This window comes from Methylobacterium sp. E-012, assembly GCF_057836545.1.
In genome coordinates this window covers 4,983,807-5,095,137 of the sequence record NZ_JBYQEY010000001.1, presented here as the reverse complement: position 1 = coordinate 5,095,137, position 111,331 = coordinate 4,983,807, and the positions used below count along the sequence as shown (strand labels likewise).

At 69.4% G+C, this 111,331-nt stretch carries 107 protein-coding genes, 1 tRNA gene and 1 riboswitch (2 of these 109 only partly in view); of the genes, 45 read left to right on the top strand and 63 right to left on the bottom strand.

Going from position 1 to position 111,331, the window contains the following annotated elements; all coding sequences use genetic code 11:
• Positions 1–991, bottom strand: partial view of an aspartate--tRNA ligase gene (gene aspS, locus AC3IF1_RS24305; protein WP_489219692.1) — the 5' portion only. 854 nt of this gene lie to the left of the window's left edge; the window shows 991 of its 1,845 coding nt (coding positions 1–991); its start codon is at positions 989–991; its stop codon lies beyond the left edge, outside the window.
• A gap of 164 nt (positions 992–1,155) precedes the next feature.
• Here aspS and rnd point away from each other — a divergent pair, with 164 nt between their 5' ends.
• The 5 genes from rnd to xoxJ all read left to right on the top strand — a co-directional run bounded on the left by rnd (position 1,156) and on the right by xoxJ (position 6,817).
• Positions 1,156–2,343 (top strand): ribonuclease D, encoded by a 1,188-nt coding sequence (rnd, locus tag AC3IF1_RS24300; protein WP_489219691.1) that lies wholly within the window; start codon positions 1,156–1,158, stop codon positions 2,341–2,343.
• 110 nt (positions 2,344–2,453) lie between these two features.
• Positions 2,454–2,741 carry a hypothetical protein gene (locus tag AC3IF1_RS24295; RefSeq protein ID WP_489219690.1) on the top strand — a complete coding sequence of 96 codons (288 nt, stop codon included), beginning with the start codon at positions 2,454–2,456 and terminating at the stop codon, positions 2,739–2,741.
• Positions 2,742–3,421: 680 nt separating this feature from the next.
• Entirely contained in the window at positions 3,422–5,227 is a 1,806-nt protein-coding gene (xoxF1, locus tag AC3IF1_RS24290; protein WP_489219689.1) for a lanthanide-dependent methanol dehydrogenase XoxF1, read from the top strand.
• Positions 5,228–5,360: 133 nt separating this feature from the next.
• Positions 5,361–5,975: a c-type cytochrome, methanol metabolism-related gene (locus tag AC3IF1_RS24285; protein ID WP_243966800.1), complete on the top strand. Its 615-nt coding sequence runs from the start codon at positions 5,361–5,363 to the stop codon at positions 5,973–5,975.
• Positions 5,960–6,817, top strand: a complete 858-nt coding sequence (gene xoxJ, locus AC3IF1_RS24280) for a rare earth element methanol dehydrogenase accessory protein XoxJ (protein WP_489219688.1) — start codon at positions 5,960–5,962, stop codon at positions 6,815–6,817. Before AC3IF1_RS24285 ends, xoxJ begins: the two co-directional genes overlap by 16 nt.
• Positions 6,818–6,823: 6 nt before the next feature.
• Here the strand turns inward: xoxJ and folK are convergent, their stop codons facing one another.
• From folK to AC3IF1_RS24200, 16 genes are all read right to left on the bottom strand, one after another.
• Complete coding sequence (gene folK / locus AC3IF1_RS24275; RefSeq protein WP_489219687.1) at positions 6,824–7,294, bottom strand: 2-amino-4-hydroxy-6-hydroxymethyldihydropteridine diphosphokinase; 471 nt, start codon at positions 7,292–7,294, stop codon at positions 6,824–6,826.
• The gene (folB, locus tag AC3IF1_RS24270; RefSeq protein ID WP_489219686.1) at positions 7,291–7,668 is read right to left on the bottom strand and encodes a dihydroneopterin aldolase; all 378 of its coding nucleotides are present in this window, start codon (positions 7,666–7,668) and stop codon (positions 7,291–7,293) included. Before folB ends, folK begins: the two co-directional genes overlap by 4 nt.
• A 2-nt stretch (positions 7,669–7,670) precedes the next feature.
• On the bottom strand, positions 7,671–8,447 hold the full coding sequence (gene folP, locus AC3IF1_RS24265; RefSeq protein WP_489220461.1) for a dihydropteroate synthase: 777 nt from the start codon (positions 8,445–8,447) through the stop codon (positions 7,671–7,673).
• Between the two features lie 156 nt (positions 8,448–8,603).
• A complete protein-coding gene (locus AC3IF1_RS24260; RefSeq protein WP_243966805.1) occupies positions 8,604–8,966 on the bottom strand; it encodes a hypothetical protein in 363 nt (120 codons plus the stop codon).
• On the bottom strand, positions 8,947–9,654 hold the full coding sequence (locus AC3IF1_RS24255) for a hypothetical protein (RefSeq protein ID WP_489219684.1): 708 nt from the start codon (positions 9,652–9,654) through the stop codon (positions 8,947–8,949). Before AC3IF1_RS24255 ends, AC3IF1_RS24260 begins: the two co-directional genes overlap by 20 nt.
• A complete protein-coding gene (gene pqqE, locus AC3IF1_RS24250) occupies positions 9,651–10,796 on the bottom strand; it encodes a pyrroloquinoline quinone biosynthesis protein PqqE (RefSeq protein WP_489219682.1) in 1,146 nt (381 codons plus the stop codon). Before pqqE ends, AC3IF1_RS24255 begins: the two co-directional genes overlap by 4 nt.
• A complete protein-coding gene (gene pqqC, locus AC3IF1_RS24245; protein ID WP_489219681.1) occupies positions 10,793–11,878 on the bottom strand; it encodes a pyrroloquinoline-quinone synthase PqqC in 1,086 nt (361 codons plus the stop codon). The genes pqqE and pqqC overlap by 4 nt, the downstream gene beginning before the upstream one ends.
• 388 nt (positions 11,879–12,266) lie before the next feature.
• A complete protein-coding gene (gene pqqB, locus AC3IF1_RS24240; protein ID WP_489219680.1) occupies positions 12,267–13,166 on the bottom strand; it encodes a pyrroloquinoline quinone biosynthesis protein PqqB in 900 nt (299 codons plus the stop codon).
• A 33-nt stretch (positions 13,167–13,199) separates the two neighbouring features.
• On the bottom strand, positions 13,200–13,289 hold the full coding sequence (gene pqqA / locus AC3IF1_RS24235; RefSeq protein WP_007564431.1) for a pyrroloquinoline quinone precursor peptide PqqA: 90 nt from the start codon (positions 13,287–13,289) through the stop codon (positions 13,200–13,202).
• Between the two features lie 223 nt (positions 13,290–13,512).
• Entirely contained in the window at positions 13,513–14,217 is a 705-nt protein-coding gene (locus AC3IF1_RS24230) for a response regulator transcription factor (RefSeq protein ID WP_243966810.1), read from the bottom strand.
• Entirely contained in the window at positions 14,214–15,848 is a 1,635-nt protein-coding gene (locus AC3IF1_RS24225) for a sensor histidine kinase (RefSeq protein WP_243966811.1), read from the bottom strand. Before AC3IF1_RS24225 ends, AC3IF1_RS24230 begins: the two co-directional genes overlap by 4 nt.
• A 66-nt stretch (positions 15,849–15,914) precedes the next feature.
• Positions 15,915–16,121 carry a hypothetical protein gene (locus AC3IF1_RS24220; protein WP_489219679.1) on the bottom strand — a complete coding sequence of 69 codons (207 nt, stop codon included), beginning with the start codon at positions 16,119–16,121 and terminating at the stop codon, positions 15,915–15,917.
• Between the two features lie 83 nt (positions 16,122–16,204).
• Positions 16,205–16,999: a formylmethanofuran dehydrogenase subunit C gene (locus tag AC3IF1_RS24215; protein WP_489219678.1), complete on the bottom strand. Its 795-nt coding sequence runs from the start codon at positions 16,997–16,999 to the stop codon at positions 16,205–16,207.
• Between the two features lie 3 nt (positions 17,000–17,002).
• Complete coding sequence (gene fhcD / locus AC3IF1_RS24210; RefSeq protein ID WP_489219677.1) at positions 17,003–17,950, bottom strand: formylmethanofuran--tetrahydromethanopterin N-formyltransferase; 948 nt, start codon at positions 17,948–17,950, stop codon at positions 17,003–17,005.
• A gap of 204 nt (positions 17,951–18,154) precedes the next feature.
• Complete coding sequence (locus tag AC3IF1_RS24205; RefSeq protein ID WP_489219676.1) at positions 18,155–19,801, bottom strand: formylmethanofuran dehydrogenase subunit A; 1,647 nt, start codon at positions 19,799–19,801, stop codon at positions 18,155–18,157.
• Complete coding sequence (locus AC3IF1_RS24200; protein WP_489219675.1) at positions 19,795–20,865, bottom strand: formyltransferase; 1,071 nt, start codon at positions 20,863–20,865, stop codon at positions 19,795–19,797. The genes AC3IF1_RS24205 and AC3IF1_RS24200 overlap by 7 nt, the downstream gene beginning before the upstream one ends.
• 312 nt (positions 20,866–21,177) lie before the next feature.
• Here AC3IF1_RS24200 and AC3IF1_RS24195 point away from each other — a divergent pair, with 312 nt between their 5' ends.
• The 7 genes from AC3IF1_RS24195 to fae all read left to right on the top strand — a co-directional run bounded on the left by AC3IF1_RS24195 (position 21,178) and on the right by fae (position 28,086).
• The gene (locus AC3IF1_RS24195) at positions 21,178–22,155 is read left to right on the top strand and encodes a beta-ribofuranosylaminobenzene 5'-phosphate synthase family protein (protein WP_489219674.1); all 978 of its coding nucleotides are present in this window, start codon (positions 21,178–21,180) and stop codon (positions 22,153–22,155) included.
• Between the two features lie 85 nt (positions 22,156–22,240).
• The gene (locus tag AC3IF1_RS24190; protein ID WP_489219673.1) at positions 22,241–23,134 is read left to right on the top strand and encodes an NAD(P)-dependent methylenetetrahydromethanopterin dehydrogenase; all 894 of its coding nucleotides are present in this window, start codon (positions 22,241–22,243) and stop codon (positions 23,132–23,134) included.
• Positions 23,135–23,144: 10 nt separating this feature from the next.
• Positions 23,145–24,293: an ATP-grasp domain-containing protein gene (locus AC3IF1_RS24185; protein ID WP_489219672.1), complete on the top strand. Its 1,149-nt coding sequence runs from the start codon at positions 23,145–23,147 to the stop codon at positions 24,291–24,293.
• Positions 24,293–25,267, top strand: a complete 975-nt coding sequence (gene mch / locus AC3IF1_RS24180) for a methenyltetrahydromethanopterin cyclohydrolase (protein ID WP_489219671.1) — start codon at positions 24,293–24,295, stop codon at positions 25,265–25,267. The genes AC3IF1_RS24185 and mch overlap by 1 nt, the downstream gene beginning before the upstream one ends.
• Positions 25,268–25,597: 330 nt before the next feature.
• Complete coding sequence (locus AC3IF1_RS24175) at positions 25,598–26,506, top strand: ATP-grasp domain-containing protein (RefSeq protein WP_489219669.1); 909 nt, start codon at positions 25,598–25,600, stop codon at positions 26,504–26,506.
• On the top strand, positions 26,503–27,336 hold the full coding sequence (locus AC3IF1_RS24170) for a triphosphoribosyl-dephospho-CoA synthase (protein WP_489219668.1): 834 nt from the start codon (positions 26,503–26,505) through the stop codon (positions 27,334–27,336). Before AC3IF1_RS24175 ends, AC3IF1_RS24170 begins: the two co-directional genes overlap by 4 nt.
• A gap of 237 nt (positions 27,337–27,573) precedes the next feature.
• Positions 27,574–28,086, top strand: a complete 513-nt coding sequence (gene fae / locus AC3IF1_RS24165; RefSeq protein WP_243966825.1) for a 5,6,7,8-tetrahydromethanopterin hydro-lyase — start codon at positions 27,574–27,576, stop codon at positions 28,084–28,086.
• Positions 28,087–28,624: 538 nt separating this feature from the next.
• On the opposite strand, the gene groL is transcribed toward fae, so the two are convergent.
• A complete protein-coding gene (gene groL / locus AC3IF1_RS24160) occupies positions 28,625–30,268 on the bottom strand; it encodes a chaperonin GroEL (protein WP_489219666.1) in 1,644 nt (547 codons plus the stop codon).
• 71 nt (positions 30,269–30,339) lie between these two features.
• The gene (gene groES, locus AC3IF1_RS24155) at positions 30,340–30,630 is read right to left on the bottom strand and encodes a co-chaperone GroES (RefSeq protein ID WP_243973424.1); all 291 of its coding nucleotides are present in this window, start codon (positions 30,628–30,630) and stop codon (positions 30,340–30,342) included.
• Positions 30,631–30,839: 209 nt separating this feature from the next.
• Between groES and AC3IF1_RS24150 the strand changes: the two genes are divergently transcribed.
• Positions 30,840–31,826, top strand: a complete 987-nt coding sequence (locus AC3IF1_RS24150; protein WP_243973425.1) for a CorA family divalent cation transporter — start codon at positions 30,840–30,842, stop codon at positions 31,824–31,826.
• Between the two features lie 193 nt (positions 31,827–32,019).
• Positions 32,020–33,480 (top strand): methyl-accepting chemotaxis protein, encoded by a 1,461-nt coding sequence (locus AC3IF1_RS24145; protein WP_489219665.1) that lies wholly within the window; start codon positions 32,020–32,022, stop codon positions 33,478–33,480.
• Between the two features lie 34 nt (positions 33,481–33,514).
• Here the strand turns inward: AC3IF1_RS24145 and pdeM are convergent, their stop codons facing one another.
• The 3 genes from pdeM to AC3IF1_RS24130 are packed head-to-tail and all read right to left on the bottom strand — an operon-like array spanning position 33,515 to position 37,907.
• Positions 33,515–34,228, bottom strand: a complete 714-nt coding sequence (gene pdeM / locus AC3IF1_RS24140) for a ligase-associated DNA damage response endonuclease PdeM (RefSeq protein ID WP_489219664.1) — start codon at positions 34,226–34,228, stop codon at positions 33,515–33,517.
• 41 nt (positions 34,229–34,269) lie between these two features.
• A complete protein-coding gene (locus tag AC3IF1_RS24135) occupies positions 34,270–36,954 on the bottom strand; it encodes a ligase-associated DNA damage response DEXH box helicase (RefSeq protein WP_489220460.1) in 2,685 nt (894 codons plus the stop codon).
• Positions 36,951–37,907, bottom strand: coding sequence for an alpha/beta hydrolase (locus tag AC3IF1_RS24130; RefSeq protein ID WP_243973428.1), 957 nt, complete (start codon positions 37,905–37,907; stop codon positions 36,951–36,953). The genes AC3IF1_RS24135 and AC3IF1_RS24130 overlap by 4 nt, the downstream gene beginning before the upstream one ends.
• Positions 37,908–38,187: 280 nt before the next feature.
• On the opposite strand from AC3IF1_RS24130, the gene AC3IF1_RS24125 reads away from it, so the two are divergent.
• Entirely contained in the window at positions 38,188–38,544 is a 357-nt protein-coding gene (locus AC3IF1_RS24125; protein WP_489219662.1) for a DUF6460 domain-containing protein, read from the top strand.
• Between the two features lie 64 nt (positions 38,545–38,608).
• Complete coding sequence (locus AC3IF1_RS24120; RefSeq protein ID WP_489219661.1) at positions 38,609–39,964, top strand: MATE family efflux transporter; 1,356 nt, start codon at positions 38,609–38,611, stop codon at positions 39,962–39,964.
• A 69-nt stretch (positions 39,965–40,033) separates the two neighbouring features.
• On the opposite strand, the gene AC3IF1_RS24115 is transcribed toward AC3IF1_RS24120, so the two are convergent.
• Positions 40,034–40,384 (bottom strand): hypothetical protein, encoded by a 351-nt coding sequence (locus AC3IF1_RS24115; protein ID WP_489219660.1) that lies wholly within the window; start codon positions 40,382–40,384, stop codon positions 40,034–40,036.
• A 226-nt stretch (positions 40,385–40,610) separates the two neighbouring features.
• On the opposite strand from AC3IF1_RS24115, the gene AC3IF1_RS24110 reads away from it, so the two are divergent.
• Complete coding sequence (locus AC3IF1_RS24110) at positions 40,611–41,504, top strand: HpcH/HpaI aldolase/citrate lyase family protein (RefSeq protein WP_243973432.1); 894 nt, start codon at positions 40,611–40,613, stop codon at positions 41,502–41,504.
• Here the strand turns inward: AC3IF1_RS24110 and AC3IF1_RS24105 are convergent.
• From AC3IF1_RS24105 to AC3IF1_RS24090, 4 genes are all read right to left on the bottom strand, one after another.
• Positions 41,485–41,778, bottom strand: coding sequence for a hypothetical protein (locus AC3IF1_RS24105; protein ID WP_489219658.1), 294 nt, complete (start codon positions 41,776–41,778; stop codon positions 41,485–41,487). The genes AC3IF1_RS24110 and AC3IF1_RS24105 overlap by 20 nt on opposite strands.
• A complete protein-coding gene (locus tag AC3IF1_RS24100) occupies positions 41,775–44,072 on the bottom strand; it encodes an FdhF/YdeP family oxidoreductase (protein WP_489219656.1) in 2,298 nt (765 codons plus the stop codon). Before AC3IF1_RS24100 ends, AC3IF1_RS24105 begins: the two co-directional genes overlap by 4 nt.
• A 159-nt stretch (positions 44,073–44,231) precedes the next feature.
• Positions 44,232–45,308: a quinone-dependent dihydroorotate dehydrogenase gene (locus tag AC3IF1_RS24095; protein WP_243973435.1), complete on the bottom strand. Its 1,077-nt coding sequence runs from the start codon at positions 45,306–45,308 to the stop codon at positions 44,232–44,234.
• Positions 45,305–45,655, bottom strand: a complete 351-nt coding sequence (locus AC3IF1_RS24090) for a DUF952 domain-containing protein (RefSeq protein WP_489219654.1) — start codon at positions 45,653–45,655, stop codon at positions 45,305–45,307. The genes AC3IF1_RS24095 and AC3IF1_RS24090 overlap by 4 nt, the downstream gene beginning before the upstream one ends.
• A gap of 318 nt (positions 45,656–45,973) precedes the next feature.
• Here AC3IF1_RS24090 and AC3IF1_RS24085 point away from each other — a divergent pair, with 318 nt between their 5' ends.
• The 3 genes from AC3IF1_RS24085 to AC3IF1_RS24075 all read left to right on the top strand — a co-directional run bounded on the left by AC3IF1_RS24085 (position 45,974) and on the right by AC3IF1_RS24075 (position 48,908).
• Positions 45,974–46,606 carry a S24 family peptidase gene (locus AC3IF1_RS24085; protein ID WP_243973437.1) on the top strand — a complete coding sequence of 211 codons (633 nt, stop codon included), beginning with the start codon at positions 45,974–45,976 and terminating at the stop codon, positions 46,604–46,606.
• Positions 46,607–46,731: 125 nt separating this feature from the next.
• Positions 46,732–47,829 carry a two-component system sensor histidine kinase NtrB gene (locus tag AC3IF1_RS24080; protein WP_489219653.1) on the top strand — a complete coding sequence of 366 codons (1,098 nt, stop codon included), beginning with the start codon at positions 46,732–46,734 and terminating at the stop codon, positions 47,827–47,829.
• Positions 47,830–47,945: 116 nt separating this feature from the next.
• A complete protein-coding gene (locus AC3IF1_RS24075; RefSeq protein ID WP_489219652.1) occupies positions 47,946–48,908 on the top strand; it encodes a TIM44-like domain-containing protein in 963 nt (320 codons plus the stop codon).
• A gap of 28 nt (positions 48,909–48,936) precedes the next feature.
• Here AC3IF1_RS24075 and rsmA read toward each other — a convergent pair whose 3' ends face one another.
• The 5 genes from rsmA to lptF form a co-directional block, all read right to left on the bottom strand.
• Positions 48,937–49,815 carry a 16S rRNA (adenine(1518)-N(6)/adenine(1519)-N(6))-dimethyltransferase RsmA gene (gene rsmA / locus AC3IF1_RS24070; protein WP_489219651.1) on the bottom strand — a complete coding sequence of 293 codons (879 nt, stop codon included), beginning with the start codon at positions 49,813–49,815 and terminating at the stop codon, positions 48,937–48,939.
• Positions 49,812–50,927: a 4-hydroxythreonine-4-phosphate dehydrogenase PdxA gene (gene pdxA, locus AC3IF1_RS24065; RefSeq protein ID WP_489219650.1), complete on the bottom strand. Its 1,116-nt coding sequence runs from the start codon at positions 50,925–50,927 to the stop codon at positions 49,812–49,814. The genes rsmA and pdxA overlap by 4 nt, the downstream gene beginning before the upstream one ends.
• 204 nt (positions 50,928–51,131) lie before the next feature.
• On the bottom strand, positions 51,132–53,711 hold the full coding sequence (locus AC3IF1_RS24060; protein WP_489219649.1) for an LPS-assembly protein LptD: 2,580 nt from the start codon (positions 53,709–53,711) through the stop codon (positions 51,132–51,134).
• A gap of 77 nt (positions 53,712–53,788) precedes the next feature.
• Entirely contained in the window at positions 53,789–54,877 is a 1,089-nt protein-coding gene (gene lptG / locus AC3IF1_RS24055; RefSeq protein ID WP_243973443.1) for an LPS export ABC transporter permease LptG, read from the bottom strand.
• 7 nt (positions 54,878–54,884) lie between these two features.
• Positions 54,885–56,045, bottom strand: coding sequence for an LPS export ABC transporter permease LptF (gene lptF / locus AC3IF1_RS24050; protein ID WP_243973444.1), 1,161 nt, complete (start codon positions 56,043–56,045; stop codon positions 54,885–54,887).
• A 286-nt stretch (positions 56,046–56,331) separates the two neighbouring features.
• On the opposite strand from lptF, the gene AC3IF1_RS24045 reads away from it, so the two are divergent.
• The 4 genes from AC3IF1_RS24045 to msrP all read left to right on the top strand — a co-directional run bounded on the left by AC3IF1_RS24045 (position 56,332) and on the right by msrP (position 61,566).
• Positions 56,332–57,843, top strand: a complete 1,512-nt coding sequence (locus AC3IF1_RS24045) for a leucyl aminopeptidase (RefSeq protein ID WP_489219648.1) — start codon at positions 56,332–56,334, stop codon at positions 57,841–57,843.
• A gap of 72 nt (positions 57,844–57,915) precedes the next feature.
• The gene (locus AC3IF1_RS24040) at positions 57,916–58,614 is read left to right on the top strand and encodes a hypothetical protein (RefSeq protein ID WP_489219647.1); all 699 of its coding nucleotides are present in this window, start codon (positions 57,916–57,918) and stop codon (positions 58,612–58,614) included.
• Between the two features lie 99 nt (positions 58,615–58,713).
• Positions 58,714–60,471, top strand: a complete 1,758-nt coding sequence (locus AC3IF1_RS24035; protein ID WP_489219646.1) for an AMP-binding protein — start codon at positions 58,714–58,716, stop codon at positions 60,469–60,471.
• Positions 60,472–60,612: 141 nt separating this feature from the next.
• On the top strand, positions 60,613–61,566 hold the full coding sequence (gene msrP, locus AC3IF1_RS24030) for a protein-methionine-sulfoxide reductase catalytic subunit MsrP (RefSeq protein ID WP_489219645.1): 954 nt from the start codon (positions 60,613–60,615) through the stop codon (positions 61,564–61,566).
• Positions 61,567–61,582: 16 nt separating this feature from the next.
• On the opposite strand, the gene AC3IF1_RS24025 is transcribed toward msrP, so the two are convergent.
• From AC3IF1_RS24025 to carB, 6 genes are all read right to left on the bottom strand, one after another.
• Positions 61,583–62,473: a LysR family transcriptional regulator gene (locus AC3IF1_RS24025; protein ID WP_010681976.1), complete on the bottom strand. Its 891-nt coding sequence runs from the start codon at positions 62,471–62,473 to the stop codon at positions 61,583–61,585.
• Between the two features lie 257 nt (positions 62,474–62,730).
• The gene (gene trxB, locus AC3IF1_RS24020) at positions 62,731–63,711 is read right to left on the bottom strand and encodes a thioredoxin-disulfide reductase (protein ID WP_489219644.1); all 981 of its coding nucleotides are present in this window, start codon (positions 63,709–63,711) and stop codon (positions 62,731–62,733) included.
• 14 nt (positions 63,712–63,725) lie between these two features.
• Positions 63,726–64,775, bottom strand: coding sequence for a mitochondrial fission ELM1 family protein (locus tag AC3IF1_RS24015; RefSeq protein ID WP_489219643.1), 1,050 nt, complete (start codon positions 64,773–64,775; stop codon positions 63,726–63,728).
• Positions 64,776–65,054: 279 nt separating this feature from the next.
• Positions 65,055–65,555 (bottom strand): hypothetical protein, encoded by a 501-nt coding sequence (locus AC3IF1_RS24010; protein ID WP_243973451.1) that lies wholly within the window; start codon positions 65,553–65,555, stop codon positions 65,055–65,057.
• A 4-nt stretch (positions 65,556–65,559) separates the two neighbouring features.
• A complete protein-coding gene (gene greA, locus AC3IF1_RS24005; protein ID WP_243973596.1) occupies positions 65,560–66,036 on the bottom strand; it encodes a transcription elongation factor GreA in 477 nt (158 codons plus the stop codon).
• A 90-nt stretch (positions 66,037–66,126) separates the two neighbouring features.
• Positions 66,127–69,600, bottom strand: coding sequence for a carbamoyl-phosphate synthase large subunit (carB, locus tag AC3IF1_RS24000; protein WP_489219642.1), 3,474 nt, complete (start codon positions 69,598–69,600; stop codon positions 66,127–66,129).
• Positions 69,601–69,905: 305 nt separating this feature from the next.
• On the opposite strand from carB, the gene AC3IF1_RS23995 reads away from it, so the two are divergent.
• Positions 69,906–70,340: a pseudoazurin gene (locus tag AC3IF1_RS23995; RefSeq protein WP_489219640.1), complete on the top strand. Its 435-nt coding sequence runs from the start codon at positions 69,906–69,908 to the stop codon at positions 70,338–70,340.
• 31 nt (positions 70,341–70,371) lie between these two features.
• On the opposite strand, the gene AC3IF1_RS23990 is transcribed toward AC3IF1_RS23995, so the two are convergent.
• Both AC3IF1_RS23990 and carA read right to left on the bottom strand, forming a co-directional pair.
• On the bottom strand, positions 70,372–70,749 hold the full coding sequence (locus tag AC3IF1_RS23990; RefSeq protein ID WP_489219639.1) for a hypothetical protein: 378 nt from the start codon (positions 70,747–70,749) through the stop codon (positions 70,372–70,374).
• A gap of 138 nt (positions 70,750–70,887) precedes the next feature.
• Positions 70,888–72,120 carry a glutamine-hydrolyzing carbamoyl-phosphate synthase small subunit gene (gene carA / locus AC3IF1_RS23985; protein ID WP_489219637.1) on the bottom strand — a complete coding sequence of 411 codons (1,233 nt, stop codon included), beginning with the start codon at positions 72,118–72,120 and terminating at the stop codon, positions 70,888–70,890.
• Positions 72,121–72,327: 207 nt separating this feature from the next.
• On the opposite strand from carA, the gene AC3IF1_RS23980 reads away from it, so the two are divergent.
• A complete protein-coding gene (locus tag AC3IF1_RS23980) occupies positions 72,328–72,789 on the top strand; it encodes a GatB/YqeY domain-containing protein (protein ID WP_489219636.1) in 462 nt (153 codons plus the stop codon).
• Positions 72,790–72,796: 7 nt separating this feature from the next.
• On the opposite strand, the gene AC3IF1_RS23975 is transcribed toward AC3IF1_RS23980, so the two are convergent.
• Together AC3IF1_RS23975 and AC3IF1_RS23970 are read right to left on the bottom strand one after the other, a co-directional pair.
• Positions 72,797–73,027, bottom strand: a complete 231-nt coding sequence (locus tag AC3IF1_RS23975) for a BrnA antitoxin family protein (RefSeq protein ID WP_489219635.1) — start codon at positions 73,025–73,027, stop codon at positions 72,797–72,799.
• Between the two features lie 184 nt (positions 73,028–73,211).
• Entirely contained in the window at positions 73,212–73,346 is a 135-nt protein-coding gene (locus AC3IF1_RS23970) for a BrnT family toxin (RefSeq protein ID WP_489219634.1), read from the bottom strand.
• A 212-nt stretch (positions 73,347–73,558) separates the two neighbouring features.
• On the opposite strand from AC3IF1_RS23970, the gene dnaG reads away from it, so the two are divergent.
• The 3 genes from dnaG to AC3IF1_RS23955 all read left to right on the top strand — a co-directional run bounded on the left by dnaG (position 73,559) and on the right by AC3IF1_RS23955 (position 78,970).
• Positions 73,559–75,451: a DNA primase gene (dnaG, locus tag AC3IF1_RS23965; RefSeq protein WP_489219632.1), complete on the top strand. Its 1,893-nt coding sequence runs from the start codon at positions 73,559–73,561 to the stop codon at positions 75,449–75,451.
• Between the two features lie 197 nt (positions 75,452–75,648).
• Entirely contained in the window at positions 75,649–77,631 is a 1,983-nt protein-coding gene (gene rpoD, locus AC3IF1_RS23960) for an RNA polymerase sigma factor RpoD (RefSeq protein ID WP_489219631.1), read from the top strand.
• 79 nt (positions 77,632–77,710) lie between these two features.
• Complete coding sequence (locus AC3IF1_RS23955) at positions 77,711–78,970, top strand: adenylate/guanylate cyclase domain-containing protein (RefSeq protein ID WP_243973461.1); 1,260 nt, start codon at positions 77,711–77,713, stop codon at positions 78,968–78,970.
• A gap of 98 nt (positions 78,971–79,068) precedes the next feature.
• Here the strand turns inward: AC3IF1_RS23955 and AC3IF1_RS23950 are convergent, their stop codons facing one another.
• Positions 79,069–80,196, bottom strand: coding sequence for a glycosyltransferase (locus AC3IF1_RS23950; RefSeq protein ID WP_489220459.1), 1,128 nt, complete (start codon positions 80,194–80,196; stop codon positions 79,069–79,071).
• Between the two features lie 484 nt (positions 80,197–80,680).
• Complete coding sequence (locus AC3IF1_RS23945; protein ID WP_489219630.1) at positions 80,681–81,190, bottom strand: retropepsin-like aspartic protease family protein; 510 nt, start codon at positions 81,188–81,190, stop codon at positions 80,681–80,683.
• 235 nt (positions 81,191–81,425) lie between these two features.
• Positions 81,426–81,554, top strand: a riboswitch (TPP riboswitch).
• Between the two features lie 70 nt (positions 81,555–81,624).
• On the opposite strand from AC3IF1_RS23945, the gene thiO reads away from it, so the two are divergent.
• The 4 genes from thiO to AC3IF1_RS23925 are packed head-to-tail and all read left to right on the top strand — an operon-like array spanning position 81,625 to position 84,498.
• On the top strand, positions 81,625–82,842 hold the full coding sequence (thiO, locus tag AC3IF1_RS23940) for a glycine oxidase ThiO (protein WP_489219629.1): 1,218 nt from the start codon (positions 81,625–81,627) through the stop codon (positions 82,840–82,842).
• A complete protein-coding gene (gene thiS / locus AC3IF1_RS23935) occupies positions 82,839–83,051 on the top strand; it encodes a sulfur carrier protein ThiS (RefSeq protein ID WP_243973464.1) in 213 nt (70 codons plus the stop codon). Before thiO ends, thiS begins: the two co-directional genes overlap by 4 nt.
• 2 nt (positions 83,052–83,053) lie before the next feature.
• On the top strand, positions 83,054–83,857 hold the full coding sequence (locus AC3IF1_RS23930; protein ID WP_489219628.1) for a thiazole synthase: 804 nt from the start codon (positions 83,054–83,056) through the stop codon (positions 83,855–83,857).
• A gap of 2 nt (positions 83,858–83,859) precedes the next feature.
• Positions 83,860–84,498 carry a thiamine phosphate synthase gene (locus tag AC3IF1_RS23925; protein ID WP_489219627.1) on the top strand — a complete coding sequence of 213 codons (639 nt, stop codon included), beginning with the start codon at positions 83,860–83,862 and terminating at the stop codon, positions 84,496–84,498.
• 96 nt (positions 84,499–84,594) lie between these two features.
• On the opposite strand, the gene AC3IF1_RS23920 is transcribed toward AC3IF1_RS23925, so the two are convergent.
• The 6 genes from AC3IF1_RS23920 to map form a co-directional block, all read right to left on the bottom strand.
• Positions 84,595–85,344, bottom strand: a complete 750-nt coding sequence (locus AC3IF1_RS23920) for a proteasome-type protease (protein WP_243973467.1) — start codon at positions 85,342–85,344, stop codon at positions 84,595–84,597.
• Between the two features lie 41 nt (positions 85,345–85,385).
• The gene (locus tag AC3IF1_RS23915) at positions 85,386–86,213 is read right to left on the bottom strand and encodes a transglutaminase family protein (protein WP_243973468.1); all 828 of its coding nucleotides are present in this window, start codon (positions 86,211–86,213) and stop codon (positions 85,386–85,388) included.
• Positions 86,214–86,237: 24 nt separating this feature from the next.
• A complete protein-coding gene (locus tag AC3IF1_RS23910) occupies positions 86,238–87,185 on the bottom strand; it encodes an alpha-E domain-containing protein (protein ID WP_243973469.1) in 948 nt (315 codons plus the stop codon).
• 63 nt (positions 87,186–87,248) lie between these two features.
• Entirely contained in the window at positions 87,249–88,688 is a 1,440-nt protein-coding gene (locus tag AC3IF1_RS23905; protein ID WP_243973470.1) for a circularly permuted type 2 ATP-grasp protein, read from the bottom strand.
• A 95-nt stretch (positions 88,689–88,783) separates the two neighbouring features.
• Positions 88,784–89,530, bottom strand: coding sequence for a RadC family protein (gene radC, locus AC3IF1_RS23900; RefSeq protein WP_489219626.1), 747 nt, complete (start codon positions 89,528–89,530; stop codon positions 88,784–88,786).
• 6 nt (positions 89,531–89,536) lie between these two features.
• Positions 89,537–90,364, bottom strand: a complete 828-nt coding sequence (gene map / locus AC3IF1_RS23895; RefSeq protein WP_243973472.1) for a type I methionyl aminopeptidase — start codon at positions 90,362–90,364, stop codon at positions 89,537–89,539.
• Positions 90,365–90,561: 197 nt separating this feature from the next.
• On the opposite strand from map, the gene AC3IF1_RS23890 reads away from it, so the two are divergent.
• The 4 genes from AC3IF1_RS23890 (at position 90,562) to AC3IF1_RS23875 (ending at position 92,514) form a co-directional block, all read left to right on the top strand.
• Complete coding sequence (locus AC3IF1_RS23890; RefSeq protein WP_091713381.1) at positions 90,562–90,819, top strand: zinc-finger domain-containing protein; 258 nt, start codon at positions 90,562–90,564, stop codon at positions 90,817–90,819.
• A gap of 13 nt (positions 90,820–90,832) precedes the next feature.
• Entirely contained in the window at positions 90,833–92,026 is a 1,194-nt protein-coding gene (locus AC3IF1_RS23885; RefSeq protein WP_489219625.1) for an FAD-dependent monooxygenase, read from the top strand.
• A 34-nt stretch (positions 92,027–92,060) separates the two neighbouring features.
• Positions 92,061–92,147 (top strand) — tRNA-Leu (locus AC3IF1_RS23880).
• 118 nt (positions 92,148–92,265) lie between these two features.
• On the top strand, positions 92,266–92,514 hold the full coding sequence (locus AC3IF1_RS23875) for a flagellar protein (RefSeq protein ID WP_489219624.1): 249 nt from the start codon (positions 92,266–92,268) through the stop codon (positions 92,512–92,514).
• On the opposite strand, the gene AC3IF1_RS23870 is transcribed toward AC3IF1_RS23875, so the two are convergent.
• The 4 genes from AC3IF1_RS23870 to AC3IF1_RS23855 all read right to left on the bottom strand — a co-directional run bounded on the left by AC3IF1_RS23870 (position 92,504) and on the right by AC3IF1_RS23855 (position 94,873).
• The gene (locus tag AC3IF1_RS23870; RefSeq protein WP_489219623.1) at positions 92,504–93,202 is read right to left on the bottom strand and encodes a YoaK family protein; all 699 of its coding nucleotides are present in this window, start codon (positions 93,200–93,202) and stop codon (positions 92,504–92,506) included. The two genes, AC3IF1_RS23875 and AC3IF1_RS23870, sit on opposite strands and share 11 nt — an antisense overlap.
• 177 nt (positions 93,203–93,379) lie before the next feature.
• Positions 93,380–93,760, bottom strand: a complete 381-nt coding sequence (locus AC3IF1_RS23865; protein WP_489219622.1) for a hypothetical protein — start codon at positions 93,758–93,760, stop codon at positions 93,380–93,382.
• Between the two features lie 105 nt (positions 93,761–93,865).
• On the bottom strand, positions 93,866–94,099 hold the full coding sequence (locus AC3IF1_RS23860) for a hypothetical protein (protein ID WP_243973477.1): 234 nt from the start codon (positions 94,097–94,099) through the stop codon (positions 93,866–93,868).
• A 150-nt stretch (positions 94,100–94,249) separates the two neighbouring features.
• Positions 94,250–94,873 (bottom strand): carboxymuconolactone decarboxylase family protein, encoded by a 624-nt coding sequence (locus AC3IF1_RS23855; RefSeq protein WP_489219621.1) that lies wholly within the window; start codon positions 94,871–94,873, stop codon positions 94,250–94,252.
• Positions 94,874–95,030: 157 nt separating this feature from the next.
• Between AC3IF1_RS23855 and hrpB the strand changes: the two genes are divergently transcribed.
• The 7 genes from hrpB to AC3IF1_RS23820 all read left to right on the top strand — a co-directional run bounded on the left by hrpB (position 95,031) and on the right by AC3IF1_RS23820 (position 102,076).
• Positions 95,031–97,484, top strand: a complete 2,454-nt coding sequence (gene hrpB, locus AC3IF1_RS23850) for an ATP-dependent helicase HrpB (RefSeq protein WP_489219619.1) — start codon at positions 95,031–95,033, stop codon at positions 97,482–97,484.
• Between the two features lie 47 nt (positions 97,485–97,531).
• A complete protein-coding gene (locus AC3IF1_RS23845) occupies positions 97,532–97,957 on the top strand; it encodes a PaaI family thioesterase (RefSeq protein ID WP_243973480.1) in 426 nt (141 codons plus the stop codon).
• A gap of 76 nt (positions 97,958–98,033) precedes the next feature.
• Positions 98,034–99,257 (top strand): SMP-30/gluconolactonase/LRE family protein, encoded by a 1,224-nt coding sequence (locus tag AC3IF1_RS23840; protein WP_489219618.1) that lies wholly within the window; start codon positions 98,034–98,036, stop codon positions 99,255–99,257.
• Positions 99,258–99,317: 60 nt separating this feature from the next.
• Entirely contained in the window at positions 99,318–99,896 is a 579-nt protein-coding gene (locus AC3IF1_RS23835; RefSeq protein WP_489219617.1) for a DUF1285 domain-containing protein, read from the top strand.
• A complete protein-coding gene (locus tag AC3IF1_RS23830) occupies positions 99,851–100,564 on the top strand; it encodes a CoA pyrophosphatase (protein ID WP_489219616.1) in 714 nt (237 codons plus the stop codon). The genes AC3IF1_RS23835 and AC3IF1_RS23830 overlap by 46 nt, the downstream gene beginning before the upstream one ends.
• A gap of 13 nt (positions 100,565–100,577) precedes the next feature.
• Positions 100,578–100,835, top strand: coding sequence for a DUF6111 family protein (locus tag AC3IF1_RS23825; protein ID WP_489219615.1), 258 nt, complete (start codon positions 100,578–100,580; stop codon positions 100,833–100,835).
• Positions 100,832–102,076, top strand: a complete 1,245-nt coding sequence (locus AC3IF1_RS23820) for a CCA tRNA nucleotidyltransferase (protein ID WP_489219614.1) — start codon at positions 100,832–100,834, stop codon at positions 102,074–102,076. Before AC3IF1_RS23825 ends, AC3IF1_RS23820 begins: the two co-directional genes overlap by 4 nt.
• 50 nt (positions 102,077–102,126) lie before the next feature.
• On the opposite strand, the gene AC3IF1_RS23815 is transcribed toward AC3IF1_RS23820, so the two are convergent.
• The 8 genes from AC3IF1_RS23815 to AC3IF1_RS23780 all read right to left on the bottom strand — a co-directional run bounded on the left by AC3IF1_RS23815 (position 102,127) and on the right by AC3IF1_RS23780 (position 109,356).
• Entirely contained in the window at positions 102,127–102,528 is a 402-nt protein-coding gene (locus AC3IF1_RS23815) for a F0F1 ATP synthase subunit epsilon (RefSeq protein WP_243973486.1), read from the bottom strand.
• A 211-nt stretch (positions 102,529–102,739) separates the two neighbouring features.
• Positions 102,740–104,197, bottom strand: a complete 1,458-nt coding sequence (gene atpD, locus AC3IF1_RS23810; RefSeq protein WP_243973487.1) for a F0F1 ATP synthase subunit beta — start codon at positions 104,195–104,197, stop codon at positions 102,740–102,742.
• Positions 104,198–104,264: 67 nt separating this feature from the next.
• Positions 104,265–104,468: a hypothetical protein gene (locus tag AC3IF1_RS23805; RefSeq protein WP_489219613.1), complete on the bottom strand. Its 204-nt coding sequence runs from the start codon at positions 104,466–104,468 to the stop codon at positions 104,265–104,267.
• A gap of 28 nt (positions 104,469–104,496) precedes the next feature.
• Positions 104,497–105,387 (bottom strand): F0F1 ATP synthase subunit gamma, encoded by an 891-nt coding sequence (locus AC3IF1_RS23800; RefSeq protein ID WP_489219612.1) that lies wholly within the window; start codon positions 105,385–105,387, stop codon positions 104,497–104,499.
• 166 nt (positions 105,388–105,553) lie between these two features.
• On the bottom strand, positions 105,554–107,086 hold the full coding sequence (gene atpA, locus AC3IF1_RS23795) for a F0F1 ATP synthase subunit alpha (RefSeq protein WP_489219611.1): 1,533 nt from the start codon (positions 107,084–107,086) through the stop codon (positions 105,554–105,556).
• A 55-nt stretch (positions 107,087–107,141) separates the two neighbouring features.
• Positions 107,142–107,714, bottom strand: a complete 573-nt coding sequence (locus AC3IF1_RS23790) for a F0F1 ATP synthase subunit delta (RefSeq protein ID WP_243973491.1) — start codon at positions 107,712–107,714, stop codon at positions 107,142–107,144.
• 218 nt (positions 107,715–107,932) lie between these two features.
• Complete coding sequence (locus AC3IF1_RS23785; RefSeq protein WP_489219610.1) at positions 107,933–108,622, bottom strand: DsbA family protein; 690 nt, start codon at positions 108,620–108,622, stop codon at positions 107,933–107,935.
• Between the two features lie 107 nt (positions 108,623–108,729).
• A complete protein-coding gene (locus AC3IF1_RS23780) occupies positions 108,730–109,356 on the bottom strand; it encodes a 2-hydroxychromene-2-carboxylate isomerase (RefSeq protein WP_489219609.1) in 627 nt (208 codons plus the stop codon).
• Positions 109,357–109,557: 201 nt separating this feature from the next.
• Between AC3IF1_RS23780 and AC3IF1_RS23775 the strand changes: the two genes are divergently transcribed.
• A complete protein-coding gene (locus tag AC3IF1_RS23775) occupies positions 109,558–110,796 on the top strand; it encodes an argininosuccinate synthase (RefSeq protein ID WP_489219607.1) in 1,239 nt (412 codons plus the stop codon).
• 12 nt (positions 110,797–110,808) lie between these two features.
• Here the strand turns inward: AC3IF1_RS23775 and AC3IF1_RS23770 are convergent, their stop codons facing one another.
• Positions 110,809–111,331 carry the 3' portion of a hypothetical protein gene (locus AC3IF1_RS23770; protein WP_489219606.1) on the bottom strand. It continues 128 nt past the right edge of the window, so 523 of the gene's 651 nt are visible here — the last part of the coding sequence; its start codon lies off the right edge, out of view — the gene reads right to left on this strand; it ends in the stop codon at positions 110,809–110,811.

The following is a 111,331-nucleotide window of genomic DNA, read 5'->3' as shown; positions in this document are numbered from 1 at the left end:
CCGGGATCGCCCGGACCACGCCGCCGCCGCCGATCACACCCTTGAACGCCTTGAACGCCACGTCCTCGCGGGCGAACAGGTCGGTCACATCCGCGATGATCAGCGGGTTGCGCAGGTCGGGCTTGTCGACGCCGTATTTCAGCATCGACTCCGCGAAGGTGATCCGCGGGAACGCCTTCGTGACGCGCTTACCCTCGGCGAATTCGTCGAAGACGCCGCGCAGCACCGGCTCCACCGCCTGGAACACGTCCTCCTGGGTGACGAAGCTCATCTCGATGTCGAGCTGGTAGAACTCGCCCGGCGAGCGGTCGGCGCGGGCATCCTCGTCGCGGAAGCAGGGCGCGATCTGGAAGTAGCGGTCGAAGCCCGCGATCATCGTCAGCTGCTTGAACTGCTGCGGGGCTTGCGGCAGCGCGTAGAATTTTCCGGGATGGACCCGGGACGGGACGAGGTAGTCGCGCGCACCCTCCGGCGAGGAGGCCGTCAGGATCGGGGTCTGGAATTCAAAAAAGCCGCCCTCGCGCATCCGGCGGCGGAGCGAGTCGATGATCGCCCCGCGCTTCATGATGTTGGCGTGGAGCTTCTCCCGGCGCAGGTCGAGGAAGCGGTAGCGCAGCCGCGTCTCCTCCGGGTACTCAACGTCGCCGAAGACCGGCAGTGGCAGCTCGCCCGCGGGGCCCAGCACCTCGAGGTCGTCGATATAGACCTCGACCGCGCCGGTCGGCAGCTCGTCGTTCTCGGTGCCCGCCGGACGGGTGCGGACGCGGCCGTCGATCCGCACGACCCATTCCGAGCGCACCGCCTCGGCGGCCTTGAAGGCGGGCGAGTCCGAATCCACCACGCATTGCGTCAGGCCGTAATGGTCGCGCAGGTCCACGAACAGCACGCCCCCGTGGTCGCGGATGCGGTGGCACCAGCCGGACAGGCGGACGGTCTGCCCGACATCGGACGGGCGGAGCGCCCCGCAGGTGTGGGAACGGTAACGGTGCATGACGGGCTTCTTCTATGGGAAGGCCGGCACCATTCACGCGAGGCCCCCCAAGTCAAGCGCGCGCCGGGCGGGCCGATGCGGTTGCGTGACAGGGAAAGCGGGAAAGATGGGGACCTGTGCAGTGCTCACTCCCCTTGGTCGCGCAGCTTGCGTATAGCCGAACCATGGACCTGATCAGCACCACCGACACGCTGCGCGAGACCTGCGCGCGTCTGGCAGAGCAACCCTTCGTGACCGTCGACACGGAGTTCATGCGTGAAACGACATATTACCCGAAGCTGTGCCTGATCCAGATGGCGGCTCCGGACGGGACGGCCGTCTTGGTCGATCCCCTGGCGCCGGGTATCGATCTCCAGCCATTCATTGACCTGATGGCGGATGTGCGGACCGTCAAGGTCTTCCATTCCGCCCGCCAGGATCTCGAGATCGTCTGGCTGATGGGCGGGATCCTGCCGCACCCGTTCTTCGATACGCAGGTCGCCGCCATGGTGTGCGGCTACGGCGATTCCGTGTCCTACGAGCAGCTCGTCAACGACGTCGCCAAGGCGAAGATCGACAAGTCGTCCCGGTTCACCGACTGGTCCCGACGCCCGCTCTCGGACGCTCAGCTCTCCTACGCCCTATCGGATGTCACCCACCTCGTCACCGTCTACGAGGTTCTCGTCGCCGAGCTGCTGCGCACCGATCGCGGCGCCTGGCTCGACGAGGAGATGGCGGTGCTGACCTCGCCGGAGACCTACCGGGCCGACCCCGCCCAGGCGTGGCGGCGGCTCTCGGGTCGCATGCGCAAGCCGCGGGAGATCGCCGTCCTGATGGAAGTGGCGGCGTGGCGCGAGGGCGAGGCGCAGGCCCGCAACGTCCCGCGCGGGCGCGTGCTCAAGGACGAGGCTGTGATCGACATCGCATCGGCCGCGCCCCGCAGCGCCGAAGCCCTCGGCCGTCTGCGCACGATCCCGGCGGGCTTCGAGCGATCCCGGACGGGCACCGATATCCTGTCCGCGGTGGAGCGCGGCCTGTCGCGCGATACGAGTGACATCCGCCTGCCCGAGCGCCTGCGCCGGAGCGGCGGCAACGGCGCCATCGTGGAATTGCTGAAGGTGCTGCTGAAGGCGGTCTGCGAGGCCGAAGGCGTCGCGCCCAAGATCATCGCCTCCGTCGATGATCTGGAGGCCATCGCGGATGATGATGCGGCTGAGGTCCCGGCCCTCGACGGCTGGCGGCGGATGCTGTTCGGGGAGAAGGCCCTGGCGCTGAAGCAGGGCCGGCTCGCGCTCTCCGTCGAGGCCGGTCGCATCGTGGTGCGGACGCTCGAAGCGTCTCCGATCGCGGAGCCGTCCATCCCGGCGGATTGAAGGGCCCGCGCTGGCCGAAGGACAATCCGGTTGCCTCGGCGTGACTTGCCCACGGGGTAGGATTAAGTGGCAATGCGATTGCCATTCAGTCCCGCCTCCGCGTCACGCGTATGTTCGAGCCGAACGAAGTCCTCAAGACTCTGACCGGCCGTGGTCTTGTGTCGGCGGAAGGGTGCGGCCCGGCGCGGGTCCGTTACCGCATCATTGTCGAGCGACGAGCCGATGGGATCGTCGCCTACGGAAACCTGCACGGCCGCTACGCCCATCTCCGGCCGATCTGGCTCGAGCCGGATGCACAGCTCCGACTGGCGAACGGGCGCCGGCTCAACATCTCCCTGACCGATCTGATCGGCGACGCGGCAGACTTCGAGAGCACCGGCCCGGTCGGCATCCTCTGAAGGTGCCCCGGCACGCTCAGTCCGGATGCCCCCAGCCATCGGAAACCCGATCGGCCGGGATGATCCGGCAATTTGTCGCGCCACATCGGCCCGGAAGCGTTTCGACGGCGCGGGATGGAGGCGTGCGGCGACTGGGCGCACGGCCGCGACGCGCTCGGATGCCGCCGCGTGCGGTCTCTCAATCATCCCGCATCGCAGTCCGCGCGAATCGCTTAGAGGCTCACGCGCCCGCCGCGTTCGCGGCGTGGCCCGCAGTGAACACATGGTGCCGACCAGCAAAGCTTCTCTGTTTGCAAGTCTTGCATGGAGCGCGCTCACGTCGCCGTGAGAACGACGCCAAAGAACGCGAGCCTCATTGTGCAACGCAGCATTTCTTTTCGCAAAATGATGACGATTGGCCCCCGATTGTAACCTGGGACGAAGCTTTCACCCTGTGGCGACATGCGCAGAACGGCGAGTTGACGGCGCTCAAAAATCTCTTAAGGTCCGGGCAAGCCTCGGTTTCGAGGGGGCCGCCTCAGGGATGGCGGTTCCTGGCTAGAGGATCTTAAGAGTTCCTTGAGTCGACCAAGCCCGCTACCGAGGCGTCCATCCCTGTCGCAAACAGTCAGGTCGGAGTCTAAGCGATACTCTTCTCGAAGTGTGTCGTGAGATCGCTCAAAGACTTGTCGGAGGAACCCATGAGAGCGGTACATCTCCTTGCGCTCGGCGCAGGCGTCGCGGCAGTGGCCGCGCCGGCGCTGGCCAATGAAAGCGTGCTGAAGGGCATCGCCAACCCGGCGGAGCAAGTCCTTCAGACCGTCGACTACGCGAATACTCGGTATTCGAAGCTCGACCAGATCAACGCGTCGAACGTGAAGAACCTCCAGGTTGCCTGGACCTTCTCGACCGGCGTCCTGCGCGGCCACGAGGGCTCGCCCCTGGTCGTCGGCAATATGATGTACGTGCACACGCCGTTCCCGAACATCGTGTACGCCCTCGACCTCGACCACGAGGCGAAGATCGTCTGGAAGTACGAGCCGAAGCAGGATCCGTCCGTGATCCCGGTCATGTGCTGTGACACGGTCAACCGCGGCCTCGCCTACGCCGACGGCACCATCATCCTCCACCAGGCCGACACCACCGTCGTGTCGCTCGACGCCAAGACCGGCAAGGTCAACTGGTCGGTCGTGAACGGCGACCCGAAGAAGGGTGAAACCAACACCGCGACGGTCATTCCGATCAAGGACAAGGTCATCGTCGGCATCTCCGGCGGCGAGTTCGGCGTGCAGTGCCACGTCACCGCCTACGACCTGAAGACCGGCAAGAAGGTGTGGCGCGGCTACTCCGAGGGCCCGGACGATCAGATGCTGATCGACCCGGAGAAGACCACCTACCTCGGCAAGCCGGTCGGCAAGGACTCTTCGCTGAAGACCTGGGAAGGCGATCAGTGGAAGACCGGCGGCGGCTGCACCTGGGGCTGGTTCTCCTACGACCCCAAGCTCGACCTGATGTACTACGGCTCGGGCAACCCCTCGACCTGGAACCCCAAGCAGCGTCCGGGCGACAACCGTTGGTCGATGACCGTTTGGGCGCGTAACCCCGACACCGGCGTCGCCAAGTGGGTCTACCAGATGACCCCGCACGACGAGTGGGACTACGACGGCATCAACGAGATGATCCTCACGGATCAGAAGGTTGACGGCAAGGAGCAGCCGCTCCTGACCCACTTCGACCGCAACGGCTTCGGCTACACGCTGAACCGCGAGAACGGTGCCCTGCTGGTCGCCGAGAAGTACGATCCGGCCGTCAACTGGGCGACCAAGGTCGACATGGACAAGGGGTCGAAGACCTACGGCCGTCCGCTGGTCGTGTCGAAGTACTCGACCGAGCAGAACGGTGAGGACACCAACTCCAAGGGCATCTGCCCGGCGGCCCTCGGGTCGAAGGATCAGCAGCCTGCGGCCTTCTCGCCGAAGACCAACCTGTTCTACGTGCCCACCAACCACGTCTGCATGGACTACGAGCCGTTCCGGGTGACCTACACCCCGGGCCAGCCCTACGTCGGTGCGACCCTCTCGATGTACCCGGCCCCGAACTCGCACGGCGGCATGGGCAACTTCATCGCGTGGGATGGCGTCAACGGCAAGATCAAGTGGTCCGACGCCGAGCAGTTCTCGGTGTGGTCCGGTGCTCTGGCCACCGCCGGCGACGTGGTGTTCTACGGAACGCTTGAGGGCTACCTGAAGGCGGTCGACGACAAGACCGGCAAGGAGCTGTTCAAGTTCAAGACCCCGTCGGGCATCATCGGCAACGTGATGACCTACCAGCACAAGGGCAAGCAGTACGTGGGCGTCCTCTCGGGCGTCGGCGGCTGGGCCGGCATCGGCCTCGCGGCCGGCCTGACCGACCCGAACGCCGGCCTCGGCGCGGTGGGTGGCTATGCGGCTCTGTCGCAGTACACCAACCTCGGCGGCCAGCTGACCGTCTTCGCTCTTCCGAACTAATCGGCCGCAGGGCTAGAGTACGGAAATGGTGCCGGCGCGGGGTTCCGCGCCGGCATCCTTATGATTAGACTCGTGTGTAAGAGGCTACGGCTCGAAGGGAGACGAAGGGCCTCGTTCCAGGGAGACAGATGCGTTGCTTAACCTCAGCAAGATCGTAACGCGGCCGGTTATCGCCGCCCTCGCCCTAGCGACCGTTTCTGCGGTTGCCGTACATGCTGAGGATGCCAAGCCCGCTGCCGACCCCAAGCTCGCGAATTCGCTGAACGCGAACGACAAGACCGCCGAGCAGGATCCCAAGCTTCTCGCGACGGATGCTGCCGTGAAGGACGATGACGGCAAGTACACGGATGCCGACGGTCACCCGACCTTCCACGTGACCCAGGACGGCAAGATGCTCGACTGGTACACCTACTCGGGCTATCGCCGCTATCACGCCGAGTGCCACGTCTGCCACGGTCCCGATGGCATGGGCTCGACCTATGCGCCGGCCCTGAAGGATTCGCTGAAGCACCTCTCCTACGAGGAATTCATCGGCATTCTGGTCGGTGGCAAGCAGGACGTCAGTGCGTCCGAGCAGAAGGTCATGCCGGCCTTCGGCGACAACAAGAACGTCATGTGCTACTCGGACGACCTCTACGTCTATCTCAAGGCGCGTGCCGCTGGAGCGATCGGCCGTATTCGTCCCTCCGAGCACGAGGACAAGCCCGAAACGGCCAAGAAGGCCGAGAAGGAATGCATGGGCGGCTGATGTCGTCCCTTGCTCGGATCGCCCTCTGCGCCCTGTCCCTGACAGCGGCGCAGGGAGCCCTCGCTCAACATCTGCCGGACACGGTGACGACGGACGTGCTCCGCGTCTGTGGCGATCCGGGCAACATGCCGTTCTCCGAGCGCAAGGATGACGGCTTCGAGAACAAGATCGCGGCGATCATCGCCGACGAACTGAAGGTCAAGCTCCGCTACTACTGGCTGACCCAGGGTCCGGGTTTCGTGCGCAATACGCTCGGGACCGGCCTCTGTGACGTGATCATGGGCCAAGCCTTCGGCAGCGACCTCGTCCAGACCACCAACCCCTACTACCGCTCGGCCTACACCCTGGTGACCCGTGCGGGCGAGTTCGACGGCGTCACTGCCCTCGACGATCCGCGCCTGAAGGGGAAGAGCATCGGCGTGATCGCCGGCACGCCCCCCGTGAACCGGATGGGCGACCTCGGCCTGGTCTCGACCATGAAGGCCTACGCGCCCTATCAGCTCGACCCCTCCCGCAAGTACCAGACGGTTGGCGCCGAGATCGTCGCGGCGCTCGCCGCCAATGAGATCGACGCGGCCGTTCTCTGGGGGCCGGCGGCGGGCTGGCTCGCCAAGCAGGCGGGCACGCCGATGCATGTCGTGCCACTGCTCAAGGAGCCGGAACGGCCGCCTATGGCCTACCGGATCGCCATGGGCGTCCGGCTCGGTGAGAACGACTGGAAGCGCTCGCTCAACACGGTGCTGCGCAAGCGCAAAGCCGATATCGACAAGGTCCTGCGCGATTACGACGTGCCGCTCCTCGACGAGGAGGAGAACAAGCTCACCCAGCCCGGCGAGCGCTGAGCCGGCTCACACGCGTTCGATCCCGGTGCGGTCGAGCTTGGCCAGCGCCTCACCGACACGTTCCCCACCGATGACGAGATCCGGGGCGATCTCCACCAGCGGAACCAGCACGAAGGCCCGCTCGCGCACGTGTCGATGCGGCAGGACGAGGCGTGCGTCGTCGATGGCAGCGCCCTCGTAGGCCAGGACGTCGATGTCGATCACCCGCGGTCCCCAGCGTTCCTCGCGCACGCGCCCCAGGTCATGCTCCACCCTCAGGCAGGCATCAAGTACGCCGTGCGGGTCGAGGTCGGTGTCCACGGCCACCGCTCCGTTGAGGAACCAGGGCTGATCGGTCTTGCCCCAGGGCGGCGTCCGGTAATCGGCCGACCGGGCCAGGACGCGGATGCCGGGTGTCGCCGCGAGGCCCTCCACGGCCCGGTCGAGCATCGCGGCCATGTCGCCGATATTGCTGCCGATTCCGAGATAAGCCCTCATCCGCGCCCTCCGCGCCGGCGAACGATCTCGATGCTCACGCCCTCCAGGATCGCGGGGACCGGTGCGCTCGGCTTGTCGATGCGCACGGTGATCGCCTCCACGCGCGTAAATCGTTCGAGGATCGTAGCCGCGATGGTCTCCGCGAGGGCCTCGATCAGATTGAAGCGCCGCTCGGTGGCGATCTCGACCGCGACCTGCGTCAGATCGGCGTAGCTCACCGTGCCGGCGACATCGTCGGAACGCCCCGCCGCGCCGAGGTCGAGACCCGCTTCCAGGGAGATGTAGAAGCGCTGCCCGAGCACCGCCTCCTCGGGCAGCACGCCGTGCCGGCCGAAGACGGCAATCCGGGTGACGCGAATGAGATCGCCCGCCATCCTCAATGCGCCTCCGGCCGCATCACGGCATCGACGACGCGCATGGCGTCCACATGGGCCGCCACGTCGTGGACCCGCACGATATCGGCGCCCAGCGTCGCGGCGAGGGCGTGGGCCGCAAGGGAGCCTGTGAGCCGGTCCGCCGTCCGGGTGTCGCGGTCGTGCAGGCGGCCGAGGAGCGACTTGCGGGAGACGCCGACCAGGACGGGAAATCCCAGGGCGCGAATCTCCGGCAGCCGCCTCAGCGCTTCGAGATGCTGCGCCCAGGTCTTGCCGAAGCCGACACCCGGATCGAGCACGATGTCGGAATCGGCGATGCCGGCGCGGTGCGCGATGGTCAACGATCGCTCGAAGAAGGCTAGCATGTCGGCGACGATGTCGAGATCCGCCTCGATCGTATCCCGGTTGTGCATGATCACCACCGGCGCGCCGTGCGCCGCCGCCACGGCGGCGATATCGGGCTCGCGCTGGAGGCCCCAGACGTCGTTGACGATCCGGGCACCGGCCTCAAGCGCCAGCCGGGCCGTGGATGCCTTGTAGGTGTCGATGGAGATCGGCACCGCCAGCCGGGGGGCCAGGGCGCGGATCACCGGCAGGACACGCGCCTGCTCCTCCTCGGCCGGGACTGGAACGTGACCGGGCCGGGTGGATTCGCCACCAATGTCGAGGATCGCCGCCCCCTCGGAGACCAGCCGCTCGGCCTGGGTCGCCGCGGCGGTCTCACCGGCGAACAAGCCGCCATCGGAGAAGGAGTCGGGTGTGACATTGAGAATGCCCATGACCAGCGTCCGCCCGCCAAGGGCGGGCAGCAGGTCGGACAGGCCGGAGGAGGGGGGCACGGTGCGGGTCCCGTTCACGAGCGCGGTTCGGGAGCCGGTGTGCGCGAATCGCGAGGCCGGCGCAACGCCGACCTCCCATCGTACCTCGACCGCGTCTCAGCCGTGGTAGCAGCGAATCTCGGCCTCGGCCTGAGCGCGCCGGAGGTCCGCGACCCGGTCGTCGAAGACCTTGGTCGATTTGAACTCGTTGGCGCGGTTGCCGATGCCCTGGCGCATGGACAGGATGGTGCTCGCCTGGACGTACTTGTCGTAGGGCAGGATCGCGGCCAGCTGATCGAGCGAGCAGGAGCATTTCTGCAGGCTGTCGCGGGTCTGCCCGTTGGCTGCCATGCAGCCGAACACGTAGTCGACCCGGGCGTCGGTGGGATAATCGTTGTCCTCGGCGGCCCAGCCGGCCAGGCCCGACAGGGTCAGGGCGAGGGCGGCCAGCGCGCCGCGTTCAGCCAGCCTTCTGATCATAGCTCAGCTTCTCCTCAAGCAGTTCGCCGCCGTCCGGGTTCTTCGACGAGGCCTCGATCGAGACGATCTCGCCCGGGACCGACGGGACGGTCACGAAGGTATAGGTCATGTCGTCCATGCCGCGCATGCGCTGCGCCATCCCGTCGCCCGTGAAGGGCTTCGTGACCACGCGCCAGCCGTCGACCTCTCGACCGCCGACGCTCACCTTCGTGGGCGTCACGGTCGCGTTGTCGCGCAGACCCTTGCGGATCGCGAGCTTCAGGTAGCGCGGGTTCGCCTCCAGGACCTTGGCCAGCGCCCGCAGGTGGTTCTCCAGGAACAGCGACACCACCGGATTGCCGGTCATGTCCTCGAAGGGGCCGGCCGGAACGCGGTTCAGGCCGGAGAACATCGTGACGCCGATATCCCGGGCCTCCGGACTCTTCCCGGGCTCGACCTTCAGCGTCACCGTGTCCTGCAACGGCTGCCCGAACGGCCCCCCCGCGATGCCGGAGCGGCGCAGGTAATCGTAGGTGATCGTCGAGCCCGGCGCCGCGTTCTTCATCTGCGGCTGGTCGAACAGCAGATCCGCGGCAGCGGGCACCCCCGCATTGGCCTGGGTGACGGTCGCGGGTTTCGGCGCGTCCTCGGCAGACGCCGGCAGCGCGGCCAGCACCAGCGCCAGGGCGCTCGTGGCAAAGACTCTCACGGGTGCACATCCTCCTCGAACGGCGACCGGACGTTGCTGCCGATCGTCCGATAGACGTAATCCGGCGGATTCTCGGCCGCCTCCTCGGTGGCCAGCGCCCGCACCTTGGCGTGGAGTGGGGAGAGCGAGCAGGCCGGATCGGTGGCCGCGGCATCGCCGGCCAGCGCCAGTGCCTGACAGCGGCAGCCGCCCCAATCCTTCTCCCGCCGGTCGCAGGAGCGGCAGGGCTCCTGCATCCAGTCGGTGCCGCGATAGGCCGTGAAGGCCGGCGAGTCGCGCCAGATCTCGCCGAGCGAACGGTCGGTGACGTTCCAGAACTCCAGGCCCGGGATCGTCTCGGCGGCGTGGCAGGGCAGGACCTTGCCCTGGGGCGTAACGTTCATCAGCTTGCGGCCCCAGCCGCCCGCACAGGCCTTCGGGTATTTCGCGTAATAGTCGGGCACGACGAGATCGATGACGAGCTGGCCCTTCAGCCGCTCCCTCGCCGCCTCGACGATGCGGATCGACTCGTCCACCTGCGCCTTGTCGGGCATCAGGGCTGCGCGGTTGACGTAGGCCCAGCCGTAATACTGCGTGTGCGCCACTTCGAGGCGCTTAGCGCCCATCCTGACGGCGAGGTCGATGAAGCCCGTTACCTCGTGGATGTTGCCGCGGTGGATCACGGAGTTCAGCGTCAGCGGCAACCCCAGTTCCACCACCTTGGCGGCGAACGCGAACTTCTGGGGCTGCGCGTTCTTCAGGCCGCCGATCCGCTCGGCATTCTGCGCATCGACGCCCTGGACCGAGAGCTGCACGTGATCGAGGCCGACATCGTACAGCGCCTGCAGCTTGGACAGGGCCCCGCCGACCCCGGAGGTGATCAGGTTCGAGTACAGGCCCAGATCGGCGCAGGTCTTGGTGATCTCGACGATGTCGTTGCGCGCCGTCGGCTCGCCGCCGGACAGGTGGACGTGGAGGATCCCGAGGCCCGACGCCTCGGTGAGGACGCGCTGCCACGTAGCCGTATCGAGCTCGCCGGAGCGGCGGTCGAGCTCCAGCGGGTTGGAGCAATAGGGGCAGCGCAGCGGGCAGCGATGGGTCAGCTCCGCGAGCAGACCCACCGGTGCGGGCAGGTCGGGCCGGTTCGGCGTCAGCGCGTTCATCGCTCCAGCACCCGTTTCTCGGCCAGGCCGTCGAGCATCACCAGGATGTCGGCCTCGATGGCCCGCGGGTCGGCCGCGTAGGTGTTGCTCAGCTCGTCCGCGATGGCCGCCACGGTGCGGCTGCCGTCGACGAGCTTCAGCACCGCCACGGCGTTGTCGTCGAGGTCGAAGGTGCGCTCGGGGGCGAGCAGGACGTACTTGCCACGGGTCTCATCGTGGCGCAGGCGCACGCCGCGGGGCAGGCGCGGACGGTCCTCGGCCGCCATCTTACGGATCCCGCCTCCTGCCCCGGCCGGAGCAACCTCGGCGACGAGGCCGGTGCCGGGGGTCCAGGCATCCGGGGGGATCATCCCGGGGGCGACATAGGCGAAGTACAGGGCGTCGAGCTGCGTCCAGAGGACGTTGCACTTGAAGGTCAGCGCCTCCATCGCCTGGCGCTGCAGCTCCGGCGTGGTCGCGTGCCGCTTGACGTAATCGAGTGCGAAGTCGGCATCCCGCGGCGCCTGGGTGAGGCGCTTGTCGAAATAGGCCAGCGTGTCCTTGGTGATGAAGTTGTAGTTCTTCAGCATCCCGGCCACGCGCTCGGAGATGATCGTCGGCGAGAACATCTCGGTCAGCGACGAGGCGATCGCCTCTAAGAGGCTCTTCTCGGCGACGAAGTGGACGTAGGCCTCCACCGAGAACTTGGTCGCCGAGAGAATGCCGCGCGTCGACAGGACGTAGTCCCGATCGAAGCCGACTCCCTCGGCGAGCTTCAGCCAGCGCTCGATGCCGCCATCGCCTTCATGGTCGCCGTCATGGTCGACGATGCGCTGCCGCCAGATCCGCCGCAGCGACGCGTCGGTCATCCGGGCGAGGACGGCGGCATCCTTCACCGGGATCATCGCCTGGTAATAGTATCGGTTCAGCGCCCAGGCCCGGACCTGATCCTTCGACAGCTTGCCGTCGTGCAGCAGCCGGTGGAACGGATGCAGGATGTGGTAGCGACGCGCGCCGATGTCGCGCAGGGCCGCTTCCAGCTCCTCGGGGCTGAGGAGACGCTGGCTCTCGGCGGCATCGGGGGTTGGGAAGACTGCGTTCATGGCGTTTCCGGCGTCCGTTCTCGGCTCGCGTTTCCTGTATCCCGATCCCGCCCTCATGTGCGGGGCGAATGTCCTGGCTACAGGACGATATAGTGCCGGCAACCGGCGCGCCCAACCTTCGGTCCCCGCCGAGATCACGCTTCCCGCCACAGACGCCTGCGGCACAGGGCGCATGGAGCTCATCATCCCGGTTTGTGCCCGACCCTCGCGTTCTCGGTCGAATGGCGAGCCCGGCAACCGGGCTCCAGATCACACCCTCATCTGAGGTATCGGAACGTGGGGCAGGCCGCGAAAGAACCCTCTTTCGCGGCCCGCTGACGCCGACGCCTCAGGGTGAGGGTGCCTCAGGCAAATCACGGGTCGCAACCGTGTCCACCGAATGGCCGCCCTACAGCGACAAGCTCAGGCCGTCATGGGCCACCGTCCAGCCTGCCGCCTCCACGTCCTTGCGCTCCGGGGATCCCTCGACCAGCACCGGATTGGTGTTGTTGATGTGCACGAAGATGCGCCGCCCGATCTCGACCTGTGCCAGCGCGTCGATGGCACCGTTCTCGTCGCGCATCGGCACGTGCCCCATGCGCCACCCGGTCTTCGTGCCAACCCCGGCCCGGATCATATCGTCGTCGTGCAGCACGGTGCCGTCGAACAGCAGGGCGTCGACGCCGGCGATGCGCGCGCGCAATCCGTCCGTCACCCGGGCACAGCCGGGGATGTAGGCGAGGCGGCGCCCGCCCGCCTCGATCAGGGCGCCGACCGTGGTCTCGGTCTCGGCGCCGATCTCCATGGTCTCGTCCTCGAGCCACAGCGGCACCTTGCCGGGAACCGGGAAGAGCGTCACCGACAGCCCGAGCAGGGGCTCGAAGGGCTCGTCCATGCCGATTGCCCGCCGGGCGACCACGCCCTCGGCCATCACGTCGAAGACGCGGTTGGCGTTCACCGAGTCGAGGATGCCGTTGGTGGCGTAGAGCGTGTAGGGCTGGCCCTCGCGCAGGGTCAGAAGGCCCGCGACGTGGTCGACGTCGCCATTCGTCAGGAGGACGGCCCGGATCGGCGAGTGGCGCAGACCCTCGCGCGGGTGCATGTCCGGATTGTCGAAGAGTTGCTGCCGGATATCCGGCGAGGCGTTGATCAGCAGCCAATCCGACCCGTCCGCGGAGACCGCGATGCTTGACTGGGTCCGGGGCCGCACCCGGTCCGGCTCGGACCGCGCCAATGTGCAGATGGGGCAGCGGCAATTCCACTGAGGAAGGCCGCCGCCGGCCGCGGAACCGAGGATCACGACGCGCATGGTGCGGCTCCCGAGATCCCCGGCCCGTGAAACTCAGTTAAAGGTGTCGATCTCGGCCGACTCGTAGCTCGTCACTTCCATGCCGACGCAGATCTCGGACACGACGGGGGCAGCCCACTTCATGGTGTTTCTCCTTGGCGTTATCCTCACCGAGTGTCCGGCGAATCCTAAGAGGACCCTAAGACACTGATGGCGCTCTCGTTTCCGGCGCGGCACCGGTATCGGCGATTCAGGCGTCCGCTTCAAGCACGAAGTTGCCGGATCCTCCCAAATTTTTCGTGAGACACTTCCGAAACACCCGGAAACCCGCAGGAAACCCTGCCAATTAGGACCTAAGTACAGTCGCTCATTGACGGAAGTCAGGTCCACGCAGTTCGAGCATGAACCCCTTGCTGCGGACGGTGACCAATCCGGGGCCGCCGTAGCGGACGAAATCGGCCATCTTCGAGCGCAGATAGCCGATATAGACGTCGACCACGTTGAGGGAGAGGCCGCCCTGGCTGGCCCAGAGCCGGTCGAAGATCTCCGCCCTGGACACGGGCTTGCCGATGCTCGCCATCAGCATGGCCAGGAGGTCGGCCTCGCGGGGGGTGAGGCGGGCGCTGGCCTCGCCGCAGATCGCCTGCCGGGTGTCGAGGTCGAGCATCAGCTTGCCCGCGACGATGCGTGAGCGCGGCGCCTCCGCCTGCTCGCGCCGCATCAGATGCGTGCGCAGGCGCGCCACCAGCTCGTCGAACTCGAACGGCTTGACGATGTAGTCGTCGGCGCCGAGCGCCAGCCCCTCGGCGCGGTCCCGGATCTCGTCCCGGGCGGAGAGGAACAGGATCGCCCCGGGAAAGCCCCCCTCCCGCAGGGATCGGCAGACATCGTGGCCCGACCCGTCGGGCAGGTTGATGTCGAGGAGGATCGCTCCGGGGGCGGGATCGTGCGCCGCCTTCAGCGCCTCGTCGACGCAGGCCGCGGTCCCGACCTCGAAACCCTCCGCCTCCAGGCCGCGGGCCAGGAGGCCGCGGATGTCGATGTCATCCTCGACGATCAGGATCCGCGTCATGCGGCCGGCTCCCTCACCTGCGCGTCGCCGGCCGCGTCCCCGGCCGTGCCCGCCTCCCATGCCGGATCGAGCGCCGGAATGTCCAGGGTGACGCGGGCGCCGCGCCCGTCGGGACCGCCCCCCAGCCGGATCGTGCCGCCATGCTGCTCGACGATCCAGCGCGCCAGGGCGAGGCCGATGCCGAAGCCGGTCTCATCGGGGCTCGGCCCCTTGCCGCGCCGGAAGCGCTCGAACAGCTCGGCCTCGGTGGCACCCAGGCCGGGCCCGTCATCGGTCACGGTGATCCGTCCGACCGGGCCGGGTCCCGCCGCGAGGGCGACCACGACCCGGGTCCGTCCGGTTGCGTGGCGCAGGGCATTGTCCACGAGACTCTCCACCGTCTGGCGGATCCATTCGCGGTCGGCCAGGCATTCCACGTCCCGATCCCCGGGATCGAGGGCCAGCGCCACGCGCCGCCGGGCGGCCTCGGAGGCCATGTTGTCCACCGCCTCCGACAGCACCAGGGCGAGCCCGAGCGGGCGCTTGTCGAAGGCGATCTCGCCGGTCTCCGAGCGGGCGACGCGCAGCAAGTCCTCGACGCGCAGCTTCAGGCGCTGCGCACGCTTCTTGATCGTGGCGAAGACCGGCCCGGGATCGGCACCGCGGGTGGCGCCACGCAGGGCGAGGTCGCACTCGCCCAGGATGACGGTGAGCGGCGTGCGCAATTCGTGGCTGACATCGGCGAAAAAGCGCCGCCGCGACTGGTCGACCGCCTCGAGGCGGGCATTGGCGGCGCGCAGGTCCGCGGTCCGGGCCGCCACCGTATCCTCCAGCGCCGCCCGATCGGCCACGACCCGCGATTCCCGCCGGGCGAGCCGCGCCGCCATGCGGTTGACGTTGGTCATCAGCAGGCCGAGCTCGTCCCGGGTGGCCACGGACAGGCGGGTGTCGAGGGCGCCGTGCCCGATGGCGCTCGCCGCCCGGCGGACCTCCTCGATCCGGGCCAGGGTCGGCCGGGTGACGCCGCGATAGAGGATCGCCAGCAGGACCAGGGCTGCCATCACCGCAGCCGCGGCAGCCAGGCGCAGGCGCTCGGAGAGGGCCCGGGCCTGCTCGGAGCCGAGCGCCATGCTGCGCCGCTCCGCCTCGATCAGGAACGACAGGGGCTGACCCGTCATGGCGCCGAAGCCATTGAGCGCCCCCTTGATCGAATCCTGGCGCTTCTCGGAATCGGATTGGCGGCTGATCAAGGCGACCTGACGGTCCAGGACGGCGCGGGCCGCGCGCAGCTGCGCCATCGGGCGCGTCCGCGCGGCGTATTGCATCCGGTCGGCCGGATCGTCGCTCGGCGGGAAACTCGTCGCCAGGGCCTCGTCGACGGTCCTGAGGGCGCGGTCGGCGTTGTCGCGGGCGATGGCCATCGCCTCGGGCTGGCCGTCGGGATTGCCCACGGTCTCCACGGCCGCGAGGCCGAACTGTGTGAGGCGGCCGGACAATTCGGCCAGCAGTTCCAGCCGGCGCTGGGCCGCGAGGGTCCGATCGACCGTGCGCTCGGCCGCACCGATCGCCGTCAGCGCCGCGGCGGCGGCCAGCACGACCACGATGGCGGTGCCGCCCAGCAGCAGCGCGAAGCGGACCTTCAGCGAGCGCATGGTTCCGGTCCCGCTCTCATGGCGCGGGCGAGCATGTCACCCCCCGGCCGGGGAACCAAGGCGCCGTCACAGGTCCTTCGGCACGCTGCCCTTGGCGGCGCAGCGCCAGCGCTCGACGTGCCATTCGGGATGCGACGCCTGCCACGTCGCCAGTGCGCTCTGCGAGTTGCGCAGGCACACGAAGGGGCTCGAAGCCTCGAAGGACATCTCGATCCGGTCCTCGCGGCAGGTCGAGGGCTGGGCGACGAGGCAGACCGACAGCAGCAGCAGCATGGGCGTGTCCCGCAATGCCGGCCTCGTACGGGCCGGCTTGCGGGGGAGCATAAAGCGCGTTCACGCCCCTTGCCCAGGCGGCGTCAGGCCGCGACCCAGATCTCACCCTTTGCGATGGTGGCGAGGTCGCCCGAGTAGCGCCGCAGGGGCCGGCCGAGGAGCGCAGCGTGTTCCGGGCTGAGACCGCGCAGGGCCGTCGCCAGCAGGCGCAGGAACACGAGATCGTGCGCGCCGGTCTCCACGAAGGTCTGCGCCATCCGCCCATGCGCGCCGACCACCAGCGTGCCGCGGCGCATGCCGAGACCCGGGTGATCGCCGACGGCGAGCGCCGCCAGGGTGCCGGCGATCATGCGCGAGCCCGCGAAGGCGCCGGCGCGGCCGGCCACGATCGTCCCGCGCCGCATCCGGTCGCCGAGATGCGCCCCCGCAGTGCCGCGGATGATCAGCGTCGCCCCGTCGAGCCCCGCCTTGGCCGCGTAGACCGCGCCGCCCGCATAGTCGCCGGCATCGCCCTCTACCGTGATCGTGCCGCCGGTGGCGCCGGAGGCCGCGTAGGGGCCGGCATGGCCGGTGACCGTCAGGCTGCCGCCGGCCATGCCCGCGCCGAGGCGCTGGCCGACATCGCCGGTCACCCGGATCGTACCCGCGGACAGGGATGCGCCGACCCGGTCCAGGCGCTCGTGACCGCCCTCGATGGTCAGGCTGTCGGAGCCGTCGAGGGCGACCGCGAAGCAGTCGCCGAGGCGCACGCCGGTCCGGGTGGTCCCGACCTCCAGGCGCTCGGCCTCGCCCTGAGAGAGGCCCCGCAGGGCGAGCGGATTGATGTTGAGAAAGTCGAGCCGCTCGGGCGGCTCCGCACGCAGGGTGAGGGTGCTCACGGCTCAGCCCTCCGACTTGGAATCGTCGCGCGCGATCATGTCGCGCAGGTGATAGTGGTGGCGGCCGAGATTGCCGCCGTAATTGCCAGCCGTCACGGCGACCAGCCCGTGCCGGCCGCCGATCTCGGTCGCCGCGTGCAGGCCGGCCCGCATCGAATCGGACACGCCCTGCGAGGTCAGGGCGTCGATCACGATCTCCAGCACCACGCCGCATTCCGCGGGGAGCGCCGAGCCGGCACGGCCCTTCAGGGTCGGGCAATAGGCGTCATTGGTCGAGGCCATCATGCCTTTGGTCCGCCCACCGACCTTCGAACCCGAGCGCACGATCCCTCCGGGGAAGGGCAGGATCGCCCCGGGCACCGCCTTGGCGGCCTCCACGGCGATCTCGGCCACCTTGAGCGTCTCGGCATGGGTCCGGCCGAGGAACAGCAGGTTGCCGCCGCCGACCGCACCGTCCACGGCGCGGACGGAATCCTCGCACAGGAACTCGCCGTCCATCACCGGGATGCGCCAGTAGCGCCGCGCCTTGCCGGAGGCGTCCGGCAGGCGCTTGGCCACCGCGAACCCGTCGCCGAAATAGCGGATGGCGCCGCCGAGCTTGATCTTGGTCGGACCCTCGACGCCCGCGTAGCAGGCCGTGCCGGGACAAGTCAGGATGCACTGGCCGACCCGCTTGATCAGTTGCTCCTTCAGGCCGTTCGGCTCGAAGCCGAACAGCAGGATGCGCACGCCCGGACGGCCGTCCGGAGTCTCCTCGGGGGACAGCTCGGCGTCGATCCCCGCCTCGGCGCCGCAGCCGATCACCGACGTGGCGAAGCCGGTCATGGTGGTCGCGGCGATCATCGCCCACTTCGCGGTGTCGTTGGTGACGACGATGGCGGTGCCGGCCACGTCGAACGCCTCCGCGAAGGTATCGACGACCGGAATGCCGTTGAGGGAGAGGTCAGACATTGTTTGTGGACTTCCGCGACGGCCCTGGCCCTCCCCCCTCTGCGGGGGAGGGTGGCCCCTGCGTCAGCAGGGGTCGGGAGAGGGGAACCCGGCTTCCGGAGAGGTCGAGCCACGAGCAGAAACCCGCAGTGCGGCGCTGCCCCTCTCCCCCTCTGCTACGCAGGGTACCCTCCCCCGCAAAGGGGGGAGGGAAGGTTGCGTTCATCAAACCCGGCATGGCACCGCCTCGAAGGTCTCCGTGCCCTCGCCGAACGCCGCGTCCGGCACGGCGAAGCTGTCGAGACCCGCGCCGAACCGCTCCGTCAGATAGGCATCGGCGCGCGTCGCCATGGCCCGGTCCGACTCGACGGCCAGCGACAGGGTGCGGCCCGCACGCCACTCCACCACCTCGCCGTCCTCGACGATCGGCACGCCATCCTTGAGGACGAGCTTCGCGGCCGTGAACATGGCGGTGCGGTCGGTGTCGTCCCGGTAGACCGCGACGTCCGCCCGGGCGCCGGCCCGCAGGTGCCCGCGGTCGGCGAGCCCCAGAAGCTTGGCCGGTCCGGACCGGGTCAGCTGCGCGATCTCCGAGAGCGTGTACTCGCGCTCGAGGCCGGGCAGGCTCGAGCGCTCACCCACGACACCGGGCAGGGTCGCGATCTCGCGGTCACGCTCCGACTTGTCCATCAGCAGGTGAATGATCCGCGGGTACTGGGTGAACGGCCCGCCGTTCGGGTGGTCCGTGGTCAGGATCGTCCGCTCTGGGTCCGTGGAGAGCAACATGATTTCCAGGCCGATCGCCCATTGCAGCGAGCTTGTCGGACCCCGGGGTCTGTAGAGGAACGGCACCACGCCGCCGCCCTCCGCATCGCCGGCGTTCAGCACCCACTTCTTCGGCTTCGCACCCTTCCGCCCGGCGAACTGCCGCAGGATGTCGAGGGACACGGTCACGGTCTGGCCGAACACGATCTGCCCGATATCGAGGGTGGCGTTCGGATTGTCGGTGATCGCCTGCGCGATCCGCTCGGCCGCCGACCGGAACCCGCCGGTCCCCGGATTGGCCGGATCGACGGCGCCGTAGGCGTAGAACTGGGCGTGGGCGAAGTGGATGCGCCGGCCTTCCGCCGCATCGAGGGTCGCCATGAAGCTGTCGTCCGCCCCGGGCAGGCCCAGGTTGTTGCAGTGGACGTGAAGCGGGTGCGGGACGCCGATCTCCTCGACCGCGTCGAGGAGCGAGCCCATGATCTGCCGCGTCGAGAGGCCGTAGCAAGGGATCTCGTCGTCCAGCGACAGGCGCAGCGCCCCGTCCTTGAAGGCCGACGCCCCGCCCGCGTTGATGCACTTCACCCCGAGGCCGCGCGACTGCGCGACCGAGAGCGCCACGAGGTCGCGCACGGCATTCCCACCCTGGCGCTCGCGGAGCAGCTGGAGGAGCTGGTCGTCGTTGCCCATCACCGTGAGGGCGCCGCGGTCGAGCAGCGGGATGTCGGCGAGCTCGAGCTGGGTCCCGAGCGCATGGGTCGGCGGCATCGCGGGCTCGACGGCCGTCGTGTAGCCCATCCGCGCGTAGGTGGAGCCGATCCAGGCCGCCGCCCCGCCCGCATGGGCGAAGGGATGTCCCTCGGGCGCCGCCTCACTCACGTAGAGGTCCGGCAACAGCAGCCGCGAGGTGATCACGTTGCCGCCGGCGATATGCGAATGCACCTCGACGCCACCGGCCATCACCACGCAGCCGGCCGCGTCGATCACCGCGTCGGGCGCGCGGCTCTGCGGGTCGACGACGTGTCCGTCCTCGATCCAGACGTCACCGACGGAATCGCGGGACGCGGTCGGATCGACGACGCGCCCGCCCCGGATCACGCTCAGCATGCGGGTTCACTCCTCGATGCCGCGTGACCCGCGGCGAGACGCTCCGTGAGGGCGCCCAGCACCGACGCGGCCGACGGCACATCCGACGGCGCCGAGGCCGGCCAGAAGGTCAGCGCGGCGCGCTGCTCGTTCCACAGCACGCCGCCATGGTCGCGGCCAGGTTGGCCGACCGAAATCACCACCTCTGCGGCCTGCGCCTCGGCCTCCGCCACCAGGGCTACGGACGGGACCACCGACAGCCAATCCGGCCGCGCCACCGGCACGGCGGCGAGCCAGAGGACGGCATCGGCCTCACCGGCGGCGACCTGCCGTGCGGCGTCGAACCGCCAGGGATCGTGCTCGGGCACGCGGCGTCCGAAACCGCTGCGCGGCGCCTGGCCGGTCAGCCATGCCGAGACCGGCACCACGGCCCGGTCCTGCCCGACGCCGCCGACGGCGAGGGTGAAGCAGCGCGTGGTCTCGCTCAACGCCATGGCGAGGCCCTGGAGCATCTCGATACCGGCCTCGCCGAGTTCGGCGGGGTCGTAGAGCAGGACGCCGTACTGGGCGGCGGCGAGCCGGGCGGCGATCTGGCCCGGCAGCGCGTCGCCGGCGAGATGGTCGCGGGCATAGGCGCGCAGTACGCCGACGGCCTCAGGCAGGCCACCCTCGGCCGGCCAGGCCAGCGACGCGGTGGCGTTCGCGCCGAGCGCGAGGAACGCGCGCTCCGATCCGGCGGCGCGGCCACGCGTCGGCGTGGCGTCGATCAGACGCTCGAGAAGCGACGCCTGCCAGGGCGCGGCGCCGACCACCAGCACCACGTCGGCGCGTCCGACGGCCTCGGCGGGGGTCGTGGTCAGGGCGCCGACCCGGCTCAGAGCGCCGAGCTCGGCGTAGGTCCCGAACGATCCGGCGGTGTCGACGGAGGCGCCGATGCGCCCCGCGAGATCGTAAGCCGCACGGATCGCGGCGACATCGGCGCTGAGGCCGGCGATCACCGGCGCGCGCGCTTTGGCGAGCAGGGCTGCGGCCGCCTCGATGGCGGTGTCCGCGCCCGTCGCGCCACCCTTCACCCAGGCTGCCATGCTCCCTCTCGCAACGTTCTTGCTTGGTTTCGGAGCGGGCGACGGCCGTAAGACCGGACGAAGCGGGTCCACCTCAGGACGAGGGTTACCCACCGAATCGGAATGGCGCGTCCGCCCGGCAGGTCCGGGCAGGCGGCAAGCTCGGCGCGCCGTCGCGGGCCTAGGTTTGCATTCATCCGCGCACCGCGGCAAGGGGGTCGAGTCATTCGACCTCGCCGTTCCCGTTGCCCCGGCGCCGCGCCGCGTGTGAAAAGCGCGCCGATCATGCGGCCTGCCGGCGGGATTCGAGGGCCGGGATTCGAGGGTATTGTGTTGGGCGGGGTCCCCGAACGGAACAGGCTGGCGGCGGACGGCGCCGTGCGGGTCGAGGCACCGGCCCGCCTGCATTTCGGCTTCCTGGACCTGCACGGAGGCCTGGGCCGCCGCTTCGGCAGCATCGGGCTTGCCATCGACGCGCCCGCCCTCGCGCTGACCGCCCGCAGGTCCGCGCATCTGGCGGTGGAGGGTCCCGAGGCCGAGCGTGTGCGCGGCTACGCCCGGGCCGCCGCCGCCCATCTCGGGCGCGGCGCGGATGTGGCGATCACGGTCGAGCGGGTCATCCCGGCCCATGCCGGTTTCGGCTCCGGCACGCAGCTCGCCCTGTCGGTCGCGGCCGCGATGGCGCGCCTGACCGGCGAGCCCTTCGCGCCAGAGACCTTCGCGGCGACCCTGGACCGGGGCAACCGGTCCGGCGTCGGGCTCTGCGCCTTCACGGAAGGCGGCCTGATCGTCGACGGCGGTCGCGGGGCGGACGGGGGCCCGCCTCCGGTGATCGCGCGGCTCGCCTATCCGGACGCCTGGCGGATCGTCCTCATCCTCGATCCGAGCATGTCCGGCGTGCACGGCACCCGCGAGGTCGAGGCGTTCCGCAACCTGCCGCGATTCCCGGAAGCCCAGGCGGCGGAGATCTGCCGGATCGCGCTGATGCAGATCCTGCCCGCCTTGGCTCTGGCCGAGCCGCAGGGCTTCGGCGCGGGGATCACGCGGATCCAGGACCTGATCGGCGATCACTTCGCCCCGCACCAGGGCGGCCGCTATGCCAGCGCCGCGGTGGCGCAGGCCCTGTCCAGCGTAGCCGCGCAGGGTGTCCCGGGCTACGGCCAGTCCTCCTGGGGGCCCACGGGCTTCGCGCTGGTTCCGTCCGAGGCCGAGGCCCGCGCCCTGGTGGCGAGCCTCGACCGGGGTGGTCCGTTGCGATTCATCATCGCCCGGGGCCGCAACAGCGGCGCTTCGGTGACCGGACCGCGCTGAGCCCCCAGCCCGGACTTGACCCGGGGGGCCGCTCCGGGTTTGGACGGTGCGCAGGCACATCCGTCGCAAGCCGAACGAGGATTCCATGGCCCGCTCGATCCTCCACATGCTGACGCCGCTCCGGCACATGAGCCCGTTCGACGTGAACATGGCCGTGGATGCCGGATTCGAGACGGTGGTGACCTACACGGAGGTCAGCCTCGCCGACGTGGTCTCGCTCACGCAGGATTCGATCTTCTCGCGCGCTCCGGCCGACGGCACCCGCACGGGCATCTTCATCGGCGGCAAGAACGCCGAGGACGCCCTCGACATGGTCGACCGCGCCAAGAAGGCCTTCGTGCCGCCCTTCGTCAACCATGTCTTCGCCGACCCGGCGGGCTCGTTCACCACCGGCGCCGCCATGGTGGCCCAGGTCTCCCGCGCCCTGCGGCAGCGATTCAACACGGATCTCACCGGCAAGCGCATCGTGATCTTCGGCGGGGCCGGCGTGGTCGCCTATGTCGCCGCGGTGATCGGCGCCCTGCAGGGGGCCACGACCGTCCTCGTCGGCCACGACGGCGAGGAGCGCGTCTCGAAGATCGCCTTCACCATGAAGTGGCGCTTCGGCATCGAGGTCGGCGCCGTCGACGGCACGACCCCGGACGATCGCCGCGCCGCGATCCGCGACGCCGACGTGATCCTGTCGGCCGGCCCGGCGGGCATCCCGATCCTCACGGCGGAGGATCTCGAGTCGGCGCCGAAGCTCCTCGTCGCGTCGGACGTGAACGCCGTGCCCCCCGCGGGGATCGCGGGGATCGACGTCAACGCCGTGGACGTACCGCTGCCCACCGGCAAGGGCGTGGGCATCGGGGCGCTCGCGGTGGGCAACGTCAAGTATCAGACGCAGCGGCGCCTGTTCGACCGGATGCTCGCCGCCGACACGCCGCTCTGCCTCGACTTCCGCGACGCCTACAGCCTCGCCGTCGAGATCGCCGGCTAGCCCGACCCGGATGGCGGAGGCGATCCTGATCGCCGCCCAGGCCGGGCGCGCCCTGGCCGAGGCGGCCCGGCGCGCCGGGCTGCGCCCCTACGTGGCGGACCTGTTCGGCGATTCCGACACGCTGGCCCTTGCTGAAGGCTACCGGCCACTGCCGGGCCGGTTCGGCGCGGCGCCCGCCGCCGGGGCGACGCTGGCGGCGATCGGGGCCCTCGCGGAGGCCGCGCCCCGTCCGATCGGCCTCGTGCTCGGCAGCGGCTTCGAGGACGCGCCCGGCCTGATCGAGCGTCTTGCCCGGCGGCATCGGCTGATCGGAGCCGGAGCCGGCACCGTGGCGGCGCTCAAGGATCCCTTCGCCTTCGCGGCCCTGTGCGAACGCCTCGGCGTACCGCACCCGGCTGTGCGCCGGGAGCCGCCGCCGGAGCCGGGCGCCTGGTTGCTCAAGCGGGCGGGCGGCAGCGGCGGGAGCCACATCCGCCCGGCCCCCCGGTCGCCGGCGCCGGACGGACACTATCTCCAGGCCCGCGTCCCGGGCCGGCCCCACGCCCTGAACTTCCTGGCCGATGGCCGCACGATCCGGATCCTCGCCGTCACCGAGCAATGGTGCGCCCCCACGCCGATCCGGCCCTATCGCTACGGCGGCGCACTCGTCCGGGGCGCCGGGGAGCCTCCAGCGCTCCCGACCGAGATGGTGGGGGCGATCGCAGCGGGCATCGCGCGGATCGTCGCCGCGACCGGGCTGAAGGGGCTCGGCAGCGGCGACGTGCTGGTCGATGGGTCGGACTGGTGGCTCACCGAGATCAATCCCCGCCCCGGGGCGACGCTCGACATCCTCGACCGAAGCGCGACGCCGCTGCTGGCCGCCCATATCGCGGCCTGTCTCGGCGCGATGCCGGATCCCGGCCCGCAGCCGGCGGGTGCAGCGGCCGCGCAGATCTGTTACGCCGATCGGGAGCTTGCGCCTGTCCCGCTCCTCGCTTGGCCGGACTACGCGCGCGACCGCCCGTGCCCCGGCTCGGCGGTCCGCCGCGACGCGCCGCTCTGCACGGTGCTGGCCGAAGGCGCGGACCGGGCGGAGGTGCTCGCCCTGTTGGAGACGCGAACGGCGCGCCTGCGGGCCGTCCACGCGGCGAAGAAAACACATCCCGAGGAAGCCCTGTGATGAGTGCCAGCCAATCCTATCCCAGCGTCAACGCGCTCTCGGCGCCGCTGATCGAGCGGTTCGTGGCCGACGCCGCAACCCTGCGTCTTTCCGTGTCGCAGGCGGCCGGGGGCGCCCGCATGGTTGATGCCGGCGCGCAGGCGAGGGGGTCGATCGAGGCCGGGCGGCGCATCGCCGAAATCTGCCTCGGCGGCCTCGGCACCGTGACCATCGCCCCGAGCGGGCCGATCGCCTCCTGGCCGTACTCGGTGACGGTGCATGCCGCCGATCCGGTGCTCGCCTGCCTCGGAAGCCAGTATGCGGGCTGGAGCCTCGCCGACGAGGGGGGTGACTCCGGATTCTTCGCCCTGGGCTCGGGCCCGGGCCGGGCGGTGGCGGCCGTCGAGGACCTGTACCAGGAACTCGGCTACCGCGACTCCGCCACCCGGACGGCCCTGGTGCTCGAGGCGGCCGGCGGGCCGCCCGACAGCGTCGTCGCCAAGGTCGCCGAGGCGTCCGGCCTGCGGCCCGAGGACCTGACCTTCATCTTCGCCCCGACCCAGAGCCTCGCCGGCTCGACCCAGGTGGTTGCCCGGGTGCTGGAGGTGGCGCTCCACAAGGCCCACACGGTCGGCTTCGACCTGCACGCCATCGTGGACGGGATCGGCTCGGCACCGCTCTCGCCGCCGCATCCGGACTTCATCAAGGCGATGGGCCGGACCAACGACGCGATCATCTACGGCGGCCGCGTCCAGCTGTTCGTGGACGCGGACGACGCGGACGCCCGCCAGCTCGCCGAGCAGCTGCCGTCCACGACCTCGAGCGATCACGGCGCCCCCTTCGCCGAGATCTTCGGCCGGGTGAACGGCGACTTCTACAAGATCGACGGCGCCCTGTTCTCGCCGGCCGAGGCGATCGTCACGTCGATCCGCTCCGGCGCCACCTATCGCGGCGGGCGCCTGGAGCCGACGCTGGTGGATGCGTCCTTCACCTGAGGCGCCTTGCGCGCCGCCTCCCGATTCGGGGCGGCGCGAGAGGGGGCACGGCCACCGCGGCCCGTCTCCCTAACCCCCTGCGGACTATGGGACTTACGCATCGGGACCGCCCGGCATCAAGCCATTGACACACAGCGCATTTTTCCTCCCCGCAAGGGGAGGAAAGCGCGGTGCGCCTGTCAGAAGGCAAGGCTTGCGCGGATCGGACCTGCCTATGAAATGCGCCCACCCGACCTGGGTCCACTCCCTCCGGCAGAGAGGACCCGCGCGCGGCAACCCCGCCGGGCCCACCCCTGCAAACCAGTCTCTCCCGTGACGATCAGGCCCCCCATGCGCATCGGGCTCGCCGCCGATAACGGCACCTGGCACAAGAACCGGCTGCTGGCGGCCCTGCAGGCGCAGGGTGTCGAACCGGTTCTGTTCTCGCTCGCCGACGTGGCCATCGTCACCGGTCGCGGCGAGCCGCTCCGGGTCCCGGGTTTCCCCGACGCGCTTCCGGATGGCGTGCTGATGCGCACGATCGCGGGGGGCACCTTCGAGGCGACAACCATGCGCCTCGGCGTCCTCCATGCCCTCGTCGCGGCGGGCGTCACCGTCTGGAACGCCCCCACCGCCATCGAGCGCTCCGTGGACAAGGCGGCCACCTCGCTGCTCATCGCCCGGGCCGGCCTGCCGACACCCGCCACTTGGGTGTTCTCGAAGCGCGAGGCCGCCGCCGCCCTGGTCGCCGCCGAGGCCCGGCCGGGGGCGCCGCTCGTCCTCAAGCCGCTGTTCGGCTCGCAGGGGGAGGGGCTCGCCCTGATCGAGCGACCGGAGGATCTCCCCGACGAGGAGGCGGTGGCGCGGGTCTATTACCTGCAGCGCTACATGCCGCGCCGGGACGGCCTGTGGCGCGATTACCGGGTGTTCGTCTGCGACGGCCGGGCGGTCGCCGGCATGATCCGCGAGGGCGACGGCTGGATCACCAACGTCCACAGGGGGGGGCGGCCGCTGCCCTGGGCGTTGCCGCGCTCCGCCGCCGAGCTTGCGGAGGCGGCGGCCGGCGCGGTCGGGGTGGCCTATTCCGGAATCGACCTCGTCGAGGACGGGGAGGGCGGTTTTTCGATCCTGGAGGTGAATTCCATGCCGGCCTGGTCGGGGCTGCAGACCGTCTGCGAGACCGACATCGCCGCCGCAATCGTCCGCGGGTTCCTCGCCGCCGTCCGCAGCGCCAGCCGTCCGCGGCGCGTGGTGGCATGACCCGGCTCGATCCGGCGCTGATCGGGACGGTCTACCGGGCCGCTTGCCGCGCCGAACTCGACGCCCTCAAGCCCGGCAACGTCCACGCCTTCGCGGCGGGGCACCGCATGGTGGTGACCGATTTCGTCACCAGCGCCGAGGTCTCCGCACCGGCTCTGGCACAGGCCGGGGCCGGAGTCGGCGCACGGGTCCGCGCCGGAATCGCCGCGACGATGGCGGCGGTCGGACAGAACACCAATCTCGGCATCCTGCTGCTCTGCGCTCCGCTGGCGGCGGCGGCGGAGCGCGGGCAGACGCTCGGGGCGGTCCTGGACGCCCTCGACCGCGCCGATTCCGAAGCGGTCTTCGCCGCGATTCGGATCGCCAATCCCGGCGGCCTCGGCCGGGCCGCCCGGCACGATGTCGCCGCCGCCCCGCCCGATGCGCTCCGCGACGCGATGCAGGAGGCCGCCGACCGGGACCGGATCGCCCGGGCCTACGTCACCGGCTTCGCGGATATCCCGGCGATCGGCTTGCCGGCTCTCGCCGAGGCGCGGCGGCGGGGGCTCGATCCGTCCTGGTGCACGACCGCCGTGCATCTCGCCTACCTCACGGCGGTGCCGGACAGCCACGTGGCCCGCAAGGCCGGTGCCGATGCCGCCGAGGATCTTCGCCGGGAGGTCGCGGAAGCCACGCGCGGGATCGATCTCGCCAGGGCGCCGGCCGGACCGCTCCTCGCCCTCGACGCGTCGATGAAGGCGCGCGGCCTCAACCCGGGCACGAGCGCGGATTTCACGGTGGCGACGCTGTTCTGGGACGCGCTCGCGACGGCCGGGGCGGCGTTGGCCTGAGTCGCGCCCCCGTTCCGGTGGTGCCCCGGGCGGAGCAATAGAAATTCCGTCGCGGCAGGGCCTTGCGGGTTGTGAGCCGCAGGGTCGCGCTGTAGGGTCCGGCGCGCTGTCCGGCCCAACCGGCTCGGCCCAACCGGCACGGCCGGAGGATCGGGCGCCGATAACAAGGATGGCTTCCCGGCCGCTGGCATCGTCCGGCGCCGCGGCCCTATTTCGGAATCCAGGGAGAGACACCGAATGGCGAAGATCACCAAGGTTCAGGTTGGCGAAGCCCTCGTCGGCGACGGCAACGAAGTCGCTCACATCGACCTGATCATCGGACCGCGCGGCTCGCCCGCCGAGACGGCTTTCTGCAACGGCCTCGTGAACAACAAGCACGGCTTCACCAGCCTGCTCGCGGTCATCGCGCCGAACCTGCCGTGCAAGCCCAACACCCTGATGTTCAACAAGGTCACCATCAACGACGCCCGTCAGGCCGTCCAGATGTTCGGCCCGGCCCAGCACGGCGTCGCGAAGGCCGTGCAGGACGCGGTCGCCGAGGGCATCATCCCCGCCGATGAGGCCGACGACCTGTTCATCCTGGTCGGCGTGTTCATCCACTGGGAGGCGGCCGACGACGCCAAGATCCAGAAGTACAACTACGAGGCGACCAAGCTGTCGATCCAGCGCGCCGTCAACGGCGAGCCGAAGGCCGCGACGGTCACCGAGCAGCGCAACTCGGCGCAGCATCCCTTCGCCGCCAACGCTTAGATCGGGGACGGTCCTGGGCAGATTGAGCCGCCGCCCGCACCGCGGGGCCTGCTCCAGCGACTGGCCTCGATCTTCTTAGGCCGATAGGAACCACCACCGACGGGACGGCGCGAGCCGTCCCGTTTTTTTGTGTTTTGGTGAGGTGGTCCAGACGCCGCGGTCGCGCGGGCGCGAGTTTTCGCACGACGCTGTCGAGATCATTTCGGAACTGCAACGCGCGTCTCCTGCCCCCCATGCCGGGAGGGTAGCCCCAGCGTCAGCAGGAATTCGGAGAGGGAAGTGACGCGTCTGGACAGATCGCGCTGGGATTCGACGCCCGCAGCATGCCGCTGCCGTCTCTGCAGGATCTCACCCAAACGGCGAGGTGGACGGGCTTAGACATGGCGGTTGGCTGCATCCGGCTCCTCTGTATGCCCATCACAGGCGCCGAATATGAAATTTGGACGGTGTCTCCCGCAACGCTTGGATCTCGATACAACAAAAGAAAAGGGGCCGCCTCTCGGCGACCCCCTTCCTCATCTCTACGGGTGATGTGGACTTAGAAGTCCATGCCGCCCATGCCGCCGCCGCCCGGCATCGCGGGGGCGCCGCCATCCTTCTTCGGGGCGTCGGCGACCATGGCTTCGGTGGTCACCAGCAGGCCAGCGACCGAAGCCGCGTCCTGCAGGGCGGTGCGCACGACCTTTGCCGGGTCGACGATGCCGGCCTGGATCATGTCGACGTACTCTTCGGTCTGGGCGTTGAAGCCGTAGGTCTCCGAGGAGGTGTTGTCGGTGATCTTGCCGACCACGATCGAACCTTCGACGCCCGCGTTCTGGGCGATCTGGCGCAGGGGGGCTTCGAGGGCCTTGAGGACGATCTTGATGCCGGCCTGGACGTCCGGAATCTCGCTCTTCAGCTCAGCGACCGCCTTCTTGGCGCGCAGCAGTGCGGTGCCGCCGCCGGGGACGATGCCTTCCTCGACCGCCGCGCGGGTGGCGTTGAGGGCGTCGTCGACGCGGTCCTTCTTCTCCTTGACCTCGACCTCGGTCGCGCCGCCGACGCGGATCACCGCGACGCCGCCCGCGAGCTTGGCCAGACGCTCCTGCAGCTTCTCCCGGTCGTAGTCCGAGGTGGTCTCCTCGATCTGCGCCTTGATCTGGCTGATGCGGCCCTCGATGTCGGACTTCTCGCCGACGCCGTCGATGATCGTGGTGTTCTCCTTCTCGATCCGCACGCGCTTGGCGCGGCCGAGCATCGGAAGCGTCACGTTCTCGAGCTTGATCCCGAGATCCTCGGCGATCATCTGGCCCTTGGTCAGGATCGCGATGTCCTCGAGCATCGCCTTGCGGCGGTCACCGAAGCCCGGCGCCTTCACGGCCGCGACCTTGAGGCCACCGCGCAGCTTATTGACCACGAGGGTGGCCAGCGCCTCGCCCTCGATGTCCTCGGCGATGATCAGCAGCGGCTTGCCGGTCTGGACCACGGCCTCGAGCACCGGCAGCATCGCCTGGAGCGACGACAGCTTCTTCTCGTGGATGAGGATGTAGGGGTCTTCCAGCTCGGCGACCATCTTCTCCGCGTTGGTGATGAAGTATGGGGAGAGATAGCCACGGTCGAACTGCATGCCCTCGACGACGTCGAGTTCGGTCTCGGCGGTCTTGGCTTCCTCGACGGTGATGACGCCCTCGTTGCCCACCTTCTGCATGGCGTGGGCGATCATCTCGCCGATCTCCTTGTCGCCGTTGGCGGAGATCGTGCCGACCTGGGCGACCTCGTCGGAGGTCGAGACCTTCTTGGCGCGGGCGATGATGTCCTTCACCGCGGCGGCGGTGGCGAGGTCGATGCCGCGCTTCAGGTCCATCGGGTTGATGCCGGCGGCGACGTACTTGGCGCCCTCGCGGACGATGGCCTGAGCCAGCACGGTGGCGGTGGTGGTGCCGTCACCCGCGATGTCGTTGGTCTTAGAGGCCACTTCGCGCACCATCTGGGCGCCCATGTTCTCGAACTTGTCGGCGAGCTCGATCTCCTTGGCGACCGTCACACCGTCCTTGGTGATGCGCGGGGCGCCGAAGCTCTTCTCGATCACGACGTTGCGGCCCTTGGGGCCGAGCGTCACCTTCACCGCGTCGGCGAGGATGTCGACGCCGCGAAGCATCTTGTCGCGGGCGTCGGCGGAGAAACGAACGTCTTTCGCTGCCATGGTTTGCCTCTTGTCGTTAGGTTGAACCCCAAGGCCGGAGCGGCCTCAAAGGGTCGGGACGGGTGATCCGATCAGAGGGCGACGACGCCCATGATGTCGGATTCCTTCATGATCAGGAGGTCCTGACCGTCGATCTTGACCTCGGTGCCGGACCACTTGCCAAACAGGACGCGGTCGCCCTTCTTGACGTCCAGCGGGTTGATGCGGCCGGTCTCGTCGCGGGCGCCGGGGCCGACGGCGACGATCTCGCCCTCTTGCGGCTTCTCCTTGGCGGTGTCCGGGATGATGATGCCGCCCTTGGTCTTCTCCTCGCTCTCGATGCGACGGACGACCACGCGGTCGTGCAGCGGACGGAAGTTCATGAGCTGCCCTCTTGCTTCAGGTCTGAAGTTGGCGTTGATGCGGCCGCGAGGCCGCGTCCAAACCCGACTGTTAGCACTCTGTCTCGGCGAGTGCCAAAGACCGCGGTGAGGTAGGCTCGGCGGCGTGTCGTGTCAAGACGGTCGCACCCCCGCGCGACGGCGTGATGGCGGGGCGGCCGCCCGTTCTTCCAGATGGATCCCATGCGCCGATGCTGAGCCTGCACGGACCCGAAGGCCCGCTGGCGATCGAGCCCGGCGGGCGCATTCCGGACGGGGCCGTCTGGCTCGACATGAACGATCCGACCCCGGAGGAGGCCGCCGCCGTGGAAGCGTCGACCGGGCTGCGCGTCCCGTCGCGGGCGGCTCTGGCGGAGGTCGAGAATTCGAGCCGCCTGCGCCGGGTGAAGGGCGGGCTCTCCCTCTCGACACCGATGATTACCTTCGAACGCAGCGACTCGCAGCTGAAGCCGCTGGGCCTCATGCTGACGAAGGACCACCTGGTCACCATCCGCTTCCACGAGTTGCGCAGCTTCGCCTCCGCGGCGAAGCGGATCGCCGAGGGTGACGGCAGCGTGACGCCGAGCGAGGTCTTCCTGGTCGTGCTGGAAGAGCTCGTCGACAACCTCGCGGACGCGCTGGAGGACATGGCGACGGAACTCGACACGCTCTCGTCGCGGATCTTCGATTTCGATGTCCGCGGCCCCGAGCGGCGCCGCTTGGAAAGCCCGCCACCGCGGCGCCGCGATCTGGCGCTGCGCCGGATCCTGCACGGGATCAGCCGCCGCGGGAAAGCGTTGGGGAAGATTCGCGCCAGCCTCCTCGGACTGGAGCGGATCGTCCCGTTCGTTTCAGCCGCCTGTGACGGGCTGGGCCTTCCCGAGGATGGCCGCTTCGAGACGATCAAACGGGATATCGAGTCCCTCGACGAGTTCGAGACGCGGCTGGCAGAAAACGTTCAATTTCTGCTCGACGCGGCATTGGGTCTTATCAACATCGAGCAGAACAATGTCTTCCGGGTACTGACCGTCGTCTCGGTGGTCGGCGTGCCCCCGACCCTGATCGCGTCGATGTACGGCATGAATTTCAAGCACATGCCGGAATTGGACTGGACCTACGGCTACCCCTACGCCCTGGCCCTCATTCTCGTGAGCGCGCTCGCGCCGATCATATATTTTCGGATGCGGGGCTGGTTTTGATACTATAATTTTCGAGATGTTTTTATTATTTGCTATCGATAATACTGAAGTAATGGCTCTATATAATACTGTTTTCGATTGATATCAGCACCGTATTATAGAACTCAAATGACGAAATAAAAATTCAATTTAGGATTAGGATTGGATTAACGCGTCCATGGTTTTGAAAGATGCATCACAAGCGGGTGCAGCCATGTTCAAGCGGACGACCTACAGCGAATCGCAGGCCAAGATCGATGCGCTCAATCGGTCATTGGCAATTATTGAATTCAATATGGATGGTCACGTCACAAGTGCGAACGAAAACTTCTTGAAATTGATGAAATACGCGCTCGACGAAATCATCAACAAGCACCATTCGATCTTCGTCGATGATGCGTCGGTCAAATCGGACGACTACGCGGCCTTCTGGGCGAAGCTGAGGTCGGGTGAATACGTCACCGGCGAATTCCTCAGGCTCGACAAGGAGAAGCACCCTGTCTGGCTCGAAGCGACGTACAATCCGATCCTCGATGCCAGCGGCAAGCCCGTGAAGGTCATCAAGTTCGCAAGCGACATCTCGGTGAAGAAGAACCAGATCGACCGGCTGATGTCGATGATCGACAACATGCCCGTGGCGGTGATGACCGCCGATCCGCGCGACAACTTCCGGATCAATTACCTGAATACGACCTCGCGCCGTACCCTCGGTCCACTCGAGCAACATCTCCCGATCAAGGTCGATGAGATGCTCGAACATTCGTTCGACGTGTTCCACAAGAACCCCCGCCACCAGCGCTCGATGCTGGCGGATGCTAGCCGCCTCCCGCACCGCACCAAGATCAAGGTCGGTCCGGAGACGCTCGACCTGCAGGTCACGGCGGTCAACGACGAGAAGGGGAACTACATCGGACCGATGCTGACCTGGTCGGTGGTGTCGGCCCAGGTCCACATGGCCTCCGAGGTCAACCGGGTGGTCGCGGCGGTCGGGTCGGCGATCGAGGAGATGCAGCAATCGGCGGAGGGGCTCACGCAGTCGGCCGATTCCGCCCGACAGAGGGCCACCTCCGTGGCCGCGACCTCGGAGCAGATGAACAATGCCATCCAGGAGATCTCCGGGCAGGTCGGGCGGGTCTCAGAGCGGGCGCAGCAGATCGCCACCCAGGCCGGGACCACCGACGCGACGATGCGGCAGCTCGCCGAGAATGCCCGGAAGGTCGACGCGGTGGTGGGCATGATCAAGTCGATCGCCGACCAGACCAACCTTCTGGCGCTGAACGCGACCATCGAGGCTGCGCGCGCCGGCGCGGCCGGGCGCGGCTTCGCGGTGGTGGCCAGCGAGGTCAAGGCGCTGGCCGAGCAGACCGCCAAGGCGACCGGCGAGATCACCCAGCAGGTCTCGGCGATCCAGAGCGCGACCGGCGAGGCGGTCGGCGCCATCGAGATGATCACCGCGGCCGTCGGCGAGCTGTCCAAGCTGACCCTGGCGATGGCGAGCGCCGTGGAGGAACAGGCGGTCTCGACCCACGAGATGTCGGGCAATATCGGCGGCGTCTCACAGGCGGCCAACGCGACCGGCCAGTTCGCCGAGGCGGTCCGGGGCATCGCCGGAAGCCTGGCGGACCACTCCTCGAGTCTGTCGGAGAGCGTGAACCGCTTCATGTCGGCGAACTGATCCGGTCGAGCGGACGAAGCGAACCGCTGCAGGCTCAGTCCCGGGCGAGCTGTGCCCGTCCAATGGCGAAGACCCGCCCGTCTCCCAGGAGGTGGGCGGTGAAACCCTTCGGGAACAGGCCTTCGATGGCCCTGTCGCGGACGTTGAGGCCCCCCGCATAGGCGCCGAAGGCCGGCATCACCACGCGGCTGCCGTCGGTGACGAAGCAGCGGCGGCGGACCGCGCGGCCGCGCATCGCGACCTTGCCGCAGGGATGGAGGTGCCCGGCGATCTCCCCGGGCGCGTCGCCCGGGCTCGGCTCGTGGCGCAGGACCAGGCCGCCCAGTGTCAGCGCGTCGGCGTAGCGGCCGCCGACCCCCTGGCTGATTGCGGCATCGTGATTGCCTGCGATCCAGACCCAGTCCCTGCCGTCCTGGAGCGCCGCCACCATGGCCCGGTCGCCGGGCTCCATGCGCTCGGGTCCGCGGGCATCGTGGAATGAATCCCCGAGGGCGACGACCCGGGCGGGTTCGTGGCGCGCCACCGCCTCGTGCAGGCAGGCGAGCGTCTCGCGGGTGTCGTAGGGCGGCAGGAACTGGCCGGAGCGGGCCGCGTAGGACGAGCCCTTCTCCAGATGCAGATCGGACACGATCAGCGTCCGGTGCTCCGGCAGCCAGAGGCCGCCGCACAGGTCGAGCACCAGGGTCTCGCCCGCGAGGTGCAGAGTCGGGTGCTTTTGAGTCTTCTCGAGTCTCAGGCCGGCCGCCAAGATCGCATCCTCGGTGTCGTCGGGGGAGGGCGGATCGACCGTCAGGACAGGGCCTCTTGAAGAAGCTCCGCCTCGGCCTCGGCCAGGATCTCGTCGGCGCCCTCGCCGTAGACCCGCTCACGCCCGATCTCGAGCATCACGGATACGGAGAGCGGCGAGACCCGGTCGAGAGACCTGTACGTGATTCGCCCCCGGATGCGCTCTAGCATCATGCCGAGGCGCCTCACGTCGAGGAGTCCGGTTGCCGCATCCTGCCGCGCGGCGCGGAGCAGGAGGTGGTCGGGCTGGTGCTTGCGCAGCACGTCGTAGATCAGGTCGGTGGAGATCGTGACCTGGCGCCCGGACTTCTTCAGCCCGGGATGGTGGCGCTCGATCAGACCGGCGATCACCGCGCATTGCCGGAAGGTGCGCTTCATCATCGCCGACTCGTCGAGCCAGGCTTCCAGGTCGTCGCCCAGCATGTCGACGGCGAACAGGTCGCCGATGAAGTCCGGATCGAGGGCGGCGCGCTCGGACACGTCGCGGGTCGTCCAGATGGCGATGCCGTAATCGTTGGCTGCGAAGCCGAGGGGGCGCAGGCCGTCGCGCTCCAGCCGCCGGGTGAGCAGCATGCCGAGGGTCTGGTGGGCGAGCCGGCCCTCGAACGGAAACGCCGTCAGATAGTACCGCTTGCCCCGGGGAAAGGTCTCGACCAGGAGATCCTGCTCCCCCGGGAGCACCGAGCGGCGGCGCTGCTGCAGCAGATAGGCGCCGATCTGCTCCGGCAGGCGGTCCCATTCGGACGGGTCGGCGATCAGCGCCCGAACCCGCGCTGCCAAAAAGGTCGAGAGCGGGAATTTCGCCCCCGCGTAGGACGGGATCGCCGGGTCGGTACCGGGCGGCGCGCGGGTCACGAGGCACTCGTCCTCCGCGAGCCCCTCGAAGCGCAGGGTCTCCCCGGCGAACAGGAAGGTGTCGCCCACCGTCAAGGTCTCGGCGAACTCGTCCTCGATCTCGCCCAGCACCCGGCCGGACTTGGGCAGGACCGTTCCGGGCTTGCCCCGCAGGCTCCGGCCGAGGCGCACCCGCACCCGCGCCGCCTCGACGATGGTGCCGAAATTCATCCGATAGGCCTGCGCGGTGCGGGCGTCGCGCACCCGCCACAGCCCGTCCGGACCGCGCAGGATCTTGGCGAAGCGCTCGTAGGCACGCAGGGCGTAGCCGCCGGTGGCGACGTAATCGACCACCTGCTCGAAGGATTCCCAGGTCAGCCCGGCATAGGGCGTGGCCGAGACGATCTCGTCGTAGAGATCCAGCGGATCGAAGGCGTCGGCGCAGGCCATGCCGAGAACGTGCTGGGCGAGCACGTCGAGGGCGCCCTGGCGGGCGTCGGGGGTGTCCTGCGCGGCCTCCTCGACGGCGTCCAGCGCCGCTTGGCATTCCAGCATCTCGAAGCGGTTGCCCGGAACGAGATAGGCCTTCGAGGGCTCGTCCATCCGGTGGTTGGCCCGGCCGATCCGCTGCATGATCCGGCTCGCCCCCTTCGGCGCGCCGACATTGACCACGAGGTCGACGTCGCCCCAGTCGATGCCGAGATCGAGGGTCGCGGTGCAGACGATCGCCCGCAATTGCCCCGCCGCCATGGCGGCCTCGACCCGGCGGCGCTGCTGCGCGTCGAGCGAGCCGTGGTGGATCGCGATCGGCAGGGCGTCCTCGTTGAGCCGCCACAGCTCCTGGAACGTGTATTCTGCCTGGAGGCGGGTGTTCACGAAGACCAGCGTGGTGCGGTGGTCTTTGATCAGCGCGTAGATCGCCGGCATGGAGTGCCAGGCGGTGTGGCCGGAGATCGGCAGCGCCCGGCCGAGGTCGAGCATGCGCAGATCCGCCCGCGCGCCGCCAGCCACGGTGACGAGGTCGGCCATGGGCGCCGCGGTTTTCCCTCCCCCCTCTGCGGGGGAGGGTGGGCCGGCCGCCAGGCCGGGTCGGGAGAGCGGAGCGACGCTGCAAGACATCGCGCGACTGCCATGAAGGCTTTCGCCCGTTCCGGACGCCGGGTTCCCCTCTCCCCCCCTGCTGCGCGGAATACCCTCCCCCGCGGAGGGGGGAGGGGGAAGCGGGCCCTGCGGCACCAGATACTTCCGCAATTCGTCCGGCTCGCGCACGGTCGCCGAGAGCCCGATCGCCGAGAGCCCCGGGCTCAGGCGGTGCAGCCGCGCCAGCGCCAGCGACAGGAGATCGCCGCGCTTGGAGGTCACGAGCGCGTGGAGCTCGTCGAGGATCACGCAGCGTAGGCCCGCGAAGAACGCCGCGGCCTCGCGGTGGGCGATCAGCAGCGCCAGCTGCTCGGGCGTGGTCAGCAGGATGTCGGGGGGGCGGCTGATCTGCCGGGTCCGCTTGTGCGCGGGCGTGTCGCCGGTGCGGGTCTCGACGCGCACCGGCAACGCCATCTCGGCGATGGGCGCGTCGAGGTTGCGGGCGATGTCGACGGCGAGCGCCTTGAGCGGCGAGACGTAGAGGGTGTGCAGCCCCTTCGGGACCAATTTCTGGCGCCCACGCTCCGAGAGTTCGACGAGGCTCGGCAGGAATCCCGCTAGGGTCTTTCCGGCGCCGGTCGGCGCCACCAGCAGGGCCGAGCGGCCGGTCCCGGCGATCCGCAGGAGTTCGAGCTGGTGCGGCCGGGGCGCCCAGCCGCGCGTCGCGAACCAGGCCCGGAACCGCTCCGGCAGGACCGCGGACGGATCGCTCAGGCGAGCGCCATCAGGAAGCGGTCAATCAGTTCCAGGGCTCGCTCGCTCATGGGGCCCGCGTAGCGGGCGAAGACATGGCAGCCGCCGGGATAGATCGCCGTGTGCCCGCCATTGCCCGCCGCGGCCCAGCGCGCCGACATGTACAGGGTATCGTCGAGGAGCGGATCGGCGGTTCCGATGGTGAACAGGGCAGGCGGCAGACCCTTCAGGTCCGCGTAGATCGGCGACACGTCCGGCCGGCGCCGGTCGATGCCCTCACGGACGTAGCCATCGGCGAATCGGGTGAGGTCGCGGGTGTTGACCACCAGGCGCTCCTCGCCCCAGTTGCGCACCGACGGGGTCAGGCCGAGGTCAAAGAAGCCGGCATTGAGGTTCGCGCCCCGGAAGGCCCGCGGCAGTCCGTGCTGGTCGCGCAGCCGCAGCAGCACCATCACGGCCAGATGCGCCCCCACCGACTCGCCGCCGATCGTCAGCGCATGGACCCCGAACTCGGCCTTACCGGGCCCCGCCAGCCACAGGGCCGCGGCTTCACAGTCGAGGAGGGCGGCCGGGTAGGGATGCTCGGGGGCGAGGCGGTATTCCACCGACAGGACGACGAAGCCGCAGGCGTCGGCGATGCGTTCGAGCCAGGGATCCTGCTCGTCCGCGGAGCCCCAGACCCATCCGCCGCGGTGGATGTGGAGATAGGCGCCGCGCAGCTTCGCACCCGGCTTCGGGCGGATCACCCGCAGCTTGAGCGGGCCGCCGGGACCGTCGATGGTCAGCCACTCGGCCCGGGCGCTGTTCGGCATCGCGGGCGCGGCCTTGGTCCCGGCCCGGCGCCGGGCGCGCACTTCGGCGATCGGCAGCGACCAGGGATCGGGCAGCGCGGCGTGGGCGGCGACGATCTCGGCATTGAGCCGGAGCGTCTCGGGATCGATCGTCGCCGGGTCGAAGAGGGCGTGGTCGATCATCGTGCGTCTGGTCCCGTCGGCACTCGAAGCCTCTCACGAAACGTCCGGGATCCGGAAATCGCCCCCTGGCCCGGGCGGGACAACGGGAATTCGGCGACGGCTCCCTCCGTCGCCGAGTCCGACATCTTGGCGAGATCGACGCCGGTTGCCATCTCGGGTTGGCGGCAGAACCCTGCCAACGCCCGATCGGCCCTCGGGTTTCGACGCGGTGTGGTGTCCCGGCCACGGTTCCGCCCGCTTCATCCCCGATCCCCGCGGCACGACTTTTCACGAGGGTACGATGCTCGTCGATCACCAGCGGCGCCCACAGGGCTACGGGCAGGACGCACCGCCGCCGGGCGGTGTCTACGGGGCGGAGCCTTCTCGACCCCGGGACTCGGCCTTGCGGCGCTTCCTCGGCGGCTCTCCGGCCGGCGTGTTCCTGCGCCTGTTGCTCCTGTCGGTGCTGGTCGGCGCTTTCATGTCGATGCTCGGCCTGACGCCCGGGCGCCTGTTCTGGCGCCTGTACGATTCGGCGCGGGCGCTGTTGGAGATCGGCTTGGCATCGCTGCACGATTTCGGCGGCTGGATCGTCGCCGGGGCGATCGTTGTCGTGCCGCTCTGGCTGATCGCGCGGCTGTTCGCCGTCTCGCGCTGACCGACCGTCCCCCGGCGCGGGTTCACGAATCGTTCGCCACCGCTAAGCTGGTGGCATGAGGCTCATGACCACCAGTTCGGGCCGGCCGACGCATCGCCGCGTGCTGGCCCTGGCCCTGCCGATGACGCTCGCCAACGTTACGACGCCGATGCTCGGCTTCGTCGGCGCGGCGGTGATCGGACGCCTCGGCGACGCGGCCCTGCTCGGCGCCATCGCGCTGGGCGCCGTGATCTTCGACGCGATCTTCTGGTCCTTCGGCACCCTGCGCATGGCGACCGCGGGGCTCACCGCGCAGGCGGTCGGGGCCCGCGACGATGGGGAGGTCGACCGGATCCTGGCCCGGACCCTTGCGGCGGGCGCCCTGATCGGCCTCGCCCTGGTGGTGCTCCAGTGGCCGGTCGGCGAGGCCGCCTTCGCGATCAGCGGGGCGAGCGGTGCCGTGGTCGCCGGCCTGACAACCTATTTCCACATCCGCATCCTGTCCGCACCCTTCGTCCTGGCGAGCTACGGCGTGCTCGGCTCGGTGCTGGGCCGCGGGCGGACCGATCTCGGCCTGCTGCTCCAGGGGGCGATCAACCTGATCAATATCGCACTGACGCTCGCCCTGGTCCTGGGCTTTGGCCTCGGTCTGGCGGGCGCGGCGCTGGCGACCCTCGGCGCGGAGGCGCTGGGACTGGGACTCGGGCTCGTCATCCTGGCGCGGCTCGGCTCGCACCCGTTCCGGGTGCAGCTGCGCGACCTGCGTGATGCGGCGGCGCTACGCAGGACGCTCAGCGTCAACATCGACGTGATGCTCCGGACCCTGGCGCTGATCACCGGGATCGTCCTGTTCTCGGCCCTGGGCGCCCGGCAGGGCGACGTGGTGCTCGCCGCCAATTCGGTGCTGTGGAATCTCTTCCTAATCGGCGGCTTCTTCCTCGACGGCTTCGCGACGGCGGCCGAGACCCTGTGCGGCCGCGCGGTCGGCGCCCGGGACGCGAACGCATTCCGGATCGCCGCCCGCTTAAGCCTGCGCTGGTGCCTGGGATTCGGGCTGGGCGTCAGCCTCCTGTCGTTCGTCGGCGGCCACGCGTTCATCGATTTCGTGACCACGAACGGCCCGGTGCGCGAGACCGCGCGGACCTATCTGCCGCTCGCCGCGCTGGCGCCGCTCGCGGCTGCGGCACCCTTCGCCTATGACGGCATCTATATCGGTGCGACCTGGACCCGGGCGATGCGCAACCTCATGCTCTGCGCGCTGGCAGCCTATGGAACGGCACTCGGGATCGTGCAGACCCTGGATCTCGGCAATGCCGGGCTGTGGATCGCCTTCGTGACCTTCCTGGGTGCCCGCGGCGTCGGACAGGCCATCGCCTATCCCGCCCTCGCCCGGGCGACGTTCACGAGCACGGACTTGCAGGTGCTCCGCCCGGCCGCCTGACTCGGATTGCAGTGCCGCTCATCATGCAATCCATCCGCGAACCGGATGTCGCGGCGGCTCGGGCACGCCCTAATGCGGATCCTTCCAGGTCGTGGCGACGGTGGCGGGCGCAGCCGGTGCCGCCTGGGCCACCGGACGCGGGGCGCGCGCCGCCGCCGCATCCGCCCGGCGCGGGAGCGCCCGCCGCTGGGCCGCATATCCGTAGCGGCGGCTTCTCCGGACCCAGCGATGCCCCCGCTCGGACGCGTGCCCCACGAAGCCGCCGACCACCGCGCCGGCCACCGCACCGATCGGGCCACCCACCAGCGCCCCCGCGACCGCGCCGGATCCGACCCCCAGTGTCGTCCGGCTCTGAGCCGAGGCAGCCCCCGGTGCCGCGAGGGCCGCGACCATGGTGAGTGCGGCCAACACTGTGCGCATGATTGAAATTCCAAACGTAGAGACTTGCGTTGCGGCCGCCTTTAAGCGGCGGAACATGACCAAACCGCGGCCTCGTTCCGCGAAGACCCGCGCCGGTGTCAAACGGCGGCGGAACTCACGGGACCCGACTTTCTGGGTGTGGCGCGCGCCGCCGCCTGCTTTAGGGTGCGCCGCAACGACGGGAGGCCGCCCGGCGGCCGCGGGACGAAGCAGGAGGAAGACACGCATGGCCATCACGACGGATCTGCGCCTGCGCCGGAGCGTGCTCTACATGCCCGGCTCGAATCAGCGCGCCCTCGACAAGGCGAAATCCCTGCCCGTGGACAGCATCATCCTCGACCTCGAGGATGCGGTCGGCCCGGAGGAGAAGGAGATCGCCCGTACGCAGGTCTGCGCCGCGGTCAAGAGCGGGGCCTATGGCGACCGGGAGCTAGTGATCCGGGTCAACGCGCCGCAGACGCCCTGGGGCGAGGCGGATCTCCACGCGGCCATCGAGGCCAAGCCCGACGCGATCCTGATGCCGAAGGTCTCGTCCTCGGCCGTGCTGGAGAGCATCGCCGACCGGCTCGAATCCCTCGACGCGGCTGAGGATATCGCGATCTGGGCGATGATCGAGACGCCGGCCTCGATCCTCAACATCCAGGAGATCGCCCGGGCCAAGCGCGATCCGCGCAAGCGCCTGACCTGCCTGGTGCTCGGCACCAACGACCTCGCCAAGGACACCTGGGCGAAGATCGTGCCGGGGCGGGTCCCGATGCTGCCCTGGATGATGATGGCGCTCGCCGCCGCCCGGGCCGAGGGTCTCGCGATCCTGGACGGCGTCTACAACGACATCGCCGATACGGACGGATGCCGGGACGAGTGTCGGCAGGCCCGCGACCTCGGCTTCGACGGCAAGACGCTGATCCATCCGACGCAGCTGGAGCCGGCCAATTCCTCCTTCGCGCCCACCGAGGAGGAGGTGCGCCGGGCGAAACTGGTGATTGAGGCGTTCGAGCGCCCCGAATACGCCAAGCGCGGCGCGATCAAACTCGAAGGCCGGCTCTACGAGCGGCAGCATCTCGGGGTGAACCGCCGCGCCGTGACCTGGGCCGAGGCGATCAAGGCGAAGGGGTTCTGACCCACCCTCCGCCGGCTGCCGTGAAGCGCGTCCGCTGGGTGCGCGCGTCGCGGGCCGTGACGGCGACCCGCCCGCCCGCCTCGAGCTCCGCCAAGGCACGCAGCACCAGGGCATGCTCCACCCCGAAGGTGCGGGCGAAGGCGCGACTGTCACCCGGAAGGCCGAGGTCCAGCGCCGCCAGGAGTCCCGCCGCCAGCGGATCGAGGTCCGGATGCACCCCCGAGATCCGCGCGAGGGCGGCGACGAACGCCGCCTCGTCGGGCGCCTGACTCACGCGGCGGCACGTGCCCGCAGGGTCACCAGCACCGACTTGGACGTCGGCGTGTCGCTCTTCTCGCCGTAGGTCGAGAGCGGCACCAGCACGTTCAGCTCCGGATAGTAACCGGCGAGAGAGCCACGGGGCATGTCGAAGGGCACGAGGCGGAAATCCTCAGCCCGTCGGGCGACGCCGTCGTCGTGCGTCCCGACGATGTCGACCCGCTCCCCGAACCGGTCGCGGAGGTCCGCGCAATCGTCCGGGTGCGCGAACAGCACCCGGCGCTCGCCGTAGACCCCGCGGTAGCGGTCGTCCAAGCCGTAGATCGTCGTATTGTACTGGTCGTGGCTGCGGAAGGTCTGCAGGACGAAGGTGTCGCGTGCCTTCCGCGCGGCCTGATGCTCGGTCTCGGCCGGCAGGGGTTCCGCCGAGAAGTTGGCCCGGCCCGACGGCGTCTCGAACACCCGTTCGGCGGCGAGATTGCGCAGCATGAACCCGCGCGGCTTGCGCACCCGGCTGTTGTAGCCGGCAAATCCCGGGATCGTGGCGGCGATCGCGTCGCGGATCCTGTCGTAATCGGCCGCGAACCCGGCCCAGTCGATCGCCGCCGAACCGAGGGTCGCCTCAGCGATGCCCGCGATGATCGCGATTTCGGAGCGCAGGTCCTTGGAGGCCGGCTTGTTGATGCCCCCCGAGCCGTGGACCATGCTCATCGAATCCTCGACGGTCACGATCTGGGTCTTGCCCCCGGCGTTCCGATCGATCTCGGTGCGGCCCATGCAGGGCAGGAGGTAGCCGATGGCGCCCGGCACCAGATGGGCATGGTTGAGCTTAGTGGCGATGTGGACGGTAAGCCGGCAGGAGGCCAGCGCCTGCGCCACCACCGGGGTATCGGGCGTCGCGCGCAGAAAATTGCCGCCGAGCCCGATGAACGCTTTCGATGTGCCGTCCCGCATGGCGCGGATCGCCGCCAGGACGTTGTGACCGGGCGTCCGGGGCATCGCGAGCCCGAAATGATGCTCCAGGGCGTCGAGGAAGGCCGCGGGTGGCCGCTCGTTGATGCCGACCGTGCGGTCGCCCTGCACGTTCGAATGGCCCCGCACCGGGCACAGCCCGGCGCCGGGCCGGCCGATATGGCCGCGTAGGAACAGGAGGTTGGCGATCTCGCGGACGGTTGCCACCGAGTGGCGGTGCTGGGTCACGCCCATCGCCCAGGTGGCGATCACGCGCTGCGCCTTCAGATAGACGTCCGCCATCGCGGCGATCGCGTCCATCGTCAGGCCGGACTGGTCGAGGATGGCCTCCCACGCGGTCGCCTCGACGGCGGCGCGGTAGGCGTCGAGGCCCGCCGTGTGGTGCTCCAGGAAGGCGTGGTCCAGCAGCGACGGGCGGCCGGCCGCCAGGGCCTCGGCATCGCGGGCGAACACGATCTTGGCGATGCCGCGGAAGGCCGCCATGTCGCCGCCGGAGCGGGGCTGGAGGTACTGGCTGGCGATCGGGCGGCTCGCGCCGCGCAGCATCTCGACGGTGTTCTGCGGGTCGGCGAAACGCTCCAGACCGCGCTCGCGCACCGGATTCAGCACCACGACCTCGGCGCCCCGCTCGGCGGCGCGGCGCAGGTCGCCGAGCATTCGCGGATGGTTGGTCCCGGGATTCTGGCCGACGCAGAAGATCGCGTCCGCCTTCTCGAAATCCTCCAGCAGGACGGTGCCCTTGCCGATGCCGATGGCGTCGATCAGGGCGACGCCGCTCGCCTCGTGGCACATGTTCGAGCAGTCGGGGAAGTTGTTGGTCCCGTAGGCCCGGGCGAAGAGCTGGTACAGGTAGGCCGCCTCATTCGAGGCGCGGCCAGAGGTGTAGAACTCGGCTTGGTCCGGATGATCGAGCCCGCGCAACGTCGCGCCGATCTCCGCGTAGGCCTCCTCCCAGCTCACTGGCAGGTAGCGGTCGCTTGCCGCATCGTAGCGCATCGGGTGCGTGAGCCGGCCCTCGCCCTCCAGGGCGTAGTCGCTCCAGCTCCGCAGCTCGGTCACGGTGTGACGCGCGAAGAAGGCGGGCGGCGTCCGCTTGTCGGTCGCCTCCCAGGAGACCGCCTTCACGCCGTTCTCGCAGAATTCGAAGGACGAGCCGTGCTCCGGATCGCCCCAGGCGCAGCCGGGGCAATCGAACCCGTCGGGCTGATTGGCCTTCAGCAGGGCACGGGCGCCCGTGAGCGGCGCGCGGCTGCCGAGCAGGTGCTTGCCGCAGCTCTTCAGAGCGCCCCAGCCGCCAGCGGCGGAGGAACGCTTGGAAGACCCTTCGGACTGGGCCATGGATCGGTCCTGAATTGGCTGGCACGAGCGATCTCGCAAACGCGAGATAAGCGTCTGCGCATGGGCCTCACAATGGCGCGCGGGCGCAGGCCCCTCATGCGTCGGACACAGGCTAAGCTTCGGCTCCGCAAAGCCTTTCTAAACGGCGTTCGCGATCGTTCAGGCGGCCCGGGCGAGATCCGCGGCCTCGCGGCCCACCAGCGACGTCAGGCTCGTGACGCCCGCCCGGTCCATCCGCTCCAGCAGGCCCGCCTTGATGCGCCCGACGAGCCCTGGACCGTCGTAGACCAGGGCCGAGTAGAGCTGGACGAGGCTCGCCCCAGCCAGGATCTTGATCCAAGCCGCCTCGGCCGAATCGACGCCGCCGACGCCGATGAGCGGCACCGCATCCCCGATCCGCAGCCGGGCCTGCGCCAGCATCCGGGTCGCCGGCCCGAACAGCGGCCGGCCGGACAGGCCGCCGGTTTCCCGGGCGAGCCCCCGCTCGACGAGGCTTTCCGGCCGCGCCACCGTCGTGTTCGACACGACCAGCGCCTGGACGCCCCGGCGCCGGGCGGTGGTGCAGACGGCGTCGAGGGCGTCCAAGGTCATGTCGGGCGCGATCTTCAACAGGATCGCCGCCGAAGCCCCCGCGGCGTCGCGGGCCTCCACCGTCCGGGCGAGCAGCTCGTCGAGGAACGCCTCCCCCTGGAGGTCGCGCAGCCCCGGTGTGTTCGGTGAAGAGACGTTGACGGTGACGAAATCGACGAGCGGCGCAAGGGCAGCCGTGCAGGCGGCATAGTCGGCGAGGCGGTCGGTCGAATCCTTGTTGGCCCCGATATTGACGCCCACGATCCCGGGCCGGCCCGCCCGGGCCTGCAGCCGGGCGGCCACCACCGCCAGACCCTCGCTGTTCAGCCCGTAGCGGTTGATCACCGCCCGGTCGGCGCGCAGCCGGAAGACCCGCGGCTGCGGGTTGCCCGGCTGCGGCCGCGGCACCACGCCACCGACCTCCACGAATCCGAAACCGAGGCCGAGCAGCGCGTCCGGCACCCGCGCGCCCTTGTCGAAGCCGGCCGCGAGCCCGACCGGATTGGGGAACCGGCGGCCGAGGAGTTCGACGGCGAGGCGCGGGTCGTCCTTCGGAATCCGCACAGGCGGTATCAGCGCGAGTGCCCGCAGGGTCAGATCGTGCGCGCGCTCCGCATCGAGGCGGTGCAGCAGCGGCCGCACGAGCGGGAAGGCGTGCCCAATCATGCCGGGGGGAGCCCGGCGGGGAAAACGTGGCGACCGTCCGCGTCCAGGGGCAGCAGCTCCGCAGATATCACCACTTCGAGCGGCAGCGCGCCGTAGAGGTGGGGGAACAGATCGCCCCCCCGCGAGGGCTCGAAGCGCAGCGCCGCACCGAGCGTGTCGGCCTCGACGGCAATTAGGAGCAGGTCGGCCTGCCCGGCGAAATGGCGGGCCGCCGTCTCGGCGACCTGCGCCGCCGTGGAGAAGTGGATGAAGCCGTCCTGGCGATCGATGGGCGCCCCCGTGAACCGGCCTGCTGCCTCGGCTTCCCGCCACAGGCCCCGTGGGCAGATCTTGTAGACGAGCGGCATCGAAGCTCCCCGGAACCGACGCGTGGCTGGATAGAGGTGCCGCCCGCCCGCGGCAACTCGGGACCGCCCCGGGATTCGAGGAGCGATTGCATTCTGCGGGCCGTAGTTCTACTTTCCTACGATGAGGCCGAGCGTCATAGCGCAGCGTCCGAACCGGGATATGTGCGCACGACCGTACAACGTCTGGTATTTCCGCTCGTAACCGCGGGGTGTCGACCATACCCGGCGGCGCAACGTTCCAGCGCCCCCACGGCAGCCGATTCCGGGCTGGCGGGATGGGGGTTGCCGGCCTCGTCAGGGTGATCCATCGAGCCCGCTATGCTGTCGCACGAGCAGATCTGGAACGCCATCGACCGGCTCGCCGAGCGCCACGGCTATTCGGCCTCCGGCCTTGCCCGGCGCGCCGGGCTCGACGCGACGAGTTTCAACCGGTCCAAACGCGTCGGCGCCGACGGGCGCAAGCGCTGGCCGTCGACGGAATCGGTGTCGAAGGTGCTGGCCGCCACCGGATCGAGCCTGGACGAGTTCCTGCGCCTCATCGAGGCCCGCGAGATTCCGGCGCGCACCATGGTCCCGCTGATCGGCCTGACCCAGGCCGGCGCCGGGCGCCTGTTCACTGATGAGGGCATGCCGACCGGCGGCGCGGGTTGGGAGGAGATCGAGTTTCCCGATCTCGGCGAGGAGCGCGCCTTCGCCCTCGAGATCCAGGGCGATTCCATGCTGCCCCTCTTCCGGGACGGCGACGTGCTGATCGTCTCGCCCACGGCCAGCGTGCGCAAGGGCGACCGCGTCGTGGTCCGCCTGCACGGGGGCGAGGTGCTCGCCAAGGAGTTGAAGCGGCGCACGGCCCGAACCGTGGAGCTGGCCTCCCTCAACCCCGAGCACGAGGACAGGGTCCTGAACCTCGGCGAGGTCGCCTGGATCGCCCGGGTGATGTGGGTGAGGCAGTAGCCGAAACGGCCCGGGGCCCTGTCGCGAATTCGGTCACGGATTCGGTCACGGCTTGGCCGAAGCGCCGTTCGCCGCTATCGCTGGCCCGTCGCGGGCCTTCCGCATCCGCTGAGCGCGAACGCAGCATGGCGAAGCCCGAGACGGATCGAGATGCCGGGGCGCGCGTGCCGCTGACGCACGAGGCCCGCACGCTCTTCGACGCCCTGCCCACGCCGAGCCTTTTGCTCGACGCGCAAGGCCACATCCACCACGCCAATCCCGCCGCCGAACGGCTCACGGGCCACCCGGCGGAGGCGCTGGTCCGGCAGGGTCTCCACCTGATCCTGGCCGCCCGTGCGACCGCACCCGATCCGGCCCGCGACGGGGACCAGGTATTTCCGGCGGCACATGCCGACGGGACGAGCTTCTGGGCCTGCCTCACCACGGCGCCTCTGCCCGGTACGACCGAACGGATCGGCCAGCTCATCGACATCACGGCGCGCCGGGAGGCGGAGGGGGCGCTCGCCCTGTCCCGGCAGCGCGAGGCGCTGGGCCTGCTGACCAACAGCGTCGCGCACGAGTTCAACAACTTCCTCCAGATCCTGATCGGCTACATCGACGGTCTGAAGCGCCGGCTCGGCGACCGCCAGGAACCGTTCATCCAGCGGGCGATCTCCCGCTCCGCCGACGCGACCGAGCGGGCCGCCATCCTGACCCGGCAGCTGCTCGCCTATTCCCGCCGCATCGCGCCGGAGGTGCGCGCGGTCGATCTCGACGCCATCGTGGCGGATCTCGCGGACCGCATCGGGTCCGATCTACCCTCCGGGATCCGCCTGACCGTGACGGCCACGCCCGGCCTGCCGCGGGCGATCAGCAACCCGACGCAGATCGAGTTCGCCGTCCGGCATCTCGTGGCCAATGCCTGCGAGGCGATGCCGTCCGGCGGCATGCTGACGCTGTCGACCTTCCGGACCGATCCCGGCGACCGCGCGATGCAGGCGCCGGGCGAGGGGAGCGTCGGCATCCTCGTGGGCGATACCGGGCAGGGCATGTCGCCTGAGATGCTTGCCCGGGCGCTGGCGCCGTTCCAGACCAGCCGCGAAGCGGGGCGTGGCGCCGGCCTCGCGATCGTCCACGGCCTGATGAAACGTCAGAACGGCACGATCACCCTCGACAGCCGAAGCGGGGAGGGGACCCAGGTCCGGCTGTCGTTCCCGGCGGCGCCGGAGCGCACGCTCCACTGAATCTGTGGGAAACGGCATCGCGTGGATCGCGGCCAGGACTAAAACGCGCTGTGGGCCGTTCCCATATTGTTGCTGGCGCTCCGCGCCGTTCAGTTCTCGTCCTCAGAGGCGTGTACATGTTGACCCAGATCTCGCGCCGCCGGCGCGTGGCCGCCCTCCTGGCACTGGCCGCGGCGCTGACCGTCGCGGCGCCCGCCGCCGAAGCCCGTCCGGGCGGGGGCGGCTCCATGGGCTCCCGCGGCTCGCGCACCTTCACGGCCCCCTCCGCCACGCCGACGGCGCCGGGCGGCGGCATGACGATGCAGCGCTCGCAGACGGCGCCGTCCCCCGGCATGGGCAATCCTGGCCTGCAGTCTCCGGGCGCGTCCGGCCGCCGGTTCGGGGGCGGGTTCTTCGCGGGCCTGCTCGGCGCCGGCCTGATCGGCGCCCTGCTGGGCGGCGGCTTCTTCGGCGGCCTCGGCGGCCTGACCTCGATGATCGGGCTGCTGTTCCAGATCGGGCTCGTCGTCTTCGTGGTGATGCTGGCCCTGCGCTTCTTCCGCCGCCGGAACGAGCCGACCGGGGCCGGCGCGCCCTACACGCGCTCGTCCATGGACGGCGCTCAGGGTCCCTCCGGCCCGATGGGTGGTGCCGGGGCCGGGGGCGGCCTGTTCGGCGGCTCACGCCCCGTGCAGACGCGCCCGGTGCAGGTCAGCCCGGCCGACTATCAGGCGTTCGAGCGGCTGCTTGCCGATGTCCAGGATGCCTATACCCGCGAGGATCGGGTAACGCTCGGCAATCTGTCGACGCCGGAGATGGTGAGCTACTTCGATGAGGAGTTGCGCAACAACGCCGCCCGCGGCGTCGTGAACAAGATCTCCGACGTGAAGCTCCTGCAGGGCGACCTGGCAGAGGCCTGGGCCGAGGACCGCACGGAATACGCCACCGTGGCCATGCGCTACGCCCTCAAGGACGTGATGGTGGAGCGCGGCAGCGGCCGGATCGTGCAGACCGACGCGCCGGAGGTCACGGAACTGTGGACCTTCCAGCGGCAGCCCGGCCGTGGCTGGGTGCTGTCGGCGATCCAGCAGACCCGCTGACCGCAACCGCGCCCCGGGGGCACATGATTCACGCCGGCGCCGTCACAGCGGCGCCGGCGTTTCTGTGTGCGTCCCAGAGGTTGGCGAGATCGACGAAGCCCGCCACCGGAATCTCCTCGGCCCGCGCCGTCTCGGCCAGACCGGCGGCGTCCAGCAGGCGGCTGGCCTCCGGCGTCAGCGCCTTGAGGCTCTGGCGCAGCATCTTGCGACGCTGTCCGAAGGCCGCACGGGTCACCGCCTCAAGGGCCCCGGCCCGGCAGGGCAGGGGACGCGCCCGCGGCACCAGCCGGACCACGCTCGACGTGACCTTGGGTGGCGGCACGAAGGCCGAGGGGCTCACGTCGAACAGGATCTCGGCCTCGGTGCGCCAGCCGCAGAGGACGCCGAGGCGGCCGTAATCGGCCCGCTCCTCCGGCCCGGCCACGATTCGCTCGGCCACCTCGCGCTGGAACATCAGCACCGCCTGATCCCACCAGGGCGGCCAGGCTTCGCCGTCGAGCCAGCCGGTGAGCAAAGCCGTCCCGACATTGTAGGGCAGGTTGGCGACGATCCGCGCCGGCCCGGACCCCACGAGGGGCCGCGGATCGAAGGTGAGGGCGTCGGCATCGACGACATCGAGGCGGCCGGGATAGTGGGCGGCGATCTGGGCGAGCGCCGGCAGGGCGCGGGCATCGCGCTCGATCGCCACGACCCGGGCGGCCCCCTCGGCCAGCAGCGCCCGGGTCAGGCCACCCGGGCCGGGGCCGACCTCCACCACCGTCACGCCCTCGAGGGGCCCCGCGGCGCGGGCGATCCGGCCGGTGAGATTGAGGTCGTACAGGAAGTTCTGGCCGAGCGCCTTGCGGGGCTCCAGTCCGTGCCGGGCAACGACATCACGCAGCGGCGGAAGACCGTCCCCGGCGCTCACAGCTCGTCCTCGGGTTCGAAGTGCCGGGCACCCGGGGACCGGGGCCGACCGGCATAGATGCTGAACGGGATGATTTCGGCGCCGTCGGACGCCTGCGCGCGACCGGTTGCGTTGGCGGCAAGCTGCGCGGCGAGGCGCAGGGCCACCATCAGGCTGTCGGCCCGCGCGATTCCCTGGCCGGCGATGTCGAAGGCGGTGCCGTGGTCCGGCGAGGTTCGCACGAAGGGCAGCCCGAGGGTAACGTTGACGCCGTCGTCGAACGCGATGGTCTTGATCGGGATCAGGGCCTGATCGTGGGTCGGCGCCAGGGCGACGTCATAGGTCGCGCGGGCGCGGGCGTGGAACAGCGTGTCGGCGGGCAGGGGCCCGCGGATGTCGATGCCGGCGGCGCGCAGGCGGGCCACCGCGGGGGCGAGCACATCCCGGTCCTCATGGCCGATCGTGCCGGCCTCGCCCGCATGGGGATTCAGGCCGGCCAGGACGAGGCGCGGCTCGGGCAGGCCGAATCGTTGCCGCAGGTCCCGGGCGACGATGGTGGCGGTCTCCTCCACCAGTTCCTGTGTGAGGAGGCGGGGGACGTCCTTGATGGGCACGTGGATCGTCACCGGCACCACGGCGAGGTCGGTGCTCCAGATCATCATCACCGGCCGCGGCGGCGTGAGGCAGGGGGGCACCGCGAGGGCCGCCAGGAACTCGGTGTGGCCCGGATGGGCGAACCCGGCCCGGGTCAGCACGAACTTGGCGATCGGATTGGTTACCACGGCGCTGGCGCGCCCGGCCTTCACGAAGCCCACCGCAGCGGTGATCGACTCGATGGTGGCACCGGCATTCACCGTATCCGGCACGCCGGGCTCGGCGGCGACGAGGGCGCCGCTCGGAAGCGGCACCACCGGCAAGGCGCGGGGAAACACCTCCGCGGCGGTCTCGGGATCGACTTCGGCCACGGGAACGAGACGTCCGAGACGGTTGGCCAGGCGCTCGATGAAGGCCGGATCGCCCACCAGGAAGAAGGGCGGCAGCGGATCCGCGCCGCCGCGCCCGAGCCAGGCGCTGAGCGCCAGTTCCGGACCGATCCCGGCGGGGTCTCCGAGGGTGAGGGCAAGCGGCGGCATGGAGGGTCTATAGCGCCGGCGCGGCGTAGGCGCACCCGCGCTGTGATGTTCCCGCCTCTCCATTTGAGGAGGCCGGATCCGCGCGGTTCTCCCTCCCCCTCTGCGGGGGAGGGAGGGCGCATGCCTCCTCCGAGGTGCCATACCCGGCGACCCGACTGTGATCACAACCGCGATGGGTGAAGCCGCAAGCCGATCCGCGGACCGTCACCGCACCGAGGCGATGCCGTCCGCCGTGGTCGCCGTGCCGACGTTCTGGCGCAGATCCGCCTCGCCGAGCGTCTTCAGCTCGACCCGCAGCAGCACCGTCTGGTTGCGCTCGCGCACGCCCGTGGCGGTGGCGATCGGTGAGTTGATGTAGTTCAGCGAGACGGTGGTGCACTCGTCCTGATAACCGCCGCCGAAGCTCGCCCCCGAGAGGTAGAACCGTCCCGGATTCTGGTAGACCGGCACGGTCCCGACCGAGTTGGCCAGGTAGGAGGTCAGTGCGTCCTGATAGGTGTTGCGCACGTCGAGATAGTGCGTGAGGTCGACCAGCAGCGAGCCCGAGATGAACCAGTTCGGCGTGATGTTGTAGGTGGCGGTGGCGGTGATGCCCTCGCGGTAATGGCTGTAGCCCAGCAGCGGCTGCGCCTCGTAGTAGGAGTAGAAGGCCGACAGGGTCAGCGGCAGGAACGGCGCGAACCGTGCCGTCGCGCCGGTCTCGAACCGTGCCACGTGGAAGTCAGCCTGGTTGAAGCGGGCGCGGGTGATGAAGGTGATGTTCTGGTTCGGCGAGACCTGGAAGCGCCCCACGAAATCCGACCGCTGGGTCTCCAGTCCGGAATCGAGGCCGACATCGGCGATGTCGCCGCGGCGGAACGAGTTGACGCCGGCGAGCTGGATCGACTCGCCGAACAGGACGTTCGCGTACCAGCCTGACGGCGTTACGACCGAGTACTGGCCGCCGAGATTGGTGCGCACGCCGCCCTCGACCCGGTCGTAGCCCGAGAACTTGTCCCACTCGAACAGCGACGTGTCATCGAAGACGAGGCTCTGGGCGTCCTCGTTGGGCAGGTGGCCGATCCGCGTCTCGGACGGGCGCGCGATGATCTGGCCGATCGGCTCCAGGGTATGGACGCCGAGCGCGCCGAAATTGGCGACGAACGGATACCGGTAGTCCAGGCCGATCGCGGGCATCACCCGGCCGGCCAATCCCTGATCGACGTGGGCGATCTGTGGGACGAGGTCGTTCTGGTAGCCCGAGAAGCTCGTGCTGTTGAAGAATGCGTCGGTGCGCAGATAGGCGAAGGGCGTGAACTTCTGACCCATGTCGTCGATGAAGCTGCGCCGCCAGGAGAGTTCCGCCGAGGCGCGGGTGTTGTTGCCGGCGAGCCCCTGGATCGCGCAGGTCCCGCGCTGGAACACCGTGCAGGTCTGATAGAGCGGGAAGCTCACGCCGTTCACGCTCGGCGAGAACAGGTAGCTCGCGGTGCGCGGCAGGCCCTGATACTGGGTCGTCTCGCGGTTCAGGCTGGTGATGTTGGCCTGGAAGCGCACCTCGCCGCCGATCTCGGCGGGGCCGTTGACGCGCTTGTCGTAGTCGATGACCGGCGCGACGATCGGCTGCTGCTTCTGCCAGTCGAAGCTCGACAGCCCCTTGAAGTAGTAGCCCCGCGCCTCGAACCATGAGCGGTCGCCCTGGCCGATCAGGTAGCCGGTCGAGGTCGCCTCACGGAAATAATCCGTGGTGATGTTCTGGTTGCGGATCCGGTAATTGTCGAGGAACCACTTGTCGGTGACGCCGACGACGTCCCAGCCGGTGCGCCAGCGCTCGTTGATGTAGAACCGGCCCTGCGATTCAACCGAGCCGCGGAAGTCGCGCTCGCCGGCCCCGAGGGGGCTCGGCAGGAAGGCCGAGGGCGTGGTCTGCGAGATGCCGGACAGGCGCAGGTTGTAGAAGCCGTTGTCGATCCGCTGGCGGAACTCGCCCTGTGCCAGCACGCCCTGGCGGCTGAGCACGGTCGGCGTCAGGGTCAGGTCGTAGTTGGGCGCGAGATCCACGAAGTAGGGGAGCGACACGCCGCTGCCCAGAGCCGTCGTCGAGATGAAGCGCGGCGTCAGGAAGCCGGTCTTGCGCTTCACCGTGGGATCGGGCGCCTCGAAATACGGCAGATAGGCGACCGGGATCCCGGCGATCTCAAGGGTCGAATCGTCGAAGTAGACCGTGTGGGTCTCGTTGTCGTGAATGATCTTCTGCGCCTTAATCTGCCAGAGCGGCGGCGTCTCGGGGTGGTCCTTACAGGGCTCGCAGGCGGTGTAGCTGCCGGACTCGAAGCTGGTCTGCTCGCCGTTCAGGCGCTCCGCCCGGGGGGCGGAGAAGCGCGTGCGTACCGTCTCGAACTTGCGCTGCACCGTCTGCTGGCCACGGAAGGCGTCGACGAAGCCGGTCTTGAAGTCGTCGGTGAGTTCCATGCGCGCGCCGGTCACGACGCCGCCATCGGCTTCGGTGAGGCGGACGTTGCCCTCGGCGAAGACGCGGCCGGTGTTGCGGTCGTAGCGCACCCGGTCGGCCTGAAGCGTCCGCGGGCCGTAATGCAGCTCGGCGTTGCCCCGGGCGGTCACGGTGCTGTGGTCGTTGTCGTAGATCAGCTCGTCGGCCTCGACGAGGAGCTTCTCGCCCGGCTTGCCGGTCCTGAGTTCGGGCAAACCCTGGGCATGCGCCGACAGGCCTCCCGCCAGCGGCGCGGCGAGCGCCAGCATCGCCAGGAGACCTACCTTCCGCAGGATGTCGGTGACCTTACGCAACGCGCGTCCCAACCCCTGTGACGTCTGCCGCCACCAACCTCACCACCGGTCTCCCTGCCCGCGACGGATCGCGGGTGTCAGCCGTCTTCCTGGTACAGAAGCGTGAGCGTACCGAGAAGACTGCCTACCACGGCGGGGAACCACGCCGCCACCGGTGCGGCCACGAGTCCGGACGCGCCGAGCCCCTCCATGACCTGTCGGATCACGTAGAGGGCGAAGCCGGCCGCGACGCCACCGAGGACGAGTTTGCCAACACCACCAAAGCGGAAGAACCGTAAGGAAACGGTTGCCGCGACGATGACCATGGCCACGAACAGGACCGGTCTTGCCCACAGGACATCGTACTGGAGACGGTATCGCGTGGCGTCCAAACCGGCCCGTTCGGTCCGTGCGATGGTTGTGGGAAGTTGCCAGAAAGGCACAGATTCCGGGGGGGTGAAGCGCTGCCGCACCTGTCCGGGGTCGAGATTCGAAGCGATCAGGTAGGTGTCGAACGACTCGGGCGGGGCGTCCGGCGTCAGAACCCGCACATCCGAGAGCTCCCAGTAGCCGTCGTGGAGCGCGGCCCGGGCGGCCACGAGCTGGTCGACGAACTTGCCGGCATCGTCGAAGGCGAAGACCGACACACCGGAGAGGGTCGTGGTGCCCTCGATGGCGGTCTCGGCGCGCAGGATCGCCTCGCCGTCGATGCCCTTCTGACGGATCCAGAGGTCCTTGCCCGAACTCGCCTTGGTCGCCTTCGCGAAGATCCGGGCCTCGATCTCGGTGGAGCGCTGCTTCAGCAGCGCCGAGACGGGGTTGTAGATCCCGACCGCGGCGGCCCCGAGGGCCAAAGCCACGAAGATCCCGGGCTGGAGGAACTGCCACGCGGAGATCCCGGCCGCCCGGGCAACCACCAGCTCCAGCTTACGCGAGAGCTGGAGCAGCGCCGCCATGGACCCGAACAGGACCGCGAAGGGCAGCACGCCCTCCGCCACCGCGGGGGTGCGGTACAGGGACAGCTGGGCCATCAGGCCCGTCGAGGCGCCCTCGGCCTCGCCGGCGCGGCGCAGCAGCTCCACGAAGTCCAGCGTGTAGACCAGCGCGAAGACGGTGACGAAGACACCCAGCACCGTGCGGGCGAAGCGGGCGGCGAAGTACCGCCCCAGGGTCGGACCGATCAGCATCATAGGATCAGGCCGCCGGGGCGAGGCGGCGGCCCGACCCGGGGCCGCGCAGTCCCCGCGCCAGGGCGGCGTTGAAGGCCTGCACCCGAGGCCGGCAATAGATCAGCAGGCAGGACAGCCCGATCGCGAGCAGCGGCACGCCGTAGATCGCCGCCACCGCGGCCTGGCTGCGCGCGGCCGCGCTGACCGCGGCGAAGCCGGCGATCCGCAGGCCGACCACGGCGAGGATCGCGCCCGCGATGGCGAGACCGCGCCCCTGGCGGGTGGTCCTCGGATCTCCGAGCGCCGCGAAGGCGATGAAGGCGAGCGCAAGGGGATAGAGGCAGGCGGACAGCCGATCGTGCAGTTCGGCCCGGAAGCGGCCCTTCTGCAGCTTGTAGTAGCCCTCGCTCTGATCGGGGAACAGGAGCTGCGTGGTCGAGCGCTCGCGCGGCTTGTAGATCGTGTCAGAATCCGGGGGCGCGAAGGCGGCGAGGTCGATCGTATAGCGCTCGAAGGTCAGGATCGAGGAGTCGCGCGAGTCCTTCTGCTGCTGGTGGACGCTGCCGTTCTCCAGGATCAGGTAGCTCTGCCCGTCGATATCCACGGCGTTGCCGCGATCGGCGAGATAGACCTTGGTCTTGCCAGCTTCCCGGCGGTCCTGAATGAATAGGCCCTTCAGCGTGCCACCGGGTCCGCGCTCGCGGAAATGGAAGGTGATGCCGTTGTCGAGCTGGGTGAACTGCCCCTCCTTGACCACATTGGCGATGAAGTCGCCGCGGACCCGGGTGATCACGTCGCGCAGCTCCTGGAAGCTCGCCGGCATGACGACCACCACCAGGAACCCCACCAGGAAGCTGACGATCACCGCCAGCCTCCGGAACGGGCGCAGGAGCGCGCCCGGCGGCATGCCGGCCGCCGCCATCACGATCAGCTCGGAATCGCCGTTCAGCTTGTTGAGGGCATAGACACTGCCGATGAACAGCGCGACCGGGGCGATCACCACGATCAGCGTCGGCAGCGACAATCCCGTGACGAACAGGAAGACCAGCAGCGTCTGGCCCTTCGCGGTCACGAGATCGAGTTCGCGCAGGGCCTGCGTCAGCCAGATCGTCCCGGTCAGGCCGACCAGGCAGGCCAGGGTGGCGCCCAGGGCGATCCGAAAGATGTAGCGCTCGATCTGCCTCATCGACCCGGCAGTCCTGCCCCAGCATCGTCCCGCATGGCAGCCGCGGCGTCCAGCGAAAGACGATGCGTATCGAGTGAACGCGCCCGGCGCACCGAATCCGTCATCCGGCCCGTCGCTCCAATCCCTACGCGCCCCCGGTGCGGCAGGGACCCGACAAAAGGGGCGATTCGAGGGCTCTCAAGCCGCGTTGCGTTCTCCGCCTCAGCGGCTACACAGGGCGGATGGCCCGCGCGGCGGCGTGCGGGCGGTATGGACGGCTCCGGACAATCGGGCAGGGCGGACGGGTATGGCGGACGGTATCGAGATCGGTTTCGGTCCCCTCGAACGGGGCGGCCAGGGCCCGGGAGGATCCGGCGATCTCGTCGTTTTCGTCGGCGACGACCTCGCCCTCGGGACCGGAGCCCGGGAGGTGCTGGGCGCCGCCGGGGCGGATCTCGTCGCCCGCGCGGCCACGTCCGAGAAGTTCAAGGGCCGGTCCCTCAGCGCCATGGTCCTGGCCGCACCCTCGGGCATCGAGGCCGACCGCCTCGTGGTGGTGGGCCTCGGCTCCGACAAGGACCGGGCCAAGACCGACTGGCCGATGCTCGGCGGCTTCACCGCCGGCAAGGTCTCGGGCCGCACGGCCCGCGTGGTGCTCGACTGGCCGGGCGCGACCGTGACCGCCCATCAAGCCGGCGAGTTCGCCCTGGGCGCGCGGCTGCGCGTCTATACGTTCGACCGCTACAAGACCAAGAAGAAGCCCGATGCCGAGGACAAGGCCGGCACGGCACTGACCCTGCTGCTGGCGGATCACGGCGCCGCTACCCGCGAGGGAGAGGGTGCCAAGTCTCTGGCCGAGAGCGTTGTCCTGGCCCGCGACCTCGTGAACGAGCCGCCGAACGTGCTCTTCCCGGAGGAATTCGCCCGGCGCGCCTCCGAACTGGCCAAGCTCGGCGTCGAGATCGAGGTGCTGGAGCCGGCCCGGATGCACGAGCTCGGCATGGGCGCGCTGCTGGCTGTGGCGCAGGGCTCGGTTCGGGAGCCGCGGATCGTGATCATGCGCTGGAACGGCGGGCCGGCCGGCGAGGCGCCGGTGGCCTTCATCGGCAAGGGCGTGATCTTTGATTCCGGCGGCGTCTCGATCAAGCCCGGCGGCGGCATGGAGGACATGAAGGGCGACATGGGCGGGGCGGCCGCGGTGGTCGGCGCCCTGCACGCGCTGGCCGCCCGCAAGGCGCGCTGCAACGTGATCGGCGCCATCGGCATCGTGGAGAACATGCCGGATGGCGGTTCGTATCGGCCGTCCGATATCCTGACCTCGATGTCCGGCCAGACCATCGAGGTGATCAACACCGATGCCGAGGGTCGGCTCGTGCTGGCGGACGTGATCACCCATGTCGTCCGCAGCTACAAGCCGAAGGCGATGGTGGATCTCGCTACGCTCACCGGGGCGATCATCGTGGCTCTGGGCCAGGACATCGCCGGAATGTTCTCGAACGACGACGCGCTGGCGGGCAACATCCACGCCGTGGGCGAAGCGACGGGCGAGAAGGTCTGGCGGATGCCGCTGATCCCCGCCTACGACAAGGCGATCGACTCGAAGTTCGCCGACATGAAGAACACCGGCGGGCGCCATGGCGGCGCGGCCACCGCAGCCTCGTTCATCAAGCGCTACGTCGAGGACGTGCCGTGGGCGCATCTCGACATCGCCGGCGTGGCGATGTCGTCGAATGCCAGCGAGATCAACCGCAGCTGGGGCGCCGGCTGGGGCGTGCGCCTCCTCGACCGGCTGGTCCGGGACCATTACGAGGCCCGGTAGGATCGGCCCGGCCATCCCGGCCCTGCCCGTTCGAATCGCGTGCCCGGCATGAAGCCCGCCCCCCCGAGAACCGTGCCCGATCCGGGTCGGGGTGGTGCGCGCCCGGGGGGGGCGCTGCTCGCGGCGTCCGCTCCGATCCTGGCGATGCTGGCCGCGCTGGTGCTGGTGGCGGTCACCGGCTTCAGCCAGCGCTCGGCCATGCCGGAGACCGTCGAGCCCTGGGTCTTCGGATTCTTCGCCGGGCGTTACCCGCTCTTCGCCTTCGCGCTGGTCTACGGGCTCGCGCATCTGGCCCGCGTGGCGGCGGAACCGGGTCCGGCCTCCGGCGCGCGCCGCATCGTGTTCGGTGTCGCCGGCGCGGTGATCCTGGCCCTGGCGGGGCTGTATCCGACCTTCGGCGGGGTGATCCTGCGGGCGGGCTTCGCCACCGGTGGGATGGCCTACCTGACACATCAGCCCCTGTGGCTCGCCTACGGGCTCGGGGCCGGGGTGGCGGCGGCCCTGTTCGGCGGCGTCGCGGGCGTGGCCGCATTCACGGCGAATCGCCCGCTGCGGCCGCGGCTGAGGCGGCTGGGCGCCGGGGCGCTCGCCTTCCTGACCCTCTGGTTCGGTGCCATCGTGCTGGGTCTCTCCGGCCCTCTGGGGCTCGGCCCCTGGCCGCGCCGGGCCCTCCGGCCCGAGGAGACCGGCCTCGCCGCATTGCTGCTGGTCGCCGCCGCGCTGCCGCACGCCCTGCTGACGACAGCGCGCCGACTTCGTCCAGCCGCCTGAGCGCCGCGCCTTGCGGGGCGCCCGTCGTTCCCGCAGAGTCGGCGCGTTCTGCGTTGAGGGACTCGGCCGTCGAGAGTCGGGCCCGAGGGAGGCTTCGCGATGGAAGAGGCGAACGTGATCGCGCACGGCGCTCAAGCGGCCACGTCGCGGTCGACGACGGGCGCGTCGATCGAGGCGGGCTCACCGGACCGTCCCTGGCTCGATGCGTATCCCCGCAGGGTCCCGGCGGAGATCGATCCGGCGCGGCTCGGGACCCTGGTCGACCTGTTCGAGACCAGCGTGACCGCCTTCGCCGACCGGCCGGCGATGCTGTGCTTCGGCTCGACCCTGACCTACGCGACCCTGGGCCGGCAGGCCCGCGACCTTGCGGCTTGGCTCCGGGCCGAGGGGCTGTCGAAGGGTGACCGCGTCGCCATCATGCTGCCGAACGTGCCCGCCTACGCGGTGGCGATCTTCGGCGTGCTGCTCGCGGGCGGCACGGTCGTGAACACCAATCCACTCTACACCCCCCGGGAGCTCACGCAGCAGATCGCGGATTCCGGGGCGCGGATCCTGATCGTGCTGGAGAATTTCGGCGCCACGGTCGCCGCCACCCTGTCGGACCTCGCCCTCGACCGGGTCGTCCTCGTCGGGCCCGGCGACGGCCTCGGCCTGAAGGGCCGCGTCGTCAATCTCGCCAGCCGGCACGTGCGCAAGGCGGTGCCGCCGTTCCGGCTGCCGGAGGGTCTCGCGGTCCCTTTCGCCACCGTTCTGCGGCGCGCGCGGGGACTGCCCCGGGCCGCGGCCTCGGTCGGTTCGGAGGATCTCGCCTTCCTGCAATATACCGGCGGCACGACCGGCATCGCGAAGGCGGCGATGCTGAGTCACCGCAACATCATGGCGAATGTCGAGCAGTCGCAGCTCTGGTTCGACTCGAAGGATCCGAGCGTCCCGCGCTGCTGCGTCACGGCGCTGCCGCTCTACCACATCTTCGCGCTCACCGCGTGCTTCTTCCAATTCATGCGCAGCGGCGGATCGTGCCTGCTCATCCCCAACCCGCGGGATTGCGACGGCATGGTCAAGACGCTGAGCCAAACGCGCTTCACCCACCTCATGGGCGTGAACACGCTGTTCAACGTGCTGATCAACCACCCGAAAATCGGGACGGTGGACTTCTCGAAGCTCGATTTCGTGGTCGGCGGCGGCACCGCGGTCCAGCGGGCGGTGGCCGAGCGCTGGAAGGCGCTGACCGGCAACACGATCATCGAGGGCTACGGCCTGTCGGAGACCTCCCCGGTCGTCTGCGTGAATCCGCGTGGGATGCGCGACTTCTCCGGCACCATCGGTTTCCCGCTGCCGTCGACCGAGGTCTCGATCCGCGACGCGGCCGGCCGGGCGGTCCCGCCCGGGCAGCCGGGGGAGATCTGCGTGCGCGGTCCGCAGGTGATGCGCGGCTACTGGAACCGCCCGGAGGAGACCGCGCGCGCCCTGACGGCGGACGGCTTCTTCCGCACCGGCGACGTCGCCGTGATGCTCCCGGACGGCCAGTTCAAGATCGTCGATCGGATGAAGGACATGATCCTCGTCTCCGGGTTCAACGTCTACCCGAACGAGGTGGAGGAGGTGCTCGCCGCCCATCCCAACGTGCTCGAATGCGCCGTCGTCGGGGCGCCGAGCGAGGAGACCGGCGAGATGGTCGTCGCCCACGTCGTCCTGAAGGATCCAACCGTCGCGCTCGAGGCCCTGCGTGCCTACGCGCGCACGCAGCTCACCGGCTACAAGGTGCCCCGCCGGGTCGTGCTCCACGACACGCTGCCCAAGACCAATGTCGGGAAGGTGCTGCGCCGGGTGCTGCGCGACGGGACCCCGGAGGCCTGACCGGCCCGCGACCGCCGGACGCGGCCCGACGCAGGTAACTGCCCAACCCCGCTCGCCGAAAGGTGAGACTGCGGCGCTTGCGCCCCTGTCGGCCCGGGCCGATCTGTGGGCTGTTCGCGCCGAGGATGCGAGGAGGCGACCATGCTGATCAAGACCAGGCGCGGATGGGAGATCCCCGAGCACCTCGCCACGCCCGAATCCGTGTTCCTGAACCGCCGCACGCTGATCGGCGGCGCGGCCGCCCTGGCCGCCGGTTCGCTGCTCGGCAGCCGCGCAGCATGGGCGGCGGGGGGCGATCAGCCGCTCTACCCGGCTCAGCAGAACCCGGCCTACACCCTCGATCGACCGGTCACGCCCGAACGATTCAGCGCCGATTACAACAATTTCTACGAGTTCGGCACATCCAAGACCGTGCTCCCGGCCGCGAATGCGCTCAAGACCCAGCCCTGGACCCTGAACATCGACGGTCTCGTCGAGAAGCCGTTCGAGATCGGCGTCGACGACCTGATCCGGAAGGTCGGCCTGGAGGAACGGCTCTATCGCCACCGCTGTGTCGAGGCGTGGTCGATGGCGGTGCCCTGGACCGGCTTCCCGCTCGCGAAGCTGGTGGCCCTCGCCAAGCCGAGTTCGGGGGCGAAGTATATCCGGTTCGAGACCTTCATGGACAAGGCCATGGCCCCGGGCCAGCGGGCGTTCTTCTACCCCTGGCCGTACACCGAGGGACTGACCCTGGCGGAGGCCGGCAACGATCTCGCCTTCGTGGTGACCGGCATCTACGGCAAGCCGCTGCCGAACCAGTTCGGCGCTCCGATCCGGGTCGCCGTGCCGTGGAAATACGGCTTCAAATCCGCGAAGTCGCTGGTGAAGGTCTCGTTCACCGCCGACCGGCCCAAGACCTTCTGGGAGGGCCTGCAAGCCTCGGAGTACGGGTTCTGGGCCAACGTGAACCCGGCGGTGCCGCATCCCCGCTGGAGCCAGGCGAGCGAGCGGGTGCTCGGGACCGACCAGCGCGTGCCGACCCTGATCTACAACGGCTACGGCGATCAGGTCGCGGGGCTGTACAAGGGCCTGGAGGGCGAGCGGCTGTTCGTCTGAGCCGCCTCCGCGCCGCTCAGTAGGTCCAGCGCTGGGCCTTCGAGACTAGGAAGTCACGGAATGCCTGGACCCGCGCGACGGAGCGCATCTCCTCGGCGTAGACGAGGTAGCTCTCCAGGCTCGGCATCTCGGTCTCGCGCAGGACCTGCACGAGCTGCTGGTCCCCGTCCACCGCGTAGTCGGGGAGGATCCCAATTCCGGCGCCCGCCTCCATGGCGCGCTGGAGGGCGCCGATATTGTTCACCGTCAGGTGGACGTGGCGCCGCTCGCGGCCGTCGCGCCCGGCATCGGCCAGCCAATGGGCGGCGAGCAGGTATGACGGCTCGTTGCCGCCGAACGACACGAGGCGGTGGTCGTCGAGATCCTCGATCGTCTTGGGTTCGCCAAAGCGCTTGACGTAATCCTGGCTCGCGAACGCATGGTAATGCACCGTGAACAACCGGCGCTGAATCAGGTCCGGCTGGGCCGGGCGGCGCATGCGGATCGCCACGTCGGCCTCGCGCATAGCGAGATCGAGTTCCTCGTTGGTGAGGATCAGCTCGATCCGCACGTCCGGGTAGAGGTCGAGGAACTCGCCCACGCGCTGCGACAGCCAGGACGTTCCGAGGCCGACCGTCGTGGTGACCTTGAGGTCACCGGTCGGCCGCTCCGAAGTTTCCACGAGCCGCGCGCGGGTGTTTTCCAGGCGCAGCTTCATGTCCCGCGCCGCCCGAAACAGCAGGTCGCCCTGTTCGGTCAGCAGCAGACCCCGCGCATGGCGGTGGAACAGCGGCGCCTTGAGCTCACGTTCGAGGGCACTGATCTGACGGCTCACCGCCGACTGGCTGAGCCCGATGTCGTCGCCCGCCTTCGTGAAGCTGCCGGCCTCCGCGACGTTGAGGAAGATCCGGATCTTATCCCAATCCAAGGCCTGAACCCCTACCAGCGCGTGCCCGGGACCGCATCCCGGCCAGTCCGGCACGCGGCGCATCGGGCGGTTCACCGGACGACCGGCACGGCGTCGAGTGCGGACATCCGCGCGCGTCACCGCGTGGGCATGCAAGCGCAGCATCCCGGCGCAGTCGGCACTCCTATGCACACGGTGCATGGTCGCGCGCAAGCACCGGCTGGGGATTTGTGAAAATACCGGTGCAACGGTACCTGTCGCGCTCCGCCGGCGGGATTCTACTCGGCCGCGGCTGCCCGGATCGGATCCTCGCCGATCTCCAGGTTGGCCAGGAACTTCTCCGCTTCCAGTGCAGCCATGCAGCCCATGCCGGCGGCAGTGATCGCCTGACGGTAGACGTCGTCCGTCACGTCCCCCGCGGCGAACACGCCCGGGATCTCTGTCTCCGTGGTGCCGGGCTTCACGGTGAGGTAGCCGCCGTGGCGCATCGGCAGCTGCCCCTCGAAGATCGCGGTCGCCGGCTGGTGACCGATCGCCACGAACACGCCGTCGGCCTTCACCTCGTCGATCGCACCCGTGCGCGGGTCCTGAAGACGGACATGGGTGACGCTCGGCGCCGGCTTCTGCACGCCGCAGATCTCGGCGATCTCCCGGTGCCACAGCACGGTGACGTTCGGATGCTTGAACAGGCGCTCCTGCAGGATACGCTCGGCCCGGAACGAATCGCGGCGGTGGACCACGGTCACCTTGCTGGCGATGTTGGCGAGGTAGAGCGCCTCCTCGACCGCGGTGTTGCCGCCGCCGACCACCACCACCTCCTTGCCGCGGAAGAAGAATCCGTCGCAGGTGGCGCAGGCCGAGACGCCGCCGCCCTGAAACGTCGCCTCGGAGGGGATCCCGAGCCACTTGGCCTGGGCACCCGTGGCGATGATCAGCGCGTCGCAGGAATAGGTCTCGCCCGAATCGGCCTCCAGCCGGAACGGCCGCTGCTCGAGATCGACCTTCGTGATGTACTCCGACACGATGCGGGTGCCGACGTGATCGGCCTGCAGCCGCATCTGCTCCATCAGCCAGGGCCCCTGGATCGCCTCGGCGAAGCCCGGGTAGTTCTCCACATCAGTGGTGATCATGAGCTGGCCGCCCGGCTGGAAACCCGAGATCAGCAGCGGCTCGACCATGGCGCGGGCTGCATAGATCGCCGCCGTGTAACCGGCCGGACCCGAGCCGACGATCACCAGCTTGGCATGCGTGTGGGCCATCTCTCTCGGTCTCCTCAGGCGCGATCGGCCGCGCGGCGTGCGGCATAGGCATCGGCCAGCGCCTGCGCGATCACCGGCGTCGCGTCGATGGGCTTGTACGTCAGGTCCACCAACTGACCGGTGAACGGCCGCAGCGCTCCGGCGATGGCCAGACCGGCGAACATCCGCCGATGCCGGATATAGGTGCGCGGCAGGTCGAAGAGCAGGACCGGCGCGCCGGTCGCCACCGCCTCGCTCACCATGTTGGCGGAGTCCGAGGTCACCACGATCGCCTCGGCCAGCGCCAGCATGGCGACGTAGGGGTTGTCCCCGGTCCCGTCCCAGAGGAACCCGCCCGTGTCGGCGGCGAGGGCCTTCACGGCGTTCCGGAGCGGGTCCGGGGTGCGGCGGGAGATCGTCACCATGAGACGGCAACCCTGCGCCACCAGCCCGTGCAGATCCTCCACGAGGCGGATCATGTCGGTCTTGCGGTAGCTCAGATGCCGGCTGTCGCCGCCGACCAGGACCGCCACCCGCGGCCCGTCGAGGCGCGCGAGCCGCGGATCGGGGTGGGCGCGGGCCGCGGCCAGGCGCGCCGCGGTGACGAGATGCGGGGCTGTCAGCGTCGTGAAGACGTTGGGACCGCGCAGGTCGTCGTAATCCGGAACCCAGATGAAGTCGGCGCTGTCCTCGCCCGTGCGCGGGTCCTTGAGGAAGGCCGTGAAGGTGCGGCCGCCGGTGGCGTTCCGAACCGCCCGGAGATAGGGCACGGCCCGGCGCCCGGAGGCGATCAGGAGGTCGGGATAGGGCCCCGCCAAAGCGCCGGCGCGGCGACGGGGTCCCTCCCGCGGGTCGATGGGCCCCCAGGGCGCCATCCAGCCGAACGGCCCGGACGCGGGGACCTGCCGGATCTCGAAGTCGAGGCCCAGCGTCTCGGCGATCCCGACGCACTGATTCTCGTCGCCGGCCTTGCCGTCCGTGACGATCCAGGCGCGGGCGCGCGCGAGCTCGGGCAGGAGTTCGGATCGCGCCTCCGGCCGGTTGCGCAGGGCGGATTTCGCCTCCGTCACGTCGATGCTTGCCATGCCCCTCGCTCAGGAAACCCGCTTCTGCTCCGGTGCCAAGCCCGACCGCCGGAGCACCGCATTCCGAGATCGGCCCCTCAATCCCATCCCTTCCCCTCATCCTGACGTGACCGCGTCAGCGGGCCACGAAGGAGGGCTGCACAAATCGCGCGGCCAGCTGGAGGCCTCCGCTGCGCTCCGGCACCCCAGGATGAGGGGGTGGAATGGCGAACTTCACCTGAAGACATCCCGCATCGCCGCATCTCGCCTGCCTTGGCAACGTCTGTCGGCAAAGCACACCTAATCCCGCGGGAGATCCCGCGCGAGCCACTGGGCAAAGATGTCGGCGATCGCTGCCAGCCGACGCCCCTCGAATTGCGGATCGTACCACGCGCCGCCGTAGCTCGACGGCGTCGCGGTCATCTGCGGGTGTCGCCCGAGGATCTGCCCCGTCTGCCCGATGAGCAACGCCTCGCCTTCCAGGTAATCGGTCTGGAAGTTGCCACCCGAGCCATGACGGGCGCCGCTGCCGACATAGGGCCGCAGCGACAGGCCGCTCACCACCACGACGAGGCGCGGTCCTCGCCCCCCGATCCGATCCGCGAACGTCCTGCGCAGGGCCTCGGTCAAGTCGGTGGCCAACGCCTCCGCCTGCAGACCCGCGCCCTTGTCGCGCAAGGGTCGCACGTCGACGCGGATATCGGAAAACCGGGCGGTCGCCGGAAAGTCATCCGCCGCCGCGGAGCCCGCGGCGGCGAGGAGGATCAACCCGGCGAGCCGACCCCGAAAACGCGGGCCCATGCGCTCAGCCGCCGAACCGGACGGCCACGACCTCGTAGGACTTGCCTCCGCCCGGCGTCGTGACTTCGACGGTGTCCCCGACGCCCTTGCCGATCAGCGCCCGGGCGATCGGCGAGGTGATCGAGACGCGCCCCGCATGCACGTCGGCCTCGGGCTCGCCGACGATCTGGTAGGTCTTCTCCTCCTCCGTGTCCTCGTCCACGAGCTTCACGGTGGCGCCGAACTTGATCTTGTCGCCGGACAGCTTCGCCACGTCGATGATCTCGGCACGCGCGATCATGCTCTCCAGCTCGATGACGCGCCCCTCGTTGTGGGACTGAGCTTCCTTGGCGGCGTGATATTCGGCGTTTTCCGACAGGTCTCCGTGCGCGCGGGCCTCAGCGATGGCCGCCACGATGCGCTGGCGCTCCACCTGCTGGCGGTGTTTCAGCTCCTCTTCGAGGGCTGCGAAACCACGCACCGTGATCGGAACCTTGTCTATCGTCATCGTCTCGCGCCACAATGAAGAGGCCCGGCCGAGAGTGTAGCACTCCCTCCGGGCCACGAGATTAAGTCAGCGGAACCCTGAGGCTCAGGCCGCAAAGTATTCCTGCAACGCGCGGACCTTGAGATCGCCTTCTAGATAGGCCTTGATCCCCTCGGCCGCAGCCATCGCGCCGGCTAGAGTGGTGTAATACGGCACCTTATGCAAGAGGGCGGCGCGCCGGAGCGACCGCGAATCCGAGAGTGCGCCCGCCCCCTCGGTGGTGTTGAGGACGAGCTGGATGCCGCCGTTCTTGATGGCGTCGACCACGTGCGGCCGCCCTTCGAGGACCTTGTTGATCCGCTCGGCCGGGACGCCGTTCTCCACGAGGAAGCGCTGCGTGCCGCCGGTCGCCAGGATCGAGAAGCCGAGATCGGACAGGAGCTTCATGGTCGGCAGGATGCGGACCTTGTCGGCGTCGCGCACCGACACGAACACCGCGCCGGCCTTGGGCACCTGCGTGCCCGAGCCGAGCTGGCTCTTGGCGAAGGCGACCCCGAAGCTCGTGTCCAGACCGATCACCTCGCCGGTGGAGCGCATCTCCGGCCCAAGCAGCACGTCGACGCCCGGGAACCGCGCGAAGGGGAACACGGCCTCCTTCACGGCGATGTGCGGCAGGGTCTTCGGCTTCAGGCCGAAGGTGGCCAGCGGCTCCCCCGCCATGACCCGGGCGGCGATCTTGGCGATCGGCTCACCGATCACCTTGGCGACGAACGGGACCGTGCGCGAGGCCCGGGGGTTCACCTCCAGGACGTAGATGGCCCCGTCCTTGATGGCGTATTGAACGTTCATCAGGCCGACGACGTTGAGCGCCAGGGCCATGGCCTTGGTCTGCCGCTCCAGCTCGGCCATGATCTCGGGGGAGAGCGAGCGCGGCGGCAGGGTGCAGGCCGAGTCGCCGGAATGAATGCCGGCCTCCTCGATGTGCTCCATGATGCCGGCGATGAACACGTCCTTGCCATCGCAGACCGCGTCAACATCGACCTCCACGGCGTCCGACAGGTAGCGGTCGAACAGGAGCGGGTTCTTGCCCAGAACCGTGTTGATCTGCCCGGTCTTGTCGTTCGGGTAACGGGCCTTGACCTCCGAGGGGATCAGGCTCGGCAGGGTGTCGAGCAGATAGTCAGCGAACTGGGTCTCGTCGCGGATGATCGCCATGGCGCGGCCACCGAGCACGTAGCTCGGGCGGACCACAAAGGGCAGGCCGAGATCGGCGGCGACCAGGCGTCCCTGCTCCACCGAATAGGCGATGCCGTTCTTGGGCTGCTTCATCCCCAGCTTGTCGAGGAGCCGCTTGAACTGGTCGCGGTCCTCGGCGAGGTCGATGGCGTCCGGCGAGGTGCCGAGGATCGGCACGCCGGCGGCCTCGAGCGCCCGGGCGAGCTTCAGCGGGGTCTGGCCGCCGAACTGCACGATGACGCCGTGCAGGGTCCCGGCCTGCCGCTCGGTCTCGATGATCTCCAGCACGTCCTCAGCGGTCAGCGGCTCGAAGTAGAGCCGGTCCGAGGTGTCGTAGTCGGTTGAGACTGTCTCCGGATTGCAATTGACCATGATGGTCTCGTAGCCGGCCTCCGACAGCGCGTAGCAGGCGTGGCAGCAGCAATAGTCGAACTCGATGCCCTGGCCGATCCGGTTCGGGCCGCCGCCCAAAATGATGATCTTGTTGGCCCCGGTCGGCTGAGCCTCGTCCACCACCGTGCCGGCGATGGGCGCCACGTAGGTCGAGTACATGTAGGCGGTGGGCGACTTGAATTCGGCCGCGCAGGTGTCGATCCGCTTGAAGACCGGCCGCACCGCGAGCGCCCGGCGGGCGGCGCTGACCGCGGCCTCGTCGGTGCGGGCGAGCACGGCGAGGCGGGCGTCCGAGAAGCCGGCCGCCTTGAGCTGGCGGAAGGCGCCGGGCGTCGTCGGCAGGCCGTGGGCCTTGACCCGGTTCTCGAGGTCGATGATCGCCTGGAGCTGCTCCAGGAACCACGGGTCGATCTTGCAGGAGGCGTAGACCTGCTCGTGGCTGACGCCCAGCCGCAGGGCCTGCGCGACCTTCAGGAGCCGGTCCGGGGTCGGCGTGCCGATGGCCGCCTTGATGGCGTTGTGGTCGTCGCCCTTGCCAAGGCCCTCGATTTCGATGTCGTCCAGGCCGGTCAGCCCCGTCTCCAGGGAGCGCAGGGCCTTCTGGAGGGATTCCGCGAAGCAGCGGCCGATCGCCATGGCCTCGCCCACCGACTTCATGGCGGTGGTCAGAGTCGGTTCGGCGCCCGGGAACTTTTCGAAGGCGAAACGCGGGATCTTTGTGACCACGTAGTCGATCGTCGGCTCGAACGAGGCCGGGGTCGCGCCGCCGGTGATGTCGTTGGCGATCTCGTCGAGGGTGTAGCCGACCGCGAGCTTGGCCGCGACCTTGGCGATCGGGAAGCCGGTGGCCTTCGACGCCAGCGCCGAGGAGCGTGAGACGCGCGGGTTCATCTCGATCACGATCATCCGCCCGTTCTCGGGGTTGATCGCGAATTGCACATTCGAGCCGCCGGTCTCGACGCCGATCTCGCGCAGCACCGCCAGGGAGGCGTCGCGCATCACCTGGTATTCCTTGTCGGTGAGTGTCAGCGCAGGCGCCACGGTGATCGAATCACCCGTATGCACACCCATCGGATCGATGTTCTCGATGGAGCAGACGATGATGCAGTTGTCGTTCCGATCCCGGACGACCTCCATCTCGTACTCCTTCCAGCCGAGCACGCTCTCCTCGATCAGCACCTCGTTGGTCGGCGAGGCATCGATGCCACGCTCGACGATGTCGAGGAATTCCTCACGGTTGTAGGCGATGCCGCCGCCGGTGCCGCCCATGGTGAAGGACGGGCGGATGATCGCCGGCAACCCGACCTCGGCCAGCGCCATCAGGGCCTGGCCGATGGCGTGCTCGCCGTAGCGCTTGCGCCGGTCGGTCTCACCGACCGCCCAGCTCTTCTCGAAGGCGGTCAGCGCCGCCTGGCGCGCCGCGGGATCGGTGTCGGCGGCCTCGATGCGGGCGATCTCGGCAAAATACTTCTCCCGGTCCGCCTTCTTGGCCGCGGAGGCGTTGGCGAGCGCCGATTTCGGGGTGTCGAGCCCGATCTTGGTCATGGCGTCGCGGAACAGGTGCCGGTCCTCAGCCTTGTCGATGGCCTCGGCGGTGGCGCCGATCATCTGGACGCCGTACTTGGCCAGCACGCCCATCTTCTGGAGCGACAGCGCGCAGTTCAGCGCGGTCTGGCCGCCCATCGTCGGCAGGATCGCGTCGGGGCGCTCCTTCTCGATGATCTTGGCGACGATCTCCGGGGTGATCGGCTCGACATAGGTCGCGTCCGCCATGTCCGGGTCGGTCATGATGGTCGCGGGGTTCGAGTTCACCAGGACGATCCGGTAGCCCTCCTCACGCAGCGCCTTGCAGGCCTGGGTCCCGGAATAGTCGAACTCGCAGGCCTGCCCGATGATGATCGGCCCCGCACCGATGATCAGGATCGAGGAGATGTCGGTGCGCTTGGGCATCTGCGGCCTTGTCAGGCCATGCGTATCCGATCAGGCACGGCCGGTCTCGGCCCTGCTTTCGGACGCGCGTGGCGGGATTGTCGTTGAGCGCCGCGTTTACACGGGCCTCGGGCGCTTTGAAAGACCGGGGTCGGCCTGCGCGTTCCCCGGCGCCGCAGCCCGCGGATCGCTTGGTCAGCCCAGACTCGAACAATTCTCAAGTCTTTGAGTCAGCGTGCACCGTATTGCCGAGTCTTTTCCGGATCCGTGAAGGACGACCGATCGACGGTCCCGTCGATTCAAACGAGACCAATTCGAGATAGACGATGATCATGGAAACGGTCAGCGCCGCGGTGCTTGCGTTCGCCGCAGCGACAGCGGTTCACGCCACGGAAGTCTCCATCAAGACGCTCAACAGCGGCCCGGGCGGGATGATGGTCTTCGATCCGGCCTTCGTGAAGATTCAGCCCGGCGACACGGTTCGGTTCGTACCGGCCGACAAGGGACACAACGCCGAACTCATCAAGGGCATGGCGCCCGAGGGCGCGCCGACCTTCAAGACCGTGGTCGGCAAGGAGGAGACCGTGACCTTCGAAAAGCCCGGCCTCTACGGCTTCAAGTGTTCGCCGCACTACATCATGGGCATGGTCGGGCTGATCGAGGTCGGCGACAGGCCGGAGAACTTGGAGACCGCCAAGGCGGTGCAGCACGGCAAGCTCGCTGCCAAGCGCTTCGAGCCCCTGTTCGAGCAGGTGCGGTAGCGGTGCCGGGGGTGGCGCAGGCCACCCCTCCTCAGAAGCCGGCGTAGAGCGCGGCCAACGCCCGGTCGATGGAAAGATAGAAGATCCCGAAGGCGACCACGGCGGCGGCGGCGAATTCCAGCGCGACGTTGGGGAGCGTCTGCGCCCGGCGCAGGGCCTCGCGGCCGAAATACACGGAGATCCAGGCGAGGGCGAGGACGGCCGGCAGGGCGAACAGGTACGACACCGTGCTCTCGACGCGGTCGAGGCCGCCGGTCGGGTCGATCAGCGCCCGGATGTTGCGCACCCAGGGGGCGTAGACGGCGGCGTAGAGGGCCGTCAGCCACGACAGGCCGACCGCGATACCGAGATGGACCGTGAAGGTGCGGTGCAGGCGGGAGAAATCGTCGCGTGCCTCGTCGATGGTCATCCGGCATTCCCCTGCGACGGAGCCGGCCGGCGCGGATGCGCCGCCGCTCTCTGGCCGTCGTGGGTGTCCTTAAGCCAGCGGATTCGGCGGATTTTATGGCCCGGGCGCGGCCCGATTGGGATCGCGCCGGGGATCCGGTCAGGCGGGCTTCACCGTCTCCGGCTCTCCCGCGCGCATCAGCGTGACGAAGCGCTCGAACAGGTAGTGGCTGTCGCGCGGGCCGGGCGAGGCCTCCGGGTGGTGCTGCACCGAGAAGGCCGGACGGTCGGTCAGCGTCAGCCCGCAATTCGATCCGTCGAACAGCGAGACGTGGGTCTCCACGGCGGTCGCCGGCAGGCTCGTCGGGTCGACCGCGAAGCCGTGGTTCATCGAGACGATCTCGACCTTGCCGGTGGTCTTGTCCTTCACCGGATGGTTCGCGCCGTGGTGACCCTGGCCCATTTTCACGGTCCGGCCGCCGAGCGCGAGGCCCATGAGCTGGTGCCCGAGGCAGATCCCGAAGGTCGGCACCCTCGCGTCGAGCAGGTTGCGGATCACCGGCACCGCGTAGGCACCGGTCGCCGCCGGATCGCCGGGGCCATTCGACAGGAACACGCCGTCCGGTTTCATCGCCAGGATTGCCTCTGCGCTGGTGGTGGCCGGCACCACGGTGACGTCGCAGCCGGCCTCGGCCAGCAGCCGCAGGATGTTGCGCTTCACCCCGTAGTCGATGGCCACGACCTTCAGGCCCTGGCCCGGCGCGCGGGTGCCGTAGCCGTTGCCCAGCGCCCACACGGTCTCCGACCATTCCGAGGCGGTGCGGCTCGTCACCGGCGGCACAAGGTCGAGCCCTTCCATTGGCGCCAGCGCCGCCGCCCGGGCCTTCAGGGCCTCCCGGTCGAACCGGCCCTCCGGATCGTTGGCGATCACGGCGTTGGGCATGCCCCGGTCGCGGATGCGAGCGGTGAGCGCCCGCGTATCGACCCCGGTGATGCCCACGATGCCGCGGGCCTTGAGCCAGCCATCGAGATGCGACGACGAGCGCCAGCTCGACGGCTTCGTCACGGCCGAGGCGATGACCGTGCCGCGCACGCCGGAGGCCGGCGCCGCTTCGAGGCTCTCCAGATCCTCGTCGTTGGTGCCGACATTCCCGATATGGGGGAAGGTGAAGGTGACGATCTGTCCGGCATAGGAGGGATCGGTCAGGATCTCCTGGTAGCCGGTCATCGCCGTGTTGAAGCAGACCTCGCCATCCGCGATCCCGGTCTGCCCGATGCCGAAGCCTTCGAGAACGGTCCCGTCGGCGAGGACCAGCAGAGCCGTGGCGACCGGCTCCGACCAGGGCTCGGGGGCCCGGGGCCCGGGGGCATGCGCGGCGGAGTCTTGCAGCATGGGCTGAGTCTCGCTTATGTCCGACCGAAGGCGGGCGCCGCAACGCGGCGCTCTCGGCTTGCGGCATGATCGTGTGCGGCGCTCTTAGCGAGCGGCCCGCGATGGGGTCAATGTGGCCCTGCGGCCCGCAGGGCTCAACACCGACGAGCCGAAAGACCCGCAATCCGCAGGCCAGCCCGCCGTTTTTCCGTTGGAAGGTTCCTCGACATGCTGCGCGCCCGCTTCACCACCGAGATGAAGGAGGCCATGAAGGCCGGCGACAAGGGCAAGCTCGCCACCGTGCGGATGATCCAGGCCGCCCTCAAGGACCGGGACATCGAGGCCCGCGGCAACGGCAAGGATCCGATCGCCGACGAGGAGATCCTGTCGCTCCTCCAGAAGATGATCAAGCAGCGCACCGAATCGGCCGCCGTCTACGAGCAGGGTGGCCGCCCGGAACTCGCCGCCAACGAGCGTTCCGAGATCGGAATCATTGAGGGTTTCCTGCCCAAGCAGATGGACGAGACCGAGATGAAGGCGGCCGTCGAGGCGGCGATCCTGGAGACCGGCGCCACCGGCCCGAAGGACATGGGCCGGGTGATCGGCGCCCTGAAGGGCACCTTCGCGGGGCGGATGGATTTCGGCAAGGCGAGCGGCCTAGTGAAGGACGCGCTCGCCGCGAAGGGCTGACGAGCGATCAGCCCTCGCGATCCGTCCGCGCCCTCACGTAGCTCCGCAGGACCGCATTGATTCGGCTCTGATAGCCGGTGCCCGCGTGCCTAAAGTAGGCGAGTACGTCGGCATCCAGGCGGATCGAAACCGGAACCTTGCGCGGTGGCAGCACTGCCTCGGCGCGCGACCAGTCGATGTCGAGGGGCGCGGCATCGGGATCGCCCGCGACCGCTTCCACGATCTCCGAATCGCGCATCGCGCCGATCCTGTTCAGATCGGTTGATCCGCGCGCACCCTCACGCTCCGAAGCGCGTTGTGTAGGCTTGTCTCTCATTGCGCCTCGCCGCTCTCGCGGAGATGATCCGGATGATGCCAGCCCGATCGGTCCAGACCACGGCGATCACGCACTGCGCGAGCCGACCAAGGCTGACCTTCCGAACTTAGCCATTCCTGATCGTCTGTACGGTCAGGTGGGGATGATCGAAGACGCCGATCGCGTCCCGGAAATCGATACCGTGCTTCTCGAGATTGAGCGTCCGCTTGCGCTCATCCCATTCGAAGCCAACCACCGGCATGTACATAGTCCGGAATCAGGGCTGTGTCGATACAAACGTATATACAGGTTCGGCGATCGCATCGCACCGGACTCGCAGCCGTGGAAGCTTGCAGGGCCGGTCAGAGCGCATTCTCCACGCTATCCCCACCCGACATCACTCCGTCCGTGGGGCGGGACTCAACCCCCTTCGCTACGCTAGGATACGCGGTCCCGAAGCCGACCCCAGGTCCCGTGCGCTATCCGTCCCACATCCTGGAAGAGATCCGTGCCCGGCTGCCGGCCTCCTCGGTGGTGGGGCGGCGGGTTCAGCTCAAGAAAGCCGGCCGGGAATGGCGCGGCCTGTCGCCGTTCAACGCCGAGAAGACCCCGTCCTTCTACGTGAACGACCAGAAGCAGTTCTACCACTGCTTCTCGTCCTCGAAGCACGGGGACATTTTCACCTTCCTGATGGAGACGGAGGGCCTGAGCTTCCCGGAGGCCGTCGAGCGGCTGGCTGGGGAGGCGGGCGTCAGCCTGCCCGCGCCGACCGAGGACAACCGCGCCGCGGAGACCAAGCGCGCCGGGGCCATCGAGGTGATGGAGATGGCCGCCCGCTGGTTCGAGGAGCGGCTGCTCTCGAACCATGGCAGCGAGGCCCGCGCCTATCTCGAACGGCGCGCGCTCGGGCGCGAAACCCAGCAGGCCTTCCGCCTGGGCTACGCGCCGAACGACCGCTATGCCCTGCGCGATCATCTGGCCGGGCAGGGCGTCGACAAGGCGCTGATGATCGAGATGGGGCTTCTGGCGACCGGGGAGGGCGTCTCGGTCCCGTACGATTATTTTCGCGATCGGGTGATGTTCCCGATCACCGACACGCGTGGCCGGGTCGTGGCCTTCGGCGGCCGGGCGCTGTCGAAGGATGTGCGCGCCAAGTACCTGAACTCCCCTGAGACGCCGCTCTTCCACAAGGGCCGGACGCTCTACAACCTCCACGGCGCCCGGAAGGCCGCGCACGAGCGCGGCTCGATCATCGCGGTCGAGGGCTACGTCGACGTCATCGCCATGACGCTCGCCGGCCACCCCGAGACGGTGGCGCCCCTGGGCACCGCACTCACCGAGGATCAGCTCGCCCTGCTCTGGCGCCACGCCGACGAGCCGATCCTGTGCTTCGACGGCGACAAGGCCGGCCAGCGTGCGGCCTTCCGGGCGCTCGACATCGCGCTGCCGCTCCTCGAACCGGGCCGCTCGCTCCGGATCGCCCTGCTGCCCGGCGGACAGGACCCGGACGACCTGCTGCGCTCCGGCGGGCCGGGGGCGATCGACCAGGTGCTCAAGGCGGCGCTGCCCCTGTCCGAGCTGCTCTGGCGGCGCGCCCTGGAATCCGGACCCGTCGACACGCCCGAACGGCGGGCCGGGCTGACCCAGACCTTGCGCGCGACCGTCGCGGCCATCCGCGACGAGACCGTGCGGCGCTACTACCGCGACGACATCGAGGAGCGGCTTCGTGGCCTGTCGCCCCGCGGGGCGCGGGTCGCCGCGGGTCCGGGTGCCCGCGGCCGTCCGCGGTTCTTACGGCCCGGCGAACCGGTCTCGCCGCGCATCACCGGCAGCCCGAGCGCGTCGATGACGGCCTCGGCGGGGTTCACCGGCGCCGCTTCGGTCCGGGAGGCGGTGATCGTCGGCACGCTGCTGGCGCATCCCGAGATGATCGGGGAATTCGGCGAGGCGATCGGCGATCTGGACTTTGAGGACCCGGATGCGCGGGCCCTGCTGTCGGTTCTCCTGGACTGCGCGGCCGAGGGCGAGCGCACCGATCCGAACGTGTTGCAGAGCCGCATCACCCGTGCCGGGCTGAACGCAGGTGCAGAGAGGATCCTGGCGCTTGCGCGCTCGCGGGACCGCTCGACGCTGGCTCCGCACGCGGATCCCGCACACCGTATGGATGCCCTTCGGCAGGCCATGATCTTGCACCAGCAGGCAGGCGCGCTACATACCGAACTTCGCGAAGCACGGCAGGCGTTTGAGAACGATCCGACCGATGCCGGGTGGGCATGGCTCTGCGAAGTGAAGGCGAGGCTGGAAACCGTCATCGCCGCCGAGGCTGAGGCCGACTTGCCGGTGTCGGGTGACTCGACGGCCGCGTGACGGCTGTGTCATGGCGGAGGCGGCGGCAGGGAGCGGCTCGCCATAGTTAACAATCGGTCAAGCCTCAGGCTTGCATACGGAAACCGACGCAGGCGACCGGAGCGATTCGGCGCCGTTCTCTTACAGCGGCGCCGACGGCGTAGACCGGCCCAGCCAGGGCCTCCGCAACGCGCCACGTGCGAAACAATAGGCTGAACATGGCGACGAAGGCAACGGAACGGGACGAGACGGACGCTGCCCCCGAGCAGCAGACCGACGGGCCGCTCCTCGACCTGACGGATGCTTCGGTCAAGCGGATGGTCAAGCTCGCCAAGAAGCGCGGCTACGTGACCTACGAGGAGGTCAACGAGGTTCTGCCAGAGGGCCAGTCCGACCCGGATCAGCTCGAGGACGTGCTGTCGCAGCTGTCCGAGATGGGCATCAACGTGGTCGAGGCCGAGGAGACCGACGAGGCCGCCGGCGAGAAGCCCGCCGAGAGCGACGAAGAGGAGCCCGAGGGCGGCGAGGTCGCCGAGGTCGCCCCGGCGCGCGCGGTGACGGTCGCGACCACCACCAAGGAGCCCACCGACCGCACCGACGATCCGGTGCGGATGTACCTGCGCGAGATGGGCTCCGTGGAGCTGCTCTCCCGCGAGGGCGAGATCGCCATCGCCAAGCGCATTGAGGCCGGCCGCGAGGCGATGATCGCGGGCCTCTGCGAGAGCCCGCTGACCTTCCAGGCGATCATCATCTGGCGGGACGAGCTCGTGGAGGGCAAGGTCCTCCTGCGCGACATCATCGATCTGGAGGCGACCTATGCGGGCCCGGACGGCAAGAACGCGCCGCAGATCGCCGAGGGCGAGGACGCCGCCGAGGACGGCGAGCCGCCGGCCCCGCCGGAGGGCGGCGACGACGAGGACGACCTGGAGAACAACGTCTCGCTCGCCGCGATGGAAGCCGAGATCAAGCCGCGGGTCCTCGAGACCTTCGATGCGATCGCCGCGAATTACCGCAAGCTGCGCAAGTCCCAGACCGAGGGCACCGAGCGCAAGGCCGCGGGCGAGAAGAACACCCCGGCCCAGAACCAGAAGCAGGCCGAGCTGAAGGACATCGTCGTCGGCGACGTGAAGTCCCTGTCGCTGAACAACAACCGCATCGAGGCGCTGGTCGGGCAGCTCTACTCGATCAACAAGCAGCTGATCGGCCACGAGGGCCGCCTGATGCGCTTCGCCGAGAGCCACGGCGTAGCCCGCGACGAGTTCCTGCGTCACTACCAGGGCTACGAGCTCGATCCGAACTGGATGGAGCGCGTCGGCACGCTGGGGGGCAAGGGCTGGAAGAACCTGGTCGAGAAGGGCTCGCGGCAGGTCACCGACCTGCGCGCCCAGATCCTCGACCTCGCCTCCGAGACCGGGCTGGAGATCGGCGAGTACCGCCGCATCGTCAACATGGTCCAGAAGGGCGAGCGCGAGGCCCGCCAGGCCAAGAAGGAGATGATCGAGGCGAACCTGCGCCTCGTGATCTCGATAGCCAAGAAGTACACGAACCGCGGCCTGCAGTTCCTGGACCTGATCCAGGAGGGCAACATCGGCCTGATGAAGGCCGTGGACAAGTTCGAGTACCGGCGCGGCTACAAGTTCTCGACCTACGCCACGTGGTGGATCCGGCAGGCGATCACCCGCTCGATCGCCGATCAGGCGCGCACGATCCGCATCCCGGTGCACATGATCGAGACGATCAACAAGATCGTCCGCACCTCGCGCCAGATGCTCCACGAGATCGGCCGCGAGCCGACGCCTGAGGAACTGGCCGAAAAATTGGCCATGCCCTTGGAGAAGGTGCGAAAAGTCTTGAAGATCGCCAAGGAGCCGATCTCCCTCGAAACGCCGATCGGCGACGAGGAGGACAGCCATCTGGGTGACTTCATCGAGGACAAGAACGTCGTCCTGCCGATCGACGCGGCGATCCAGTCGAACCTGCGCGAGACGACGACGCGGGTTCTGGCCTCGCTCACGCCGCGCGAGGAGCGGGTGCTGCGCATGCGCTTCGGCATCGGCATGAACACCGACCACACCCTAGAGGAGGTCGGCCAGCAATTCTCGGTGACCCGCGAGCGCATCCGTCAGATCGAGGCGAAGGCCCTGCGCAAGCTGAAGCACCCGTCGCGCAGCCGGAAGCTGAGGAGCTTCCTGGACAATTGAGCCCCCGCCGCGGCCGCTGCCGCGGCGCTTCCCCGTCGTCCGCGCCGTCACGACGCCGCGCGGCATTCAACCTGGCGCCATGCTCGAACGCCGCCCGCCAACGCCCGGAGTGCCGACGGCCTTCGCGGACGGCACCGAGGCCGACGATGTCCCGTTCGGGGCCATCCAACCCTCCGTGGGCATCCGCGACTGGTTGCTGGGCGAAGGCGCGCGTCTTCAGAACGCCGACGACATGCTGTCCGGTCTGGCCGAGCGGTTGATCGCCATCGGCGTGCCGGTGGACCGGGCGTCCACGGCCATCGACACCCTGCACTCGGAATATGCCGGCGTCGGCCGGATCTGGACCCGGGATGGCGGCACCACGGTTCGGTTGTTCCCGCACGGTGCCCGCTCGACCGATGCGTACCTCAACAGCCCGTTCCACACGGTTCACGAGACCGGCGAGTGGCTGATCCTGGACCTCAGCGAGACGTCCGACGACGCCTACGCGATCGTCCCAGACCTGAAGGCGGAAGGCTACACCCACTACGTCGTGGCCCCGCTGTTCTTCACCAACGGCACCAAGAACGGCATCACCTTCGCGACCCGCTCGCCGGAGGGGTTCGGGGCCGACGACATCGCGATCCTGCGCTTCGTTATGCCGGCGCTGGCCGCCGTCATGGAGATGCGCGTCCTCAACAAACAGCTCGACCACGTGCTGCGGCTCTATGTCGGCGACGAGCCGCACCGGGCGATCCTCGCGGGCGACATCCGCCGCGGTCAGGTCACGCGGATCCGCTCGGCGATCCTGTTCGCCGACATGCGCGACTACACCCGGACCTCCGCCGACATGAGCCCCGAGGAGGTGGTGGGACTGCTCAACGTGTTCTTCGACTGCCTGGTGCCGCCGATCGAGCGCGAGGGCGGCGAGGTGCTGAAATATCTCGGCGACGGCCTGCTCGCGATCTTCCGTGAATCGGGCGACGACCTCGGGGGTGCCGCCAAGGGCGCGCTGACGGCGGCGCAGCACGCCCTGGCGGCCTTGGACGAGGCCAACGCCCTGCGCCAATTCCCGGTGCCGGTGGCTGCCGGGATCGCCCTGCATCACGGCGAGGCGGCCTACGGCAATGTCGGCTCGGGCTCCCGGCTCGACTTCACCGTGATCGGCCGGGACGTGAATCTGGCCAGCCGCCTCGCACAGCTCAACCGCATCCTCGGCGAGCCGCTGCTGATGTCGAAACCCTTCGTGGATTTCCTCTGGGGCGACCCGATCCCGCTGGGCGAGCACGTGCTCGACGGATTCCGGGAGCCGATGGCCGTGTTCAAGCCGAAATTCCTGCGCCCGCGCAAACCGGTTTGAGGCCGCGCCGCGACGGGTTCGTCCGCGGCAGCAGAAGGGCGGTTTCGTGCGGGACTTCGGAACCGTGGGCGCAGCACCCCCGAACCCCAACAACGCCGTCAGAATTGCCAGGCCGGAGCGAACTCGGCACTGTAGGCCGATTGCCGGCAGCCCCAGACGGGATCGATCATTCTCGCGAGCGCGCGCCGTGCCAGGGCACAGGAGCGCGTCAGGACGTCGTTCGGAACGTTCGGCTTTTTCAATATCTCAAGACAGGAATGAAGGCTTATGTTATATTGACAGATATGATAGGCATTGGCTGAATATTCTTCCAGCATTCCATATTCGTAGACCCAGGGATTCAGCGATATGCCTTCGCTCGGCAATGTCAGGGCAATGCCCGCCTCGGCATAGCGGAACCCCTCTGGAAATCTGTTCCTGCTCCGGCAATACCGGCTGGCCCCGTGGCGCGCTTCTGCCCGCGCCGGGCGGACCAGGATCGCCCGATCGTTCAGATGCAACACCGTGTCTCCGGGCTCATCGACGCGTTCCGCGTTCACGGCAGCCATCAGCAGGCTGAAATACACTTCTTCATCCCATCGACACAGATCAGCGCTCTTCACAAAACAATCAAGCGCCTTACGGTAGTCCTTCGCTGCATCGTATGTACTGCCCAGATACATCGTGTACCGCGCGACCATGAACGGGTCTTTCTCGACCGCCAGCGCCTGTTCCAGGACGGCGATGTCGCGGGCATCCGCCGTCGTGTCGTGATGGCGTGCCCCGTCTTCGCCCCGGCGCATCGCGAGGGGGAGAATCGGCGTCTCCGGATCCTCAGGGCATTCGAGAAACTCGTGCAGAACGCCGCGATAACGCCAGTTCTTTTTGCTGCTGACCAGCTGCTTACGCCAGTACCGCGTATGGCTGTCGACGATCTCGAACCTGTATCCTGCCTCATGAAGCTTCGGCATGACGAAGTCCGAAGGGATGATCAGCTCGTCATCGGCGTCGATGATGAGCGCGTACTGCGCGTGTGGACGGGCGAGCTTCAGGGCCTCGTTCCGATTGAACGCGAAATCGACCCAGGGCCGCTCGACGAGCCTGCCGGGCATGTCCGCCATCGCGGCGCGGATGACATCCTGCGTCCCGTCCGTCGATCCGGTGTCGACGATGACCCAGTGATCAATGATCGGGCGGACGGAATCGAGGCACCGCCGGATGACATGCGCCTCGTCCTTGACGATCATCGACAAGCAGATGGTCTGACCGGATCTTTTCATGCCAGCATCGCCTAAACATAGGTGCGTGCGTCGCGCGCGCGAACCTGTCACCTCATAGCTCAGCTCGCCGCGCGTCACAAATCAGAGAAATTATTATGCTATTGGATGCATAATAGTTTGGCGATTATCATACATTATTGGCAAATAATACTGCGTGAAAAATGATTATCGATCGATAGCGATCACGACACAGAAAAGTTTCATAAAACAGGCCCGCCCATGACGGACACGGTTCCCAGCCGGAAAGGCCGGAGAGGAGCCACCCGCTGCATTCCGTGGAACGCGAACGCCCCCCTCATCCCGAGGCGGCGAACCGGCGTTTTGGGAGGAGGACATTGGTCCCCGCGGCCAACACGCCCGACAGGCTTCCCGCCCAGCGCTTCGGGCGGTGACGAGGCGCACGCAGACATGGCCCCACCGGCTGCCCCCCCCGGGCGAAGCCCCGGCGCGGTCAGCCCCGCAGCGTCATCGTCGCGCCGGCGACGCTGAAGTCGCGCAGGCGGCGTAGGAACGACATCCCCAGCAGGCTGGTGCTGAGGCGGCCGCGCGGGATCACCACCGCCTCCACGTCGCGCACCGTAATCGAGCCGATCTGCATCACCGCGATCCGGATCGGCGCGACCCGGACGGCTCCGTTCGCGGTGTTCCAGACACGGGTGAAGTCGGTGGGGCCGACCCGGATCCCGATCCGCGCGGCATCCTCCTCGGAGAAGGCGCAGGCGCTCGCACCGGTATCCACCATCATCGGCAGCGTGCGGCCATCCAGCAGGACGGTGACGAGGAAATGGCCGTTGCGACCGGCCTGCAGGGCCACGCCCGCGGGCGCTCCGGCGTCGGGTGCCGGTTCGACCGCCGGGGCGATGATATGAGCGACCCGCTCTGTCCGGGACCGCTCACGCAGCTTCTGGACGGCGGTGGCGGCCAGGAAGCCGAACGTACAGACGAGCAGGATGGTGCGCACGCAAGTCCGTTTCTGTGCCGCGGTGCCGGCGCCCGGGACGCGAGCCGAGATCGGGCCGATGAGACCTCGAACCCATGAAGGGATCGTGCGCGCGGGCTGCGGCAGTGGCCGTTGGAGGGCCGATTCCGTTCGGCTTGGTGTCCGATCGGTGACCGCGATCCACGATTGTCGCCGGCCCGGACGGAGCTGGCCCGGCAGCGGGGTTGACCGGCGCGGGCCGTAGCGCCACATCTGCATCTGTTCCAGGGAGATCCCCGGCAAGGGGCTGAGAAACCGCTGGCACGTCCGTCAGGACTTGCGGCGCGGAAATCCTTCGAACCTGATCCGGCTCATACCGGCGTAGGGATTGGACCGCGGCCGCCTGACAGGCAGGCCACAGCTTCTCACCGAAGCACAGGGCCCATTCTCCGCGACGGCACCCTGTGGAGAGATGCGTGTCCCTGGACCGCCCCCCGTCACCGATCGGACGCCGCCGTGGCGCGGCCAGCCCCTCAGAGCGGGCCGGCCTACCCGTTCGCGCCGACATCGCAATCGTCGGCGGCGGCCTGATCGGCCTGTCGATCGCCTGGCGGCTGGCCCGTGCGGGCCGGTCCGTGGTGGTGCTGGAGCGCGAGACGATCGGCGCCGGGGCCAGTCTCGCGGCCACCGGCATGCTGGCGCCGGCGGCCGAGCACGAGCCAGGCTCCGATCCGCTGCTGCCGCTCGCCCTCGACTCGCTCCGGCGCTGGCCGGAGTTTCGCGACGCGCTGGAGGCCGAGTCAGGCCAGGCGATCGATTATCGGCCGGATGGAACCCTGGTGCTGGCCGTCGGGCGCGACGAGGTCGAGCGCCTGCGCTTCCGCCACGATCTGCAGCGCCGGTCCGGCCTCGACGCGACGTGGCTGCCCGGCAGCGAGGTCCGGCGCCTGGAGCCGGGCCTGCGCCCCTCCGTCACCGCCGGCCTTCACTGCCCGCTGGATCATCAGGTCGATCCGTGCCGTGTCATGGCGGCCCTGGCGGAGGCCTGTCGGCGGGCCGGGGTCGTCGTGGTCGAGCACGCCCCCGTGACCGCCCTGGACTGGTCGGGGGGCCGCGTCACGGGCCTGCGCGTCGGCGAGGACGGCGTCGCGGCCGGAACCGTGATCCTGGCATCCGGCGCCTGGAGCGGTGAGGGCGGGTTGCTCCCGGCGACGCACACGCTGCCGGTGCGCCCGCTCAAGGGCCAATCCCTGGCCCTGCGCACCACCGCGCGCACGGGCACCCTCGGCCGGATGGTCTGGACCGAGCAGGTCCACATGGCCCCGAAGAGCGACGGCCAGCTCATCGTCGGCGCCACCGTGGAGGATTGCGGCTTCCGTCCGGGCGTGACCGCCGGCGGCCTCTACGCGCTGCTCGAAGGTGCCCGCCGGGTGCTGCCCGGGATCGAAGAGATGGAGGTCGAGGCCTTGTGGAGCGGCTACCGTCCCACCTCCGACGACGACGCACCGATTATCGATACGCTGGCACCGGGTCTGGTCGTCGCCACGGGGCACCACCGCAACGGCTACCTGCTCGCCCCCGTCACCGCCGATGCCGTGGCCGAACTGGTCATGGGCGGCGCCCTGCCGGAGGTCGCCCGCCCGTTCACCCGGGCGCGGTTCGCGCAGCCGGAGCCCAAGAGGGCCTCGGCATGAGGCTGTTCGTCAACGGCGAGCCGCGCGACTGCGCAGCCGAGACCATCGACGGCCTGTTCCGCGTCGAGGCGGAGGAGACCGGCATGGAGAGTCCGCAGGGCATCGCCATCGCGCTGAACGGCCGCGTCGTGCGCCGCCGGGATTGGGGCGAGACCCCGGTCGCCGAGGGTGACCGCGTCGAGATCGTCCGCGCCATGCAGGGAGGTTGAGCATGGACCCCACCGTCACGCCGCTGCGCCCCGGGACCGGGGCGGATGGTTTCACCGTGGCCGGGGTGGCTCTGTCCTCCCGGCTGTTCATCGGCACCGCCGGGTATCCGACCCAGGCGATCATGCGCGACGCCGTCGCGGCGAGTGGCGCCGAGGTGGTGACCGCCTCGATCCGCCGGGTCTCGCTCCAGGGCCACGGCTCCGACACGGTGACCATCCTGAAGGGCAAGCGCTTCCTGCCGAACACCGCCGGCTGCGAGACCGCCCGCGACGCGATCATGACCGCCGAACTCGCCCGCGAGGCCCTCAACACCAACTGGATCAAGGTCGAGGTGATCGGCGACCGCGAGACCCTCTATCCGGACGTGACCGAGCTGATCGAGGCCTGCCGCCACCTCGTGGATGACGGCTTCGTGGTCCTGCCCTACTGCAACGACGACCCGATCGTCTGCCAGCGCCTGGAGGATCTCGGCTGCGCCGCGATCATGCCCATGGGGTCGCTGATCGGCTCCGGGATGGGGGTGGCCAACCCGGCAAATCTCGAACTGATCTGCCGCCGCGCCAAGGTGCCGGTGGTGGTCGATGCCGGGATCGGGACCGCCTCGGACGCGGTGATCGCCATGGAACTCGGCGCCTCCGCCTGCCTGATCAACACCGCCATCGCCAAGGCCGACGATCCGGTCCGCATGGCCCGCGCCATGGGCCGGGCGGTCGAGGCGGGGCGCGATGCGCATCTGGCCGGGCGGATCCCCCGCCGGGGCCGGGCCGAGCCGTCGAGCCCGCAGCTCGGCCTCGTCGGCTCGTGAGGATGCTGCCGTCGCCGCTGCTCGCGGTGACGGACCGGCACGGGCATCCACGGCCCCTCGCCGAGACCGTGCGGGCGATCCTCGATGGCGGCGCCCGCTGGATCTGGTTTCGCGACCGCGATCTGGAACCGGACGCGCGCCGCCGCCTCGGCGCGGCCGTGGCCGAAGCTGTCCGGGCCCGGGGCGGGGTCCTGACGGTGGGCGGCGACGTCGCCCTGGCGCGCGCCCTCGGCGCCGACGGGGTGCATCTGGGCGGCGGTTCGGGTCCGGAGGCGATCGCGGCGGCCCGGTCCGCCCTGGGGGCGGCGGCGCTGATCGGCGTGTCGGCCCACGCGGTTCAGGAGGCCGTGCGGGCCGCGGCGGCCGGCGCCGATTACGTGACGCTGAGCCCGATCTATCCGACCGCGAGCAAACCGGGCTACGGACCGGCGCTCGGTCCGGACGGTGTCGCGGCGGCGCGGGCCGCCGGTCTTCCGCTGGTGGCGCTCGGCGGGATCGGCCTCGACCAGATTGCGGCCTGCCGCGCGGCGGGCGCGGCAGCGGTCGCCGTCATGGGCGGATTGATGCAGGCCGACGATCCGTCGGACGCCGCGCGGGACCGGCTGGAAGCCTGGAACGCGGCGCCATGCGCGCGCACGTGATCGCCTTGGCGTCTAGGCGCCACTGATCCGAGCCGGCTATCCTCCAGGCGAGCCGAACCGTCCGAACGGGGTCTCATCGAGGGACCCGTCCGAGATCTACTTCTCGGACGGCCCATAGGGCGGCCGCGGAATCGCCCGGTGCGCGGCCCGCAACGCCGCCGACCAGCGCTCGCGCAGGTCGTGGAAATAGCCCTCGCCGGCCTCGATCCGGTGGTTCACCTCGAGCGTCGGCGCGTTCCGGCGGGCGACCGCGATATCGATCGGCAGGCCGACGCCGAGATTCGACCGCATGGTCGAATCCATCGAGACCAGGCTGACCTTCAGGGCGTCGTACAAATCGGTCCGGTAGGTCACCGCCCGGTCGAGGATCGGCTTGCCGTATTTGTGCTCGCCGATCTGGAGGAACGGGGCGTCCGTGCTGCACTCGATGAAGTTGCCGGCCGAATAGATGAGATACAGCCGCATGTCGCCGGTGCCGATCTGTCCGCCGAACAGCAGCGAGATCGAGAACCGGATGTTGGCCGCCTCGAACCCATCCTTCTCGATCGACCGCACCCGGCGGATGGCACGGCCGATGAGCTGCGCCGCCTGGAACATGGTCGGCGCCTCGACGAGCTTCTGCGCCGGCTCCTCCCCCTCACCGGGCACACCCTCCTGAAGCAGGCTCAGCACCGATTGGGTGATCGACAGGTTGCCCGCCGAGGCCAGCATCATCACCCGCTCGCCCGGCACGTTGAAGTGGTGCAGCTTCCGGTAGGTCGAGATGTCGTCGAGCCCCGCGTTGGTGCGGGTGTCGGCCACCATCACCAGCCCTTCTTCGACAAGGACACCGACACAATACGTCATCGTCTTCGGGCTTTCATGCGATGGGACCGCCGTCGCGGGACTCAGGACTGGGCGGCGGCCCTGCCTTGCTCGACGCGAAGCTTCACGTCCAGTGTCTCGGTCCCGCCACCGGTCCGGCTGCCCCGGATCGGCGCGGCGCCGAGATAATCGAGCCCGGTGGCCACGCGGATGTAGCTGTCGGACGGGCTCATCGCGAAGCACGGATCGAACGCCACCCAGCCGAGATCCGGCACCAGCGCCTCGGCCCAGCCGTGCGGCGCCTCGACCGTGGCCTCGCCGTCGTCGCGGGCGCGGTAGCCCGCGACGTAGCGCGCGGGGATGCCGACATGCCGGGCCGCCGCGATGAAGACATGCGTCAGATCCTGGCAGACACCCCGCTCCGCCGCGAAGGCCTTCGCGGCCGGGACGGCATTGGCGGCCGGGCCGGGCTCGTAGGCCACAACTTCGGGAACGGCCCCCATCAGGCGGTGGAGCAGCGCCAGCGGCGCCGCGTCGCCGGCCGTGGCGACGCGCTCCGCGAAGACCTGCAGCTCCGTGCTGGTTGCGCAGAGATCCGTGTCGCGCAGATAGAACGAATCCGGCAGACGTTCGACGGTTCCGCGCACGATCCCCTGGGTGTCCTCGGTGTCGACCTCGCCGCTGACCCGGATCGTCAGGGCGTCGGCGGCCTCATCGGGGGTGAACCAGTGAACCAGGTTCCCGAATCCGTCCTCGCGGGCGGTCAGGCGCCCGTCGACGGTGGTGTCGATCCGCCACCCTCGGACGTACTGGCCGTCATGGTCCCGCGGTGTCAGCCGCAGGACCTGGACGAGCCCGCGGGCCGGCTGCTCGTAGGTGTAGATGGTCTCGTGGATCACGCGGATGCGCATGCGCGGGGGGCCTGTGCGTCTTCGTCAACCGACCAGATACTGCTTGGCGATGGCCTCGCCCACCCTGTTGTTCTCGGCGATGAACGCCTCGACGAACTCGTGCAGGCCGGAGGCGAAGACCCGGTCGATATCCTCGGCCTCGAGCTTGGCCAGCATGTTGCCGGCGAACCGCTGGCTCGGTCCGCGCCGGCCATAGGCGTCGGCGATCAGGTCAAGATACTCGACGATCACCCCGTAGCAATTCGCGAAGGACCGGGGCATCTGCTTGTTGAGGATCAGCAGATCGGCCACCAGGAGCGGCTTCACGCTCTCCCGGTACACCCAGTGGTAGGCGTTGAAGGCTGAGACTTCGCGCAGGATCGTGGTCCACTGGAAGTAGTCGAGGCTGCCGCCCACCGTCTCGTCGTGGGGCAGAAGGATCTGGTACTTCACGTCGAGGATGCGGGCCGTGTTGTCAGCCCGCTCGATCGCGGTGCCGAGCCGGGTGAACCAGAAGGAGTCGTTGCGCAGCATCGTGCGGAAGGCCGAACCGTCGAAGGTGAGCGAGACGGTCTTCACCCAGTCGAGGAAGCGGCCGAACTCGTCGCGGTTGAGGTCCTTGCCGGCATAGTTGCGCAGTTCGAGCCAGGCGCCGTTGATCGCGTCCCACATCTCGGTGGTGAGCGCCGTGCGCACGGAGCGGGCGTTCTCCCGGGCCGCCTCGATGCAGGAGCGGATCGAGGAGGGGTTGTGCGGGCTGAAGGCCAGGAAGTCGCAGACCGTGTCGGCGTTGACCGCGCTGTAATGCGTCTTGAACGCGTCCGGGTCTCCGGCCGAGGCGAGGGCGGAGTCCCACTCGTTGCCCTCGCCGCCGCCGTAGCTCGTCGGCAGCGACGCGAAGCGGTGCGCCGCGTCGAGGATGCGCGCGACGAAGTCGGCGCGCTCGACGTAGCGCGAGAGCCAGAAAAGGTTGTCGGCAGTCCTGGAAAGCATTCTTTTTCAGCCACGTCGAGCGGACCGGGGAGCCCGCGCCTCGGGATGTCCGACCCCATGAAATCAGGCGTCCAGCACCCAGGTATCCTTCGTACCACCACCCTGGCTCGAATTGACCACCAGCGAGCCCTCTTTCAGCGCGACCCGGGTCAGGCCGCCCGGGACGATGCGGATCTGGTCGGCGCCGTTGAGCACGAAGGGGCGCAGGTCGACATGGCGCGGCGCGACCCCGGAGGCCACGAAGGTCGGGCAGGTGGAGAGCGACAGGGTCGGCTGCGCGATGAACCCGTCGGGGGCATGCTTGAGCTTCTTGGCGAAGTCGTCGATCTCGCGCTTGCTCGCGTGGGGCCCGACCAGCATGCCGTAGCCGCCCGAGCCGTTGACCTCCTTCACCACCAGCTCCGAGAGGTTGTCCATCACGTAGGCGAACGAGTCCTTCTCGCGGCAGCGATAGGTCGGCACGTTGTGCAGGATCGGCTCCTCGCCGGTGAAGAACTTCACGATCTCCGGCATGTAGCTGTAGACCGCCTTGTCGTCGGAGATGCCGGTCCCGACCGCGTTGGCCAATGTCACCGAGCCCCGCTCGTAGGCATTCATCAGGCCCGGCACGCCGAGGACTGAGTCGGGGCGGAAGACGAGCGGATCCAGAAAATCGTCGTCGAGGCGGCGGTAGATCACGTCGACCCGGCGCGGACCCTCGGTGGTGCGCATGTAGACCACGTCGTCCTTGGTGAAGAGGTCCGAGGCCTCCACCAGCTCGACGCCGAGCTTGTCGGCCAGGAACGAGTGCTCGTAGAAGGCCGAGTTGTAGCGGCCGGGGGTCAGCAGGACGACCGTGGGGTCGCGGGTCGCCGAGACCGGGGCGAGACTGCGCAGGGTGGCGAGCAGCGCGTCGGGATAGTTCTCCACCGGGGCGACCCGGTGCTTGGAGAACAGGTCCGGGAACAGGCGCAGCATCACCTCCCGGTTCTCTAGCATGTAGGACACGCCGGACGGGATCCGAGCGTTGTCCTCCAGGACGAAGAAATCGTTCTCGCCCGTGCGCACGATGTCGATGCCGGCGACGTGGACGTAGAGGTCGTGCGGGACCCGGAACGAGCGCATCTCCATCCGGTAATGGGCGTTGCGATAGACGAGATCGGCCGGGATGATGCCCGCCTTGATGCATTCCTGGGCGCCGTACACATCCTTCAGGAACAGGTTGATGGCGGTGACCCGCTGCTTCAGCCCGCGCTCCAGGAACGTCCATTCCGGCTTCGTGATCACCCGCGGGATGATGTCGAACGGAATCAGGCGTTCGGTCGATTCGTTGTCACCGTACACCGCGAAGGTGATGCCGATCCGGCGGAACAGCAGCTCGGCCTGACTGCGGCGGGTGTTGAAATGCTCCGGGGGGGTCGTTTCGAGCCACGTCTTGAGCGTGCCGTAGGCGTCTCGAATCGCGGCCGGATCGGCCGTGCCGGTGCCGAGCCCGGTCATCTCGTCGAAGGCCGTCACCGCCATCTCGCTCCTCCCTAACGCTCCCGCTCTGAGGCAAGAGGCGCGCCATCTGCTCGTGGCTATATCTGCCCTCGATAACGCTCAAGGCGGCGAGAGGATCAGATCAGCTTGAGGCCTTTCAGGCTCGCGTGACCGTTTCGCCCGAGGATCACGTGATCGTGGACGACGATCTTCAGCGGCGCGAGCACGGCCACAATCTCGCGGGTCATCGCCACGTCGGCGGCGGACGGGCTCGGATCGCCGGATGGGTGGTTATGGGCGAGGATGATGGCGGTGGCCGAGAGTTCCAGCGCCCGCCGGGCGACCTCCCGGGGATAGACCGGCGTGTGGTCGACGGTGCCGCGCCCCTGCACCTCGTCGGCGATCAGATGGTTGCGCTTGTCGAGGAACAGGATCCGAAACTCCTCGCGCGGCGCGAAGGCCATCGTGGCGCGCAGGTAATCCTGCAGTGCGCCCCATGAATCCAACAGCGCCCGCCCGCGGATCGCCCCCCGGGCGAGGCGCCGCCCGGCGGCCTCGATCACCTTGAGGTCGGCGGCGACGCCGGCGCTGACGCCCTGGACCTCCATCAGCCGGGCCGGCTCGGCGCTCAACACTTCGGCGAAGCTGCCGAACCGGGCGACCAGGGCCTTGGCCAGGGGCTTCACGTCGCGCCGCGGGATCGCGCGGAACAGGACCAACTCCAGCAATTCGTAATCCGGCAGCGCGTCGCCGCCCGCCGCGGCGAACTTCTCGCGGAGCCGGTCGCGATGGCCGTGATAATGCGGCGCGTCCTTGGCCAGCGACGACGCGCCGCCGGCGTCGGCGAAGAGCCCCGCCTCGGCATCGTCCGGCCGCGGCGCCATGGTCGGTCAGGATGCGGGATTGACGGGCTGGTGCAGCCCCTTCGGCGAGATCGTGAAGATCTCCACCCCCGTCTCCGTCACCGCCACGGTGTGCTCGAACTGGGCGGAGAGCGAGCGGTCGCGGGTCACCGCGGTCCAGCCGTCGCCCAGCACCTTCACGGCCGGGCGCCCGAGATTGATCATCGGCTCGACGGTGAAGAACTGGCCGGGCTTGAACGGCACGTCGTAGCTCGCCTCGACGTAGTGCAGGATCGTTGGCGCGTCGTGATAGGTGCGCCCGAGCCCGTGGCCGCAGAAATCCCGCACCACCGAGCAGCGCTCGCCCTCCGCGTAGGACTGGATCGCCCGGCCGATATCGTTGGTCGAGCCGCCCGGTTTCACCGCCGCGACGCCGCGCATCAGCGCCTCGTAGGTGATCTCGCACAGGCGCTGGGCCCGGCGCGAGACCTCGCCGACATAGGCCATCCGGCTCGAATCGCCGTGCCAGCCGTCGAGGATCAGGCAGATGTCCAGGTTGACGATGTCGCCCTCGCGCAGGGGCTTGTCGTTGGGGATGCCGTGGCAGACCACGTGATTGATCGAGGTGCAGATCGACTTCGGATAGCCGCGATAGAGCAGCGAGGCCGGATAGGCGCCGTGATCCATGGCGAACTCGTAGGCGAGCCGGTCGAGCGCCTCCGTGGTGACGCCGGGCAGGGTCGCCTCCATGAGCAGGTCCAGGGCCTCGGCGGTGAGCCGGCCGGCGCGGCGCATGCCTTCGAAGCCCTCGGGACCGTGGATCGGCGGCTCCGGGGCGCGGCGCGATCCCTGCGCGGTGGCCTGTTCCTGCTGCATGTCGGGACTTTTCGCGGCGTCATCAATCGGGCGTCCGACCTATGTACGGTGCGCGGCGCGGGAGGCCAAGCCGTGTCCGGCACGCGGACGGGCGTGGCTTGCGCCGGAAGCGGGGCTGGCGGCATAAGCGGCCGCATGGCGCCCAGTGCGCGCGGGTGGATTCGCCGCGCGATCGGTACGGGTCAGGCGAGGGCCGGATGGCAGGCAAGGCGGTACCCCACTTTCACAACGAGCCGGGTGTGCCGGTGGTCGCTGTCGGGGTGAAGGAGTTCATGTGCATCGGCGCGCTGCCGCCGTTCGACCACCCGCACGTCTTCCTCGACATGGGCGCCGACACCGAGATCATCTGCCAGTACTGCTCGACCCTGTACCGTTACCGCGCCGGCCTGAAGGCCGACGAGGCGGATCCGCAGGCCTGCGTCTGGCACGACGACGCCAAGCTCGCGGCGGAGTAGGCGCGCCGTCGCGGTGTCCTCCGACCATCGACCATTGCGGATCGGAATCGTGGGGGCCGGGATCGGCGGCCTCACGGCGGCGCTGGCGCTGTCGGATGCCGGCCATGCCGTCACGGTGATCGAGCGCCGCACCGGCTTCAGCGAGGTCGGAGCCGGGATCCAGATCTCCCCCAACGCGAGCCGCGTGCTGGCGGGGCTCGGCCTTTCGGCCGCCCTGCGCCGGGCCGCGAGCGCGCCCCCGGGCGTCGAGGTGCGCGCCCTCGACAGCGGCCGCCGTCTCGGCGGCGTCGCCCTCGGGGCGGCGGCGCAGACGGTGTTCGGCGCGCCCTACTACGTGATCCACCGGGCCGATCTGCAGATTCTCCTGCTCGATGCCCTGCGCGGACGGCCGGCGATCCGGCTGATGATGGGCCGCACCGTAACGCGCTTGGCCGAGACGGAGTCGGAAGTCCTCCTCGCCGCGGAGGGCGCCAGCGGCGTGCAGGATCTGGCCTTCGATCTGGCGATCGGGGCCGATGGGCTGCGCTCGCGCCTGCGCGGACATCTCGATGCGGCGCCGCTCCGGCCCGGCCATGCGGCGGCGTGGCGGGCGCTCATCCCGATCGAGGCCGTGCCGGAACCCCTGCGCGGTGCGGCGACGGGGCTCTGGCTCGGCCGGAACCGGCACGTGGTGCATTACCCGGTCCGGGACAGCCAGTTCCTCAACGTCGTGGCGGTCGTCCCCGAGGCGGTGGGCGACGAGGGCTGGGGCCGGCTCGGGGAGCCGGCGGTGCTGCGCGCTTGCTTTCGCGGCTGTGCCGAGCCCCTGCGCGGATTGCTCGGCCTGCCGGATTCCTGGCTGGTCTGGTCGCTGGCCGATCGGGCCGTGGCGCGCCCGCTCGCCCGCGGCCGGATCGCGCTGATCGGCGACGCCGCCCATCCGGTGCTGCCCTATCTCGCGCAGGGCGCCGCCCTCGCTATCGAGGACGCCGCGGTACTGACGCGCGCGCTCTCCGACCAAGCCCAGGTGCCGGCCGCGCTCGCCTCCTTCGCGGCGGACCGGTCGACCCGCGTCCGGCGCGTCCAGAGGGCTGCCCGCGCCAACGGCCGGACCTATCACGCCAGGGGATTGGTGGCGTTCGCCCGCAACGCCGTGATGGCGCGGCTCGGCCCCGACGGCATGCGCGACCGCTACGCGTGGCTGTACGGCTGGACGCCCCCGGCTTGATCGCGGGGCCGGCCGCGGCTACCGAAGGCCCGATGCGGACGTGGCGGAACCGGTAGACGCACGAGACTTAAAATCTTGCGGCCGCAAGGCCGTGCGGGTTCGAGTCCCGCCGTCCGCACCACCCTGTTCCCGCGCGCGCAGGACAGCCTTCGGATAAGGCGGCGATCCCTCAAATGCGCGCGATCTCCGCAACGGTCCCGCAGCGTTCGCCTGGCAGGATCGGCGCAGGGAGATTGCGCATGATCGACGCCCTTCAGACCGCCACGACCAGCATGACCCGGGCCTCCGACCGCCTCGGAAATGCGGCCCAGACCATCGCGTCCGCCGGGGCGCCCGTCGCCGAGACGGCCTTGCAACCCGCCGCGCAGGTGGACCTGTCCAGCGCCGCCGCCGAACTCGTCGGCTCCAAGTCTGCCTTCGCGCTGAACGCCGCCGTGGCGCGGACCGCCGACCGGATGACCGGCCAGCTCCTCGACATCAACGCCTGAGCGCCGGCAGCGCCAGCGACGCCAGGATCGCGGCCGCCGCGAACAGCAGGGCCACGCCGACGGCGCGATAGGCGACGACGCCCACGAGCCCGCCCGCGAGGAACGCCCCGACGGTCAGCACGTGAAGGCGCAGCCGCGTGGGGTCGTGGCGCTTCAGCGGGACCCGATCGGGCGCGGCGCGATCCAGCCAGCGGGCCAGCTCGATGCCGATATCGGTGATCGTGCCGGTGACATGCGTCGTCCGCACGCGCGCCTCGGAAATCTTCGTCGCCGCAGCGTTCTGCACACCCAGGGCGAAGCTCAGGCCGAGCACCAGGGCATGGCCCCGCGCCGGCTCCGCGAGGGGAAGCGCCACGAGGCCGATGGCGACGAGGAGCACCGCTTCCGCACAGACGCTGTAGGCGTAGGCCCCGTGCTCGGCGCTCCGGCGGCGGTAGCGGATCAGCAGCGTCGACACCGCCGCACCGAGCACGAAAAGGAGGACGAGGAGCAGCGCCTCCGCCGCCAGGACGAGGTCGCCGGTTCCCGTGCGGTCGGAGATCGCCGAGACGTTCCCGGTCATGTTCGAGGCGTAGAGGCCGACCGCATAGAACCCCGCGGTGTTCAGCGCCCCGGCCACCGCCGCCAGGGACAGGCCGAGCTTGCGATCGGCTTCAGGGGTGCGCGTCGCGCCTTCGTGGACCAGCATCGAATCGTCTTACCGCCGCGACCTGAACACCCGGTTCACGCCACGTGCGAGTGGGCTGAATGGGGCGCTGCCGGAGCGGCGCCGCGCCATGTCGCTAGCGTATCGCCCCGGACACCGAAACCACGATGGATGGCGGCCGCCGTCCGGGCCCGGGGTCGTCAGACCCAGGGAGCCATCTCACCAGCCGTAATGGCCGCGGTCGCGGTAGCCGTCGTAGCCGTCATCCCAGTCCCGGTGCCAGCGGCGGGCGGGACCGTAGCCGACCGGCACCCGCTCGTAGGTGACCGTCCGGCGGGTGGCGTAGACCGGTCCGTCCTCCTCGTACACCCGGTAGGCGGGGGCGGGCCGCACCACCACGGGCGTGTATCCGTAAGACTCACCGTACCCGTAAGCGGGCACCGCGTGGGCCTGGGTCGCGGCGCCGATCAGCGCGCCCGCCGCGAGGCCGCCGATGATGCCGGCCGCGATGGCCCCGCCGCCGCGGGCTTCCGCGGTCGAAGAGGCCAGGCTGCCCGCGCCGATCAGCGCGGCGGCCGAGAGCAGAGCGATGCGTGTCATGACCTGTCTCCATGGATGCCCGGATGCACGAGACGTCCGGGATCATGGGGCGGAGGATTCCACAGCCACGCTGCAGCCAGCCTGAATCGCGCGTGCAGCGTGCGTTCAGCTGGCGCGGCCGGCCGCCGGATCGAAGGCTTCCCGCACGTAGCCCCGGGAGATCAGCCGGCTGCGCTCGCGGGTGCGCCGCTCGGCCTCCATCAGATCGGACAGGGCATCGGCGATCGCGCAGCGCAGGGCGATCCCGGCATCGCCGCCGGCGAAGCCGAGATACGCGGCGCTGATCGCCTCGACGGGACAAGCATGCGCGTCGCGCGCGGGACTGGCAGCGGTCAGCATCGTGTTCTCCTCGTTCGCGTTCGGGAACGAAAAGAGAACAGGCCATAAAGGTTAACGAATGGTCAACGCCGGCCCCGCGGCCCGATCTTCGGCCGCGGAACCCTGTGGACAACGGGGATCCAGATGCCCGGACCCTGTGGATAAGCCGGCTCACTCGGGCATGCGCGGCAGGGGTTTGCCTTCCTGGGGAATCGGGTAGCGCGCCGCGTTCAGCTCCATGGCGAGCAGCGTGTAGTAGCCGGAGATCGCCGCGAGATCGACGATCGCCGGCTTGCCGAACCGGGCCTCGGCGCGGGCGTAGGTCGTGTCCGACACGCGCTTGGTGTCCTGCAGTTCCGCGGTGAACTCGTAGACGATGGTTTCGTCGTCGCTCATCCGCGCCGGCCGGCGCCCATCACGGATCGCCGCGACGATCTCCGGGGCGATCCCCGCCTTCTCGGCGATGGGCGCATGGACGTACCACTCGTAGTCCTGCGTCCAGCGCCGCGCCGTCATCAGGATCACCAGTTCCGACAGGGTTGTGCCGATCTTGGGCTTGAACCGGAGGTAGTCGCCCATCGACCGGGCGAGGGTCATGACCTCGGGCGAATATATCAGCGGCTCGAACGGCCCGAAGGGCGGCTTGCCCCGGGCCTGCGCGAAGGCCTCGGCCGCCTGCTTCTGCTCGGGCGTGTAATCCTGCGGCGGTATCGTCGGCAGCCGATCCTGGGCAAAGGCGGGCGCGAGCGCGAGCGGCAGCGCGGCCAGGGCCAGCGCCATCGGGCGGAATTTCATCGTTTCACTCCCAGGTCTTTTGAATGCGCCGCACGTTCGCGGCTCGGCGTGCCGGAGGCCAGGGCCGCGGAGTCGGATCGGTATCGAACGCCGCCCGGCGTCACCGGTCGGCCGCCGCGGTTGCGCCCGTCGCCGGTCCGCGCCATCAGCGGCATCGATGCCCGGTCTTCCCACCCCATTGCCGATCGAGGCGGCCCTGCCCGACCTGCGCGCCGCGCTCGGCAGGCGGAACGCCGCCGTGCTGGTGGCGCCGCCGGGCGCGGGCAAGACCACGCGCGTGCCCCTCGACCTGCTGGGGGCACCCTGGCTCGACGGGCGCAAGATCGTCCTGCTGGAGCCGCGCCGCCTCGCGGCCCGGGCGGCGGCGGCCCGGATGGCGCAGACGCTCGGCGAGCCGGTCGGCGGCACGGTCGGCCTGCGCGTCCGGCTCGGATCGAAGATCTCGGCCCGCACCCGGATCGAGGTGGTGACCGAGGGCGTGTTCACGCGGATGATCCTCGACGACCCGGAACTCGCCGGCATCGGCGCGGTGCTGTTCGACGAGTTCCACGAACGCTCCCTGGATGCCGATCTGGGCCTCGCGCTCGCCCTCGACGCCCAGGGCGGCCTGCGCGAGGATCTGCGGATCCTGGTGATGTCGGCGACCCTCGACGGCGCCCGGGTCGCGCGGCTGATGGGCGATGCCCCGGTGGTCGCCTCAAAGGGGCGCGCCTTCCCGGTGGAGACACGCCACGTCGAGCGCGACCCGAACCGGCGGATCGAGGAGGCGGTGGCCGAGGTCACCCTCCGGGCCCTGCGCTCCGATCCGGGTTCGGTGCTGGTGTTCCTGCCCGGACAGGCGGAGATCCGCAGGACCGTCGCCCTCCTGGCGGATCGCATCGGGCCGGACGTGCAGCTCACGCCGCTCTACGGCGCCCTCCCGCCGGCCGAGCAGGACCGCGCCGTCGCCCCGGCGCCCCCCGGAACCCGCAAGGTGGTGCTCGCCACCAGCATCGCCGAGACCTCGCTGACCATCGAGGGGGTCCGGATCGTGGTCGATTCCGGGCTCTCGCGGGTCCCCGTCTACGAGCCTGGGCTCGGCCTGACGCGGCTCGTGACCGCGCGCGCCTCCCGCGCCTCCGTGGATCAGCGGCGGGGCCGTGCCGGCCGGACCGAGCCCGGACTGTGCTGGCGGCTCTGGTCGGAGGCCGGCACCAGCGCCCTCGAACCCTTCTCGCGGCCCGAGATCCTGTCGGCGGATCTGGCGAGCCTGCTCCTCGACTGCGCCGCCTGGGGGGTGGCCGATCCGTGCACGCTCGCCTTCCTCGATCCGCCCCCGGCGCCCGCCTTGACCGAGGCCCGGACCATGCTGTCGGACCTCGGGGCGCTCGACCCGAATGGACGGCTCACGGAGGCCGGCGCGCAGCTGCGCGCCCTGCCGCTTCCGCCGCGTCTCGCCCGTATGGTCACGGTCGCGGCCGGGTCCGGGCGGGCGCGTGCCGCCGCGGAACTCGCCGCGGTCCTGGTGGAACGCGGCCTCGGGGGGGACGAGGTCGATCTCGACGCGCGGGTCGAACGGTTCCGCCGCGACCGGGCCGGGCGGTCGGCGGACATGCGCCGGCTCGCCGAGGGCTGGGCGCGGATCGCCGGCGGCGGCCCGGATGCCGGACCGGCGCCGGCCGGCCCGCTCCTGGCCCTGGCCTATCCCGACCGCGTCGCGCGGGCGCGGGGCCGCGAGGGCGAGTTCGTCATGGCGAGCGGCCGCGCCGGCCGCCTCGATCCGGCCCATGCGCTCGCCCGGGAGACCCATCTGGTCGTCGCCGACCTCGTCGGCGCGGCGGGTAATGCCCGCATCCTGGCGGCGGCGGCGATCGACGCCGGGGCCATCGAGCAGCTCTTCGCCGACAGGATCGAGTCCCGCACCGAGACCACCTTCGATGCGGAAACGGCGTCCCTCCGGGCCCGGGCGGTCCGGCGGCTGGGGACGGTCAGCCTCGGCGCCCGGCCGCTGCCAGTCCCGGCCGATCTGGAAAGCGCCATGATCCTGGCCCGGGGCATCGCCGCGCTGGGGATCGAGCGGCTGCCCTGGACGCCGGCCCTGTCGCAATGGCGCGCCCGGGTGTGCTTCCTGCACGCGGCGGAGGGCGATGCCTGGCCAGACCTGTCGGACGATGCGCTCGCCGCGACCGTGGATGCGTGGCTCGCGCCGTCCCTCGTCGGGCGCACCGCCCTGGCCTCGATCACGGCCGACGACCTCGGCGGTGCCGTGCAGGGCCTGCTGCCCTGGACGTTGCGCACCCGCCTCGACGCCGAGGCGCCGACCCATGTGGAGGTGCCCACCGGCTCACGCATCGCGGTGGATTACGCCGCCGACGAGCCCGCCCTATCCGTGCGGGTGCAGGAGCTGTTCGGCCTCGACCGGCACCCGCGGGCCGGCGGACGGCCCCTGGTCCTGCACCTGCTGTCGCCCGCCCACCGCCCCATCCAGATCACCCGCGACCTCCCGGGTTTCTGGCGGGGATCCTGGGCCGCGGTGCGGGCCGAGATGCGTGGTCGCTATCCCCGCCATCCCTGGCCGGAGGACCCGCTCACCGAGGCTCCGACCCGGCGGGCCAAGCCACGGGGAACCTGACGGACGGTGCCGGTTTCCACCGCCGCGACAGCTACGGACGATGCACGATGACCGACAATACCGATCCCTTCGACCCATCCGACCCGGGCTGGACACCCATCGAGGATGCCGGCTTCATCGCCCATGTCGGGCCGGTGCATCGGCGCGAATCGGACGGCGCCTACGCGTTCCGGGCGGAGCAGAAGCACGCCAACCTCATCGGCGTGGTCCATGGCGGCATGCTGATGAGCTTCGCCGACCGGGCGCTCGGCGAGACGGCCATGCGGGCGGCCGACGGCGCCAATTGCGTGACGATCCAGCTCGAGATGAAGTTCATCGATGTGGGACGTCTCGGGAACTGGATCGGCATCCGCCCGCAGGTGGTGAAACGGACCGGCTCGCTCGTCTTCATGCGCGGGGACGTGCGGGACGGGAGCCGCCTGTTGGCCTCGGCGGATGGGGTGTGGAAGATCCTGCGGCGCAGGCCCGGTTGACGCGAACAGGATTTTGGTCCCAGTCTTCGGACGCAGCGCGCCACCGATGCGCGCAGACGCGAACCGGGGGGATCGCATGCGGAACGGGGAGACAGGCCGATCCGGAGGTGGGGCGCATCGCGGGCCCGTTCCGCCCTCGCGCCGTTCGGTCCTAGCAGGGTTGGGCGCCGTCCTGGCCTCGGCCGATCCGGCGTCCGCCGAGCCGGCGCCGCCCAGCACGGTGACGAACCCGCCGCGCGACTTCCGCCCCGGCGCAGCCCCCACCACCTATTTCACCGATCCCGACGTGCTCGCAGTGGATCCCGCTTTCGAGGCCTACATCGTCCCGAACAGCGCGATCCGCCGCCTCTGGACCGGCGCCCTCTGGGCGGAGGGGCCGGCCTGGAATGCGGTCGGCCGGTATCTGGTCTGGAGCGATATCCCAAACAACCGCCAGATGCGGTGGCTCGAGGAGGACGGGCACGTCTCCGCCTTCCGCGCGCCGAGCAACAATTCCAACGGCAACAGCTTCGATTGGCAGGGGCGGCAGCTCAGCTGCGAGCACACCGGCCGGCGCGTGGTCCGCTACGAACTCGACGGCTCGGCGACGGTGCTGGCCGACAGCTTCGCGGGCAAGCCGCTCACCTCGCCCAACGACGTGGTCCAGCACGTCGACGGATCGTATTGGTTCACCGATCCGCCCTATGGCGGCCTGCTCTACGAGGGTTTGCCGGACGAGCCGGGCGGTCCCTCGAACCCCCAGGGCCATCTCAACCCGCGCCTCGGTCAGCCCGCCGGGGTCGCACCGGGACGGCGGGCGCTGCCGAACGCGGTCTACCGCATCGACACGTCCGGCCGGGTCGACCGGGTTCTGACCGACGATGCGGTTCCGGACCCCAACGGCCTCTGTTTCTCCCCCGACCATCGGACCCTCTATGTCTGTTCCACCGGCAAGGGACCGGGCGATACCGGCCCCGGGGGCAAGGGCGAGATCTACGCTTTCGACGTCGGAGACGGCGGCAGGCTCTCCGGACAACGGCTGTTCGCCGATTGCGTGGTCGACGGCGTCAAATGCGGACCGGACGGCGTGCGGACCGACGTCGACGGCAATGTCTGGGCGTCGAGCAACGCCGGCCGGGCCGTGGGCTATAACGGTGTCACGATCTGGAACCTTGCGGGGAGACTGATCGGGCGGATCCGCCTGCCGGAGGTCTGCGGCAACCTCACCTTCGGCGGCCCCAAGCGGAACCGCCTGTTCATGACGGCCAGCCAGTCGCTCTACGCCCTGACGGTGAACACCCAGGGCGCCGGACCGGCGTGACGGCCGCGACCCGGGATCCGCCATGGCTGTCCGGGCGCCGGAGCGCTATCTGTCACGGGCATGAGTGAGGATTCCGCCGACCCAACCCTGGCCCGCCTCAGCGCGGCCCTCGGGGATCTGCCGACCCGGGGGCTTCCGCCGGTGGAGCGCTGGAGCCCGCCCTATTGCGGCGAGATCGACATCCGCATCGCCGCGGACGGGACCTGGTACCACAACGGCACGCCGATCCGCCGGACGAAGCTGGTCCGGCTGTTCTCCACCATCCTGCGGCGCGAGCCCGACGGCCGCACCGTGCTGGTGACGCCGGTGGAGAGCGTCGGCATCACCGTCGAGGACGCAGCCTTCGCGGCGGTCGAGATGGCGGTCGACGGTTCCGGACCGAACCGGCGCCTCTCCTTCCGGACCAATGTCGACGACCTCGTGCCCGTCGACGCCGAACACGCCCTGCGCTTCGAGGAAGAGCCGGACGGGGCCCTGAAACCCTATCTGCATGTCCGGGGCGGCCTCTGGGCGCTCGTCACCCGGGCGCTGACCTACGACCTCGTGGATCTCGCCGAGGAGCATCCCGTCGATGGACGGTCCTGGCTCGGGCTATGGGCCGGGGGCACCTTCTATCCCATCACACCGGCCGCCGCGTGAGCGATCCCCGCGCCGCATTCCTCGCCCGCGCCGCGTCGGGACTGTCGCCGCATCCCCCCGGGCCGGACGATCCGACCTCCAACCCGCGCGGCGACCATAGCCTCGATCCGGACGGCTCGGCCGTGATCCCGCCGCCGCCGCACCGGCGGGCCGCCGTGCTCGTGCCGGTGGTGTTCCGCCCGGAGGGGCCGAACCTCATCCTGACGCAGCGCGCCGCCAACCTCCGCGACCATTCCGGACAGGTCGCCCTGCCGGGGGGTAAGATCGACCCGTCCGATCCCACCCCCGCCGCCGCGGCCCTGCGGGAGGCCGAGGAGGAGATCGGCCTGCACCCCACCGCGGTGCAGCTCGTCGGCTATATCGACCCCTACCTGTCGGGAACGGGATTCCTCGTCACCCCGGTGATCGGCCTCGTCGCACCTGAGGCGACCTACCGGCCCAATCCCGCCGAGGTGGCCGACGTGTTCGAGGTACCGCTGCCGGTGCTGATGGACCGGGAGCGCTATCGGCTGCGGTCGCGGGACTGGCAGGGCCGCACCCGGTGGTTCTACGCCGTCAACTTCGGCGAGCGGCTGATCTGGGGTGTCACCGCCGGGATTCTGAACAACCTCCGCGAACGGCTCTATCCGGAATCCGAACCGGGCGGGATCCGTCGCCCGGCCGTTTAGGCAACGAACACCCATGCTGCGTCGCGTCCTCGAAGAGTTCGGCCTCTTCCTCATCCCCTTCGGGTTATTCCTGGTTTACCTCCTGCTGGCGGGCCGCAACCCGCTGCGCCGGGTCCACTGGGACCCGCATCTCTTTCGCCTCGTGCTCGCTGGGCTGGCCGTTGTGATCGGCACGCTCGTCTACGAGGGCCTGTTCTCCGAGCGCCGGGCCGGCGGCTACGTGCCCACGCACATGGAGAACGGCCGATTGGTCCCCGGCGGCTTCCGGTGAGGCAGATTCTCGACCACGCCGGCCTCTCAGCCCTCCTCGACCGGCCGGGCGTACGCCGGGCGCTCGCCGCCTTGGATGATCCGGGTGCCGAGACCCGTCTGGTCGGCGGATGCGTCCGCGATGCCCTTCTCGGCGTGTCGGCCGCCGATATCGACCTCGCGACGACGCTTCGGCCGGACGCCGTGATGACGCGCACCCGCGCGGCCCCGGGCCTGAAGGCGGTACCGACCGGGATCGCGCACGGCACCGTCACGCTGATCACCGAGGACGGGCCGATCGAGGTCACCACCCTGCGCGAGGATATCGAGACCGACGGGCGCCACGCGGTCGTCCGGTTCGGCAGCGACTTCGCGCGGGACGCGGAACGGCGCGACTTCACCGTCAACGCCCTGTCGCTCGGCATCGACGGGCAACTGCACGACACCGTCGGCGGATTGGCGGATCTGGCGGGCGGACGGGTGCGCTTCATCGGCGATCCCGCGACCCGGATCCGTGAGGATGCGCTGCGGATCCTGCGCTTCTTCCGTTTCCACGCACGCTTCGGCCGCGGGGCGCCCGACGCGGCGGCGCTCGCGGCCTGCGTGGCCGCCCGCGACAGCTTGGACCGGCTGTCGCGGGAGCGAATCCGCGACGAGTTTTTGAAACTTCTGGCGGCAACCGGAGGCACGACGATGGTCGTGACCCTGAGCGGCACCGGCCTGCTGCAGCGGATCACGGGCGGCGTCGGCGAGCTCGGGCGGCTGGAGCGCGCCGCCGGGGCGGGTCTGCCGCCGGTGATGCGGCTCGCGGCGCTGGCGGTCGCCGGCCGGCACGACGCGGATCGGCTGCGCGATCGGTTGCGCCTCTCGAACCAGGCCCACGCGCAGCTCACCGGCTATGCCGACACCCTGGTGGATCTGCACGGTCGGGCGCTGATCGGCACGATCGAGGCGCGGGTCCTCGCGGCCGCACACGGCCTCCCGCTCCTGACCGCGACACTGGCGATTCTGGCCGGCGAGCCGAGGCCGGACATCACCGAGGATGCGTGGCGGACGCTGCGGATGATGGACGGAGAAGGGGGCGCGCCGACCTTCCCGCTGGCCGGGGCGGATCTGGTGGCGGCGGGCGTGGTGCCCGGTCCGGCAATTGGCCGGGGATTGTCCGCGGCACGCAAGCTCTGGCTGGAACGCGGCTGTCCCATCGGACCGGACGCCCGGGCCGAGCTCCTGGCCCAGGCGCTGGGCGGCGCCGGCAAAGCGTAGCGTCTCGATCCGTCAGCCCGGCGCTGTGATCGGGACGATCCGATCGTCCGTCAGAGCTTGAGCAGCGCCTTGGTCTCCCGGAGCTGGACGATCTGGCCGTTCAGCTCCTCACGCTTCTGCAGATCCTCGGTGGAATCGCGCAGCAATTCGGCCGCCTCGATATCCTTGTCGAGCGATTCGGGCGTGAGTTCCTCGATCGGCGCGGCACGCTCGGCCAGCACGGTCACGGCGGTGGGACCAATATCGGCGAACCCGCCGCGGACATAGATGCGCTTGCCGCTGCCCTGGCTCTCGGTGACCACGATCACCCCGACCCGCAGGGAGGTCAGGACGGGGGCGTGGCCCGGCATCACGGTCATCTCGCCTTCGGTACCGGGCAGCTGAACGGCGGTCACCTCGCCGGAATACAGCGTCCGCTCGGGGCCGACGAAATCGAAGTGGAAGGTGGCCATCTCAGGACAATCCCGGATCCGCGACAAGCTCTCCTCCCCCTTGCGGGGAGGAGGTGGAGGTGGGGGTGGTGCAGGATCGAGCGCAGCGGTTCCTTCTGCACCAACCCCACCCCCCAGGCCCCTCCCACCTAGATCGGGCATGCCCCGTCTGGGCAAGTCCGATTCGGATCTCAGGCATGCCTGAGATCAGGGGGGAGGGGAGGGTGCAGCCTTACGCGGCCTTCAGCTTCTTGGCCTTCTCCTGGGCCTGCTCGATCGTGCCGACCATATAGAAGGCCGCCTCAGGCAGGTCGTCGTAATCGCCGTTCACCAAGCCCTTGAAGCCCTTGATCGTGTCCTCCAGCGGCACCTGCACGCCGGGCGAGCCGGTGAACACCTCGGCCACCGTGAAGGGCTGCGAGAAGAAGCGCTCGATCTTGCGGGCGCGGGCCACGGTGAGCTTATCCTCCTCGGACAGCTCGTCCATGCCCAGGATCGCGATGATGTCCTGGAGCGCCTTGTAGCGCTGCAGGGTCTGCTGCACGCGGCGGGCGACGTCGTAATGCTCCTCGCCGAGGATCGCCGGCGACAGCATGCGCGAGGTCGAGTCCAGCGGATCCACCGCCGGGTAGATGCCCTTCTCGGCGATCGAGCGCGACAGCACGGTCGTGGCGTCGAGGTGGGCGAAGGAGGCGGCGGGCGCCGGATCGGTCAGATCGTCGGCCGGCACGTAGATCGCCTGCACCGAGGTGATCGAGCCCTTGTTGGTGGTGGTGATGCGCTCCTGGAGGGCACCCATGTCGGTGGCCAGCGTCGGCTGATAGCCCACCGCCGAGGGGATGCGGCCGAGCAGCGCCGACACTTCGGAGCCGGCCTGCGTGAAGCGGAAGATGTTGTCCACGAAGAACAGCACGTCCTGGCCCTCGTCGCGGAACTGCTCCGCGATGGTCAGGCCGGTGAGCGCCACCCGCGAGCGGGCGCCGGGGGACTCGTTCATCTGGCCGTAGACCAGGGCGCACTTGGAGCCCTCGGCCGAGCCGCCATGCTCCTTCGGGTCGACGTTCACCTTGGACTCGATCATCTCGTGATAGAGATCGTTGCCCTCGCGGGTCCGCTCACCGACGCCGGCGAACACCGAATAGCCGGAGTGCACCTTGGCGATGTTGTTGATCAGCTCCATGATCAGCACGGTCTTGCCGACGCCCGCGCCGCCGAACAGGCCGACCTTGCCGCCCTTCGAGTAGGGGGCCAGCAGGTCCACCACCTTGATGCCGGTGACGAGGATCTGCGCCTCGGTCGACTGGTCGGCGTAGGACGGGGCCGGCTGGTGGATGGCGCGGTAGGTGTCGCACACCACCGGGCCGAGCTCGTCGATCGGCTCACCGATGACGTTCATGATCCGGCCGAGGGTGTTCATGCCCACCGGAACCTTGATCGGCTCGCCGGTATCCGTGCATTCCTGGCCCCGGGTCAGGCCCTCGGACGTGTCCATGGCGATGCAGCGGACGGTCTGCTCGCCGAGTTGCTGGGCGACCTCGAGGACGAGGCGGGCGCCGTTGTTCTTGGTCTCCAGGGCGTTCAGGATCTCGGGCAGATGCCCGTCGAACTGCACGTCGACCACGGGGCCGATGACCTGGGTGATCTTGCCGACCTTGTTGGAGCCGGCGCCGGGGAGTGCGGTGTTGGCCATGATATCCTCGTTGTCCGTGCCGGCGCACGAATCGCGCCGGCCATATCCTCGATCGATCAGATCCGGCTCAAGCGTCCGTCAGCTCGAGCCGTACTTCGACACGGGCCATACGCTCGTCGAAACGGTCCATGCGCCCATTCATGGTCGCAACCTGCATCTCGATGGCCGTCAGCCGCGACTTCACGTCCTTGAGGTCGAGGCGCGCTTCGGAGACGTCACGCCGGAGGGCGCGCAGGTGCTCCAAAACCAGGTTCTCGACCTCGCTCGTCATCGTGTGACGCCTCCGGCACGCCCTCTTATCACAACGCCTCGGCGCCGGAGATGATCTCGATGAGTTCCTTGGTGATCATGGCCTGACGCGTGCGGTTGTAGATCAGCGTCTGCTTCTTGATCATCTCGCCCGCGTTGCGGGTGGCCGAGTCCATGGCGCTCATGCGGGCGCCCTGTTCGGAGGCGGCGTTCTCGAGGAGCGCCCGGTAGATCTGCACCGTCAGGTTCTTCGGCAGCAGCGTCTCCAGGATCGCCTCCTCGGAGGGCTCGAATTCCAGGGCGGCGTCGCCTCCGACCGCCTTCGCGGTGGTGTCGGCCTCGGGCAGTTCGGCCGGGATCAGCCGCTGGGCGGTGGGGACCTGCGAGATGACCGACCGGAATTCGGAGAAGAACAGGGTCGCCACGTCGAACTCGCCGGCCTCGAAACGGGCCAGGATCCGGTCGGCGATCTCGGCGGCGAACGGGTAATCCACCGGACGGTTGCCGCGGATATCCATGCTCTCGACGATCTGGTCGCGGTACAGGCGCCGCAGCTGGTCGTAGCCCTTCTTGCCGACCGTCATGATCTTGACGGTCTTGCCCGCGGCGGTGAGCTTCTGGGCGTGTTCGCGGACCGCGAGACGGACGATCGAGGAGTTGAAGGCACCGCACAGGCCGCGATCGCCGGTGCAGACCACCAGGAGGTGGGTCTGCTCCGAGCCGGTGCCGGACAGGAGCCTCGGCGCGCCGACGCCGCCGATCAGGTTGCCGGCGAGGTTGCCCAGAACCATGGCCATCTTCTCGGCATAGGGACGGCCCGCCTCGGCGGCCATCTGCGCCCGGCGCAGCTTGGCAGCAGCGACCATCTGCATGGCCTTGGTGATCTTCTGCGTCGCCTTCACCGAGGTGATGCGGTTACGCAGGTCCTTCAAACTCGCCATCGGGTGAGGTCCAGGTCCGTTCCAAAGGGCCTCTCCTCCCCATTGCGGGGAGGAGCCGGAGGTGGGGTGGTTCAGGATGGAGCGGCGCCGGTGCCTCCTGCACCACCCCCACCCCTACCCCTCTCCGCCAGGAGGAGGGGCCGGTGCCTCAGCGGATCGGGATGCCTTACCCGATCGACTTGGCGACGCTCTCGACCACGCCCTTCAGCTTGCCGGCGCTCTCGTCCGACAGGTCCTTCGAGGTGGCGATCGCGTCGAGCAGATCCTTGTGCTTCGTGCGCAGGGTGCTCAGCAGCGCGTCCTCGAAGGGACGGACCTTGCTGACCGGCATCTTGTCGAGATAGCCGTTCACGCCGGCGTAGATAACCGCGACCTGCTCCTCCATCTTCAGCGGCGAGAATTGCGGCTGCTTCAGGAGTTCGGTGAGCCGCGACCCGCGGTTCAAGAGCTGCTGGGTCGAAGCATCGAGATCGGAGCCGAACTGCGCGAAGGCCGCCATCTCGCGGTACTGCGCCAGCTCGCCCTTGATCTTGCCGGCGACCTTCTTCATCGCCTTGGTCTGGGCCGAGGAGCCCACCCGCGACACCGAGAGGCCGACGTTCACCGCCGGGCGGATGCCCTGGTAGAACAGGTCGGTCTCGAGGAAGATCTGGCCGTCGGTGATCGAGATCACGTTGGTCGGGATGTAGGCCGAGACGTCGTTGGCCTGGGTCTCGATGACCGGCAGCGCGGTCAGCGAGCCGTTGCCGGCGGCGTCGCCCATCTTGGCGGCGCGCTCCAGCAGGCGGCTGTGCAGGTAGAACACGTCGCCCGGGTAGGCCTCGCGGCCCGGCGGGCGGCGCAGCAGCAGCGACATCTGGCGGTAGGCCACCGCCTGCTTCGAGAGATCGTCGTACACGATCACGGCGTGCATGCCGTTGTCGCGAAAATACTCGCCCATGGCGCAGCCGGCGAAGGGCGCGATGAACTGCATCGGGGCCGCGTCCGACGCGGTGGCCGCAATGACGATGGAGTATTCCAGGGCGCCCTGGTCCTCCAGCACCTTCACGAACTGGGCCACCGTCGAGCGCTTCTGGCCGATGGCGACGTAGATGCAGTAGAGCTTGGACTTCTCGTCCCCGCCCGCGGCGTGGCCGGGCTTCTGGTTGAGGATCGTATCGAGGGCGATGGCGGTCTTGCCGGTCTGGCGGTCGCCGATGATCAGCTCGCGCTGGCCGCGGCCCACCGGGATCAGGGCGTCGATCGCCTTCAGACCCGTGGCCATCGGCTCGTGCACCGACTTGCGCGGGATGATGCCCGGGGCCTTCACGTCGACCCGGCGACGCTCGGTCGAGGTGATCGGGCCCTTGCCGTCGATCGGGTTGCCCAGTGCGTCGACGACGCGGCCGAGCAGGCCCTTGCCCACCGGCACGTCCACGATGGCGCCGGTCCGCTTGACGGTCTGGCCTTCCTTGATCTCGCGGTCGGAGCCGAAGATCACGATGCCGACGTTGTCCTGCTCGAGGTTCAGGGCCATGCCGCGCACGCCCGATTCGAACTCGACCATCTCACCGGCCTGGACGTTGTCGAGGCCGTAGGCGCGGGCGATGCCGTCGCCGACGGACAGGACCTGCCCGACCTCGGAGACCTCGGCCTCCTCGCCGAAGTTCTTGATCTGCTCTTTCAGGATCGCGGAGATCTCGGCGGCGCGGATGTCCATACTCGGGCCTCTGTCGCTGATGCGTTCTGTGCGTGTTCGGATCGGATGGGGGCGCTTACGGCGCGGCCCGCATCGCGAGGCGGATACCGTTGAGCTTGGTCCTGAGGGACGCGTCGACCATGCGCGATCCCATCTTCACGATCAGGCCGCCGATCAGGCTCGGATCGACGATCAGGTCGAGGTCGATATCGGCCTTGGCGATGTCGCGCAGCGACGCCTTGATCTCCTCGATCACGGTGTCGGAGGGCTTCTCGGCCACCCGCACCTGGGCGCGCACGATCCCCTTCGAATCCTGCACCAGGGCCCGGAACGCGGTGATCATGTCGGGGAGGGCGAAGAGCCGGCGGTTGGAGGCCGCCAGGCGGATGAAGTTGGCGGCGAGTCCGCCGATCTCGGCCTTGTCGAGCACCGCGCCGATGGCGGCCGCCTGCTCCTCGGCGCCGAAGACGGGGCTGCGGACCAAGCGGCGCAGATCCGCGCTCTCCCGCAACATTGCCTCGAACCGACCGAGCGCCTCGGCGACGGCGTCGACCTGGCGCTCGTCGCGCGCCAAGTCGAACAGGGCGGAAGCGTACCGGCCCGCCACGCCTGCGACCAGGGGACCAGCCTCGGAACCGTTCTGCGCCACCCGTCGCTCTCTTCTCTGGTTGCCCGCCCGCTCCGTGCGCTCCGGCGGGGAGCGCGGTGCGAGACCGTTCGGGACGTGGGGTCGCGCCGACAGCGGGCAGGGTCGAAGACCGCCCCTTGTGGCGCGGCGACCGCCTAGCATGCCGGCATGGCCGCGCGCAACACGGACGCGGCTGTCGCTGCGCGGTAGGACGGCGGAAGTGTGACGCCGGGCGGCCCTCAGCAGGCGAGCCGGTCGCAGCGCCGCATGCTCGCGATCATCTTCGCCATCGCGCGGGCCCCCGGATGGCCGAGGATGCCGCTGTTGCCGAGAACGTAGGACGGCGTGGCGTAGAGCCCGAGATCCGCGGCCATCCGCATCTGGCTCTTGAGTGCGACGCGCACCTCGTCGCTGTCGGCGATCTCCTCGATCTCCGCCTGCGGAACGCCCAGGGCGGTGGCCGCATTCAGCGCGCCGGGCCCGTCGATCCGGCCCGGCTTGCCGAGAACGGTCCGATAGAAGCCCCAGGCCGCCTCCGATCCGAGCCTGCGCTGCACGGCCAGCATGACCTTGGCGGCCTGGGCCGATTGCGGCGACAGAATCGGATTGTGGACAAGCCCGATGCGCAGTTCGGCGTCGCCGTCGTGCAGTGCCACCACGTCGGCCGCGGCCTTCCGACAATACGGACAGTTGAAGTCGAAGAACTCGTAGAGGGTGGTCCCGGGATCGCGCGGCCCGACATAGGTGACGCCGTGCAGGGTGGGGATCTGGCCCGTGATCTCGCCGGGCAGGATCGCGTTGGCGACCGGCTTCCCGTCGTCGCCGTTGACCGCGACCCGCTGTCCGTAGGATTGCGCGGCCGCGCGACCGAGGCCTGAGCCCAGCACGGCGCCGGCGGCGGCGAGGAGGTGACGTCGGGAAACGGGCATGATTCTCGTCCGGGGCATCTCGGGTCCGCTCGGGCCGCACCGGGGCGGTGGCGGATCGGAACGACGGGGTCGCGTCGGATTGATGGCCGGGCCGGGTGAACGTGGCCCTACCGGAGGCCCTTCGGCCGCTCGCCCACGGCCCAGGCCAGTGCCTGCTCCAGCCGGTCGTTGCCCCAGAACAGCTCGCCGTCATCCGCCAGGAAGGTCGGGGCCCCGTAGATTCCGCGGGAGCGCGCCTCCTCGACGCTGACCCGCAGCTTGGTCTTGTTGGCCTCGGCGGCGGCGGCCCGCACGGTCTGCGTCCCGTCGAGGCCCAGCGTGTCGAGGATCTCGGCGACGGAAGCGGGCTCGGCGATGGAGCGGCCCTCGGCGAAGCTCGCGGCAAAGACGGCCTTCGAGAACGGCACCAGCCAATCCTGGTCCTGGCCCAGGATGGCGACCCGCACGGCGCTGAGGCTGTTCTGCGGGAATTGCGCCGGGCGGGTCAGCGGTGGCAGGCCGAGGCGCGCGACCTCGCGCTCGACGTCCCGCCACATATTCTTGCCTTTGGCCGGGTAGAGGTTGAACGGTGAGGACGTCCAGCCCTGCGAGGCGAAGAGCGGCCCGACCAGGAAGGGCCGCCACCGCACCGCGACCCCGGCCTGCGCGGCGGCGTCCTCGACGCGCATCGCCGCGAGATACGAATACGTGGAGGCGAATTCGTACCAGAACTCCAGAATCGGCTGGCGCGCCATAGACTTCGCTTCTCCGATGCACTCACGCGGCGATGACGACAGGCAACGCCCGCGCCGTTTCTTGCACAGCCGCAAGGCCGCCGTGAGGCGAAACGCGGCCGATCCTCCGGCATCGGGCCTACGCGCGAGACGGCACGCCGGTTGCAGGCCGATGACACCCGCGATAAGCCGCGGATGCCCCGCCTCAGTTCCGGAAGCCGCATGTCCGTCCCCGCGAAGAGCCCCGTGAAGAAGGTCGTGCTGGCCTATTCCGGCGGCCTCGATACCTCGATCATCCTGAAGTGGCTGCAGACCACCTACGGCTGCGAAGTGGTGACCTTCACGGCCGATCTCGGCCAGGGGGAGGAGCTGGAGCCGGCGCGCCGCAAGGCCGAGCTGCTCGGGATCAAGCCCGAGAACATCTTCATCGAGGACCTGCGCGAGGAATTCGTCCGCGACTACGTCTTCCCGATGTTCCGGGCGAACGCCGTCTACGAGGGCGTCTACCTGCTGGGCACCTCGATCGCCCGGCCGCTGATCGCCAAGAAGCAGATCGAGATCGCCGAACGGGTCGGGGCTGACGCGGTCTGCCACGGCGCCACCGGCAAGGGCAACGACCAAGTCCGATTCGAGCTCGGCTACTACGCCCTGAAGCCGGACGTGACGGTGATCGCGCCGTGGCGCGAATGGGACCTGCGCTCCCGCGAGCAGCTGATCGCCTTCGCCGAGCAGCACCAGATCCCGATCGCCAAGGACAAGCGCGGCGAGAGCCCGTTCTCGGTGGACGCCAACCTCCTGCACGCCTCCTCGGAGGGCAAGGTGCTGGAGGATCCGGCCGTCGAGGTGCCCGATTACGTCTTTTCGCGGACGATCTCGCCCGAGCAGGCGCCGGACACGCCGACCGTCATCACCATCGGGTTCGAAAAGGGCGACGCGGTCTCGATCGACGGCGAGAAACTGTCGCCCGCGAGCCTCCTGGCCAAGCTCAACCAGCTTGGCCACGACAACGGCATCGGGCGGCTCGACCTCGTTGAGAATCGCTTCGTCGGCATGAAGAGCCGCGGCATGTACGAGACGCCGGGCGGCACGATCCTGCTGCCGGCCCACAGGGCGATCGAGTCGATCACGCTCGACCGCGGCGCCGCCCATCTCAAGGACCAGCTGATGCCGCAATACGCGGAGCTGATCTACAACGGCTTCTGGTTCTCGCCGGAGCGCGAGATGATCCAGGCGCTGATCGACCGGAGCCAGGAGAAGGTCACCGGCACGGTGCGGCTGAAGCTCTACAAGGGCGGCGTCCACGTGATCGGCCGCGAGAGCCCGTACTCCCTCTACGACCAGGATCTCGTGACCTTCGAAGAAGGCGCCGTCGCCTATGACCATCGCGACGCGGCGGGCTTCATCAAGCTCAACGCGCTCCGGCTGCGGACGCTGGCGCAGCGCGGGAAGCGCGGGGGCTGAGCCGCCCGCCGCTCAGGCGGGTTCCCACGCCGGGGACTCGCCGGTCCGGCGGAACGTACCGGGCCCGAGATCGGCGTAGCGCAGGAAGATCTGCAAGGCTGGCTGCATCTCGCGGTGGAGGCGGACGAGATGCGTCTGCGCATCTTCGTCGTCATTGGCGGCCGCTCCGGGGACCGCAGCCAAGTGGCGGGCCATATCGGCGGTGTAGGGACCCGGTCCGCCGTAAGGCTGCGCGGGATCGACATAGGGCACGCCCCGGGCGGTATCCCAGGCGTAGCCGAGCCGCGGAATCAGCGCGAGATGCTCCGGAGTCACCGCGAAGGTGATGTGCTCGGGCGTCTCGCCGGTCTGCGCATCCCGGAACACGTCGCCGACCGTGTTGTGGTCCAGCTTGGCCAGCGCATTGTGATACTGGTAGCGGCCGGGCTTCAGCTGCGCATTCTGTGCGAAGACCGCCAGGCCGTCCTCCAGGGCCCGGTGCTCCTCCTCAGCGCCCTCGTCGTCACCGGTGACGTTGGCGATATCGCCGTCCCGG

Excerpts from the sequence above, each read along its gene's own strand:
- AC3IF1_RS24045 (WP_489219648.1), top strand. The coding sequence starts at position 56,332 with ATGGCGGACGGTATCGAGATCGGTTTCGGTCCCCTCGAACGGGGCGGC.
- thiS (WP_243973464.1), top strand. The coding sequence starts at position 82,839 with ATGAGGCTGTTCGTCAACGGCGAGCCGCGCGACTGCGCAGCCGAGACC.
- carA (WP_489219637.1), bottom strand. The coding sequence starts at position 72,120 with ATGCTGCAAGACTCCGCCGCGCATGCCCCCGGGCCCCGGGCCCCCGAG.
- rnd (WP_489219691.1), top strand. The coding sequence starts at position 1,156 with ATGGACCTGATCAGCACCACCGACACGCTGCGCGAGACCTGCGCGCGT.
- xoxF1 (WP_489219689.1), top strand. The coding sequence starts at position 3,422 with ATGAGAGCGGTACATCTCCTTGCGCTCGGCGCAGGCGTCGCGGCAGTG.
- map (WP_243973472.1), bottom strand. The coding sequence starts at position 90,364 with ATGCAGCAGGAACAGGCCACCGCGCAGGGATCGCGCCGCGCCCCGGAG.
- AC3IF1_RS23815 (WP_243973486.1), bottom strand. The coding sequence starts at position 102,528 with ATGGCCACCTTCCACTTCGATTTCGTCGGCCCCGAGCGGACGCTGTAT.
- AC3IF1_RS24225 (WP_243966811.1), bottom strand. The coding sequence starts at position 15,848 with ATGCGCTCGCTGAAGGTCCGCTTCGCGCTGCTGCTGGGCGGCACCGCC.
- AC3IF1_RS24115 (WP_489219660.1), bottom strand. The coding sequence starts at position 40,384 with ATGCGCACAGTGTTGGCCGCACTCACCATGGTCGCGGCCCTCGCGGCA.
- atpA (WP_489219611.1), bottom strand. The coding sequence starts at position 107,086 with ATGGACATCCGCGCCGCCGAGATCTCCGCGATCCTGAAAGAGCAGATC.
- AC3IF1_RS23830 (WP_489219616.1), top strand. The coding sequence starts at position 99,851 with ATGGGCCGGGGGCACCTTCTATCCCATCACACCGGCCGCCGCGTGAGC.
- AC3IF1_RS23995 (WP_489219640.1), top strand. The coding sequence starts at position 69,906 with ATGATCATGGAAACGGTCAGCGCCGCGGTGCTTGCGTTCGCCGCAGCG.
- AC3IF1_RS24085 (WP_243973437.1), top strand. The coding sequence starts at position 45,974 with ATGCTGTCGCACGAGCAGATCTGGAACGCCATCGACCGGCTCGCCGAG.
- folP (WP_489220461.1), bottom strand. The coding sequence starts at position 8,447 with ATGGGCATTCTCAATGTCACACCCGACTCCTTCTCCGATGGCGGCTTG.
- AC3IF1_RS23920 (WP_243973467.1), bottom strand. The coding sequence starts at position 85,344 with ATGACGTATTGTGTCGGTGTCCTTGTCGAAGAAGGGCTGGTGATGGTG.
- AC3IF1_RS24205 (WP_489219676.1), bottom strand. The coding sequence starts at position 19,801 with ATGCTGAGCGTGATCCGGGGCGGGCGCGTCGTCGATCCGACCGCGTCC.
- AC3IF1_RS23800 (WP_489219612.1), bottom strand. The coding sequence starts at position 105,387 with ATGGCGAGTTTGAAGGACCTGCGTAACCGCATCACCTCGGTGAAGGCG.
- pqqB (WP_489219680.1), bottom strand. The coding sequence starts at position 13,166 with ATGCGCGTCGTGATCCTCGGTTCCGCGGCCGGCGGCGGCCTTCCTCAG.
- pdxA (WP_489219650.1), bottom strand. The coding sequence starts at position 50,927 with ATGCCGCCGCTTGCCCTCACCCTCGGAGACCCCGCCGGGATCGGTCCG.
- AC3IF1_RS23785 (WP_489219610.1), bottom strand. The coding sequence starts at position 108,622 with ATGCCCGTTTCCCGACGTCACCTCCTCGCCGCCGCCGGCGCCGTGCTG.
- lptF (WP_243973444.1), bottom strand. The coding sequence starts at position 56,045 with ATGAGGCAGATCGAGCGCTACATCTTTCGGATCGCCCTGGGCGCCACC.
- AC3IF1_RS23925 (WP_489219627.1), top strand. The coding sequence starts at position 83,860 with ATGCTGCCGTCGCCGCTGCTCGCGGTGACGGACCGGCACGGGCATCCA.
- AC3IF1_RS24185 (WP_489219672.1), top strand. The coding sequence starts at position 23,145 with ATGGCGGAGGCGATCCTGATCGCCGCCCAGGCCGGGCGCGCCCTGGCC.
- lptG (WP_243973443.1), bottom strand. The coding sequence starts at position 54,877 with ATGCTGATCGGTCCGACCCTGGGGCGGTACTTCGCCGCCCGCTTCGCC.
- AC3IF1_RS24175 (WP_489219669.1), top strand. The coding sequence starts at position 25,598 with ATGCGCATCGGGCTCGCCGCCGATAACGGCACCTGGCACAAGAACCGG.
- groES (WP_243973424.1), bottom strand. The coding sequence starts at position 30,630 with ATGAACTTCCGTCCGCTGCACGACCGCGTGGTCGTCCGTCGCATCGAG.
- AC3IF1_RS23865 (WP_489219622.1), bottom strand. The coding sequence starts at position 93,760 with ATGACACGCATCGCTCTGCTCTCGGCCGCCGCGCTGATCGGCGCGGGC.
- AC3IF1_RS23975 (WP_489219635.1), bottom strand. The coding sequence starts at position 73,027 with ATGCGCGATTCGGAGATCGTGGAAGCGGTCGCGGGCGATCCCGATGCC.
- AC3IF1_RS24110 (WP_243973432.1), top strand. The coding sequence starts at position 40,611 with ATGGCCATCACGACGGATCTGCGCCTGCGCCGGAGCGTGCTCTACATG.
- fae (WP_243966825.1), top strand. The coding sequence starts at position 27,574 with ATGGCGAAGATCACCAAGGTTCAGGTTGGCGAAGCCCTCGTCGGCGAC.
- AC3IF1_RS24145 (WP_489219665.1), top strand. The coding sequence starts at position 32,020 with ATGTTCAAGCGGACGACCTACAGCGAATCGCAGGCCAAGATCGATGCG.
- AC3IF1_RS24010 (WP_243973451.1), bottom strand. The coding sequence starts at position 65,555 with ATGGGCCCGCGTTTTCGGGGTCGGCTCGCCGGGTTGATCCTCCTCGCC.
- AC3IF1_RS23805 (WP_489219613.1), bottom strand. The coding sequence starts at position 104,468 with ATGACGAGCGAGGTCGAGAACCTGGTTTTGGAGCACCTGCGCGCCCTC.
- radC (WP_489219626.1), bottom strand. The coding sequence starts at position 89,530 with ATGGCGCCGCGGCCGGACGATGCCGAGGCGGGGCTCTTCGCCGACGCC.
- AC3IF1_RS23825 (WP_489219615.1), top strand. The coding sequence starts at position 100,578 with ATGCTGCGTCGCGTCCTCGAAGAGTTCGGCCTCTTCCTCATCCCCTTC.
- AC3IF1_RS23910 (WP_243973469.1), bottom strand. The coding sequence starts at position 87,185 with ATGCTTTCCAGGACTGCCGACAACCTTTTCTGGCTCTCGCGCTACGTC.
- AC3IF1_RS23890 (WP_091713381.1), top strand. The coding sequence starts at position 90,562 with ATGGCAGGCAAGGCGGTACCCCACTTTCACAACGAGCCGGGTGTGCCG.
- AC3IF1_RS24125 (WP_489219662.1), top strand. The coding sequence starts at position 38,188 with ATGCTCGTCGATCACCAGCGGCGCCCACAGGGCTACGGGCAGGACGCA.
- AC3IF1_RS23840 (WP_489219618.1), top strand. The coding sequence starts at position 98,034 with ATGCGGAACGGGGAGACAGGCCGATCCGGAGGTGGGGCGCATCGCGGG.
- AC3IF1_RS23915 (WP_243973468.1), bottom strand. The coding sequence starts at position 86,213 with ATGCGCATCCGCGTGATCCACGAGACCATCTACACCTACGAGCAGCCG.
- rpoD (WP_489219631.1), top strand. The coding sequence starts at position 75,649 with ATGGCGACGAAGGCAACGGAACGGGACGAGACGGACGCTGCCCCCGAG.
- AC3IF1_RS23950 (WP_489220459.1), bottom strand. The coding sequence starts at position 80,196 with ATGATCGTCAAGGACGAGGCGCATGTCATCCGGCGGTGCCTCGATTCC.
- AC3IF1_RS24200 (WP_489219675.1), bottom strand. The coding sequence starts at position 20,865 with ATGGCAGCCTGGGTGAAGGGTGGCGCGACGGGCGCGGACACCGCCATC.
- pqqA (WP_007564431.1), bottom strand. The coding sequence starts at position 13,289 with ATGAAGTGGGCTGCCCCCGTCGTGTCCGAGATCTGCGTCGGCATGGAA.
- AC3IF1_RS24080 (WP_489219653.1), top strand. The coding sequence starts at position 46,732 with ATGGCGAAGCCCGAGACGGATCGAGATGCCGGGGCGCGCGTGCCGCTG.
- hrpB (WP_489219619.1), top strand. The coding sequence starts at position 95,031 with ATGCCCGGTCTTCCCACCCCATTGCCGATCGAGGCGGCCCTGCCCGAC.
- xoxJ (WP_489219688.1), top strand. The coding sequence starts at position 5,960 with ATGCATGGGCGGCTGATGTCGTCCCTTGCTCGGATCGCCCTCTGCGCC.
- groL (WP_489219666.1), bottom strand. The coding sequence starts at position 30,268 with ATGGCAGCGAAAGACGTTCGTTTCTCCGCCGACGCCCGCGACAAGATG.
- AC3IF1_RS24130 (WP_243973428.1), bottom strand. The coding sequence starts at position 37,907 with ATGATCGACCACGCCCTCTTCGACCCGGCGACGATCGATCCCGAGACG.
- fhcD (WP_489219677.1), bottom strand. The coding sequence starts at position 17,950 with ATGTCTGACCTCTCCCTCAACGGCATTCCGGTCGTCGATACCTTCGCG.
- AC3IF1_RS23980 (WP_489219636.1), top strand. The coding sequence starts at position 72,328 with ATGCTGCGCGCCCGCTTCACCACCGAGATGAAGGAGGCCATGAAGGCC.
- AC3IF1_RS23990 (WP_489219639.1), bottom strand. The coding sequence starts at position 70,749 with ATGACCATCGACGAGGCACGCGACGATTTCTCCCGCCTGCACCGCACC.
- AC3IF1_RS23970 (WP_489219634.1), bottom strand. The coding sequence starts at position 73,346 with ATGCCGGTGGTTGGCTTCGAATGGGATGAGCGCAAGCGGACGCTCAAT.
- AC3IF1_RS24035 (WP_489219646.1), top strand. The coding sequence starts at position 58,714 with ATGGAAGAGGCGAACGTGATCGCGCACGGCGCTCAAGCGGCCACGTCG.
- AC3IF1_RS23835 (WP_489219617.1), top strand. The coding sequence starts at position 99,318 with ATGAGTGAGGATTCCGCCGACCCAACCCTGGCCCGCCTCAGCGCGGCC.
- carB (WP_489219642.1), bottom strand. The coding sequence starts at position 69,600 with ATGCCCAAGCGCACCGACATCTCCTCGATCCTGATCATCGGTGCGGGG.
- AC3IF1_RS23780 (WP_489219609.1), bottom strand. The coding sequence starts at position 109,356 with ATGGCGCGCCAGCCGATTCTGGAGTTCTGGTACGAATTCGCCTCCACG.
- pqqC (WP_489219681.1), bottom strand. The coding sequence starts at position 11,878 with ATGAACGCAGTCTTCCCAACCCCCGATGCCGCCGAGAGCCAGCGTCTC.
- AC3IF1_RS23860 (WP_243973477.1), bottom strand. The coding sequence starts at position 94,099 with ATGCTGACCGCTGCCAGTCCCGCGCGCGACGCGCATGCTTGTCCCGTC.
- folB (WP_489219686.1), bottom strand. The coding sequence starts at position 7,668 with ATGGCGGGCGATCTCATTCGCGTCACCCGGATTGCCGTCTTCGGCCGG.
- msrP (WP_489219645.1), top strand. The coding sequence starts at position 60,613 with ATGCTGATCAAGACCAGGCGCGGATGGGAGATCCCCGAGCACCTCGCC.
- mch (WP_489219671.1), top strand. The coding sequence starts at position 24,293 with ATGAGTGCCAGCCAATCCTATCCCAGCGTCAACGCGCTCTCGGCGCCG.
- AC3IF1_RS24090 (WP_489219654.1), bottom strand. The coding sequence starts at position 45,655 with ATGCCGCTCGTCTACAAGATCTGCCCACGGGGCCTGTGGCGGGAAGCC.
- AC3IF1_RS24150 (WP_243973425.1), top strand. The coding sequence starts at position 30,840 with ATGCTGAGCCTGCACGGACCCGAAGGCCCGCTGGCGATCGAGCCCGGC.
- atpD (WP_243973487.1), bottom strand. The coding sequence starts at position 104,197 with ATGGCCAACACCGCACTCCCCGGCGCCGGCTCCAACAAGGTCGGCAAG.
- AC3IF1_RS24220 (WP_489219679.1), bottom strand. The coding sequence starts at position 16,121 with ATGCTGCTGCTGCTGTCGGTCTGCCTCGTCGCCCAGCCCTCGACCTGC.
- folK (WP_489219687.1), bottom strand. The coding sequence starts at position 7,294 with ATGAGGGCTTATCTCGGAATCGGCAGCAATATCGGCGACATGGCCGCG.
- AC3IF1_RS24120 (WP_489219661.1), top strand. The coding sequence starts at position 38,609 with ATGACCACCAGTTCGGGCCGGCCGACGCATCGCCGCGTGCTGGCCCTG.
- AC3IF1_RS23955 (WP_243973461.1), top strand. The coding sequence starts at position 77,711 with ATGCTCGAACGCCGCCCGCCAACGCCCGGAGTGCCGACGGCCTTCGCG.
- AC3IF1_RS24100 (WP_489219656.1), bottom strand. The coding sequence starts at position 44,072 with ATGGCCCAGTCCGAAGGGTCTTCCAAGCGTTCCTCCGCCGCTGGCGGC.
- AC3IF1_RS23855 (WP_489219621.1), bottom strand. The coding sequence starts at position 94,873 with ATGAAATTCCGCCCGATGGCGCTGGCCCTGGCCGCGCTGCCGCTCGCG.
- AC3IF1_RS24015 (WP_489219643.1), bottom strand. The coding sequence starts at position 64,775 with ATGGCAAGCATCGACGTGACGGAGGCGAAATCCGCCCTGCGCAACCGG.
- AC3IF1_RS24170 (WP_489219668.1), top strand. The coding sequence starts at position 26,503 with ATGACCCGGCTCGATCCGGCGCTGATCGGGACGGTCTACCGGGCCGCT.
- AC3IF1_RS24095 (WP_243973435.1), bottom strand. The coding sequence starts at position 45,308 with ATGATTGGGCACGCCTTCCCGCTCGTGCGGCCGCTGCTGCACCGCCTC.
- AC3IF1_RS24295 (WP_489219690.1), top strand. The coding sequence starts at position 2,454 with ATGTTCGAGCCGAACGAAGTCCTCAAGACTCTGACCGGCCGTGGTCTT.
- AC3IF1_RS23905 (WP_243973470.1), bottom strand. The coding sequence starts at position 88,688 with ATGGCGGTGACGGCCTTCGACGAGATGACCGGGCTCGGCACCGGCACG.
- AC3IF1_RS24260 (WP_243966805.1), bottom strand. The coding sequence starts at position 8,966 with ATGATCAGAAGGCTGGCTGAACGCGGCGCGCTGGCCGCCCTCGCCCTG.
- AC3IF1_RS23875 (WP_489219624.1), top strand. The coding sequence starts at position 92,266 with ATGATCGACGCCCTTCAGACCGCCACGACCAGCATGACCCGGGCCTCC.
- AC3IF1_RS24190 (WP_489219673.1), top strand. The coding sequence starts at position 22,241 with ATGGCCCGCTCGATCCTCCACATGCTGACGCCGCTCCGGCACATGAGC.
- AC3IF1_RS23870 (WP_489219623.1), bottom strand. The coding sequence starts at position 93,202 with ATGCTGGTCCACGAAGGCGCGACGCGCACCCCTGAAGCCGATCGCAAG.
- AC3IF1_RS24230 (WP_243966810.1), bottom strand. The coding sequence starts at position 14,217 with ATGACGCGGATCCTGATCGTCGAGGATGACATCGACATCCGCGGCCTC.
- pqqE (WP_489219682.1), bottom strand. The coding sequence starts at position 10,796 with ATGAACGCGCTGACGCCGAACCGGCCCGACCTGCCCGCACCGGTGGGT.
- AC3IF1_RS23845 (WP_243973480.1), top strand. The coding sequence starts at position 97,532 with ATGACCGACAATACCGATCCCTTCGACCCATCCGACCCGGGCTGGACA.
- AC3IF1_RS23775 (WP_489219607.1), top strand. The coding sequence starts at position 109,558 with ATGTCCGTCCCCGCGAAGAGCCCCGTGAAGAAGGTCGTGCTGGCCTAT.
- AC3IF1_RS24075 (WP_489219652.1), top strand. The coding sequence starts at position 47,946 with ATGTTGACCCAGATCTCGCGCCGCCGGCGCGTGGCCGCCCTCCTGGCA.
- trxB (WP_489219644.1), bottom strand. The coding sequence starts at position 63,711 with ATGGCCCACACGCATGCCAAGCTGGTGATCGTCGGCTCGGGTCCGGCC.
- AC3IF1_RS23930 (WP_489219628.1), top strand. The coding sequence starts at position 83,054 with ATGGACCCCACCGTCACGCCGCTGCGCCCCGGGACCGGGGCGGATGGT.